Here is an 81,001-nt window from a genome sequence, read left to right on the forward strand (position 1 = left end):
GGCTGGGCCTTGATATCTACATGCCCACGGTCTAATAGGTACTTGTCGCTGCACTGTGCATTGCCGGTTTGCGGTTTTTCGGTGCCTGGTTGCGGCGCTGAAGACGGAGCATCTTGCTCGCCGGGAGTAGTTTCCGGTTCGTCAGTGGAAGTAGAAAATTTCCCATTGACTTCATAATTTTCGCCGAAAGCAAAGGACTCGGTGATTACGCTGCTGGCATGTCCGGCCTTCAGAGTGGAATGGGGGAAGAGGTTAACCTTGGCAAAATAGCCTTTGAAGTACTCGCCCTCATCAAAGGCGACCTCGCCGTGGCCATTAGTAATAGGGGTTTCCAGATCCACGGTGGGGTATTTCGCCCCTTTGGTGTCATAGAGCCCGCCGGTGAGTAGGCCGTTGAAGTTTTTATCCTCACTATCCACCACGATCTTGGTGCCGCCATCGCCCTGCTTGCGCATGCGGATGGTGTAGCCCAACTCCTTTAGCTCGGTTTCCTGGGTGGGGGCAAGCTGGCGTGGTTGGGAGGTTTCCTGCCACGTATCAGCGGCGGCAGAAGAATCGGTGTGGCTGGATTTACCGGGTTGGAAGTCAAGGGGTTGGGATATCCAGCGTGGGGCATCGCCCTCTGGGGTAAATACAGCCTGCACCTGGGAAGGGTCGGGGCCCATGTATTCGTCCCACTGAGCATGCCCATCCTTGACGGGAAGGTCGGTGAGGAAGTAGCCGTCGATAAGCAGCGTGAGGGTGCCTTGCGCCTTGTTCTTGGCATCGAAGGAAATGGTGGTGAGCTTGTCATCACCGTCTTTTTCGGGATTGGACTTGGGCGCCATGCGCAGGCTGTAGCCTGCAGCAGCGGCGTTACCGGCTGCGGACTGCGCGAAGCGTTCCTTGAGGCTTGGCGTCTTTTCTTCTTTGGGTTTCTGCCCACCTACTTGGATGGTGGTGGTCTGTGGCTCATTGGCTATGAGCTGGCCGTCCTTTCCGCGCGCACTGGTGCGGTAGGTGAGGCGGTATCGCCCGGGCTTGGTAAACAGCGTGGAGTTGTGCGTATGCGTGCCGGCAACAAGGTAAGCAGAGTGCGGCGAATCCGGGAAGGAACCGAGCATGCGGTGCAGCTGGGTGCCGGCCTCATCATCTTTATTGGTAAAAAGCTCTACCTCGCCGGGGCCATCGACGCTGAGCAAGTCGAGGAACGCTACGCCGTCACGGAATTTGTCCGTGGGCAAGGAGGTATCTGCGCCAAAGCCCAGCCAAATGGGTGAAGTATTTCCGGAGACCTGGTGCGGCGCTGTGTAGTAGGTCGTACCAGGTGCCCCAATGTAGTCTTGGGTCCCGTTTGCCGGAAGCGTATAGAGATACTGGTTGCTGTTATCTGTGGCGCTGTAGCCCTTGCCCACCCAGGCAACGGTGTCTGCGATCGGGGGCTCTTGACCGCCAAACTCGGACTTCAGTACAAAATCGTTGTTCTCCCAGAAAGACTTGGGGGAGTCGACGTGGGTATTAGTAGCGATGTGCTTGCCATCATCAGGGCCCGCGACAGCCGTGGCGGGAGTGATTAGCGCCAATGTGCTCAGCGTGGCAAGGAAACGTGTGCGAGGGGAAACCACAGTTGGGGAGGCCTTTCTACAGTTCTCATAATTTCACCAGAAACTATAGAAAATGATTCCCATAACCTGTTAGCTGTAATGAAAACCGGTTTCACTGACCTGTGGTTTTATAGTAAAACCTGTTTCCAGTTACCCCATTTTGTGTGTAGGGATGGACGTGCCAACGGTCGCGCGCCGGGCAGAGTCCACGGCCACTTTGGGCTGGTGCGGATTGGAATCGGCGGCTCCACTACGATGGTTGGCATGACTGAAGTACGCGTTAGATTCTGTCCATCCCCAACCGGCACACCGCACGTAGGCATGGTGCGCACCGCACTTTTCAACTGGGCCTACGCCCGTCATACCGGTGGCAAGCTGGTATTTCGCATCGAGGATACTGATGCCGCCCGTGACTCTGAAGAGTCCTACCAGGCCATTATTGATTCCCTGACCTGGCTTGGGCTGGGCTGGGATGAAGGCATTAATGTCGGTGGCCCGCACGAGCCTTACCGTCAGTCCCAGCGCATGGACATCTACAAGGAGGTCCTGGACAAGCTCATTGAAGGTGGCTTTGTCTACCCGGCATATTCCACTGCCCAAGAGGTAGAAGAGCGCCACAAGGCGGCTGGCCGTGACCCGAAGTTGGGCTATGACAACTTTGATCGTGACCTCACCCAGGAACAGATTGATGCCTTTGAGGCCGAAGGGCGCAAGCCGGTGTGGCGCCTACGCATGCCGGATCAGGACTGGACCTGGACTGACTTGGTCCGCGGGGAAATGACCTTCAAGTCTGAAACCCAGCCGGATTATGTGGTTGCTCGTTCCAACGGTGCGCCGCTCTACACCTTGGTTAACCCGGTTGATGATGCCCTAATGCGCATCACCCACGTGCTGCGCGGTGAAGATCTGTTGTCTTCTACTCCGCGACAGCTCGCGCTTTACGACGCCCTGCAGAAGATCGGCATCGCCGAGTTCACCCCAGAGTTTGGACACCTACCGTTCGTGATGGGCGAGGGCAATAAGAAGCTTTCTAAGCGCGATCCGCAGTCCAACCTGTTTAATCACCGTGATAATGGCATTATCCCGGAGGGTATGCTCAACTACCTGTCCCTGCTGGGCTGGTCGCTGTCTGCTGACCAGGATATTTTCAGCATGGAGGATTTGGTAAAGAATTTTGATGTCCATGATGTGCTGGGCAACCCTGCACGTTTTGATCAGAAGAAGCTCGAGGCCATCAATGCCGACCATATCCGCCAGCTGGATCCGGAAGAGTTTGCCTTCCGTCTGCGCAACTACCTGACCGAATACACCGATTTCCCGGCCGACTATGACGGCGAGAAATTTGCCTTCGCAGCAGATCTGGTACAGACACGTATCAAGACGCTTTCCGATGCCTATGGCCTCATGAGCTTCTTGGTTACCCCAGATGCGGACCTGAAACTCGATGAGAAGGCGGCGAAGAAGAACCTCAAGGAGGAAGCTGTCCAGCCCCTCGAGGTGGGTATCGAGACCCTCGAAGGCGTTGCCGAGTGGAAGACCGAGAATATCGAGGCAGCACTTTCCAAGGCGCTTATTGAAGACCTTGAGCTGAAGCCTCGCAAGGCTTATGGCGCGCTGCGTGTAGCTATTTCTGGTGCCCAGGTTTCCCCACCGCTCTTCGAGTCCATGGAGCTGCTGGGCAAGGACTCCACCCTTGCTCGCCTGCGTGCCGCACGCGAGGTGACTCCCTATGTGCCTGCGGCGCAGTAGGGGTCGCTTTGGTATAGCGGGTTAAATCGCAATCCCCACAATGCGGCGGATGACGGCTGAACTACAGCACTGTCATTCGTCGCATTTTCGATTCCGGCTAAGCGAGCTGAAAATGTGGCATGTGCTGGCGATTTGGCAGTTTACGCGAATATCATTATAGTTATTACACGTTGCAGCGAGCAAGGAAGAACGGCTGAAAGGCAGTTAGTTTCTATAGCGAGTTAGCAAATGGCCTATGGTGTAATTGGCAACACAGCGGTTTCTGGTACCGCCATTCTAGGTTCGAGTCCTGGTAGGCCAGCAGTGAAAATGCTTTAATAGCAGACTCACTAGTTCTATGCCCCGTTCGTCTAGCGGCCTAGGACGCCGGCCTCTCACGCCGGTAACACGGGTTCAAATCCCGTACGGGGTACAACGACCTCCAGTCAATAGACTGGAGGATTTTTCATATTTGGGGCGGTGTACTTGCTTTCGTGCTGTAGGGGTGCGGTCAGGAAGGCGTGTTCAACTGGTTATAACCTACCCCAGACCATTAGCATCTTTCGCACAGGTAGCAGGCCACCGTCGGTGAGACCAGGGTTGAGACCACTGCGAAATGTTTGCTACCCCTTTTCGTCCAGTACGTACAGGCATAGACTGCAAGTACATCAGAAAACAGACAGAAAGGAGAGCGGGTGGCAGAAATCGAAACGCACCACAGTGAAGGCGCACAGCCCGAAGCATAGCTAGGTAGTAACGCTATAATCCACAACTTCCTTCCCACCAACAATTGTACGAAGTATAGGAGCCTGCAGCATATGCACTTCGACGCAAAGCGCCATCCCGAGTCCTACTAGCACAGCATTCTCGGCCACGGACTATCCACAGATTGCACGCGGAATAACCACTGATTCGATCCGCACCTCGGCCACGAAGAATCCTCACTGCAGTACCGGACTCGGGAATCTTTTGCGTTTCCTGCTAGCCGCCCTCAAAACCAATCCTGACCACACGATTTGTGCTGATTTAACCCATCATTTACTCTTAACAGGTCCGCAACGCACAGGGTGCGATTGCTGCGAACGAGCCCCGTTCGTCTAGCGGCCTAGGACGCCGGCCTCTCACGCCGGTAACACGGGTTCAAATCCCGTACGGGGTACCAATGACAAGCTGCGAGCCTAATGGCTCGCAGCTTTTAGTTTTCCTTGCATAGGAAGTCTGAGCGTTTCGGCGGTATGTTGTAGAGCCTGCTCTGTGTCAACAGGCGAGGAATCCCAGCATATAGCGACCCACTCTGTGGCTGTGCCGTGGTTCAGACTGCCCTCGGGCGCCTGTATTCATCCATTCTCGTGCAATTCTCACCGCGCACTCTAACAATGGAACGGGCGGCGTTTGAGCTCTGTGCAGTGAGCTCTGAGCGCTCGCTGTCGACCTAGACCCACCCGTAAGAAAGAAGCCCAACGGGCCGTGAAACGGCTCGCTGGGCTGTGTAGAGGGGGCGTCGCCAAGCGCGCTGGCTATGCCATTACCTTCGTCTTCTTAATCGCCTTCTGTAGGCGTTTGTGATAGGAATCCATGGCGCGGCGTATGAGGAGTCCGACGAGCAATGCTGGGATGGTAAACAACAGCAGCATGCCCAGCTCGCGCCAAATATCGCCGTGATAAATACCTGCAATGGCGCTGCGGAAGGCATCGATGGCATAAGTAGCTGGCAGCCACGGGCTGACGTTTTGGAACCATTCGGGCAGCAATGGCAGCGGGTAGGCGCCGCCGGAGCCCGACACTTGTATCACAAGCAGTAATACCGCCAAGGCCTTGCCAGCACTATCGAGTGTGATGACCAGTGAGTAAATAATCAACATGAACACCAGCGAAACCACCCATGCTGCGAACATGAGCATGAACGGGTGTGCAGGCTCGATTTGGACGAAGAAGATGAGGCTGAGAACCACCAAGGTGGCTTGGGCCAGACCGACCAACGCGAGTGTGGCAAAACGCCCGAAGAACGCCTGGCCGCGGGTGAATTCGCTCTCGTCGTACTTGCCGTTCTCGTCTTTGCGCAAGTACTTGCGCTCGGCATTGGTATGAACCAGCACGCACGCCAAGAGGGCGCCTACCCACAGTGACAAGGTGAGGTAGAACGGCGTCATACCCACGCCAAAAGCAGCGACAGGGTAGATCGGCTCGCGGTCGACAGCCACGGGAGCGGCAATTCGGGAGGCAAGCAGTTCCGGGTCGGAGCCGACAATATCGGCGAGCTTGCTCAAATCGCCGCCGTTGCGGATCTCGTCAATCTTGCGCCCCATATCCGCAAAGCGGCCGCTTTGCTCCCGCAGGGTGCCGGCAAGGCTAGCAGTAGTATCGCGGGCGCGTGCCAGGCTTTGTTGTGGTGACTCGTTATCTTGAGAAACCGAGTCGCGAATACCAGCTATGTCCTGCTTAACAGCATCAATATCGTCGGCCACTACAGAGACGCTTTGGTTGAGCTGATCCAGCTGGGGCTTGAGGTTCTCGTTATAGGAAGTGCGCGCCTTCTCTGCTGCGTGCTTCGCATTGGCGATGGCATCCTTGGTGCGCTGGCGCGATTCTTGCGAGGTGCCACGGCCCTGCTCAATATCATCGGCGGTCGAAACCAACGAATCATGTAGCGCGTTGCTCTGGGCGATAGAGGCATCAATCTGGCCCATCAACGCCTTATAGCCGCCAGCGACTGGAGCCGGCAGCGCCGCTTTATCGCCTTGCTCCTTGATGGAAGCGCGTACGCCCTCAAAGGCGCTCGTTTGCTCATTCACACGTTCAGCTGCGCTGCGGTAGGTCTGCGCCGTTTGTGCGGTGGCGTTACTTGCGTTATTGAGCAGCTCATCAACTTGGGCCGAGAGTGCATCGTAGCTTTGCGTTGTAGCTGCTAAGGAAGCATCCAGCGAACCAGCCGAATCATTGAGGGTAGAGCGCAGGATGTCAATGGGGTTTTCGCCTTGGGCATTGTCCGTCTCCGTAGCCTGGCGGCCGGCCTCGGCGAGGATATTATCCGCTGCCTGCGTAAGCGGGAGGGTGGAATCGACCAGATTGCTTAGGGCACCTACAGTGCCTGAAGCCGCATCGAGGCGAGTGCTGACGTTATTAATGCGGTTGTGAAGGTTATTGAGCGCCGTCTGGGTGTCGTCTTCGTTGAGGTATTTATCCAAATCGGATACGACGCCGAGACCAACATTGGACACCACGCGGGTGAAGGACTCGTCGATTTTTTGAATGACGCCGTCCGCACTCTTTTGTGTGATGTTGGTAGACAGCGCGTTCTTCTTCTCATTGGTATAGAGGTTGAGCTTGCTGGGCTCGGTTCCCTCTACATAGAACGTCAGCAGGTCCGCACTGAAGTCCTTGGGTAGGACGATGCCGGCATAGTAATCCCCAGATTTTGTTCCCTCGACCGCATCGGCGCTATCTGTAATGACCCAGTCAATGTCGTGATTGCGGCTGAGCTGCGAGAGCACTTCATCGCCCAAATTGAGCTTCAGGGAGGCGAGGTCGCTTTCGTGTCCCTCATCTTCACTGGCCACAGCAATCTTGAGCTGGTTGGTATTGGCAAAAGGATCCCAGCTGGCCAGCACGTTGAAGGAGGTAAAAAGCAATGGAATGATAGCAAGACCGAAGATAATGACTGCGGTCATGACATTGGTGCGAATGGCGTGGAGGTCATCGCGGAGAATGGTCAGAATGTTTTTCATGACTTACTCGCCGCCCTTTCCGGAGTCATCGCCTTCAACGGCGGGTATTTCTTTAGTCTCGGTGGTATCAGCAGGTGCGGATTCCTCGTCCAAATCTTCCAGGAGGTAGCGGTTTGGATGTTCCTGCTGGTGCTCGAGGTGCTCCTGGATTTCCTCGTCGCTAAGATCCGCCAGGCGGTTATCATGTGCGATGCTCTGCTTGACGTACTCGAGGGAACAGATAACACCCACCGCGATGAGCGTAACCAGGCAGGCTAGGCCGAAGATGATGGCCTTTTCTCCAGGGTTAATGCGTGAGTAGATACCCAAAGCGACAACCAGCGCTAGGCCCACCGCCACGGTGAATTTCATCAACTGAGAGTAGTTCCTGCGCGCCATGCTCCACTTATCCTCGAGGCTTTGTTTATAAGCCTCGCGGTCGTTCAAGGCATAGAGGAGATCGGTGAAACGGTAACGGCTTCCTACAAGGTGGACCTGTTCATTGATAACCAACCCACCCTTGCGCAACTCGTCGTTGACCAACATATTGACGTTGGACAATCCGCGGCGCATCACTGTACCGATGAAGTAAGCAATTGCAGCCATGCCGAAGAGCGCGCACAGGTCACGTGCGTAATGGTTGCCGTAGAATCCTCCGACGGTTTCACGCATGGCGTCGATGCCGTAGGTAAAGGGCAAGAACGGGTGTACCGCACGGAAGAAGTCTGGCGTCATCTCAATCGGGTAGAGGCCGGAAGCGCCAGGAATCTGGATGAAGGCGAAGACCACCGCGATGCCTCGGCCCACGTGGCCAAACGTAGAGACCAAGCTATAGGTAATGCTCAGGTAACACAGGCCGACGATGACTGCGGTACCGACATAAGCTATTGCATTGGCATGCTCTACTCCAATGGCAAGGTTGCCAATGGACACGATGAGCGCTTGGGCGATGGCAAAGAAAGAGAGCAAAAGGAAGCGGGCAAAGTACGCCTTGGTGATGGTGAGGTTCTTGCGGCCCTGCGGGTCTACCTCAGCGCGGAAGATGATGAGCAGCATGAAAGCGCCGATCCACAACGTGAGGTTGATAAATAGCGAGGACATGCCCGAGCCGTAGTGCTTCACAGGGAAGACAGCGTGGCTTTCCATCTCCGCAGGAGAGGCAAGGAAGGAAGAAACCTCATCGGTATCAAGGCCCTTGACCGACTGCAGGATGGAGTTGTTATTGGCGGTATTGCTCAACGCCAATACATCGTTGCGGGAGGCGCGGAGGCCCTCTTCAATGCCGTCTAGGTCTACGGAGAAGCGTTCCACTACCTGTTGGGCTTGGCTTAGCTGCTCGTCGACGCCGCCCAAAAGCCCATCGGTTTGGCCCACCAGGGCCTTTTGGCTTTCGAGGGACGCGGAAAGCTTGCCGGTGGTAGCGGTGACGTCGGAAAGCGCGGCATTGAGCTTGGGCAAGCCTTCGGCCACATTGTCGCGCAGTGCGTAGGAATCATCGCGCGTTTGCGCCGCCATCTTATCCAACATGCCCGTGGTCTTATTGAGCGAATCAATGGTGTCGTTGGTATCGCCGTTGAGGGCGTCCAGGTCGTCGAGGACGGCGCGGTTCTGGTCATTGCGCTCACGGAGATCTCCCACCTGATCTTTAATCTGCTGGGAAACCTGTGGGGGCAGTGCCGGCGACGACGCTAGCTTATCGAGCTGGTCAATAGCCCGATCAGCCTCGCCAGTGATTCGCGCCGCGCCAGCAGAGGCAGCACTAACCCGGTTGAGTGCGCCGCGCAACTTGCCCGACACTGAGCCGACTGTTGCGTTGGCTGAAGCGGTACCGTCTGCCATCGCAGTAGTGCCTTCTATGTATGCGGCGGTGGCGTCATCAGAGAAAGAAGTTACCTCCCGCTGGACCTCAGCGGTAATTGAATTAACTTCGCCCAAAGCGGTCTGCGCATCATCGACGGTCTTTTGCACCGTTCCCAGTGATTCGCGGGCCTGCGCGATAGTTGGACGTGCGTCTTCGATGGTGGAGTGGACATCAGCCAGCTGACTGCGGGAGTTAGCTACAGTATCAGCGGTTTCCGAAAAGGAATCCGCGGTCTTTCCCGCGGTGCTGGTAATCTTCTGGCTTAAATCGCCCCCGGAGTTTTTAAGCTCCGTTGCCACTGAATCCGCTACCTGCTCATTGAAGGTAGAGCTAATAGTGGTATCGAGAGTTGAAGCGCCAGTATCAGTAATCTTCGGCGCGATTGCATTGAGCTTTTCATTGACGTGGTACTCCAGCGTGGGCTGAGAATACGTACCTTTAAACAGGCTCACGAAATCGGCGGAGAAATCCTCGGGCACAATCACCGAAGCAAAGACGTCGCCCTTCTTAACAGCGTCCTCGGCTTCTTGCCTGTCCATGAATTGCCAGCCAAGCTTGTCATTGTCATGCAGCTTGTCAATCATTTGCCCGCCGACGTCTAAGTGGCCGGTCATCTCCGAGGAAGCGCCCTTGTCCTCATTTACTACGGCGACCTTGAGGTGCTCTGTGTTTCCGTAGGGGTCCCAGAAACCGGAGATGTTTACCCAGGAATACAGGGCTGGGGTGATCATCAAACCAATAAGGATCACCCAGACCTGCGGGGTCCGCCACAAGCGGACGAAATCTTGGAGAAAAATCTTCCAACTAGTAATCACTCGAAGAACCGTAGCACCCAACCGGAAAGAACTAATAGTCTGACTGTCAGTTTTAACAGAAATGAGAGAGTGTGTCCTGTCGAGCTCGCAGATATGTTTCTGGTGTGAATTTCGGGGAGTTCTTAAACGGAAGGGTAGACATAGAAAAGGCCGCCGTGGCCCTCTAAGTCAAGGGCCAGGGCGGCGCGGCAAGGGGCTAAGCCCCGACGGTCGATTAGTGCTCGTCGTAGTGATCGCCGTGTGCGGCGTGGCGGTGGCCGTCGTGCAGGTAGTCCACATGGTCGCCGTGCGGGATTGCTACGTGGCCACAGCCCTCACCGTGAGTGTGGTCGGTGTGTGCCTCGGCTTCCACGTGCTCGGTGGTCTCGCACTCGTCCCAGTGGCCATCGTGCTCGCGGTGGATGTGGCCCTCGTGGAGGTAGTCGGTGTGGTCACCGTGTGGGAAGGATACGTGGCCGCAATCGGTGCCGTGGGTGTGAGTGTGGTTCTCGTGAGTGGTGTGGGTCATGATGACTGATCCTTTCTGGTGGGGAATGGCTCCCTTTGTTTTCAATGTATTTTCATTAAACCGCATTTTCACTTTAGTTTCAATAGCTAGTGGCGAGTTTCCTCAAATTTTTATAGGAATAAGAAACGGCAATGCCCGTCTCTGTCGGCATTGGGCAGGGACGGGCATGGTGTGGTCGGGGGAGGGGCTCAAAGCTGGCTGCTTAATTCGCGAGCGGCTGCAGTGAGGGTATTGGCATACTTCTGGGCGGGTGAGGGGCGGAAGCGCTCGACAGATCCGGAGATGGACAAAACTGCCAAGAAAGCTCCAGTTCCATCAAAAACCGGCGCAGAAATAGAGGCTAGGCCAGCCTCGCGCTCTTCAATAGATTCTGAGTATCCTTGTTCCCTTGCTGCCTCAATGTCCCCTTGAGTAAAAGATGCGTTTTCGATATTGACATCTACATAGGCGGCAATGATGCGCGCAGCGGAGCCAGAGCTTAGTGGCAATTGGCGGCCGACGGGGACAACGTTGTGAAGGCCAGAATCGGGCTCCCTGGTGGCAATGCAGGTACGGGTATTTCCGGTGACCTCGTAGAGCTGGATGGATTCTCCGGTCTGCTCGCGCAGCTTCTCCATAATTGGCGCTGCCGCCTCAAGGAGGTGGTCACGGTTGCCGGGGAGGGCTGGGCCAGCCTTCCACTTTCCATCGGGGGTGCGAACGAGGATGCGGTGTGCTTCCAGTGCGGTGGCTAACCGGTGTGCCGTTGCCCGAGGTAGACCCGTGGTTTCACATAGTTCATTGAGGGTGGAGGGGCGGTTGGTGGCAGCCATCATGATGGCCATTGCTCGATCCAACACCTTGATTCCGGAAACTGCGCTATACTCTCCCATACAATGAAATCTACGTCCCAAAATATGAGATTTCAAGTGTGGAGAGATGTTTATGAACCAGAAGCTGACATTGGCAGAAAAAGTCTGGCGCGATCACGTCGTCCAACACGGCGAGGCTGGGGCCCCGGACCTTATCTTTATTGACTTTCAGCTACTACATGAAGTTACCAGCCCGCAGGCCTTTGATGGCTTGCGGCTGGCCGGCCGCAAGCTTCGCCACCCTGAACTGCACCTGGCCACCGAGGACCATAACGTACCCACGCAAGGCATCAAGTCCGGAAACCTCTTGGAAATCAAGGATGAGGTTTCTCGCACCCAGGTATCGACCCTGCGAAAGAACTGCGAAGAATTTGGTGTGCGCTTGCACTCCATGGGAGATGCACAGCAAGGAATTGTCCATACAGTTGGCCCACAATTGGGAATCACGCAGCCAGGTATGACCATTGTGTGCGGCGATTCGCATACCTCCACCCACGGTGCCTTTGGTTCCATCGCAATGGGCATTGGTACCTCTGAGGTGGAACACGTCATGGCCACGCAGACGCTTTCCTTGAAGCCTTTTAAAACGATGGCGATTGAGGTTACGGGTGAACTGCAAGAGGGGGTGTCTGCCAAAGACCTCATCTTGGCTATTATCGCCAAAATCGGTACCGGCGGCGGGCAAGGCCACATCATTGAGTACCGTGGTGAAGCAATCCGCAAGATGTCCATGGAAGCGCGCATGACCATCTGCAATATGTCTATTGAGGCGGGAGCCCGGGCCGGCATGGTCGCCCCAGATGAGACCACCTTTGAATATGTGAAAGGGCGAGAGTTCGCTCCTACCGGGGCGGACTGGGATGCTGCGGTTGACTATTGGAAGACGCTTCCCACCGACGAGGGGGCGGAATTCGATACCGTCGTTGAGATTGATGGTTCCGCTTTGACCCCATTCGTTACGTGGGGAACCAATCCTGGACAAGGTCTGCCATTAGGTGAGAGTGTTCCGGATCCAGAAGACTGCGGTGACGATAATGAAAAAGCCAACGTAGAAAAGGCCCTACAATATATGGACCTGCAGCCGGGAACTCCTCTGCGCGATATCAAAATAGATACCGTTTTTGTCGGCTCATGCACCAATGCTCGCATTGAAGATTTGCGCGCCGCAGCCGGCGTAGTCAAGGGCCGCACCATCGCTGAAGGTACGCGGATGCTGGTGGTGCCGTCTTCAGCGGCTGTCAAGGCCCAAGCAGAGCAAGAAGGATTAGACGAAATCTTCCGGCAGTTTGGCGCTGAATGGCGTACCGCTGGCTGCTCGATGTGCTTAGGAATGAATCCAGACCAGCTAGCGCCGGGGGAGCGCTCGGCTTCCACCTCCAACCGCAATTTTGAAGGCCGACAAGGCCCAGGTGGGCGCACACACCTAGTGTCGCCCCAGGTGGCTGCCGCTACAGCCGTGACCGGATACCTGTCTAGTCCTGCTGACTTGAATTAAGCGCTAAGAAAGGCATTGACAATGGAGAAATTTATTACGCATACCGGAACTGGCGTACCGCTGCGCGTTACTAATGTGGATACTGATCAAATCATTCCGGCGCGCTACCTGAAGTCGGTTAAGCGTACAGGCTTTTCTGAAGGGTTGTTTTCTAATTGGCGCTCCGATGACAGCTTCGTGCTCAACCAAGCACCATTTGAGCATGGGTCGGTGCTCTTTGCGGGCAGTGATTTTGGTACCGGCTCCTCCCGAGAGCATGCAGTCTGGGCGTTGAGTGAATACGGGTTCCGTGCCGTGTTTTCGTCCCGCTTTGCAGATATCTTCCGCGGTAACGCAGGAAAGTCCGGCCTTCTTACCGGCTTGATGGAACAAGAAGACATCGAGCTTATCTGGAAGCAGCTGGAGGCAGGAGAAACTCAGGTTACTGTGGACCTGGAGGCGCGAACAGTCACGGTGGGAGAAAATATATACCGCTTTGACATCGATGACTACACCCGTTGGCGGTTGATGGAAGGCCTCGATGATATTGGTATCACCCTCCGTAACGAGGGCGAAATTGCCTACTATGAAGAGCTACGTCCTAGCTTCAAGCCTTCTGTTCCTGCTATAGAGGAGAAGCTCTGATTGAAGTTAGACCGGTATGAGAACCCCTTCAGGCCTTCGCAGTGTGCGAGCTGTAGGGGTGCCGTGCGTTCACAATGAACCCTATAGGTTCGCCTCGGGGTGGCGTTGGGGGTGCAACTCGGTAACGTATACGTAACAATTGCCTGCTCCAGTTTCCTGTAGCTAAGTATGCCCTTAGCTTTAAATCTATGAGCAATCCCTATTCGAATAATGATTCCTTTAATCCAGGAAACAATGGTCCAGGTACTCTCGGACCTGCCAGTGAATCTGCGCCGTACGGAAACGGCGCGAACGGCCAACCAGGCCACGGGCAGCAGTACGGTCAGCAACAATTCGGGCAACCCGGATACGCCGGAAGCGCATACCAAGGAGAAGACTCCCTATTTGGTCATGACGTAGACGCCATTCAGGTCATCGCGGATAGCTTCCGCTACTTCGGTCGCAATTGGGCGCAGTGGATTTTCGGTCCGCTGGTGCAGATGGTAGTTGTCCTCATCCTCTATTTGCTGATGATCTCCGTCCTAGCAGGCAGCGGTACATCCATTGACGCCCTAGCCAATAGTGGCTCAGGTTCCGACGCGCTTACCGGTGGCCTCATTGCAGTAATGTTCTTAGCCTTTATCGCTATGTTCCTCGTGCTTATTTGGGCAGTTAGCACCTGGTACAAGGCTGCTAATAAACAGGTTGATACCGGGATGCTGGAGATAAAGGACTTTCTGAGCATTAAAAATGTCGCCGGTCTCATGGCGGTGTATGTGCTTTCGACCCTGGTTATTTCCCTGGGCTTCATTCTGCTGATTATTCCGGGACTTTTCGCCGCCTTCTTCTTTACCTGGATGCCGGCTGTTAAGGCCGTACGCCCTGAACTATCCGTTGGCGAGACCTTTGGGGCTTCCATCGAGGTAGCGAAGAAGAATGTCGGAGTGACCATCTTGGTAGCCGTCCTGATTGCCGTCCTGTACGCAGTGTTGAGCTTTACCCTAGTTGGCATGCTTATATTCCCAGCACTGAACACCCTCATTTTGGTCCTCTTCGTCCGTCGCACGCTCGGCTTGCGCGGTTAGAAAACTCGCAGCCGCACGATAGTCACGCAAATAGGGCCCTGCCGGTCCACCGAGTACGGTGGCGGGCAGGGCCATAATTGTTGGTCGGGGAGGAACTAGGAATCTAACGCACCGGCAGTGGGCTAGCCAGGCAATCGGCGCCGGTAAGCTCACCATTGTTGAAGGACAAAACCCACACAGAAGACTTCTTGAACTTCAGCTTGTCCACCGGTTTTTTAAGGAACTTTGGGGCGAGGTCCTCGATGATGCCGGGAATGGTATTGCCCTGGCTCACGATGACGGGAACCCCACCTTCGTTTACCACGTGGCGGAAGGCTTTCTTGGCCGCTTCTGGGTCGTTCTCCCAGGCCTCGTCGCCAAAGTTTTTGTTGATGGAGATGTCCATGCCCAGTTCGTCGGCAAGCGGGGCGGCTGTCTGCTGGCAACGTTGTGGCAGTGCAGAGTAAATGGAGGTGGGCTGGTAGGCGCTGAGCATCGGCACCAGCATTTCTGCTTGGCGGCGTCCCTTTTTATCGAGTGGCCGCAGGTTATCATCGCCTTCCCAGCTGCCGCTCTCATGCGCATGGGCGTGGCGGACATAGAGAACGCGTGTGGCTGGCGCGATGCGCAGACGCTTGGCAGCCTTGGCGACCACAGCGGTATCGACGTCATAAGATAGGAGCTCCTGCGCTTCGTCGATAGGCAGCCAGCGCAACTCATCGGTCTCACTATTGGCGGAATAGGTGCCGCCTAGGTATTTAGCCACCCAGTAGTAGACGACCTTGGTGCGCCCCTGGACCGGGTAGGTTACCTTGCCAATGAGCTTGCCTAGCCGGACGCTAAAGCCGGTTTCTTCCAGGATTTCCCGTGCTGCTGTGGTGGGAAGTGACTCGCCAGGATCAACCTTGCCCTTGGGCAGGGACCAATCGTCGTAATGGGGGCGGTGGATAAGCGCGATTTCTGGTTCCTGCGGAGTACCACGCCAGATCACGGCGCCGGCAGCAAGGGTAGTGCGGTGGAATTCCTTGGCAGGGTCTACCGGGATTTCCTGATGGCGGCCGGAGATAAATTCCTCGTGCTGCTGGTCCTTGTCGGTTTCGTGCATCTTTTTAATATTGGGCATCGTCTGCCTCCACGGGCCTTTCCACAGTAATCGGGTTTATGAGTACAACGTCTAAGGGCCCATTGTCCCACGGGTTAGGCGCTTTGCGCATCCTTGCCCCACGGTGAACGGGCATGCTTTAAGGTTGGGGTTATAGATTCGCACATTTGGAGGAAACACCATGGTTAACGTTGCCGTGATGGGCGCTGGTTCTTGGGGCACTACCTTGGCTAAGGTCTTTGCGGACGCCGGAAATGACGTTCGCCTCTGGGCCCGCCGCGCAGAGTTGGCGCAGGCTATCAACGAGACCCATACGAACCCAGATTACTTGCCAGATACCCGCCTGCCAGCCGCAGTGCGTGCCACCTATGATGATGCAGAAGCATTGGCGCTTGCCGACGTCGTAGTGTTCGGCGTTCCCTCCCAAACCTTGCGCGGCAACGTGGAGAAGTGGGCGCCGTACCTGCCTGAAGAAGCGACCCTGGTCTCCATCTCCAAAGGTGTGGAAACCGCCACGCTCAAGCGCATGAGTGAAGTCATTATGGACGCTGCGGGGGTGCCAGCAGATCGCGTCGCGGTGCTATCTGGCCCGAACCTGGCAAAAGAAGTTGCTGCTGGCCAAGTGGCCGCCACTGTAATTGCTTGCCCAGATGAAAAGCGCGCCCAGCGCGTGCAGGAAGCGGTGGCCGCCCCGTACCTGCGCCCATATACCAATACTGATGTTATTGGTGCAGAAATCGGTGGTGCCTGCAAAAACGTCATCGCCTTGGCCTGTGGCATCGCCTCCGGCAAGGGGCTGGGCAATAACACCATGGCCACTATCATTACCCGCGGTTTGGCAGAGATTACTCGCCTCGGCGTGGAGTTGGGGGCGGATCCATTTACCTTCTCCGGCTTGGCCGGTTTGGGTGACTTGGTAGCAACATGTACCTCGACATTGTCGCGCAACCGTACTTTTGGCTATCGCTTGGGCCAAGGCGGCACCATTGAAGAGGCCAAGGCCGCCACCAACGGGCAGGTTGCGGAGGGCGTCTACTCCTGTGATTCCATCTACCGCCTAGCTCAGCAGGCAGGCGTAGAGATGCCGATTACTCACGCGGTTTATGGTGTCTGCTACGAGGGCATGGCGGTGGAAGATATGATCATCGCTCTGATGGGTCGGTCCAAGAAGTCGGAGTAGGTCAAGGGTAAAATCTGCGGGCATGACTGAAAAGACCCGCGTGGCCGTTGTCTACGGCGGCCGTAGCACCGAGCACTCCGTATCCTGCGTCTCTGCAGGTGCGATCATGAATCACCTCGATCCTGAAAAATTCGAGGTGGTGCCTATCGGCATCACCCGCGAGGGCACGTGGACGCCCGGCACCACTGAGGGACTAGAAATTGTCAATGGTGTCATGCCAGAAGTCAGGCGAGGGGCGGAACTAACGCTTTCCCTGGATCCTAATGCCAAGGGCCAATTCCACAACGTCACCGATGGCACCCTCTTCGCCGAGGTCGATGTGGTATTTCCCATTCTGCACGGACCCTATGGCGAGGACGGCACCGTCCAAGGTCTATTCGAGCTTTCCAGCCTGCCTTATGTAGGACCGGGTGTATTGGCCTCCTCGGTGGGAATGGATAAGGAATTTACCAAGAAGGTGCTGGCAGCGGCAGGCCTGCCGGTGGCGCCCGAGGTAATCCTCAAAGGACGCACCGAGCTTAATGAGGACGAAAAGCAGCGCCTAGGCCTGCCCGTGTTTGTAAAGCCCGCCCGGGGCGGATCGTCTATCGGCGTATCCAAGGTCAATAGCTGGGAGGAATTCCCCGCCGCCGTTGACCTTGCTCTAGAAGACGACGAGAAAATCCTGGTGGAGCCGGAAATCTTAGGCCAAGAGGTAGAAATCGGCGTATTGCACTACGCCGATGGAACCTTGCTGGCCTCTGTTCCGGCCCTGCTGGCCGGCATTGATGATTCCGACGAGGGCTTCTATGGCTTCGACACCAAGTACCTTGACAATGTGGTCACCGCCGAAATCCCCGCGCCCTTCTCACCCGAGCTGACTGAAAAGCTGCGCGATATGGCTATCCGCGCATTCGAGGCCCTCAACTGTGAAGGCCTATCGCGGGTGGATTTCTTCGTTACCGAGGATTCCGTCTATATCAACGAGATCAATACCCTGCCGGGATTTACCCCGATCTCGATGTATCCCCAGGTGCTCGCCGCTTCGGGCGTGGAATACCCTGCGCTGCTGGAGGCCCTCATTGAGCAGGCCCTAGTCAAGTAGGGGCGAGTACTTTCTACTTTTCAGCGGTGTGCTTGGCGAGCACATCGCCAATCTCCACCAGTGCCGCTTGCGCGGCATCCTGTGGAGCGTGCAGCGCCAGGTAGTCCTCGCGGCCGAGGGCAAACCAGGTGCCTGCGGTCGTGCCGTGGGCCAAGGTGGTGTCCTCGAACCAGGGAATATCATTGACCTGCTGTAGCTTCACTCCGGCACGGTAATTCTCCGGCTTGGCCACGCCGCATCGCGCCACGATATCTTCACGGCCAACAGCGCTCCACACATAGGTATTCTTTTCCTCTACCTCGCGGCGGCGGTAGCCCTCTGCCACGGATTCAGACAGTGCCTTTTCCACTTCGGCGCACATCTGGTCATTTCCCGTCTTAAGTTCTTTGAGCGGGGCCTTGTGCGGAGTGGCAGGCTTCTCCTCGAGAGCCGAGAGAGCCTCGTTAAGCTCATCTGGTGTGGCGTCGGTGGAGGCAGTTACAGCCGCGATGGGGAAGCGCTGTGCTGCATACCAGGTAGTCAGGTCGGAGCCTGGAGTGGCATCGCGCACCTGATACCACTTTTCGCCCTCCACGTCCTGGGTCTGGGAATACTCGGTGTACTGGAACGGCATATTTACGCCACAGCGTACGGTGATTTTATCCTCAGAGGTAGCGGCCCAGGCTGCGACGCCGGGAGGCACAGGCTCGGCAATCTCAGCACGCGGCTTATCCATGACCTTGTTCGGAAGGGCATCGATAAAGCTATGGCAGGCCGGTGAATCTGCTTCCTTGGACTCCACAGGGGAGACCGCCACGGGTGCTTTGGCAATATTATTGAATACGTACTTTGCGCCGAAGAGGACCGCCAGAACCATCACTATGGACAACCCAAGTGAAATGAAGATCGCGGTGCGGTTAAATTGGGATGTCATAAGGGCTCATAGTATCGAAAGGAAGCTGGTGAACTTAACTCAGACTCTCGCAGATGTGGGAGAACGTGCAGCGATCCGGGAAATTACCTCCGTGGCCTCGAGCGGTCTCAACGGGGACGATGCTGCAGTACTTCCCAGCGCGCCGCCGAATTCCCGCACCGTGGCGGCCACCGATTTGATGGTGGAGGGGCGTCATTTCCTGCGCGAGTGGTCTACCCCGCGCGAGATTGGCAAGAAGGCCATCTTGCGCAACTTTGCCGATGTCGAAGCCATGGGTGCGCGCCCCGTTGCTGCTCTTTTAGCTATCGCCGCGCCAGGCGATACCCCAGTGCCCTTCGTGCGCGGCATCGCCGAGGGCATTGCGGAGCATAGCTCCTTCTATAATGCCGAGTTGGTGGGAGGCGACCTCACGAAGTCCGATCTCTTGGTCATTAATATTACGGCCGTCGGTTTCCTTGGTGGCAGCCTTCCTGCCCTGACCTTGGACGGCGCACGTGCAGGTCAGCAGGTGGTAGCGCACGGAAAGATTGGCCACTCCGCCGCCGGATTAGCCCTGCTTCAGCGCTTTGGCCGGCAACTCCCCGCGGGATACGAACACCTGCGGCCACTTATTGAGGCCCACTGTGCCCCTTGGCTAAATCCGGGCCGTGGCGTGATCGCCCGTGCGGCAGGAGTTACTGCCATGACCGATAACTCAGACGGCTTAATTCAAGACTGCACGACGATGGCCGAGCACTCAGGCGTGCACATGGATTTGGACCCACGGGCCTTGCAGCCGGAGGATTTGCTGTGCCAAGCCGCAGAGTTGCTGGATAGTGACCCGTGGGAATGGATTCTCAGTGGCGGTGAAGATCACACCTTCATTGGTACGACCGCGAAGGAAGCTCCGTCCGGATTCAGAGAGATTGGCAACGTAACCCGCGGTTGTGGGGTTACGCTGGGAGGCAAGACACCGAGTTATCAGAAAGGCTGGCTGAGCTTTTAACCATGCACCCCACCTACCACACGTCCTGGGAGCCGGTGCTGGCGCCGGTAATAGAAGAGCAATGGCCACAGATTTCTCACGCCCTTAAGGGCCAGGATTATTTACCTCCGGCAGAGGATGTTTGCCGCGCTCTACAAATGCCACTGGATGAGGTCCGCGTGCTCATCGTGGGCCAAGACCCTTATCCCACCCCTGGGCACGCCATGGGCATGGCGTTTTCTACGCGCCCAGGTGTAAAACCACCGCGTTCCTTGGTCAATATTTACCGCGAGCTTCACGATGACCTAGGCTTCGCAGGCCGCGAGGATGGTGATTTGAGTGCCTGGGCGGATCAAGGAGTTTTATTGCTGAATCGGGTGTTGACTGTAGCCCCAGGTCAGGCGGGCTCGCACCGCAGTATTGGATGGGAGGAAATCACCGAAGCTGCCATTCGCGCGCTCAACCGTAGCCCCATGGTGGCGATTTTATGGGGCCGCGATGCGCAGGCGTGTGAGCGCTTTCTTCCCGACGTCCCGTGCATCAAGTCCCCGCATCCCTCACCACTTTCTGCCAGCCGCGGGTTCTTTGGCTCTAAGCCCTTTTCCCGGGCGAACGCCCTTTTGCGGGACCAAGGCGCACAGGAAATAGACTGGCGCTTGTAAACTATTGCGCATGTCATATCCCAGCACGCTGGATTCCCGCGGATTGCGCAATTGGGCTACCCGCGCCGTGGGGGAGCTAGCCCATCGCCGCGATGAGATCAACGCGCTCAACGTCTTTCCGGTACCGGATTCTGATACGGGTTCAAATATGGCGCACACCATGGAAGCAGCGGTTGCAGAGCTCGACAATGGTGGCGATGTTGCCGATGCCTTGGCTCTCGGGGCGGTGCGTGGCGCGCGCGGAAATTCAGGAATGGTGTTGTCTCAGGTTCTGCGTGGCGTAGCTGAGTCCACGGTGGAATCGGTCATCGACGGCTCTGTCTTTGCTCGCTCACTCCAGCAGGCCGTGGAATTGGTGGATCGGGCCATTGCCGAGCCGGTGGAAGGCACGGTTATCACGGTTCTACAGGCAGCCGCGGAGGCAGCCGACGACGCTGCGGCGCAGTCCAGCGCTACCTTACATAGTATCGTCAGTGCCGCAATTGCTGCCGCACGAACTGCACTTGAACGCACCCCGTCGCAATTGCCAGCCTTGCGCGAGGCAGGAGTGGTAGATGCTGGCGGGGCCGGCCTCGTTATTCTTTTGGAGTCCCTTCTGGCAGAAATTGAGGGCTCCACAGGGCGCACAGGCGTACTTGAACCGGAGACGGACACTGAACTAGAAGTAGTCTTCTTCTTTGAAGGAGACATCGACGCGTTGCAGACAGCAATTGCCCCGTTGGGAGATAGCTTAGTGATTGCACGCGCCACCGAAAACAGCGCAAACGTGCACATCCACTCTTTCCAAGCTGGTGCGGTCATTGAAACTGCCTTTGCTAAGGGCAAGGCGACCAACCTGCACATCGAGGCGCTGCCGGCTCACGTCGACCCTGCTGCCGAAAATTCGGTTGCTCGCCGGGTTTTCGCTGCTGCGCCGGCTGGTCCTATCACTGACCTCTTGGAATCTGCGGGTGTTACGGTGGTGCCGCCGGATGCTCCTTTAGCAGTAGAAGAAGACGATATCGTCTTATCCACCGGACTAAGTATGGAGACCGACGCTGGGCGGGTAGTGCCCGCGCAGTCGCTAGCAGCGGCGCTAGCTGCAATCTCTGTTTATGAACCGGATAACCCAGATACCGTTGCGGTCGTCGCTGCCATGCGCGATGCGGCTAAGTCCATGCGGGTAGCCTATCCCAGCCAAGAAACTCTTCCGTCAATCATCGCCACCTGTCGCGACCTTTTGGCAGAAGGTGGAGAGCAAGCCACCATCTTGAGTGCCCTCGACATAGATGAGGAGGACTTAGCTCAACAGCTCCGTGTAGATGTAGTGGCTTTGAAAGTACCGGATATCGCAACTGAAATCGGAGTGGAATAGCAATGCTCGGCTGGCAGGACAACCGCCCATTGACGGATGTGCTTGCGGCAAAAGATGCTGCGAAGATTACCAAAGCGCTGGGGTATGAAACCTGCGGCGAGCTTCTAGCCCATTATCCGCGGGACTATATCCGTCACAATAAGGACGTCGGCCTGGGGGACGCCGCGGAAGGCGATATCGTCACCGTTACCGGAACTATTACCGGTTTCAACCGACACGACACGGGCAAGACCACTATCATCAACGTGCAGCTTGACGGCAGCATTATTGCGACATTTTTCAACGCTAATTACGTGATGCGGATGCTGCACCGCGGCCAGCGCGTAATGATGAGTGGCAAGCTCAAATTCTTCCGCAACCAGCCGCAGCTACAACAGCCAGACTTCGTAGAGATCGATGCTTTTGGCCGCCCCGATGGCGAATTGGATGACTACCGGCAGCAAACGGCAGATTCACACAAGAAGCATCGGCCGAAGGCCACCGGCTCATTGCGGAACCTGTCGCAGTTCGGCAGGCTCGACCAGCTCCTTTTGGAGCGGGAATGGATCCCGGTGTACCCAGCAACCTCCAAGGTGACCTCGTGGTACATCATGGGCGCCATTCACTACGTCTTATCTAAGACCCCGCCGATTGAAGAACCGCTGGACTATCAGATGATAATCAGCCTGGATAATGCGGTACGAGAAATCCACGAGCCCGGGGAGGCTGGCCCTTACCGGGCGATTCAGAGGCTGAAGTACAACGAGGCATTGTCCATCGGCTTGGTGATGGCATTGCGCCAGCGTGATGCTGAAGCGCGGACGGCTTCGACCATGCCTGCTACTTTGGGCGGCTACCGGGAGGAGTGGCTGGGCCATGTGCCCTTCGACCTCACCCAAGGACAGCGGCGCGTTATCAGTGAGATAGAAGATGACCTAGCGCGCCCGTTGCCGATGATGCGCTTGCTGCAGGGTGAGGTCGGTTCTGGTAAGACGATGGTCGCTACCTGTGCCATGTTGCAGGCTGTCGACGCCGGCGCCCAGGCAGCACTGCTGGCGCCTACTGAGGTTCTGGCCTCGCAACACGCTGCTTCCATTGGAACCTCGGTTCCAGGAGGAGTCAAGGTGGTACTGCTTACTGGTTCTATGCGCACAACGGAGAAACGGCAGGCTTTATTGGACATCGTCTCTGGTGACGCGGATATCGTCATTGGAACCCATGCGATCATCCAAGACTCTGTGGAGTTCTTCAACCTCGGTCTAGTGGTAGTAGATGAGCAGCACCGATTTGGCGTAGAGCAGCGCGATAGCCTGCGGCTAAAAGCCCGCGAAGGTTTAAGCCCCCACGTGTTGGTAATGACGGCGACACCGATTCCGCGCACTATCGCGATGACCGTATTTGGCGATCTTGCCGTATCGACCCTGACCGAACTGCCCGGTGGCCGCAAACCTATTCAGTCAGCGGTGGTAGCCGAATGGCGTCCTACCTGGGTACTGCGTGCCCTTGAGCGGATTCGCGAAGAGGTTGCCCAAGGCCATCAAGCCTATATTGTCTGCCCACGCATTGAAGGCGAAGGTGGAGTGTTAGAGCTTGCAGAGCAACTGGAAAGCGGTCCCTTTAAAGGACTGCGGGTAGCCATCTTGCACGGAAAGATGCCCGATAAGGACGAGGTAATGACATCATTTGCTAGGGGAGAGATTGATATTTTGGTCTCTACCACGGTCATTGAGGTGGGCGTGGATGTCCCTAATGCCACGGTGATGCTTATTCGTGAATCCGAATATTTCGGCGTCTCCCAGCTGCATCAGTTGCGTGGGCGTGTAGGACGAGGAGGCAATGCCTCTATCTGCCTTTTCCATACCGCGGCAGCTGATAATACTCCGTCCTTCCGCCGCATCAATCAGATTTCGCAAACCTCGTCGGGCTTTGAACTTGCCGAGCTCGACTTGCGCCAGCGCCAAGAGGGAGACATTTTGGGCACGACGCAGTCCGGCACGCATCGGACCCTGCGGCTATTGAATCTAGCTGATGATCAAGACATTGTTGAGCGCACCCATACGGATGCGCGTGCCATGGTGATGCGCAACCCCGAGCTCGCGGAGGAACTCACGCGCAATTTGAGCGAAAGCGAACAGGAATACTTGGAGAAGAACTAAGACGGGTTAACCTAGAGGCATGAAAATCTACGCCCCCTTTGCGGGCATCGTCCGCTGCCATGTGAATGTGGGAGACACTGTTGCTACCGGGGTCCCGCTCGCGACTGTCGAAGCCACGAAGCTCGAAGCTCCCGTGGAAAGCCCGGGACCTGGGAAAGTGCACCGCATTGTGGTGCCTGATTTCAGTGATGTGGTAGGTGGAGACCTCTTGATGGAGACTGGAGAAGCATAAATGACGCGCATTATTGCTGGCGAAGCCCGTGGCCGCACCATCAAGGTGCCGGCAGAAGGAACCCGACCTACCGCAGACCGAGCCCGAGAAGGGCTTTTTTCCTCGCTTAATGCACGGTGGGGTTTTGCAGGATCTGCCGTCCTCGACCTTTTTGCCGGTTCCGGTGCTCTTGGCCTCGAGGCAGCTAGCCGCGGGGCAGATGAAGCAGTGCTGGTGGAGTCTTCGGCGGATGCAGTGAAGATCATCCGGCACAACATGGGCGTCGTCAAACACCCTGGCGTGCGCGTCCAAGAGATGAAGGTAGGAACTTACCTAGCTAGCGCCCCGCGCCAGCATTTCGATCTGGTGCTGGCGGACCCGCCCTATGCTTTTGATGAGGTCGAAGATCTCATTGCTGCAATTGAACCGGTGCTTACTGATCGCGCAATGGTGGTCATCGAGCGCCACGTTGATTCCGCGGAGACAAAGTGGCCGGCTGGTTTCGAGCCCACCGGTCAGAAGCTTAAGAAGCGCACCTTTGGCATCGCCCGCATGGATATGGCAGTTTATACCCGCCCCGGCAGCGAGGAAGCCGAAGACTAAACCCCTGCACAAAAGAGAGTGAAATTAGCATGACTAAGGCTGTCTGCCCAGGATCCTTCGACCCCGTTACTCTAGGTCACGTCGATATCATCAACCGCGCTAACCAGATGTTTGATGAGGTTACTGTGTTGGTAACCGGAAACCCCGATAAACCCTCCGGGCTGTTTAGCGTGGACGAGCGAATGGAGTTAATCCGCCAAAGCGTGGATTCCTCCATCAAGGTGGATTTTTGTTCTGGGCTTTTGGTGGACTACACCACCGAGCATGGGGCAGACGTCTTGGTCAAGGGACTGCGCAGCTCTCTTGACTATGAATATGAGCTGCCCATGGCGCAGATGAATCGGCGCCTGTCCGGCATCGATACCGTCTTCCTGCTTACGGATGAAAAATACGGATATATCAGCTCCTCGTTGTGCAAGCAGGTAGCGAAGTTCGGCGGCGACGTGACTGGGATGTTCCCCGAGCCCGTAGGTCGTGCGGTAAAGGAGAAATACCGTTCGTGAGCCTCGCACTGGTTATATTCCTAGTAGTAGTCGTTGGCTCGACTCTCCAACGGGTCTCGGGAATGGGGCTTGGTCTTATTGGTGGCCCCATACTGATGCTGATCATGGGGCCAGTGGAAGGCATCTTAGTCATCAACGTTCTGGCCTGCGTTAACGCGATCCTGACTACCTATTCCGTGCGCGAGAATGTGAGCTGGAAGAAGTTCGGCCTCATAGCTCCAGTCATGGTGATCGGTTCTCTGGCCGCAGCCCTGCTTATCAGGCGTATGGATACCGCCGGACTCATGGTCGTGGTGGGTGCTGCGCTTTTAGCCGCACTGACAGTGGTGACCTTTGGAAAGAAGTTCGTCCCGCCCATGGAGGGCAAAGGCCCAGCCATCTCCGCGGGCATTCTAGGTGGTTTTACCAATACCTTGGCCGGTGTGGCGGGTCCCGTCATCACCGTTTACGCACAAGCGGCTAAGTGGCCTCAGCATGTGTACGCCGCTACTTTGCAGCCCATATTTATTGTCGGCGGCTTCTTTTCGGTGATGACCAAGACGCTTACGGGGGCGGCGCACTTTGAAGGCTTGCCCTGGGTGATGTGGCCCGCCGGAGTGGTGGGCATGTTCGTCGGCATCTGGGCCGGCACCCGGATTTCCCAGCATGTTCCACGGGAAAAGGCCCGCATGCTCTCGCTCAGCGTTGCTGGCTTGGGGGCGGCCAGCGCATTGATCCGCGGCCTAGTGACTCTTTCTTAACCTGATATAACAGGCGCTAAAGCCCGCCGCGTGCTGAAGCACGCCGGATTTTTCTCATAGGAAAAGCGTCGGGCTTGGACGTATAAAACCTGTGTCGTGAGATTAGAGCAGCGAGGCCAGAAAGTCTTTGGTGCGTGGCTGTTGCGGGTTATCCAGCACCTCAGCTGGGCTACCGGACTCGATGACCACGCCGCCGTCCATGAAGAAGATCTTATCGGCTACTTCGCGGGCAAAACCCATCTCGTGGGTGACTACGAGCATGGTCATACCTTCGGCGGCGAGATCCTTCATGACACGGAGCACTTCGCCGACGAGCTCAGGGTCAAGAGCGGATGTGGGCTCGTCAAAGAGCATGAGCTTAGGGTCCATGGCCACTGCGCGCGCAATGGCAACGCGTTGTTGCTGGCCGCCGGAGAGCTGTACGGGGTAATTATTAGCTTTGGACGCTAGGCCGACATCCTCAAGCAGCTCCATCGCACGTGCACGGGCGGTTTCTTCCGGAATCTTTTTCACCTGCACCGGGGCTTCGATGATGTTTTCAATTACCGTGCGGTGAGGGAAGAGGTTGAAGGACTGAAAGACCATGCCGATATCGGAGCGCTGTTCGGCGGCTTCTTTTTCGCTGATCTCGTATAAGGTGCCATTCTTTTCGCGGTAGCCAATAAGCTCGCCGTCGACATACAGGCGGCCCGCAGTCGCCTTATCAAGGTGGTTGACGCAGCGCAGGAAGGTCGACTTACCCGAGCCTGAAGGGCCCAAAAGGCAAGCCACCTCGCCCGGCTGGACTTCGAGGTCGATGCCTTTTAAAACTTCGAGTTGCCCGAAGGATTTATGGACATTCTGTGCGGAAATCATGGGAGTAGCCATTAGTTTTTAGCCTCCGAAATCACGGATACGTTGCGGGGAATGGTGCCTTCGGCGTCTGCCAGCGCTGCTAGTTGACGGCCGGTGAGCTCGCGGGTTGCACCGCGCTCAAAGCGACGCTCCAGGAAGTACTGGCCTATCATCAGCAGGGAAGTCACCACGAGGTACCAGGATGCCGCGACCAATAGCAGCGGAATGGGCTGGAAGAGGGCGGCGGAGATATCTGTGGTGCGGCCAAAGATTTCCTCGGTATAGGGAATAGCTACTACGAGCGATGAGGTCTTGAGCAAGGAAATGAACTCATTGCCGGTAGGCGGGATGATAATACGCATGGCCTGCGGAAGAACGGTACGGCGCATGGTCATCCACCACGACATGCCAAGTGCCTTAGAGGCTTCTTTTTGGCCTTCTGGAACGGAGGTGATGCCGGAGCGCACAATCTCAGCCATATAGGCTGCCTCATTAAGTCCCAAGCCCATCACCGCGAGGAAGAAGGCGTTGGTGAGGATCGTCTGCAGAGATACCTCGGTAAAGCCCAAGTTGATGGACTGGTAGATGGCAGAGAGCAGACCCCAAAAGACCAGCTGCACATAGATCGGCGTACCGCGGAAGATCCAGAGGAAAATCCAGGAGACGGTGCGCAGCACCGGGTTGGGAGACATACGCATAACCGCCAGCACCGCACCACCGATAACGCCTATGATCATCGACAAAATGGTGATGGCGATGGTATGTAGCGAGGCAAGTGCAATGCGCTTGTCAAAGAGGTACTGAAAATAAGTCCCCCAGCCAAAGGCCTCGTTGCGGGCGGAGGCAATGATAAACCACACGCCCATAACGATGAGCAGGCCAGCGAAGATCCAGCGCCATGGGTGGCGCAGCGGGCGCGCCTCGATCTTGGCTGGCTTTTCTTTAGGTTCGGCCTTAGCCGGTGTTGCCGCGTTCTCGTTAACCATTGATCGGCCTTTCATTAATCATTGCCTGGTCTATTAATCCGTCCTCGATGCCCCAGCGGGACAAAATTTCTGCATACTCACCGGTTTCGATGAGGTGCTGGAGTGCTGCGGCAGAAGCCTTGCCCAAGTCGGAATCCTTGGGAACGGCGAAGCCATAGGGGGAGGCTTGGAACATATCGCCTACCTGCCGCATCTTTCCCTCGGAGCGATTGACCGCCCACGCTGTGACCGGGGAGTCCGCTGATAGGGCATCCGCGCGTCCCATCAGGACGGCCAGCGCGGCATTATCGCCGGTGTCATAAGACAAGACGGTGAGGTCGCCATTGCAGGCATCTTTCTTGGGGCGCACATCATCGGTTTCAGATACCGTGGTGCGCTGCACGGCAACGGTCAGGCCGCAGGGATTATCGGGGTCGACCTTATTGGGGCCGTCTACTCGTTCGGCCCACTGGATACCAGCGTAGAGGTGGTCTACAAAGTCGAATTCGTTGCGGCGGTCTGGGTTATCCGTAAAGCCGGAAACACCCATATCGATCTGCCCCGACTGCACAGCGGGAAGGATCATTGAGAAGTCCTGCTCCAAGGGCTGGAAATCGAGCCCCAAGACACCTGCTACGGCGCGAGCTAAGTCAAGCTCGACGCCTTGGAGTGCCCCGTGAGAATCCTTGAGCTGAAATGGCGCATAGGGCGGGTTGGTGCCAGCGGTGAGAACGCCGTCGTTGTCGTCATACATGGCGGCAATCTCTGGCACTACAGAGGTGTGGGGTTCTTCCCAGCCCTCTGGGGTGGAATCTTCCTCGTTGGTGACGCATGCGCTCAAACAGAACGTTGGGATAAGAACTGCGGCGATTGTGGCGCGGCTAGAAAACGTGCGCGGCATTACTCCTGCGCCGTCCTTTCCTCAATGGCGCGGGCCTTCTTCATGTCCACAAAGATGAACGCGGAAACGATCAGCGCACCGAGGATGAACATGCTGATGATGATGCCGCTGGAGGCGTCTTGGTCAGCTCCCCACGGCCATAGGGCGCGCAGAGATCCGAGCATAAAGCCTGCCATCGCCATCAAAGTAGGGGCGCGGTGGTGATCCAATAGGAAGTTCAATACCTTAATAAATGCCGCGAGGCCGCATAGCGCGCCTAGGGCGAAAATAGCGATGGTGCCCAGGTCACGGTCCGAGACTGCGCCGATGATGGGTTGATAAAGGCCCATGGTCAGAAGGATAAGTGAGCCCGAAATGCCCGGCAGAATCAGTGCGCACACGGCGATAGCGGCGGCAAAGAAGACCACGATGAGGCTGGGGTCCTCATGTGGCTCGGAAGTAAAGCCGGTGATAAAGAAAATGGCAATAGCGGCAACGACGAAGGTGATGAGCGAAGAGGGGCGCAGCCGTTCTGATTTCGACAGCATGGACAATGGTACAAAAATGGATACGGCGACCATGCCTAAAAAGAGCGCTCCGGAAGCGGATACGTGATTATCTACAAAGTTGGAGAGGAAGGTTGACATTGCGAAAACGGCAATGAACATGCCAATGGCCACGGAGATGAGGAAGCTCCATTCGACCTTTTTGAAGCGGCCCGAAATGAGATCATTGGCATTGTGGACTGCGCGTTCATAGATGCCGACGATGAGCGCCACGGTGCCACCGGAGATTCCGGGCACGAGCTCGGCCATGCCGATAAGGGCACCGCGGATTGCGTTCAAAATGTATTGCATAAATTAAAAATCTACCTGGGTGGGGGCTTGTGCGGAGGGTGACTGGCCTAGCAAGGCGGGAGAAAAGTACCGCCGAGGGGTGGCCAGGCGAACCACTGCGAAAATGATGCATATCTTTCACTGAAAGGTGGCTTGCCACCTGCCATGGTTGGGGATGTGCTCCCCCTTACCGTAGAGGTGAAACCGTATTTAGGAATATTCTGCCAGTCTAATGCATGGCGATGCAACTATGCAGTTTAGGGCAGGATATACGGAACTTCCGGCGGGCGGAGGTCTAATGCCTAGGAAACGATAAGTTTCCCATTATTCAGTCTTGTATTCACGTGGACGTTAACTACCTGAAAGATTGACTGCCTACTATCTCCCGCGTATTCCCGTCTTTCTCCCGTGCAAACATTTCTTTCCAGTGACCAAGGACTCTCTATGAAGAACCGTTTTGTCCTGCCTGCGGTGACCGCGACCGCGGTGGTAGGAAACCTCATTTTTGTGCCGGCAGCAAGTGCAGCGGAGGGCGCGCCCGAGGGGGCGTCGCCAAGCGAGGGCTCCCGCTTTAGCATCGGCGTCCTACCGGATACCCAGTTCTATTCGCGCTATTCCACCCCAGAGACCGGAAACCTGGCCCAAGCTCGCTACGGCAGCGAACCCTACTTGGCACAAACCCAATGGTTAGTGGACCATCAAGACGAGTTGAACATGGACTTCGTCACTCACTTGGGTGATGTTGTAGACCAGTGGAACGTAGAAGGCGAATGGCAGGTGGCTGATAAGGCCATGCAGGTCCTCGACGATTCGGACTTGAACTATTCGATCCTGCCAGGCAACCACGACATGGATGTAGAGGGCGCGTGGGCTCACCCCTATAACAAGTGGTTCAGCGCTGTTCGTGCCAAAGCAGCTAATCCGGAGACCTTCCAGGAGCGCTATACCGCGGTCAATAATGACTCCGAGGCACACATCTTTGAAGCTGAGGGCCAGAAATATCTCATAGCCTTGGGTTGGCGCGCTGATGAGAAGGCTATTGTGTGGGCGCAAGGCGTAATTGATAAGCATCCAGACCTTCCGGTCATTGTGACCACTCATGAGGCGCTCAATATCGATGGTGAAGGAAACGTCTTTTATTCCGATGACTATGGCAAGGGATTGTGGGATAAGTTCATCAAAAGCAATGATCAGATCTTCCTCGTGATGGGCGGCCACCACCACGGTGCGGGATACCGCGTAGATAAGAACGATGCCGGCCACGACGTCGTCTCCATCTTGCAGGATTATCAGATGGCCTATCAGGGTGGCAATGGCTTATTGGGTGTGCTCGAGTTTGACCTTACGGGCAAGCAGCTGGAGATGGCCGCCCTGTCACCTTGGGTGGCGCAAAAGCCGCATGAGGAGCTCACGCAGTTCGATAAGCTCACCCTGGATGATAAGGGCGATAGCTATAGCATTCCGTTCGATTTTGAACAGCGCTTTTCCTCTTTCGCCCCGGAATTCACCGTGGGCGAGGGCCACCAGCCGGATCTAGCGCAGCGCGCCCGTGACATCGCCGCTGAGGGCTATAGGCCTTATGCCATTGCGGAGGACGAGCTTCCCACGGGTGCGGAGGACTTTGCCCACAACGACCACACGGTATTCCACTGGCGCCCGGGCCAAGCGCGGGACAAGGACGGGCATGCGCTTGTCGATGGCGCCCCTGCCGGTCGTGGCACCACCATCCCCGATATTGCCAGCGATTCTGGCAGCGACCTGCATCGTTCCGGTGCCATGCTAGGAGACCGCGTAACCTATAGCACCGACCATCACCCGTTGTCCTCTGATGCCGGCTCCCTCTTCTGGTCCGATCCGGCCGGCAAAGTTGGCAATGCCGAGTTCCGTACCGATAAGGGCGCGGCTGCCAATAGCGTTGATACCGCCAAAGGCTATACCTTCGAATCCTTTGTCAAGATTCCAGAAGACTTCAACGGCGCACAGCACGGCTGGGGAAGCGCGCTCAGCCGTGACTCTGCCATTAATAAATTGGTAGACGGCTCTGATGACACGGACCCCACCGTCATGTTCGGCATCTCCAATCTCCGTGAGTTGCGTTGGTGGGCGGAGCCGAAGCAGGGGAGCGGCTCTACCGTGTGGTCCCACGAGGTTCCCAAAGATGAGTGGATGCATATCGCCGTGGTCAATGATCCGGAGCGCGATAGCGTGGAAATGTTCATCAACGGCGCGCCCATCCTGCGCAATGCCGTAGGCGCCGAGGGGCTCCTCCCACGGGACCTGCAGTGGGTCATGGGTGGCGGTTTTGATAACCAACGCCCACAGGACCCGTGGTATGGCTGGATCGGCGAGACCCGCTTGACCCAAGGCGTCCTAGGCAAGGATGAATGGCTTACCGCCCGTGCACACAACAATGGTGACCCGGCTGATACCACACAGCCTGCCACGGATGGCTCCGCGTTGAGCTCTAGTACGAGCTCGAAGCCTGCCATCTTGGGAGCAATCCTTGGTATCGCAGGGGTGGCTGGCCTGGTAGGGCTAGCCCTGCCGCAGCTGAAGGCTTCCGTACCGCAGATTAACGCGCTCTTGCGTAAATACCACCTGCCGACTCTGCCCGAGTTGGGCTAAAGCAAAGACCTCGGTCCCACCCGCGTGGTGGGACCGAGGTCTTTTTTATCTGTGCCCCTGGTGAGACTCGAACTCACACTGGACGGGTTTTGAATCCGTTGCCTCTGCCAATTGGGCTACAGGGGCGCACAGTGTCAAGGCTGGCTGCCTTCGACTGTGAAAATAGTAGCGCAGGGCACCGGCGAATTCCTAATTGGGTAAGGGGTAGTGGGGGAATCCCCACGTCATCCGGTAAATGTGCACCAAGGTGTTCGGATATCGGCTCGCTTCTCTAGTATGGGGCAAGTGACTACTAAACAGCCTCGACTTCTGCTCATTGACGGCCATTCTATGGCGTTTCGTGCGTTCTATGCCTTGCCGGTAGATAACTTTTCTACCTCGGGTGGCCAGCACACCAATGCCGTATATGGCTTTTTATCGATGCTTTCCAATATCGTGGCGGAGGAGAAGCCCGATGCCATTGCGGTGGCATTCGATGTTGGGCGCAAGACCTTCCGCACCGAATTGTTCCCAGACTACAAGGCGCAGCGTGAAGCCGCGCCGGAGGAATTTAAGGGCCAAGTCGACATCATCCGTGAGGTGCTCGAGGTGCTGGGGATTACCACCCTATCCCGCGAGAACTTTGAAGCCGACGATATTCTGGCTACTCTCGCGACTGAGGCGCAGGACTATGAGACCCTCATCGTCACCGGTGACCGCGATTACCTGCAGTTGGTAAACGAATCTACGACGGTGCTCTATCCCATGAAGGGCGTATCCACGCTTCATCGCTTTACCCCCGCCGCAGTGGAGGAAAAGTATGGGCTCACGCCTGCGCAGTACCCAGACTTTGCCGCACTGCGCGGTGATCCTTCCGATAATTTGCCGGGCATCCCCAAGGTGGGCGAGAAGACGGCTACTAAGTGGATTGTCAAGTATGGGGACTTGGCATCACTGGTTGAGCACGCTGAAGAGATCAAAGGCGTGGTGGGAAATAACTTCCGCGAGCGCATCGATCAGGTGCAGATGAATCGCAAGCTCACCCAGATGATCACGGATATGGACCTGGATGTCGACCCAGACGATCTAGCTTTCAAGGAGGCTAAGGTCGCCGACGTTGCTGCTAAGTTCGATGACCTCGAGTTTGGCACCAACCTGCGCGATCGCGTACTGGCCGCCATTCCCAATGACGGCGCTGAGGCAACGGAGCAGACCGAGGAGGTCCAAGAGCTAGAGACGGTCATCGACGATGAGCCTTTGTCCCAGTGGCTGCCAGGCCGAGAGCACGTTGCGGTTTATGTCCAAGGCGAGGGAAGCCCAGGACAGGGTGATGCATCGGCGATTGCTTTCGTAGACCAGGAACGCCACGGGCTGCAAGTGGAGTTGGGCGATCTTTCTGCCGCGGATGATAAGGCCTTAGCGCAGTGGCTGGCCTCCGATGCGCCGAAGTATTTCCACGAGGCGAAGGCGGCCTTCCATATGCTTGCAGGCCGGGGCATTGAGCTAGCCGGCATTGCCCACGACACGGCTATTGCCGCCTACTTGCTGCGGCCCGGTCAGCGCACTTACGCGCTTGCCGACGTCTACCAACGCCACCTCCAAAAGACCCTCGGCGCCGCCACGGAGCAGCTTTCCTTGCTGGATGATTCCACCTTGGTAGATCAAGCCGCAGCCATTATGGAGCTGGCGGAAAGGCTGACCGCGGAGCTGCAGGAAATTGATTCTTTCGAGCTTTATACCGATTTAGAGCTGCCCTTGGTGACCATCCTGGCGCGCATGGAAGCTACCGGCATTGCCGTCGACGTGGACATTCTCGAAACGCAGAAGGATGCCTTCGTAGAGCAGGTCGCCGAACAAGAGCGCGCCGCCCGTGAGCTTGCCGGTGACGATAAGCTCAACCTCAACTCACCCAAGCAGCTACAAACCGTACTCTTTGAGACTTTTGATCTGCCCAAGACCAAGAAGACCAAGACCGGCTATTCCACCGCGGCCAAGGAGATTGAGCAGCTTGCGGCTAAGAATCCCCACCCGTTCTTAGACCACCTTTTGGCTCACCGTGAGTACCAAAAGATGAAAACCACCCTCGAAGGTCTAATCAAGACCGTGCAGCCGGACGGTCGCATCCACACCACGTTTAATCAGACGGTGACGTCGACTGGCCGCTTGTCCTCGACGGAACCAAATCTGCAGAATATTCCGGTGCGGACCGAAGCTGGGCGACAGATTCGCTCTGCGTTTGTCGTAGGCGAGGGCTACGAAGAGCTCATGACCGCGGACTATTCGCAGATTGAGATGCGGGTGATGGCGCACCTCTCGGCAGATCCCGGGCTTATCGAGGCCTATAAGGACGGCGAAGACCTGCATAACTACGTCGGCTCCCGAGTCTTCGATGTGCCCGTCAACCAAGTCACGCCGGAGCTGCGCCGCCGCGTTAAGGCAATGTCTTATGGTTTGGTGTATGGCCTGTCGGCATTCGGCCTATCCCAGCAATTGGGCATCCCGGCTGGGGAAGCGAAGTCCATCATGGAAAGCTACTTTGAGCGTTTTGGTGGGGTAAAGAAATACCTCGATGAAGTAGTGGTCCAGGCACGTAAAGATGGGTATACAGCCACCCTCTTTGGTCGCCGCCGCTACTTGCCAGAGCTCAACTCCGATAACCGCCTAGCGCGCGAGAACGCAGAGCGAGCTGCACTTAATGCGCCGATCCAAGGCACTGCTGCAGACATTATCAAGGTGGCAATGATTAGGGTTGACCGTGCATTGCAGGACATGAAGTCCCGCGTGTTGCTACAGGTTCACGATGAATTGGTAGTTGAGGTCGCTCCTGGCGAGGCTGACCAGGTCCGTGAAATTCTCGAGCGGGAGATGGACTCTGCTATCGAGCTCAACGTGCCGCTGGAGGTCTCGGCTGGTGCCGGCAAGGATTGGGATGCCGCAGCCCACTAGCGCGGCATCTTTCTCTCGCCGAGAAAAGGCGCGCCTTAGGCTCGCCTCGCAAGGCTTAACCGTTCAGCAGTGGGACAGCACGGAGGAAGTGGTCCAGGCTTTCGGTGTTATGCAAGGCCAAGACCTGCACTCCGTGCGCCGATCCTTGGCCTTGCGGGCAGGAGACCACTCAGATGCCGGAAATATTGTGCGTGGGTATCCCATGCGCCATACGCTTTTTGCGGCTTCTATCAAGGACATAGGCTGGATAACCGAACTGTGCGCAAAAGAGCGCAGGGGAGACGCTGAACTGCGCAGCGCTATTAATCAGCTTATTGATACACCCCTTTCACGAGCCGAGCTCAAGCAACGGGCTGCAGCGGTCCTGCCGGAAGTGCCCTTTTGGCATATTGTGCGTGTAGCAATGGAAAGCGGTCACGCCGTCTACTCCGGAGCGGACCAGCTGATTACACCGATGGAGTTGCCGGGATTGGACAAGGTCTTCAATGGAGACCAGGTCGCAGCTACCGCTGACCTAATGGTCCGGTATTTCCGCACTCACGGCCCAGCGACGCTGCGGGACTTTGCGTGGTGGACAAAGCTACCGCAAAGACTAATTAGGCCAGCAGCTGAAAACCTTCCGCCGGACATTGTGCGGTGTGGAGAAGAATCCGAGGACTTTGTCTCGATAGAGGTAATTGATATGGCCGAGGCGCGAAGAAAGCGTTCGGTGCTCTTATTGGGAGCTTTCGACGAGTACATCCTGGGATACCGAGATCGGTTATTTGCGATGACTTCAGAAGTTCACGAGATACTTGCCCCTGGAAACCGCGGTGTCTTCCGCCGCCCCATTGTGGTGGACGGCCAGGTTCGTGGGACGTGGAATAAGCAAGCTATTGAGGATTTGGGTATTCCCGGCTACGCAGAGCGCAAAATTCAGAAGTTGTGGCGGACTGCGCAATAAGTTTTTTTAGGTAGCCTTTTCTGTGCGGAAAGAATTATGCGTGCACATGGAGAAACTAGGAAGGGAAATACTGCGCAGTGACTCTGGAAGAGAAAGTAAATAAATGGAATCTCCGCTTTTTTGAAAGTTTGTGGGCCATTCAAGTGAATCTTCTTGCAGCCGATATTAATGACCTCGGGCTAGACCAATTCCTTGAAGACTATAAGGGTTCTGCAATTTCGTACCCGGTTTTAGCCGGGTCTTATTTTTTGATGGCCATGATCGTAGCGCGCGTGGCGCCAAACCCTAAGGTCAGGAGATTGACGGCCGCTGGGGTGATGGTCGCTTCCACGGCCCTTGCGTTCCTCTTTCCGTCCGCGTGGATGTTTGCTGCGTTGGTTATTTTCGCCCTTGCTTATTACCTCTGGCCACGAAAAGAAGGCGTGTCTATCTGAGGTCGGCGCTCCACTAGGCAATTGGCCAGCATATCGAAGGGAGTTTGGCCAAAAGCGAGCATGCTTATGCTGAGAATTGCTAAAAATAGCGGCATTACTCCGGGCCAGCCTGTCAGCGTAAGCATTGTGAGCAATAGCCAGGAATTACGCAGGCAGGCGGTGAAAAATCCTGGGTGGGTAGCAATGACTTCCAGCTGCAGGGACCACTTACCTAACGAGGTGGATTTCGTGGCTTCCACCCATACTCGATAGGCGTAAAAGACCATGGCGGCGGCAATGGCATTATAGAGTTCTAAGGTCTCTCCAGTAAGAGGATGGCCGGCTACCGCATTCACTACCCATTGCACCACCATAACGATGGCAGCGGCTAGGAAGCTATCAATCCACCAGGCAATGCCACGTCGTATCAATAATCCAATCCGGTCCAAAACCATGTCCATAGGTTAGCGGGAATTGCGGCAGACGAAAATAATCGTGCCGGGAAAGATTTCTCCTCGCTCCGGAGACCATTGGCCCCAGGTGGTGCTAAGGCCCTGTGGCCACTCGGGTTCAATGATGTCCTCGATAAGGAACGGGCCCTTGCCTTGTAAGGCTTGGAACCAGTCGGCGATGGTGCGATGGAACTCCGCATATGTGAGATTGCCATCGCGGTCTTGTTCCAGATAGGCGCGATCGAAATAGCTAATATCGGCCGTTAGATTGGTGGGATCATCGGGGAAGATCCAGCGCATTGGATGGGTGACTGAGAGGACGAAACGACCGCCTGGTTTAAGAACTCGGGAGACCTCCTGCAGGGCTACGTCGATATTAGCGAGGAACGGAAAAGCGCCGAACGCAGAGAAGGCAGCATCGAAGGATTCAGTGGCATAGGGGAGCGAAAGCGCATCTGCTTGGGTCAGGGGAAGTGCCCCGGCAGCGTGGTTGAGCATGCCGCGGGAGATATCGACGCCGGTGGCAAAGCGGGCACGCGTTAGGAGCCACTCGGTACACGGTGCGGACCCGCAACCAATTTCCAGGACGGAAGAATCTGAGACGTCGCCAAGCAGGTGTGCTTGGTCCTCGTGGAGCATTTCTGGGCACCAATAAAAGGAAGAAAGATAGTCAGGGTGCTCGGCGTGGTAGCTGGCGGCGTCGCCATCCCAGTAGGCCTGATTTGCTTGCGATGGGGAAGTCACAGTGAGGAAAATTCCTTGGAGAAAAAGTTGGGCCGTGTATTTGCCCTTTAAGCTGGACAGATGTAGTGTTGGTTGGGCGTGTCTATGCCACGGGTTGTTCTAAGCCGCTGTAGGAAGGCTTTAAGCAATCACGAGGCGGGATCGAATATTTTCTTTTTTGCTGCCTTTTGGGCAGCTTATCAGGCTTTTTCGAGAGACGCGCAGTTGTCCAATTTCGATTTCCTACATTTATTCGGAGCATTTCTTAATATGCCATCTTCTAATACCCCGCAGGTTGCGATCAACGATATCGGAACCGCAGAGGACTTCCTCGCAGCTGTAGACGCCACCATCAAGTACTTCAACGATGGTGACATCGTCGGGGGTACCGTCGTCAAGGTTGACCACGACGAGGTACTGCTGGACATCGGATACAAGACCGAAGGCGTTATCCCTTCCCGCGAGCTGTCCATCAAGCACGACGTCAACCCAGATGAGGTTGTTGAGGTCGGCGATGAGGTTGACGCACTTGTTCTCACCAAGGAGGACAAGGAAGGCCGCCTGATCCTGTCCAAGAAGCGTGCACAGTACGAGCGCGCTTGGGGCGCCATCGAGGAGCTGCAGGCCAAGGAAGAGCCTGTCACCGGTACCGTTATCGAGGTTGTCAAGGGCGGCCTCATCCTGGATATCGGCCTGCGTGGCTTCCTGCCTGCATCTCTGGTTGAGATGCGTCGCGTCCGCGACCTGGAGCCGTACATCGGCCAGGAACTGGAAGCAAAGATCATCGAGCTGGACAAGCAGCGCAACAACGTTGTTCTGTCTCGCCGTGCATACCTGGAGCAGACCCAGTCCGAGGTTCGCTCCGAGTTCCTGCACCAGCTGCAGAAGGGCCAGGTCCGCAAGGGCGTTGTGTCCTCCATCGTCAACTTCGGCGCCTTCGTCGATCTCGGCGGTGTCGACGGCCTGGTTCACGTTTCCGAGCTGTCCTGGAAGCACATTGACCACCCATCCGAGGTTGTCACCGTTGGTGACGAGGTAACCGTTGAGGTTCTGGATGTTGATCTGGACCGCGAGCGCGTTTCCCTGTCCCTGAAGGCTACCCAGGAAGATCCATGGCGTGTATTCGCCCGCACCCACGCTGTGGGTCAGATCGTTCCGGGCAAGGTCACCAAGCTCGTTCCATTCGGCGCCTTCGTTCGCGTCGAAGAGGGCATCGAGGGCCTGGTTCACATCTCCGAGCTGGCTCAGCGCCACGTCGAGGTGCCAGACCAGGTTGTCACCGTTGGCCAGGAAGTTATGGTCAAGGTCATCGACATCGATCTCGAGCGTCGTCGTATCTCCTTGTCCGTTAAGCAAGCAGACGAGGACTACACCGAAGAGTTCGATCCGTCCAAGTACGGCATGGCTGACTCCTACGACGAGCAGGGCAACTACGTCTTCCCTGAGGGCTTTGACCCTGAGACTAACGAGTGGAAGGAAGGCTTCGACGAGCAGCGTCAGGCTTGGGAGGCACGCTACGCAGAGTCCGAGCGTCGCTTCAACCTGCACACCGCTCAGATCGAGCGCAACCGCGCCGCAGCCGCTGAGGCTGCTGAGTCTGCAGAGTCCTCCAACTACTCCTCTGATTCCTCCGATGCAGCTCCGGCATCCGAGACTCAGGCAGAGGTTGGCGGCTCCCTGGCTTCCGATGAGCAGCTCGCCGCACTGCGCGACAAGCTCGCTGGCAACTAAAGCTTCCGCTTAGTTCCCTGCTGAGCCTTAGAGCTCAGCTTCAAGGCCGCGTTTACTTCGTCATACAGACGGGGTGGACGCGGCTTTTGTGATCTTTGAGACAGACTCTGCAATCGTTTGCTGGGGCATTTCAGATATATAAATGGTTGACCAGCGTAGACGGACAGAGGGAAGCAAAAAGAGCCTGGAAAGACCACAAAACGGGCTTTTGTTCATGTGGGAATCCTCTTATACTCAACTATGACGTTATAGCCAGTGTCGTACTGGTTATAGGTGGTATTTGAACTGAGGAGTAAGAAGTGGCATCTACCAAAGACACTTCCGCCCACATCGTTGAAAGCATCGGCGGCGCTGACAACATTACGTCGCTGACGCACTGTGCGACGCGCCTGCGTTTCCAACTTGCTGATGCGGGGAAAGTTGATAAAGAAAAGCTCGACAGCGACCCAGCGGTGCTAGGCACCGTGCCACAAGGCGCCCACGGCTACCAAGTAGTCATGGGCGGCGGCGTTGCTGACTATTACAACGAAATCATCAAGCAGCCCGGTGTACACGCTTCCGGTGAGAAAACGGCGTCCTCCAAGAAGGAGTACGACGGTGTTCGCGGAAAGTACGATTGGGTAGATTACTGCTTCGAATTTCTTTCTGATACCTTCCGCCCTGTTCTCTGGGCACTGTTGGGTGCCTCGCTCATTATCATGCTGCTGATCTTGGCGGACACCTTTGGTATTCAGGATTTCCGTGCTCCGCTGGAGGAGCAGCCAGAAGGTTTCCGTTTGGCTCACGCGATGTACCAGTCGGTCTTTTACTTCCTACCGGTGATGGTGGGAGCGACTGCGGCTCAGAAACTAGGTGCAAATATGTGGGTTTCTGCCGCTATCCCAGCGGCACTTCTTACCCCGGAGTTTTTGTCCCTGGGCGAAGCAGGCGATACCGCAAATATCTTTGGTCTGCCGTTGGTTATTGACTCCTACGGCTCCCAGGTCTTCCCGCCGATCCTGGCTGCAATCGGTCTATATTGGGTGGAAAAGGGACTGAAAAAGGTTATTCCAAGCGCGGTACACATGGTTTTCGTACCGTTCTTCTCCCTGCTGATTATGATTCCGGCAACGGCCTTCCTCCTTGGCCCGTTCGGCATTGGCGTGGGCAACGGCATTTCCTGGGTCCTTTATCAAATCAATGATTTCTCGCCTTTCATCTTGGCTATTGTCGTCCCGCTGCTGTACCCATTCCTGGTGCCGATGGGCCTGCACTGGCCGCTGAACGTCATCATGATCCAGAACATCGCCACCTACGGCTACGACTTCATTCAAGGGCCGATGGGCGCATGGAACTTTGCCTGCTTCGGTGTCGTCGGCGCGGTCATGGTCATCTCCTTCAAGGAGAAGAACAATGCCATGCGCCAGGTCTCCATCGGTGCGTTCGCAGCGGGCATCCTAGGCGGCGTGTCGGAACCTTCCCTGTACGGCATCTTGTTGCGCTTCCGCCGCAGCTACTACCGGTTGCTGCCAGGTTGTGCCTTGGGTGGCGCAATCATCGGTCTTTTCGATGTCCGTGCAGAAGCCTTCGTCTTTACCTCGGCGTTGACCACCAGCGCCATGACCCCGCATTTGGGCTACGTGCTGGGCATCTCGGCTGCTTTCCTTACTTCCTTCATCCTCACCTTGTTCTTCGGCTACCGCACGGCAGAAGAAAAACAGGCCGACTTGGAGCGCATCGCGCGCGAGCAAGGCGAGACTGTTGATGATGCAGCTGCTCGCGGAGAGTTGAATTTCTCCAAGAGCAAAGATGCGGACTCCGCCAGCGAGGGCGGCGCCGTTCCCGCTAGCGCCGCAGGCGCTGCTGCCACCGGCGTGGCCACCAAGCAGGCTGGGAAGGAAGCGATTGCGCTGGATTCTCCTCTCGAGGGCGAAGCGGTCGATCTGTCGGAAGTTCCGGATCCCATTTTCGCCGCAGCAAAGTTGGGCCCGGGTATGGCGGTCCAGCCGGCTGGCAATGCGGTCTTTGCGCCTGCCGACGGCAAGGTGCTCACCGTTCAAAATTCTGGCCATGCGGTAGGCCTAAGCTTGGATAACGGTGTGCAGCTACTCATCCACGTAGGTCTCGACACCGTGGAGCTGGCAGGCGAAGGTTTTGAAGTCCACGTGGCGAAGAAGCAACGCATCTCCGCTGGCGATAAGTTGATTACCTTTGATCCAGAGTTCATCCGTTCCAAGGGCTATAACTTGATTACTCCAGTGGTGGTCACCAATGCCACCAAGTTTGGTTCTGTCACTGGCGACGCCGGCCAGGTTTCCCCGAGTGATACCCTGCTTCACGTCTCTCCGAAGGCTGAGGAAGCAGCGCAATAGAGGTTCGCGTATAGCTTGGATTAAAAAAGGAGCTTCACCATCACGGATGGTGGGGCTCCTTTTCGCGTAGGGTGGCGAGCATGAAACTCATTGGGCTAACGGGCGGTATTGGCAGTGGCAAGTCAACAGTCGCAGCACTATGCCGTGAGCGCGGGTGGCGAATAGTCGATGCTGATGCGATTGCACGCGAGGTCGTACAGCCTGGACAGCCTGCTTTATCCGAGTTGGCAGCAGCATTTGGAAAAGATATCTTGCTGGCGGATGGTCAGCTCAACCGCAAGGAGCTGGCTCGGCGAGCCTTCGCGGATAAACAGCATACTGAGTTGTTGAATTCTATTACCCATCCGCGCATCCAGGAGGAAACACAGCGTCAATTTGCGGCGGCACGTGGAGATGGCTGTGACTTCGCCGTTTACGATATGCCGTTGTTGGTGGATAACGGCTTGGATAAAGATATGGACTGCGTCATCGTGGTCGATGTGACCCCAGAGGAGCGCGTCCGCCGGCTTATAACCTCGCGTGGACTGGAAGAAGACGATGCACGGCGTCGGATAGCAGCGCAGGTGCCGGATGAGGTGCGGCTTGCCGCGGCCACGCACGTCATTGATAATAATGGCACGCTGGACCAGCTACGTGAGCGAACGATCGAAGTCATGGACCGCATTGCAGCCGAGTCACCCAAGGTTTAACTATTGGGTAGCTAAAATTTACACCCTTTCGAAGTCTCGTTAACCTTGGCGGCTTAAGCTACCCGCCGTGGGAACGTGGGATACTGGGCCTTTTGATAATCACGCGGCGCGAGAACTACTCGCAAGCTTGCGGGATGGTTCTTTCGATCTCAAAAACTTTCAGCAATCATGTTCCACAGAGCCCATAGACTCAGATGACGCAGAAACCATGATTGCACTCGGCGCGTTATTGAAGCTGGAAGCTGATGCACTGCCGGAAGGAATTTATCGCGAGGATCTGGAGCCCCTGTACACACCGCAGTCAAAGGCTTGGCTGCGCCGCCGCATTAATAGTGCGATGCGGCCCGAGGCCTCTTCCGTGTATGCGCTGTGGGAGACGACTGGCGAGTTAGAGGAATGGCTTCGTACCGCGCAGGACTCCCTGCCCTGATCATGGCTAGGCGCGCCACTTAGGCAGTAGAGTAGTGGGCATGGCTTTTGCTGCTGAACATCCCCTCATTCCAAATTCCGAGCACCGCGTTGTCAGCGAGGTGGAGCGCACCCCAGGCGAGTTTCAGGTCGTTTCTGAATATGAGCCAGCTGGTGACCAGCCCACTGCCATTGCAGAGCTCAATGAGCGGCTGAACCGCGATGAGCGCGATGTCGTGCTCATGGGTGCTACCGGTACAGGCAAATCTGCTACTGCAGCATGGCTTATCGAAAAGCAGCAGCGGCCCACGCTAGTGATGGCGCCCAATAAGACCCTCGCAGCGCAGCTCGCCAATGAGCTGCGCCAACTCTTGCCACATAACGCGGTGGAGTATTTCGTGTCTTATTATGACTACTACCAGCCAGAGGCGTATATCGCGCAGACGGATACCTATATTGAAAAGGATTCTTCCATCAATGAGGACGTTGAGCGCCTGCGCCATTCGGCCACGTCCGCCTTGTTGTCTCGTAGGGACGTGGTCGTAGTCTCTTCCGTCTCCTGCATTTATGGCTTGGGTACTCCACAGTCCTACCTGGATCGCTCGGTAATCATTTCTGTTGATGAGGAGCTGGACCGCGATCGGTTCCTGCGACTACTGGTGGATATCCAATATGAACGCAATGACGTGGGGTTTACCCGCGGCACCTTCCGCGCCAAGGGCGATACGGTAGATATCATTCCGGCCTACGAGGAACGTGCGGTGCGCATTGAATTCTTCGGCGACGATATCGATTCCCTGTATTACATTCACCCCGTGACTGGCGATGTCATAGAGGAAGTAGATGAGGTTCGCATCTTCCCAGCGACGCACTATGTAGCCGGCCCCGAGCGCATGGAAAAGGCAGTGGCTGCAATCAAGGAGGAATTGGCCGAGCGCCTGGAAGACCTAGAAAACCGCGGCAAGCTGCTTGAGGCGCAGCGTTTGCGTATGCGCACAGAATACGATCTGGAAATGATCGAGCAGGTGGGTTTCTGCTCTGGTATCGAGAACTACTCCCGCCACGTTGATGGCCGTCCGGCTGGCTCAGCGCCGGCAACGCTACTCGATTATTTCCCAGAGGACTTTCTCACCATCATTGACGAGTCCCACGTCACGGTCCCGCAGATTGGTGGCATGTTCGAAGGCGATATGTCCCGCAAGCGCAATTTGGTGGAATTTGGTTTCCGCTTGCCGTCTGCGGTGGATAACCGCCCGCTGACCTTCGATGAGTTTGAGCAACGCGTGGGACAAACCGTGTATATGTCCGCCACCCCGGGTGACTTTGAGCTTACGTCCTCTGACGGCGAATACGTGGAGCAGGTCATTCGCCCGACAGGTCTGGTGGATCCAAAGGTTACAGTCAAGCCCACTAAGGGCCAGATTGATGACCTTATTGATGAGGTGCGTACCCGCATATCGCAGCAAGAGCGAGTATTGGTGACCACGCTTACGAAGCGCATGGCAGAAGACCTCACCGATTACCTCTTGGAGCAGGGAATTAAGGTGCGCTACCTGCACTCGGATATCGATACCTTGCAGCGCGTAGAGTTGTTGCGCCAATTGCGCCTTGGCGAGTTTGATGTTCTCGTAGGCATCAACCTCCTGCGCGAGGGCCTTGACCTTCCCGAGGTATCTCTTGTTGCCATCTTGGATGCGGACAAGGAAGGCTTCCTGCGCTCTACCACCTCCCTCATCCAGACCATTGGCCGTGCTGCCCGTAACGTCTCTGGTGAGGTCATTATGTATGCCGATAAAATCACCGACTCCATGCAGGAGGCCATTGAGGAGACGGAGCGGCGTCGTGAGAAGCAGATTGCCTATAACAGGGAACATGGGATTGACCCGCAGCCATTGCGGAAGAAAATCGCCGATATCCTGGACCAGGTTTATGAGGACGGCGGGGAGGAGGAGTCCGGCTCCGATCCCTCTGCAGTGGTGGAAAAGCGCGATATTTCCAGCATGGCCACCGATGAGGTGCAGGCACTTATCGACGACCTCTCGGCCCAAATGGGTGCAGCCGCGCGCGAGCTTAAATTCGAGCTGGCGGGGCGGCTCCGCGATGAAATTGCTGATCTGAAAAAGGAATTGCGTGGTTTGAAGGAAGCGGGAATTTAGTTTTCTCCCCCTGAAAGTGATTATTAGCTTCGCGGTTGCTTCTCTAAACAGCTGTGCTAGTTATACTGGACTGGTGCCAGAAGCGCCGCTTAGTTGTCACTGTGAAATAGTTCAACTGCAAGGAGAATAATGCTTACGTATAAAAACATTGCCGTCGGCACCGATGGCTCTGAAACCTCCCTGCGCGCGGTCCGTGCAGCGGCGTCCATGGCACGGGCGTACGACGCCAAGCTGATTATTATTTCAGCCTTTTATAACCATGCTGGATCCATGCTTGGCGCTCCGAGGGGCGACGAAGCCGGTCTGCCCGTTGTTAGTGAGGACATGGCCGGTACCTACCTGGACAATGCCACCCGCATCGCCGAGTCTGAGGGTGCGGAACACATTGAAATCGTAGGGAAATCTGGAGACCCAGTAAAAGCCTTGTTGGAAGTAGGCCAGGACTATGATGTGGACCTGTTCGTGGTGGGCAACCGCGGCGTAAATTCCGTTCGTGGTCGAGTCTTTGGTTCTGTGCCAACGGAACTAACCCACAAGTCAAAGGTGGACGTCGTCGTAGTTAATACCAGCGAGAAACGTTAATGATTTTTCGTTGTTACACTGGCAGTATTGCCCCTGTAGGCTAAATAAACACTCCGGGTACATACCCATAAAGAAAGGTCATCATGAGCGACTACAACACGATCGTTGTTGGTACTGACGGTTCTAAGTCTTCTCTCCTCGCTGTAGAGCGAGCAGCAAAGATCGCCGCCGCATTCGATTCCCGTCTGATCATCGGTTGCGCATACTACGAGAACCAGGAGCAGGCTTCCAAGACCCTGCGCCAGGATTCCGTAACCATCTTGGGCGATGAGAAGGCCGAGGCAAACCTGAAGGACGCCAAGGCTCACGCTGAGAAGTTCGGCGCTTCCAAGGTTGAAACCGCTGTTCGCCCGGGTACTCCGGTGCAGGCCCTGATGTCCATCGTCAATGACAACGATGCTGACCTGCTCATTGTGGGCAACCGCGGTATCAACTCTCTGACCGGCCGCCTGCTGGGCTCCGTTCCGGCAGACGTTGCCCGCCAGTCCGACTGCGACGTAATGATCGTTCACACCGTCAGCTAACCGTGGTGATTAAACCCGCCTTGGTCTTGTTAAAAGGCCAAGGCGGGTTTCGTCGTTAAGGCGCTGCTTACTCCGCGGGGTGCGCGGCGTTAAAGGCCGCAGCAAGGGCACTGCCGTTTGCGCCCTGAATCAATGGGATTGTGAAATGGCCCTCTTCATTGGCATCTGCTAGGGGGCTCAGGGAGCCGTGTGAGAGGAGCTGTTCCTGCGGACTAAGGTTGCGGATTGCGACGGAGTGAATCCGATCCGGGTGCTCATTGGCCACATCGCCATATGTCAAGGGATCGTGTTGCCCGTCATCGCCGATCAAAATCCACTGCATGTCTGGGTAGGCTATCAGCAAGTTGCGCAGCTGAACTCGCTTATGCTCCTGTCCGCTGCGGAAAAGGCCCGTCTCGGTTGGACCCCAGTCTGTCAGCAGCATAGGACCTGTGGGGAAACCGTGGTGGGACAAGAATTTTTTAAGCGAGCCAAAGGTATTCCACGCGCCCGTTGAAAGATAAAACACTGGGGCTTGGGGGAAGCGCTGTTGCAGCTGGGCATAGAACTCTGCCATTCCAGGAACGGCCTGTCGCCTGCTAGGACGCTTAGCCCAAGAGTTCCACGCGGCGGTCAACGCACGTGGCAACCACGTGACTAGCACGGTGTCATCAATATCGCTAACGATGCCAATCTTCGCCGCCGGATCCACAATAAGCACCTGGACTTCTACGGCCTTCGCGTTAGCGGCTTCAATCGTGGCCGTATGCCAACCAGGCTCCAGCTCGTGATCATGGACGAGAAGGTCGACATAGCCATTGCTATTGGTAGTGCCCGCGACGGTCTTGTCACCAATAGTGACCGACACGTCATGGTGCCCTACCTGAATGGTAAGAAACTGCTGGTAGCCGCGTTCACCCCAGGTATCCTTCCGGCCTTCATCAGGATCGTGCATGAGCACGCGGCCAAAGATTCTCACCTGCTCGGTATTGCCATAACCGGTATAGCCCACAATCTGGGGCTGCCATCCACGCTGCTGGGAGCGCTTCAGGGTAATCGAGTTCAGTGAGCTTTCGGCTTTGCGCATGATGTCAGATAAGGCCATGGCCTAAAGCTTACGGGAGCCTAAAGAACTTCGCCGCAGTCGCCGACTAGCGTGAGCGACTGGGTAGCACGAGTGATGCAGACATAGAGGTTTTGTAGACCCTGCGGAGAGGCATCCACGATCCGTTGCGGGTCTAGTACCACCACGTGGTCGAACTCAAGGCCTTTGTAGCGTTCTGCCGTGGCGGCGTCAATGACCGCTGTGAGTCTGCCATCCTCTTCATTGTGTACGCCTGGGGTGTAAGTGCCATGTTCAAGACGGCGAACTTGTACCCCATCGCGGATGGCTGTGGCCGGGCTGGCGTCAGGGTTAATCACCTCTAAGAGTCCATTAGCCAGCTCCGTGATGGGCTGCGGGGTGCGATAGTTGACGGTGAGAAAATGGTGGCGGAAGCGCTGCGCCACGAAGGGCTCAAGGGCCTCACCCCAGTCATCAACACCTGCCGGGGAGCCAGTCTGGGATGTATCTCCCACCAAGGTCATCCACCGCGAAGGGCAGCGGCGGAAGAGCATCCGCCACTCCATGGGAGTTAATTCCTGAGCCTCATCCACAATGATGTGGCCATACGCCCAGGTATGGTCTTCGCGGGCGCGCTGGGCAGTGGTGCGCTTATCGCGGACCTCCTGGCGGTGTGCCAGAGTTTCGGCGTCGATGACATCGTGGGCAGAAAGAATTTCCGCTTCAAACATGTCGTCGTCATTATCGGTGGACTCGGAGGAGGACAAGATATCCAGAGCGTCTTCTGCATCCGCCACTTGTTCGCGCCATGCAGCATCATCCGCTGCCTTTTTCTCCTCTGGGTTAGGAAGGCCGACGAGAACAGCCAACTCGTCGAGAAGAGCGGCATCCGAATTCGTCCATGCTCGACCTTCTGCTCGGTAGAGGGCTTCTTGGGTTTCCTCGTCATAACCGCGGGCAGCAGAGGCAATGCGCTCACGCGAGGAGACTAAGCTCGCAAGCACGTCGGTCGGGTGGAGTTCGGGCCAAAATTCATCGATCAGGGCAACTAAGGCCGCATCTTCCGCAAGGTCGTCGTGGAATTGATCGATATCGGCGCGCGAGAGGAGGTTGTCTCCGCCGAGTGGATCGGTACCGACCCTGTCCGCCATCTGCTGGGCGAGGTCTTCTACGAAGTGTTCGATGAAAGCTCCGCGAGCTTCGTTGTGCGGCTTGCGCGAGCGACGTGCCCGCGTGCGGGCGCTTTTTACCATGGCGGGCGTAATGCTCAAGGTGAGTCCGTCGACTGTCAGCTCGCGCGGAGCGTCAGGAAGCCGCTGATAGTCCTTAACCGCAGCAGAGAGGATCTCCACCATGGCGTCGCTACCTTTGATTTCGCGAGCCACAAGGTCTTCGTCTTGCTTTGGTTCAATTCCGGGAAAGAGCTCGCCGATGGTGGACAACACTACGCCGGTTTCGCCAAGCTCCGGGAGTACGCGCGAAATATAGTCTAAGAAGCTGCTATTGGGGCCAACGATAAGCACGCCAGTGGCAGAAAGCAGCTCGCGGTGGGTATAGAGCAAATAAGCCACGCGGTGCAAAGCAACCGCAGTCTTACCAGTGCCAGGGCCGCCTTCTACCACCATGACGCCGCGGGTATTATCGCGGATTATCTCGTCCTGCTCACGCTGGATAGTCTCCACGATCGACGCCATGTGGCCAGTGCGGGCCCGTTGCATGGCGTGGTAGAGCGCGGATTCGCTCGCAACGCCGGCTTCCTCTTTGCGTACGCCGGGGCCGGAAAGCACCTCATCATGAATCCCGGTGACCGTGCGTCCCTTGGTGCGGATTTGACGGCGGGTGTGGACCCCTTCCGGCTGGGCAGTCGTAGCAAGATAGAAAGGCCGTGCCATGGGAGCACGCCAGTCTAGGAGCAGTGTGCGATAGTCATCTTCACGCGCATCCAGACCCATGCGGCCGATGTAGCGGCGATCTAGGCCTTCAGGGGTGGGATTGTCACCGGGGGCGTCGATATCAATCCGGCCAAAAACGAGCCCCATTTGGGCCACATTGAGACGATCCAGCTTGGCCTGTAGCCCGTGGTATTCGGTTTCGCGGCGCACCAAAGCGTCCGCGTCCGGGGTGGAGGGGTCTACATCTGCCTGCACCTCATTGAGCCTTTGATTTGCCGCAGCCACCTCATCGTCAAGGCGGGAGAAAAGGCCGTCCACATAATCTTGCTCAGTAGCGATGGCTTCGCGCTCCGAGGAACTTGCAGCCGCCGCGTGCTTATTGGATGCTGAGGTCACGTGACTCCTTGGTAATTGGACGTTAATTGGGGGAGGTGCCGGGCACGCTGTCCGGCGAGGGGAGAGATGAGTTTAGACCCTGCCGTGACAAAGAACAACGGCCCAGCATAAAGCTGGGCCGTATGTCAGCGCCGAGTTACTCGGCCAAAGAAGTAGTGGCTACTTAGAGCGCTTTTCCAGCTTCTTGATAGCTGCCTCAATCTTCTTATTAGCCTCTTTTTGCAGTTTGTCCGCGTGCTTGGAAGCCTTCTTGCTTGCGCGCTTGGACTTCGCGCCCTCCAGCTTGGCCACTGCCTTATCGGCACGCGCCTGCGCCTTGGTAGCAGCCTTCACAGCACCGGTACGGGCGGTGTCTCGGTTAGCCTGTGCGGCCTCCAGCCAGTCACCCTTGTTGTCTTCTACGTAAGTCTTGGCGTTGTCGACGGAGTCCTCAAGGAAGGACTTGGCGTTGTTCAGCATACCGCGGCCAGACTCCTGCCAATCGTCCTTATTGTCCTCAACGTAGGTCTTGGCATCGTCAACATAAGACTTAGCGGTATCGAGCAGACCACGGCCAGTGGACTGCCAGTCGTCCTTGTTGTCGTCTACGTAAGCCTGTGCCTTCGCAGAGGTCTCATTCAACCAGTCGCCAGCCTTGGAGGACAGTTCGTTTGCGCGTGCGGAAAGCTCTTCGCGCTTTTGCTCGGACTCAGACTTGGTAGGCAGTGCCTGCTGAATCTTCTTGTTCGTGCGCTTGCCGGCCTTCTGAGCGCGCCAGCGCAGGGAAGGCTTGCCCTCGGTGTCCTGGGTAGCAATAAACAGGGCACCGAGCAGAGCGGTGTTGGTAACGAAGCCGTTGCGGCGGGATTCCTTGTCTTCCTTGTTGTCCGCAGCCCAGAAGTTGTTCTTGCCAATTAGGTTGGGCAGCGTAGCGGCCGCGAGAACCGCAGCGGAGGTACGCGGTGCCTTGCCCAGGGCCAGAGTGGAGCCGGCGCCTACCTTAGCGCCGCCAATAGCGCGGGTAACCAATTCTGGGTCATTGGGAATATAGCCCTGATACTCAGAAGGAACGGCCTTGCGCACAGTCTTGAGGAAACCCTCGGTCTCCTTTACATGATCGGACGCGTTGCGCAGGTTGTCTACGCCTTCCCATACAAATACAGATGCCAGCATGGGGCGGGCAAGCTTGCGAATCATAGTCCTTAAAGCTCCTTAGCTCGTTGCTTTGGTTCTAACGTGTGCTAGACCATTGTACGCGGATTTTAGCTGCTGGATCACCAGCGGCGCTCCCACCAGTCACCCAGCTTAGGGCGCTCTTCGCCCAAGGTAGTGGACTTACCGTGGCCGGGGCGCACGATCGTGTTGTCTGGAAACTCATCAAAGATACGGGCGGTGACGTCCTTATACAGGCGTACGAAGTCACCTTCGGAAGTGGTCTTTCCCAGGCCGCCAGGAAAGAGTGAATCGCCCACGAAGATATTGGTTATACCATCGACGGTTGCCACTAGTGCCGCACCGCCAGGGGTATGGCCGCGCAAGATGATGATGGGTAAATGAAGGCCTGCAAACTCGATAGAATCGCCTTCGCGGAGCTCTACGTCTACCTCGGCAGGGATGGCCGGGGAGTCTAGGAAAGAGGCGTAATGGGTAGCGCCGGTCTCTGCGAGAACTTCCTCGAGTGCGCGTACGTGATCCCAGTGGCGGTGGGTAGTCAATACTGCGGTAATTTTCACGCCGGCCTTATGGGCCATGTCGAGGATTGCGGGGGCGTTATCGGCGGCGTCGACAAGCAAGCCTTCTTCGCCCGCCTGCAAGAGGTAGCAGTTGTTGTCCATCTCGGACACAGAAATCTGATGTAGCTGAAGCTCGTTAGTCATGTCTCCTAGCCTACGGGTACATTCGAGGGAAGATTGCAATCCCTAGTACTGGAGGTCTGAGCACAGTGGCTGATCGTTTGGTGGTGCGCGGTGCCCGCGAGCACAACCTCAAGGGCGTGGATATAGATATCCCCCGCGATAAAATGGTTGTTTTTACCGGTCTATCCGGCTCCGGTAAATCATCGCTGGCCTTTGACACCATCTTCGCAGAAGGCCAGCGCCGCTACGTCGAATCCTTGAGCTCTTATGCCCGCATGTTCTTGGGGCAGATGGACAAGCCGAACGTGGAGTTTATTGACGGCCTGTCACCCGCAGTGTCTATCGATCAAAAGTCCACCAACCATAATCCGCGTTCTACGGTCGGCACGATTACGGAAATTTACGATTACCTGCGTTTGCTCTTCTCCCGCGCCGGAACGCCACACTGCCCGAAGTGTGATGCGGTGATCGAGCGCCAAACGCCACAACAAATTGTGGACGCCGTGCTGGAACTGGAAGAGAAACTGAAATTTCAGGTGCTGGCGCCGGTAGTGCGCAAGCGCAAGGGCGAGTTCGTTGATCTCTTCCAGGATTTATCAGCCCAGGGCTATTCCCGCGTCCGGGTGGATGGGGAAACCCATCAGCTTAGTGATCCGCCCAAGCTGAAGAAGCAGATCAAACACAATATTGAGGTAGTGGTTGACCGCCTACAGGTAAAGGCCTCACAAAAACAACGTTTGACGGATTCGGTGGAAACAGCTCTGCGCTTGGCAGACGGGCTAGTCACCATTGAGTTCGTAGACAGGGAAGAGCTCACCCACACTTATTCGGAGAAGGCGGCCTGCCCGAATGGTCACACGTTGACCATTGAAGAGTACGAGCCCCGTGCTTTTTCCTTCAACGCTCCGTTTGGTTCCTGCTCGGTGTGCGATGGTCTGGGCACCAAATTGGAAGTTGATGTTGACCTGCTCATTCCGGACCCAGATGCACCGGCGGTCGACGCCATTCAACCGTGGCACTCCAGCCCCAATTCTCGCTACTTTGTCAAGCTGGTAGAAGGTTTAGGCAAGGCTATGGGATTTGACCCCAAGACCCCAGTTAGCGAATTGACTAAGGAACAGCGCCACGCGCTTATCTACGGCACGGACGAAGAGGTGCAGGTTCGATATAAGAACCGCTATGGGCGCCAGCGTAATTGGACCGCGCCGTTTGAGGGAGCAACCGGTTTCATTCACCGCAAGCTGGAGACTACCGATTCCCAATCCCAAAAGGATCGCTTGCTGCAATACACCCGCCGCGTGCCGTGTAGCACTTGTAAGGGCACCCGCCTGAAGCCAGAAATCCTAGCCGTCCGTTTGGCTTCCACCACTCACGGTGAGCAGTCCATCGCTGGTCTGTGCGCGCTCTCGATTGAAGACGCCTCCGAGTTTTTGGATTCCTTGGTATTGGGGCATCGTGAAGAAATCATTGCCGGTGCTGTCTTGAAGGAGACTCAGGCTCGCCTGCGTTTCCTTCTGGATGTCGGTTTGAATTACCTTACCCTCGATCGCGGCGCGTCCACGCTTTCGGGCGGCGAGGCGCAGCGTATCCGGCTGGCTACACAGATAGGTTCCGGCCTGGCTGGCGTTCTGTACGTACTCGATGAGCCATCCATTGGTCTGCACCAGCGCGATAACCAGCGACTCATTAAGACCCTGCAGCGCCTGCGCGATATTGGTAACACCCTCATCGTGGTCGAGCACGATGAAGACACTATCCGGGAATCGGATTGGCTCGTCGATGTAGGCCCTCGGGCAGGCGAATATGGCGGCGAAGTGGTCTACCAAGGCGAACCAACCGGAATCGAACAGGTAGAAGAGTCCCTTACCGGCCAGTACCTTTCCGGTAAGAAGGTCCTCGCCGTACCGGACCACCGCCGGGAGATCGATAAGGACCGCACCCTGAAAGTCGTGGGCGCTCGGGAGAATAATCTCAAGGGCATCAACGTGGAAATCCCCCTGGGAGTGCTGGTATGCATTACTGGTGTCTCTGGCTCGGGTAAATCCACCGTAGTCAATGAGATTCTGGCCAAGACCTTGGCCAATAAACTCAACCGCGCCCGTCAAGTTCCCGGCCGTGCCAAGCGCGTCGAGGGGGTAGAGCACCTGGATAAACTGGTGCAGGTAGACCAGAGCCCGATTGGCCGTACCCCGCGCTCCAACCCGGCGACGTACACGGGTGTTTTTGACAAGATCCGTAACCTTTTTGCCGAAACCCAGGAAGCTAAGGTCCGCGGCTACAAAGCCGGACGCTTCTCCTTTAACGTCAAGGGCGGGCGCTGCGAGGCGTGCCACGGCGATGGCACCATCAAGATCGAAATGAACTTCTTGCCAGACGTCTATGTTCCGTGCGAGGTCTGTGAGGGGGCTCGCTATAACCGCGAGACCTTGGAGGTGCATTACAAGGGCAAAAACATTGCTGAGGTCCTAGATATGCCAATCTCCGAGGCTGCGGACTTTTTCGAGCCCATCAACTCCATTCATCGCTATCTTGCCACGCTTGTCGACGTCGGCTTGGGCTACGTTCGCCTCGGACAAGCTGCTACCACGCTCTCCGGCGGCGAGGCGCAGCGCGTCAAGCTTGCCTCGGAACTGCAAAAGCGCACTAACGGCAGAACCATCTACATTCTTGATGAGCCGACAACTGGTCTGCATTTTGAAGATATTCGCAAGCTCATGTTGGTTATTCAAGGCCTGGTGGATAAGGGCAACTCGGTGCTGGTCATTGAGCATAACCTCGATGTCATCAAGGCAGCGGATTGGATTGTTGATATGGGCCCAGAAGGCGGTGCGGGCGGCGGCACCGTAGTTGCACAAGGTACTCCAGAAGATGTTGCGCAGGTGGAAGGTTCCTATACCGGTAGCTACTTGCAGGACATGTTGAAGTAGGTCTCAACGTGAATAATAAACGCCTTGGAGCCAGCCTGATCGCCGCGCTTTGCCTGTGTACCGTGAGCGCGTGCTCTGGCGAGCCCTCGACAGAAAGTGCCCCCGCACCATCGACCAGCTCTGTGGCACCAAAACAAGCATCGGTGCGAGAGCAGCTGGACCATGCAGTGGAAAAGACGGCGAAGAGGTACCACGCCAAAGTTGGAGTTGCTATTGCCGCTGGCGATGACACTATAACTGCGGGCGATAAGGGCACAGGTCCTGTCTGGTCCACCATCAAAGTGCCTATCGCGATCGCGGCGCTTAAAGACGGCGCAGATAAAAGCCTCGTTGATTTGGCTATTAAAGAATCAGATAACGATGCCGCCTATTCTTTGTGGTCACAGGTGCAATGGCAGGAAGGATCGGCCAAAAAAGCGGTGGGGGACTTGCTCGATGACTATGGCTCCCGCGCGGATATCCACGACACCGCCTTTGGCTATTCCACGTGGCCATTAGAAGAGCAAGCTGTCTTTGGTGCGGAACTACCGTGCATTAAAGAAGCAGACTACGTTCATAAAGTTCTAAAAGACATCGTGCCGTGGCAAAAAATTGGCCTGTCGAAGGAGAAACAGACGCGAGCCAAAAGCGGTTGGGGACTGGACGAGGACGAAAACGAGTACACCTACCGCCAATTTGGTGTTCACGAGGTAGAGGGAAAGCGCGTCGGCGTGGCTCTCTCCGTCGTCACCGATGGCGAGGACTATGCCGATGCCGAAAAAGCGGTAAAATACCTCGCCCGTCAATTGGTGGACATTGTTGACGCCGGCGTCGGTGAGGGCGCCATTGACCCAGCCGCCCGCTGTACAACTCGCTAACCGCGTTGCGATTTGGTGGCAGGGGGAGAAGCTGCTATCCTCATAGCCACTACCGCCCATGACGCCTTTTCGAGGTTCGTGGGTCACAAGCGGAGTTTCTCCCACCCGAAGCCGCGAACATGGTTCGTAGGATAAAGGTAAAGGTAACCAAGCACTCGTGCTTGGCACTGTGAGAACTCCCGGCTGTCTATGACAGACCGGGTTTGATTCGTTTGTGGTCCCGGTAGGTGAACTACTTACTCATACACCCCCTAATCGAGGAGAACCACAATCAGCGCTGAAGCTCGCATCAATGAGCGTATCCGAGTACCCGAGGTCCGTTTGGTAGGCCCCGGTGGTGAACAGGTGGGCATTGTCCGTACCGATGATGCTCGCAAGCTTGCTTACGAGGCTGACCTTGACTTGGTTGAGGTAGCCCCGAAGGCAAAGCCCCCAGTGGCCAAAATCATGGACTACGGCAAGTTCAAGTACGAGCAGGCTCAGAAGGCTCGCGAATCCCGTAAGAACCAGCAGCAGACCGTGGTTAAGGAACAGAAGTTCCGTCCGAAGATCGACGATCACGATTATGAGACCAAGAAGGGTAATGTAGTTCGCTTCCTCGAGAAGGGATCCAAGGTCAAGGTGACCATCATGTTCCGCGGTCGTGAACAATCACGCCCGGAGCTGGGTTTCCGCCTCTTGGAGCGGTTGGCTGATGACGTCGCTGAGGTTGGCGTTGTTGAGTCCCGTCCCAAGCAGGATGGTCGCAATATGACCATGGTTTTGGGTCCGGTTCGCAAGGGCAAGAAGTAGACCAGATTCCACGTAGAATTTAAGGACTTAATACTCATGAAGCAGAAGACCCACAAGGGCACCGCAAAGCGTATCAAGGTGACCGGTTCCGGCAAGCTGCGCCGTGAGCAGGCTGGCCGTCGCCACCTGCTGGAGGGCAAGCCGTCCAAGCGTACCCGTCGCCTGAAGGGCACCGAGGCAGTCGCACAGCCTGACACCAAGCGCGTCAAGCGCCTGCTCGGCCGCGCATAATAGCGCCGAATCAACCCACATCCGCCATCACAATTTGAATTAAGGAAGTATCACTGTGGCACGAGTAAAGCGCTCAGTTAACGCAAAGAAGAAGCGTCGCGCGATTCTGAAGTCCGCTAAGGGCTACCGCGGCCAGCGTTCCCGCCTGTACCGTAAGGCGAAGGAGCAGTGGCTGCACTCCATGACTTACGCTTACCGCGACCGTCGCGCCCGCAAGTCTGAGTTCCGTAAGCTGTGGATCCAGCGTATCAACGCTGCCGCCCGCATGAACGACATCACCTACAACCGTCTCATTCACGGCCTGCGCCTGGCCGAGATTGAGGTTGACCGCAAGATCCTGGCTGAGCTTGCTGTCAATGACTTCGAGGCATTCTCCGCACTGTGCGAAGCTGCCAAGGCTGCTCTGCCTGAGGACGTTAATGCTCCTAAGGCTGCCTAATCATTAGGGGTATCATGCCCGCATTCTTCGGCGTTTAAACTGGGGGATACGGGCACTTTGGTTTTCGATACCCTATTTCACTTGGGTGCTCGGTCTCACGTGCTAGATTTGTCCCACACCCCGTGAAAGCCGAGACCGAGGAGAACATTTCCTATGACGAATCCAAACGGAGACTACCAACCTGATTATGGTGAGAACTCTGGCGCGTCCTATGACAACAACCAAGGCCAGCAGTACACCCCTTATAACCAGCAAGCTAGTTACCAGCCGCAGTACAGCCAAGGCTATGCACCGCAACCCAATATGGGTGCTTACTCGGCGCAGCAACAGTATGTTGCTCCGGGCCAACAGAAGTCGTGGATCGCGACCTTGCTATTGTGCTTTTTCCTAGGCTCTTTCGGTGCACATAACTTCTACACTGGCCGAACGACTTTCGGCGTTACGCAGTTGGTGCTCAATATCTTGGGCTGGGCTACTTTCTGGTTCCTGCTCGGATTCGCCTTCTGGGCCATCCTCGGTATTTGGGTGTTCATTGAGTTCATCATGATTATTGCCGGTGCTGGGGACTACGACAAGGACGCCCGCGGCGTCCCGCTCGCTAAGTAGGGCTCACCTATGTAATCCTGTTGCCGTGGGGCAGCAGGATTTTTCGTTCTTAAAGGGGACTCAGGGGCGAGTCTGGGGAGGGAGAATTAGCAGGTAGGGTAGTAGCCATGAATTTGGATTTTGACTCTGCCTTTACTGAACGCACTCCGCGCATTGTTAATGCAGCTAAGCTGCACCGTGCGGCTAACCGGAAAAAGGCGAAGCAATTCCTCATTGAGGGAGAGAATGCGGTAGACGCGGCGGTATCTACTGGAGCTGCAGTCGACGTTTTTGTTACTGAGAAGGCGGCAGCGCGTTTCGGCGACATCATCACTGCATGCGGCTACATGGGAGTGTACGTTCATCCCATCACCGATAAGGCGGCTAAGCACCTTTCCGATACCGCCACTACCACTGGACTCTTTGCGCTTTGCAAGCCGGTGCTCTGGTCCGCGGGCAAAATCCTCAACGGCAAACCAAGCCTCGTTTCCGTTCCCGTGCTCACTTCTGAGCCCGGAAATGCCGGCACCTTGATTAGAACCTCGGATGCAATGGGTGCCGATGGTGTCATCTTTGCAGGTGAGACCGTCGATCCCCTCAGCTGCAAGGTAGCGCGCGCTTCGACCGGCTCGCTGTTTCACGTTCCTGTCGCGCGGGACCCCAATATTAAAGACGTGCTGGGGCAATTGCGTAAGTCGGGCATGCAGATTGTGGCAACTGCTGCCGACGGTGAAGTGAACCTAGCGGAGGCAGATCTGTCCCAGCCAACCGCGTGGCTATTTGGTAATGAGGCGCATGGACTCGGCGAGCTGCTGGAGGAGGCAGATATGCGGGTGCGCATTCCCCTACGCGGACGCGCAGAATCCCTCAACCTGGCAACTGCTGCAAGCATTTGTCTTTATGAGTCGGCTAAGGCGCAAGACCCTAGCTAAGTTGATCCCGAATGGAAAGGGGGTCCCTGGGGCGGTCGGTCTAGGTGCAACAGAGTAAGATTGCACTCGTTAGTTTTCGCGCGAGAAGAAGGTACGAAGTACGTGTCCGATACACCGCAGATCGAATTGACCGAAGAGGCTCTTGGGGCCGCGGCCGATAAGGCTATCGCAGCCTTCGATGCAGCCGAAACGCTAGATGAGTTGGCTGCCGCCCGCCGCGAGCACCTAGGAGACGGCGGCTATATTCCGCAGGCTCGCCAGTCGTTGGGGCAGCTGCCCAAGGACCAGCGCAAAAGCGCCGGCAAAGCGGTTAACATGGCCCGCGGCAAGATGGAAAAGCGCTTTGCCCAGGTTAAGGATGTTTTGGAGCAACAGGCTCGCGAGGAGCAATTGCGAGCAGAGACCGTAGACGTCACGATTCCCACTACCCGCACGCAAACCGGTGCCCTGCACCCGATTACCGCATTGTCTGAGCGCATTGCGGACATATTCGTAGGTATGGGTTGGGAAATTGCAGATGGCCCAGAAATTGAGGCGGAGTACTTCAATTTCGATGCCCTGAACTTTAAGCCTGATCACCCGGCTCGTACCTTGCAGGATACGTTCCATGTTTCGGCTGAGGGTTCTAAGCAGGTGCTGCGTACGCACACCTCTCCGGTCCAAGTGCGAACCATGTTGGAGCGGGACGTGCCGCTCTATATTGCCTGCCCGGGCCGCGTATTCCGCACCGATGAACTTGATGCCACCCACACCCCGGTCTTTCACCAGGTAGAAGGATTGGCCGTGGATAAGGGACTGACTATGGCCCACCTTCGCGGTACGTTGGAGCACTTGGCCAAGGTGCTATTTGGACCAGAGACCACCACGCGCATGCGCGTGAATTACTTCCCATTTACCGAGCCCTCCGCCGAGGTCGATGTGTGGTTCCCCAATAAGAAGGGCGGCGCCGGCTGGATCGAGTGGGGCGGCTGCGGCATGGTGAACCCCAATGTGCTTCGCGCCGTAGGCGTCGACCCTGAGGAATACACGGGCTTTGCCTTTGGCATGGGCCTTGAACGCACGCTGCAGTTCCGCAATGGCTTGACCGATATGCGCGACATGGTCGAAGGCGATGTTCGCTTCACTCTGCCATTCGGCGTACAGGCCTAAAACCCAGAAAGGATAGACACACTAATGCTTATTTCCCAAGACTGGGTCACCCGCATCCTGGGCGCTAAGAACCCTGGTTGGAACGTTTCCGCTGCCGATATGGATTCCGGATTCGTGCGCGTTGGTTTTGAAACCGAGGGCTACGCCGCCATCCCAGAGAGCACCGGTCCGCTGGTTATCGGCCAGGTCGTAGAGATCGAAGAACTTACGCAGTTCAAAAAGCCCATTCGCTATTGCCAGGTCAACGTAGGCCAGGCCAATGGTACGGGTGAGCTGCAGGGCATCATTTGTGGCGCTCGCAACTTCCGCCTGAATGACTATGTCGTCGTGGCCCTTCCAGGCTCCGAGCTTCCTGGCGGCTTCAAGATTGCGGCACGCGAGACCTACGACCACATTTCAAATGGCATGATGTGCTCCGGCGCTGAGCTCGGCTTGGGCGCGCAGGCCAATGGCATCATCGTCCTAGGCGATGAGGTTGCCGATAAAGTAGGCGAAGATGCCCGCTCGATTATTGGTTTGTACGATACGGACTTTGACGTCAACATTACTCCGGACCGTGGCTATGCGCTCTCCGTACGCGGATTGAGCCGTGAGATTGCCTCCGCGTTCGATCTTGAGTTTGCCGATATTGCCAAGGATCCTTCCTTAGCTGGCGTTGATACTTCCGCCGTGCCGGCGGCGCAGGGTTCGCTTCTCGACGTCACTGTAAATCCCGAAACCAAGGCGCAGCGCTTCGGTCTCCGCAAGGTCAGCGGCATTGACCCCCAAGCACGCACCCCATTTTGGCTGGAGCGCGAGCTTATGCTCTGCGGACAGCGCAGCGTGAACCTGCCCACCGATATTACTAACTATGTGATGTTGCTTTTGGGCGCCCCAATGCATGCCTTTGATGCCAATGTGATCCAAGGCAGCCTCGTTGTCCGTAACGCGGACGAGGGCGAAAAATTCGAGACGCTGGACCATATAAAGCGGGAACTTTCCGCAGAAGACGTGGTCATCTGTGATGACACTGGCATCCAGTCTTTGGCCGGTGTCATGGGCGGTACTACCTCTGAAATTTCGGCGGAGACCACCGATGTGGTCTTTGAATCGGCTATCTGGGATCCGATTACTGTTGCGCGCACCTGCCGCCGCCATAAGCTGTCTTCCGAGTCCTCTCGTCGCTTTGAGCGAGGCGTGGATCCAGCGATTGTAGAAGTCGCCCTAGATACCGCTTGTGCGCTGCTGCAGCAGCTGGCAGGCGGCACCATTGAGGAAGGCCGTACGCTTATCGGGGACGTCGCCAAGCCCGAGCCCATTTCTCTGCGCACCGCAAAGGCCAGCGAATATGCAGGCGTGGACTACGTCCGTGAGACCGTTATTTCCCGCCTAGAGGAAGTTGGTTGCACCGTTGCGGACGAAGGCGAGCGGCTCCAGGTAACACCGGCAACGTGGCGCACCGATATCTCGATGGATGTTGACCTCATCGAGGAGATACTGCGTCTGGAAGGACTGGAGGATATTCCCACCGTCCTGCCAACCCCGGCTGGCGGCCGCGGGCTGGCCCCAGCGCAGAAGCGTCGCCGTGCTATTGGCCACGGCCTAGCCTATGCCGGCTATGCAGAGGTGTTGCCCGCACCGTTCGTAGCCAATGACACCTTCGAAGTGTGGGGCCTAGACAAGGACGATGCCCGCCGGCGCACCGTTGAGGTGCAAAATCCGCTGGAAGCGGATAAGGCCATCCTGTCTACGACGCTGCTGCCTAATATGCTAGAAGCTATCGGCCGCAATGTTGCGCGCGGCCGCAGCGACCTCGCCCTGTATGGCCTGCAGCAGGTGGCGTTTAAGCGCACTGATGCATCACCTATGCCGTCTGTAGCGCAGCGACCTTCTGAGCAAGTTATATCCGAACTCCTCGAGACCCTTCCTGAACAGCCGTTGCACGTGGCTACGGTGGCTACCGGCAATATCGAGCACGAAGGTCCGTGGGGCGAGGGCCGCGCATATAGTTATGCCGATGCGATCGAATCTGCCCGTCAGGTTGCTCGCGCTGCCGGTGTGGATATCGAACTGGAAGCAGCGCAAGTTCTGCCGTGGCACCCGGGCCGCTGTGCCGCTGTGAAGGTTGCCGGCACCGACGTGGTGTTGGGCCATGCCGGCGAGCTACACCCGCAGGTCTTAGAAGCTCTGAATCTGCCGGCACGCACCTGCGCTATGGAGCTGGATATCACCGCAATGCCGTTGGGGGAGAAGTTCCCCGCCCCGGTGCTGTCCTCGTTCCCGGCTTTGCATCAGGATATTGCCCTCGTAGTAGATGAAGATGTCCCAGCCGAGCGTGTACGTGTCACTGTGGAAGAGGGAGCGGGCGAGCTCATTGAGTCCGTGGAACTTTTCGATATCTTCCGTGGTGAGCAATTGGGTGAGGGCAAGAAGTCCTTGGCGTTCCAGCTCTTGTTCCGCGCTGCGGATCGCACGTTGACCGATGAAGAGGTCAACGAGCACCGCACGGCGGCAGCGGAATTGGCTAAGCAGCGTCTGGGCGCAGAGATGCGCGCATAACTAGCGCGAACGAAGGGGCGGTGAGATATAACTCACCGCCCCTTTTTTTCATACATTTTTTCATCTTAATTGAGCGCAATTACCTGCAACGTTGCTTAATTTGCATGAATAACATACGACTGAGTGTATTTATTGCTATAGTCGCCACTATGACGATTTCAGTAGCAATAGCAGGGGCCACCGGATACGCAGGGAGCGAGATCCTCCGTTTGCTGTTGTCGCACCCAGCGTATCTAGGTGGGCATCTTCGCATTGGCGCGCTAACAGCCCATACCTCGGCCGGTAAGAACGTGGCAGAGCTTATGCCGCACCTTCCGCAGCTGGCAGATCGCGTCATTGCGGATACAACCATTGAAAACCTCCGCGGACATGACATCGTCTTTCTGGGCCTTCCACACGGTCACTCTGGTGCGATTGCGCAGCAGGTCGGGCAGCGGACGACGGTGATCGATTGTGCAGCCGATTTTCGCCTCCGCAGCAAGGCGGATTGGGAGAATTTCTACGGCGGTGACTATTCCGGCAGCTGGCCCTATGGAATCCCTGAGGTCCCTGGCAACCGGCAAGCGCTGCGCCGTACCAACCGAGTAGCCGTGCCGGGGTGCTTTCCTACGGCAGTAACCCTCGGTGTTCTGCCAGCAGTAGCGCACGGGCTCATTGAGCCCAGCCTCACGGCTATCGCTATCACCGGTGTGTCCGGCGCGGGCAAGAAAGCCTCTGTGGCGCAGCTGGGCGCGGAAACCATGGGAAACCTCAAGGCTTATAAACCTGGCGGGACGCATCGGCATACCCCAGAAATCCTGCAAAACCTGCAGCCATTTGTCCAAGAAGAGCTCACTGTGAGCTTCACACCCGTTCTCGCCCCCTTAACGCGAGGGATCCTGGCGACGACTACGGCGGAGCTCAAAGAGGGCATCGGCAAGCGTGAGGTAGAAAGCGCATTCGGTGAATTTTATGCCCAGGAACCGTTTTGTCGCGTCCTTCCTGCCGGGCAGCAGCCCGAGACCCAAAACGTAGTGGGAACCAACATGGTCCATATTCAAGCTCATGTGGATGAACGCGCCAGACGCCTGGTGGTCACCGCAGCGCTGGACAACCTGTGCAAAGGGACAGCCGGCGCCGCCGTGCAATGCATGAATCTAACACTTGGTTGGGAAGAAACCCTGGGTCTGCCGCAAGCGGCCGTGGCCCCATAAGAACTAGGAGAGAACAATGTCTACAGCTGGAATTACCGGACCCGCCGGATTTAGTGCCGGCGCCACTACAGCGGGGATTAAACCCTCCGGCAAACCCGATATGGCCCTAGTGGTCAATAACGGACCGCGGTTCGATGCAGCCGCAGTATTTACCCGCAACCGTGTGGTGGCCTCGCCGGTGAAACTATCCCGCAAAGCAGTAGCCGATGGTCAGCTTGCCGCGGTCATCTTTAACTCTGGGAACGCTAATGCGTGCAATGGCGCGCAGGGTGATGCGGACGCTTCCGCGTTGGTGGGCAAGGTGGCCCAGACCTTGAGCCTTCCGGAAGGAGATATTGCCGCCTGCTCGACGGGGCTTATTGGTGATCCCTTGCCTATGCAGAAGGCGTTGGCTGGAGCAGCTTCCGTGACGAAGGACTTGGGTACGAGCGCGAATCATGCCCACGCAGCGGCCGAGGCAATTTTAACCACCGATACCGTGACCAAGGAAGCAGCCTATGCCGGAGACGGTTGGTCGGTGGGGGCTATGGGTAAGGGGGTGGGCATGATGGCTCCCTCGCTAGCGACGATGTTGGTGTGTATTACTACCGACGCCACCGCTAGTTCCTCTGCTCTACAAAGCGCCTTGAATAAGGCCGTGTTGCAGACCTTCAATACCCTCGACGTAGATGGATCTACCTCTACTAATGACACGGTGATCCTCATGGCCTCTGGGGCTTCGGCTGTTTCGCCCAGCCAAGAAGAGCTGGATAGGGCGGTGCTCGCGGTTTGCGCGGACATAGCGGATCAACTGCAAGCAGATGCGGAAGGCGTAACTAGACGCGTCAAGATTACCGTGGAAGGAACCGCTACCGACGATCAGGCACTTAACGCCGCGCGTACTTTGGGTCGCGACAACCTGTTCAAGTGTGCCATGTTTGGCTCTGATCCGAACTGGGGCCGCGTCCTCGCGGCGGTGGGAATGGCAGACGCCGAAATGGATCCGGAAAATATCTCCGTGTACTTCAATGACCAGCCGGTCTGCCGGGCATCGACGGGGGTACCTGGGGCGCGCGAGGTGGACCTTAGCGGAACCAATATTGAAGTTCGGGTGGATCTAGGCACGGGAGGTGCGGGGTCTGCCTTCGTGCGGACTACGGATCTTTCCCACGCCTACGTGGAAATCAACTCGGCGTATAGCTCCTAGGGAAACGATGAGAATGTGTAGTGGACTGAGTGACCAAGAGCGCGCCACTGTTCTAGCGGATGCCCTCCCATGGCTCCAGCATTACCGTGACACCATCGTGGTAGTGAAATACGGCGGAAACGCCATGGTGGATGAGGAGCTAAAAGCCGCCTTTGCTGCGGATATGGCCTTTTTACGCACCGTTGGTGTCCACCCCGTGGTTGTACACGGCGGCGGACCACAGATTAACTCCATGCTGCGCAAGCTTGGTCTTGAAGGGGAGTTTCGGGGCGGATTCCGCGTCACCTCACCGGAGATTATGGACGTGGTGCGCATGGTGCTCTTTGGGCAGGTGGGCCGCGGATTGGTCAACCTTATCAATTCGCATGGCCCTTATGCGGTGGGAACCTCTGGTGAGGACGCAGGACTTTTCCGGGCCACGAAGAGGTTGGTGGAAGTCAATGGTGAACCTACCGATATCGGCATGGTGGGAGAGATTGTGGAAGTCAACCCGGCGGCGGTGATGGACATAATCGAGGCCGGACGCATCCCGGTGGTCTCGACTATCGCTCCAGGAGATGATGGCGCGGTTTATAACATCAACGCCGATAGTGCGGCGGGTGCTTTAGCCAGCGCGATTGGGGCGGAGCGCTTGGTCATCCTCACCAACGTGGAAGGCCTTTATACGGACTGGCCGAACCGCGAGTCTCTCGTCTCCAAGATTGAGTGTGGCCAGCTTTCCAAGCTTCTTCCGCGATTGGACTCAGGCATGATCCCCAAGATGGAGTCCTGCCACAAGGCAGTACAGGCTGGGGTATCGGCCGCACATGTTATCGACGGCCGGATAGGCCATTCGGTGCTCCTGGAGCTTCTGACACCAGGCGGTGTCGGAACCATGGTGCTGCCGGACGACTATGACAAACACAATTATCCCGAAGGGACCATCTTTAGGAAGGATGATGAGAAATGAACAAGCCACAGAGCTTGACTCAAAGGTGGCCGGAGACGATCGTGGCTACCTATGGCACTCCGCCTATAGCCTTAGTCTCCGGCCAAGGGGCGACGGTCACCGACGAGCAAGGCGCCACCTATATCGATCTGCTTGCTGGTATCGCTGTTAACGCTTTGGGCTATGGCAATGAGCAGGTAGCCCAGGCGGTGTCCCACCAGGCACGTACCTTGGTACATGCTTCGAATCTCTTCGCTACTCAACCGGTACTCGATGCCGGAGCGAAGCTGATCCAGCGCGTGGGAGACGAAAGTGCCCGAGTCTTCTTCTGCAACTCCGGCGCTGAAGCTAATGAGGCCGCATTTAAGCTTGCCCGCTTGACTGGTCGGCGTCGAATCTTAGCTGCCGAGCATGGCTTTCACGGCCGCACCATGGGGGCACTTGCCCTCACCGGGCAGCCGGATAAGCAACGTTCCTTCCATCCGCTGCCGGCAGGGGTGGAGTTCTATCCTTTCGGGGATGCGGAATACCTGCGTCAGCTGGTAGAACAAGACCCCAACGACACCGCAGCCATCATCCTTGAGCCTATTCAAGGAGAAACTGGCGTTATTCCGGCCCCTGCGGGATTTCTGCAGGCGGTCAGCGAACTATGCGATGAATACGGCATTTTGTTCATCGTTGATGAAGTGCAAACCGGAGTGGGCCGTACCGGTACCTTCTTTGCTTATGAGTCAGAAGGCATCCAGCCGGACGTCATCACCATGGCGAAGGGGCTGGGCACTGGCGTGCCCATTGGCGCAACCATCGCGCGCAGGCGCGCGAAGGAGCTTTTTCAACCCGGTTCTCATGGCACTACCTTTGGCGGTAACCCTGTGGCCTGCGCTGCTGCGAACGTAGTGCTAGACACCGTGGATGCGGAGTTTCTGGCGGAGGTGGCTCGGAAAGGGGACTATCTGCGGCGTGGGATTGAGAACATACCGCTCATAGATTGCGTGCGCGGCAGGGGCCTAATGCTGGGCCTTGTATTACAAGAGCCGGTGGCTAAGCAGGCTGTTCGGCTTGGGCTTAGCCGTGGGCTTATTCTCAATGCTCCCAACGAGAATGTTCTTCGACTTACCCCGCCCTTGGTCATTTCCCAACACGAACTAGATACAGCACTAACAACTCTTCGGACTATTTTGGAGGAACTGGCATGAGCCTGCGACACTTTTTGGCTGACGACGATCTCAGCCCACAAGAACAAGCAACCGTTTTGGACCTAGCTGAAAAGCTAAAGAAAGATCCCTTTGCAGAACGACCTCTAGAGGGGCCCCAGACCGTGGCGGTGCTCTTTGATAAAACGTCCACGCGTACACGCTTTTCCTTTGAAACCGCCGTAGCGAATATGGGGGGCAAGGCCATTACCGTCGATACTTCGACCACCCAGATGGGGAAGGGGGAATCTTTCCAAGATACGGCCGCGGTGCTGTCGCGGTATGTGGAGGCTATAGTCTGGCGCACGTTTGAGCACGAGAATCTGCTCCAGATGGCGGAGACTGCCACCGTGCCTTTGGTCAACGCACTTTCCGATGACCTGCATCCCTGTCAGATTCTGGCTGACCTGCTGACCTGTCATGAGAACCTAGGGGAGCTTACGGGCAAAAAGGCGGTTTACCTGGGCGATGGGGATAACAACATGGCCAATTCTTATATGATTGGCTTTGCGACGGCCGGTATAGACGTCACAATTATCGCGCCCGAAGGATTCCAGCCACGTCAAGAATTTGTTGACCGGGCACGCAAGCGGGGCAATATTACCATTACTGATGATGTCAACGAAGTAGAAGGCGCAGACGTGGTAATCACCGATACCTGGATTTCTATGGGGCAGGAAAATGATGGCCGGGACCGGCGTACGCCGTTTCTGCCATATCAGGTTGATTCGACCATAATGAGCAAAGCACATAAGGATGCAATATTCTTACATTGTTTGCCGGCGTACCGTGGAAATGAGGTCACGGCTGATGTTATTGATGGCCCGCAATCCCGTGTCTTTGATGAAGCGGAAAACCGTCTGCACGCACAGAAAGCGCTTCTAGTCTGGTTGCTCAAAATAAATAAGGAGATCAACTAAGTAATGAACACCCCGACCACTCGCAATGCTCGGCAGGCCAAGATCCTGGAAATTTTGGATCGCAATCGCGTCACCAGCCAGGTGCAACTTTCCGAGCTGCTTCTCGCAGATGGTATCGACATCACGCAAGCCACGTTATCCCGTGACTTGGATGAGTTGGGGGCGAAGAAGGTAAAGCGCGATGGTGGTCGTTCCTATTATGTGGTCGGCGGTGAGCTAGAGCAATTTGAAGATCAGGTAGGCGGCCCCCGCGAAAAATTACGACGGATGCTCGATGAGCTGGTGGTATCCCATGACTCCTCCGGAAATATTGCGATGCTGCGTACGCCAGCCGGCGCGGCCCAGTATCTTGCCAGCTTCATTGACAGGGTGGGGTTGCATGACGTCATCGGTTGTATTGCCGGAGATGACACTATCTTCGTCCTGGCGTGCGAGGGGGTTACGGGCGCTGAGCTAGCAGTGACGCTCACTACCCGGAATATTTAAGCGGCGGTGGTGGTAATCCACACTATGGTCGTATATTATGTACTTAAATGAATTGTTTCCAATAGAGCAAGGAGATCTAGCATGTCCGCACGCGTAGTCTTGGCCTACTCTGGTGGCCTCGATACTTCCGTTGCCATTCCATACCTGGCAAAAATGACCGGCGGTGATGTTGTTGCCGTTTCCCTAGACCTAGGTCAGGGCGGCGAGGATATGGAATCGGTGCGCCAGCGTGCACTTGATTGCGGTGCCGTAGAGTCCATCGTCATTGATGCTAAGGACGAATTCGCAGAGGAATACTGCGTTCCCACCATCAAGGCAAACGGCATGTACATGAAGCAGTATCCCTTGGTATCGGCCATTTCCCGTCCGCTCATTACCAAGCATCTGGTAAAGGCCGCCCAGGAATTCGGTGGCACCCACGTCTCCCACGGCTGCACTGGCAAGGGTAATGACCAGGTACGCTTCGAAGTTTCGTTCCGTGCTCAGGATCCGTCCCTGGAAATCATCGCCCCGGCACGTGATTATGCCTGGACTCGCGATAAGGCCATCGCCTTCGCCGAAGAGATTGATCTGCCGATTGAGCAGTCTGCTGCCTCGCCATTTTCCATCGACCAGAACCTGTGGGGCCGCGCCGTCGAAACTGGATTCCTAGAGGATCTGTGGAACCCGCCTACAAAGGACCTATACGCCTACACCGAGGACCCTGGTCTGGGCAATGCCCCGGATGAAATCATTATCTCCTTCGAAAAGGGTATCCCAGTAGCGGTCGACGGCCAGAAGATGTCTGCGCTGCAGATTATTGAAGAAGTCAACCGCCGTGCAGGTGCGCAGGGAATTGGACGCCTCGATATGGTGGAGGACCGCTTGGTGGGCATCAAGTCCCGCGAAGTTTATGAGGCGCCGGGTGCAATGGTTCTTATTCAGGCCCATGAGGCTCTCGAGGATGTCACTGTGGAGCGCGAGCTGGCACGCTACAAGCGCTTGACCGATGCTCGTTGGTCCGAAGAGGTATATGACGGACTTTGGCACTCGCCGCTCAAGCGTTCCCTGGATGCCTTCATTGAGGAGTCCCAGGAAAACGTCACCGGCGATATTCGTCTGAGCATGCACGCGGGCTCCGCTACGGTCACCGGTCGTCGTTCTGGCCAGTCCCTGTACTCCTTTGACCTGGCCACTTATGACACCGGCGATACCTTCGACCAGACCGCTGCCAAGGGCTTTGTGCAGCTGCACGGCTTGTCTATCCAGATCTCTAACCAGCGTGACCGCGATGGCGGTTTCCCTACCAGCGCTCAGAAGTAGTAGCACATGGAACCACATAAGACTAATGAGGGTGCCTTGTGGGGCGGCCGCTTTTCTGGCGGCCCCTCTGAGGCCATGTTTGCCCTATCCGTATCTACGCACTTTGACTGGGTGCTCGCGCCTTATGACGTGCTAGCCTCCAAGGCGCATGCCAAGGTGCTGCACAATGCGGGCTTGCTTTCCGACGACGACTTGGACACCATGCTCTCCGGCCTCACCGAGCTAGGGGAGAAGGTCGCTTCCGGTGAATTCCGCCCAGCACCGACGGACGAGGATGTCCACGGAGCGATGGAGCGGGGGCTCATCGAGATTGTCGGCCCAGAAGTAGGAGGTCGTCTGCGTGCTGGTCGCTCCCGAAACGATCAGGTGGCGACGCTGTTTCGGATGTGGGTGCGCGATGCCATTCGCGATATCACCGCTCAGGTGAGCGACTTGGTGGACGCCTTGGCGGAACAAGCCGAGGCCCACCCGGACGCCATCATGCCGGGTAAGACTCACTCGCAGGCCGCACAGCCGATTCTTTTGGCACACGAGCTTTTGGGCCATGCTCAGCCGCTTCTGCGTGATATCGAGCGTTTGCAGGATCTAGATAAGCGTTTGGCAGTATCGCCATATGGCTCTGGCGCGCTTGCTGGGTCCTCCCTCCAGCTCGATCCGGAAGCCATTGCGCAGGAACTTGGATTTGAAGCCGCCGCGGAAAACTCTTTGGACGGTACCGCGGCCCGCGACTTCGCCTCTGAGACGGCCTTCGTTTTGGCCCAGATCGCGGTCGATATGTCCCGCCTTTCGGAAGAAATCATCTATTGGTGCACACCGGAATATGGCTACGTCACTCTTGACGATGCTTGGTCGACCGGCTCGTCCATCATGCCGCAGAAGAAGAATCCGGATGTACCGGAACTCACCCGCGGTAAGACCGGCCGCCTTATCGGCAACCTCACCGGATTTTTGTCCACTCTGAAGGCACAGCCGCTGGCTTATAACCGCGATCTGCAGGAAGACAAAGAGCCCATCGTCGACTCGGTATCGCAGCTCAACCTGCTGCTGCCGGCAATGACCGGACTCGTATCGACGCTTACTTTCCATGAAGACCGCATGCGCGAGCTTGCGCCGCGCGGGTTTACTTTGGCCACCGATTTGGCCGAATGGATGGTCCGCCAAGGCGTACCCTTCCGCGAAGCACACGAGGCTTCCGGTGCGTGCGTGCGCATTGCCGAAGAGCGAGGAGTGGATTTGGTGGAGCTTAGCGATGAGGAATTGGCGGGCGTCGACAAGCGGCTAAAGCCAAATGTCCGTGAAGTTCTCACTATTGACGGGGCGGTGGCCTCTCGTGCTACCAAGGGTGGCACTGCTGGTTCCCGCGTGGCTGAGCAGCGCGAACAAGTTCGCGAGCGCGTCGCTGCTGCCCGCGCTTGGGCGCAAAGGCCCCTTCGCTAACTAATGCGACCTCTAAAAACCGCATGACCCCGTGGTCATGCGGTTCTTTTATGTCTAGGTGTGGGGGGAGGGGATTGATCCCTATTCCCAACCTGCCAACTGCGTTGTTGAACATAATGGGGGTACTGGTGATATGGATTACAGTATGTTGCGTTAGTATCTTTGCAGAGAATGTGACTTAGCAGACGCATTCCCCGCAATGAAAGGACGATCTCTCCTATGACAGTAAATTCTCCACCGCCCACAGCTGGGCCGCATGAGAATGAGAAGGCGGTTTACGCCTCGGAAGACCATGGCTTGCAAAAAGGCATGGGAAATCGCCAGCTGCAGATGATTGCTATCGGTTCCGCAATCGGTACCGGTCTCCTCTTGGGCACCGGGAGCCGCTTACAAGATGCCGGACCGTTCCTAGCGGTGCTGTACCTTATTTGTGGTTTCTTCGGCTATATCATCCTGCGCTCTCTAGGCGAGCTCATCGTCTACCGCCCTAGCTCGGGCTCCTTCGTTTCCTATGCCCGCGAGTTCTACGGCGAGAAGACCGCATTCGTTACAGGCTGGCTGTACTGGGGAAACTGGGCCATGACTTTGGTGGCGGATGGCACAGCCGTAGCCATCTATATCAAGTGGTTTAGCCAGTACACCTCGTGGCTTGATGCCATCCCGCAGTGGACGCTCGCACTCGTAGTCATTTGCGGCATTCTGGTGTTCAATATGCTATCGGTGAAAATCTTTGGCGAGCTGGAGTATTGGTTCTCTCTGATTAAGATTGTTGCGCTGATCATCTTCATGTTGGTGGCGATCGGTGTCCTCATCTTCGGCCATCCGAGTGGTGATCCCACCGGCTTTAGCCTTATTTCCGATACCGGCGGTTGGCTACCTAATGGCCTTATGCCTGCCGTAATCGTTATCCAGGGTGTTGTTTTCGCCTACGCTGGCATTGAGCTCGTTGGTACCACCTCTGGCGAAACCAAGAACGTAGAAAAGCACATCCCGCGTGCGGTCAATAACGTGTTGCTGCGCATCTTGATTTTTTACTTCGGCTCCGTGCTGTTGTTGACCCTCGTATTGCCGTACACCGAATACGTTGCAGATGTATCTCCGTTCGTGACCTTCTTTGAGTCGCTCGGCGTTGGCGCAGCCGCACCGATTTTCCAGTTGGTAGTTATTACCGCTGCAATTTCTTCGCTCAATGCCGGTCTCTATTCCACCGGCCGCATTATGTACAACATGTCCACCTCCGGCTCGGGCCCGAAGTTCGGCGCGCGCATGTCTAAGTCGGGCGTGCCTTATGGCGGCATCGTTATGGCCGCGATGGTGGGCTTGGTAGGCGTCTTTCTCAACTATGTGGTGCCGGAGATGGCCTTCGAAATCGTACTTAACCTTGCAGCCTTGGGCACCTTGGCTTCTTGGGGCGCAGTTGCGCTCGCGCATCTAAAGTTTGTGCGTCTGTCCAAGACCGGGAGCTACACCCGCCCGGGTTATCGCTCGCCATTCGGCGAAGGCGGAGACTGGGCGGTGCTGATCTTTATTGGTCTGGTCATTATCCTGATGGCCTTTGATTATCCAATCGGCACCTATGCGCTTGCGTCGACTCTGCTCCTTGTTCCGGTCTTTATGGCAATGTGGTACGCATGGCGCGACCGCATTCGCACCATTGCGGAAGAGAGGAAGGCGAAGCACTTGCCAACTTCTAGCTTCCCGGCCGCACCTCAAACAGACCTACACCCAAAGAAATAGGAAAGGAATTCTAATGAACCACGCTGTTAAGTTTGTTGACGTAGAAAATATGGCGCGTTGGATTCAGCGCGAAGGCGTAGAAAACATCATTACCGGAATGGTGGATTACCTCGAGGCTGACTACCGCGAGTGGGAGCGCTTTGACAAGATTCCGCGCGTTGCCTCTCACACCCCGTTCGGCGTCATTGAGCTCATGCCAACGTCCAATGGCAAGGAGTATTCCTTCAAGTACGTCAACGGTCACCCGTCCAATCCTGCCCGTGGCTTCCAGACCGTTACCGCCTTTGGCGTGCTTGCCGACGTCGACAATGGCTACCCCACCTTCGAAGCCGAGATGACGTTGCTTACTGCACTGCGTACCGCCGCAACCTCCGCCATGGTAGCCAAGCACTTGGCGCGCAAGGACTCCAAGCGCATGGCCATGGTCGGTGCCGGCTCCCAGTCCGAGTTCCAGGCGCTTGGCTTCCGCGGCGTGATGGGTATCGAGGACATCACCATTTATGACATCGATCCTGAGGCGGTGGAGAAGTTCAAGCGCAACCTGGAGCCGCTGGGCTTTAATATCACCGCCTGCTCCAGCGTCGACGAGGCGGTTCTGGGTGCAGACATCATCACCACCTGTACCGCAGACAAGGCGCAGAACCAGATTCTGGCTGAGCGCCACGTCGCCCCAGGTGTCCACCTGAACGCTGTGGGCGGCGACTGCCCGGGCAAGACCGAGCTGGAGAGCTCCATCCTGGACAAGTCCAAGGTCTTCGTGGAGTTCCCGGAGCAGACCCGCATCGAGGGCGAAATTCAGCAGAAGCCGGAAGACTTCCCGGTTGTTGAGTTCTACCAGGTGCTCACCGGCCAGGCTACCGGCCGCGATGACGATGAGCAGATCACCCTCTTTGATGATGTCGGATTCGCAATCAACGACTTCTCCGCGCTGCGTTACCTGCGTGATTCTGTCAAGGGTACCGACTTGGAGTCCGAGATCGATATCATTGCCAACCCGGATGATCCCAAGGATCTCTTCTCCTTGGTTGCCAACGTACCGTCCCTGCTTTAAGGCGAAGATGGGGTAGAGGGATTTTACTTCTCCCTCTACCCGCAGGGATTAGATGTAAGAGTCTTGACCCAAAGTTGCTCGAGGTACTTGTCCGTCCGCAGGACAAGGGCCTGTTGATATATCCGGAAGATAAGCAAGTCCTTGTCAATGAGCGTTCCTAGCATTGCCTACCCCATTGAAGATGACGTTCCAGTAATTCTGGTAGGCCACGCGAGGAAATGGCCCTCCTGAATCTGGATTCTATGTAAAGTCTGGATACTCTGTGCTAAGCAGGTGACTCCCCAGCACCTTTTTATGAATCCAACGCGAAGTTCAAGGTGGACCTACCGGAAAACCCGAATCACCTTGTCATCGACATCATTGACTAACTAGTGCTTAGGTATTCCGTGGAACGCTGCGGGCTGGCTTGTTATGCCGCCTGCGACGTTTAGCATATTAATACCACGCTGTTTTGCATCCGCGGCGAAGGTCGAGATGAAGTTGGCCGATCGCTTGCCGGAAGCACAGTATACCCACGCTTTGCGCTGCCCTTCGGCCTGCAGGGAATCGAGCAGGCAGCGCGCCACCTCTGGATCGTCCTGCCACACGGAGGTTGGTAAATGGTAATGCTCTGTGCCGGCAGCAAAAAAGAAATCATCTATGGCAGCCTCCCCGGCCTCGCGCACGTCGATGGCCGCGGCACCGTCGCGCAGATCTTCGAACATCTCGGGGGCAGTGGCAGCGGCAGCATCGGCATCCGGCACGGCACAAGCTGCGCTACCGTAGTCTTGCTGCAGCTGTGTGGTTAGCTCGCGTGCCGGGTCGTGGGGCACGCGGAAGTGAGTGATGGAGGCGGTCAGGGCATCGTAGATGCTCAACAAGCCCACCCGGTCGTGGTTCATGCCGGTTGCGAACTGGATTAGCTCGGTGGACATCAAGCCCGCGACCACGCTGGTGGTTACGCCCAGCACACCGGCGGTGGCGCAATCCGGCACGGAATCTGGGTCGGGTTGCAGGGGATAGAGGTCGCGCATGCCCACGCCGGACTCGGCGCCGGGCCCAGACCACCACACTGCGCAGTCGCCCCGGTAGCGAAGCACCGAGCCCCACACCAGCGGGGTGCCTGTGATCTCCGCAGCATCCGCTGCTAGGAACTTGGTGGCAAACGTGTCAGAACCATCCACTAGGATGTCCACCCCACGAAGGTAGCCCACGGCATTGTCGACGGTAAAACGGTCGCGAATCGCATGTACTACGATGCCGGTCTGCAGCTGCCGGAGCTTTTCGGCGGCGACGTCCACCTTGGGCCTTCCCACATCGTGGGTGCCGAACAGGATCTGGCGGTGGATGTTAGTGAGATCCACCGTGTCGTCATCGATCACAGAGATTTCGCCAACACCGGCGGCAGCTAGCTGCTGCATCAGGGGGCAGCCCAATCCGCCAGCGCCGATGACGAACACGTGGGTGCCGTACAGCGCCTCTTGCTGGGGGATGCCGAAGCCAGGCAATAGGGTTTGGCGGGCTACTCTGTACAACTCTTCGCGGGGCAGTGGGCTCATTACAGGACTTTGTCTTCCCAGCTAGCCAACCCCTCGAATGATGACGAGGCCACGGCGTGCTGCCGTTTCGGAATGCGGCCAGCTTGCCGGGCCAACCGGCCACCTTCCACGGCGTATTTCATTGCAGTGGCCATCGCCATGGGGTCCTGGCAGCGGTTAATAGCACTCGCTAAAAGCACGCCATCGCAGCCCAGCTCCATGGCCAGTGCAGCATCGGAGGCCGTGCCCACACCGGCATCCAGCAGCACGGGAACATGGGTGCGCGAACAGATCAGCTCGATGTTGTGCGGGTTCAGGATGCCTAGGCCCGTGCCGATGGGCGAGCCTAAAGGCATCACCGCTTCCACGCCCACGTCTTCTAGACGCTTGGCGACGATCGGATCGTCGCTGGTATATGCCAGCACCACAAATCCTTCAGCAACCAGCATCTCGCAGGCATCCACGAGCTCTACCACGTCGGGCAGAAGCGTATGGTCATCTGCGATAACTTCCACCTTCACCCAATTGGTGCCCAGCGCCTCGCGGGCTAGCTTGGCGGTTGTTACTGCGTCCCGAGCGGTGCGGCACCCAGCAGTGTTGGGCAGCACGTCAATGCCCAATCGCTGCAAGAGCTCGAAGATGGATTCCCCACCGGTGCTAGCGCTCGTGGCACTGTGCCTACGCATGGCAACGGTGGTCAGCTGTGTACCGCTGGCAACTAAGGATTGTTCCAACATAGCCTGGCTACTTGCCCCGCCGGTTCCCATCACTAGGTGCGAATCGAATTGTTTATCTGCGATAGAAAGCATGAGTAAAGCCCTAACCGCCCTGCACGGCGATCAGGATATCCATTTCATCGCCGTCGGTAACTTCATAAGACCAGTCGCTGGCCGGGATCACGTCGCCATTGATGGCCACGGCGACGCCTTTCGGCGAGGCATCGCCGGTCTCTGCTTTTACGACGGCAGCGACGGTGATATGCCCCTCGCTGCTGCGGCGCTTTCCATTAAGCGTGTACTCCATGGTGCTTATTCCTTTCTTTTGTGGCTATCGGGGTGGGCTGTATCGGGCGTGGCGTAGTGGATCGCAGGCAGAGATGTCTATCTCCAACCCGTTGGCGGGGTAGGTGCCCAACCCCAACTGGGCACCTACCTTAGCCCCAAAGGCGGACAACAGGATTCCGTGGCGGAAGTAGCCGGTGGAGATCACCAGCCCGTCGCGTACCTTGCCAAGGTAGGGCAGATCATCTGGTGTGCCGGGCCGGGCGCCGACGATGGCTTCGATGAACTCGCAATCCTCTAACCCAGGAACCACGCGGATGGCGTCTCGAAGAAGCGTGTGCACACCGTCTACAGAAGGACCTTTGCGGTTGTCTTCGCGGCTGGTTGCACCGACGGCGATGGTGCCATCGGTGCGGGGGATGACATAAACCGGCCGGTCCTCCACGAATGCGCGCACCACTCGGGTAAGCGGTTCGCCACTGGTGTGCACCAGCGCGTCTGGGACCCGCAGCCGCAGCATGTCACCGTACACCGGCCGTAGCGCTAGGGGATTGACACCCTCGAACCAGCCGTCTACGTCCTTGGCACCTAGCCCGTTGCAGAGATAGACCGTGTCACCGGTGGCCACTCGGTCATCGGTGAGCTGTACATCGTGCCCGTTGATGCGCGTTGCGGCCGTCGCCACGAAGCGAACTCCGGCTTGCTGCAGGTAGTCCAACAGGCATGCGCTGAACATGCGCGGGTTGATCTGATGGTCGCCCGGGATTTCCACTGCCGCCGCCAACTGGGGGCTTAGCCCCTGCTCTAGCCTTCGGGCTTGCCGTAGTGTCAGCGCCTGGGCATCCATACCGTGTCTTTGCTGCAGCGCCAGCAACTCGCGGATGTGCACGCCATCGGCGCGGTCGGCACCCACCACCAGGGTGGATTCACTGCGGTGCCCGGTCGGTGCGGTAGTTTTCTTACCCAACCTGGCCAGCAGGTGGGGGAACATCTCGCCCGAAGCCATCATCAGCGGGTACAGCGGTTCTTGCCGGTATTGCACCTCCGCAACCGGCGCCAGCATGCCACCGGCCACGAACGTGGCACCGCTAATGGGCTGGGGATCGACCACGACGATTTCTTGTGGGGATACGCCCGCTTCCACCAATTCGAATGCCGTGGCCAGTCCGATGATTCCCGCGCCAATGATGGCGTGCTCCGCGCGTAGCTTCTGACTATCGGGGTGGTTGCCCGGGCTGAGAACAGTGTTATTCATGTGAACCGATTGCTGCATTCCCGTTCACCCGATCGAAAGCTTGCACAACCGTGGTCGCCAAGGTAGTCGGATCATCGGAGTCCATAAAGGCACGCACAATCGCCACACCAGACACACCGGTTTGGGCCAGTGCTGCGGCATCGGTGGCCTGTACATCGCCGATTGCCACGACCGGAACGGCCGAGGCCGCCACGAGTGGGGGATAGCCTTCCAACCCCAGCGGAGTGCGGCGGGAGATTTTCGTCGGGGTGGGGCGGAACGGACCGGCACCGATGTAGTCGATCACATCTGCGTACTCGTTAGCGTCCTGCACTAGCTCTAGGGTTCCGGTGGTCAGCCCGATGATCGCATCTTCGCCAAGAATCTGCCGAGCCAGGTGCGGGTTCAAGTCGTCTTGGCCGATGTGTACGCCGTGGATGTGGTGATCATCCATTAGGGCGGCCGCTACATCCACTCGGTCATCGATAAGCACCTTCGTTGCCGGATTGGCTTCCTCGACTGCCGCGGCAACGTCGATAGCTAGGGCGGTCAGATCGCGCACGCTGATGGGCTTGCTGCGAACTTGAATCACGCCCGCACCACCGGCGGCCGCTGCCGCGGCAACCTGGACGACCTTTTCCTGCGGTGCTCCCGTAACGTGGTAGCACCGCAGATCCAGGTGGCTACCCTGCGCAGCAGGGCGAGGATTAGCGCTCACTGGGGATCGCTGCTTCCTTCTCCAGATCCTCGGCCACTTCCTTGGCCTCATTGCGGTCTAGATACAGCTTGGATCCCGCACGGCGGAACTCCTCGGCCATTTCTTCTTCGCCTTCGGTATTAGTGACGCGTTCTTCGTCTACACTCTGGCGACCGAAGCCTGGCAAGCCGAGGTCCTTGACTAGCGTTTGCTTCTGGTCGGTGGCCAGAGCCTCATCGATCTTGTCACCGAATGCGTCGCGGATGTCCTGGCTGATCCGCATGGAGCAGAACTTAGGTCCACACATCGAGCAGAAGTGAGCGGTCTTTGCCGGCTCCGCGGGCAGAGTTTCGTCGTGGTAGGACTGGGCAGTATCCGGGTCTAGGGACAGGGCAAATTGATCGTGCCAGCGGAACTCGAAGCGCGCCTTGCTCATCGCATCGTCCCACTCGTGGGCGCCAGGGTGGCCCTTGGCGACGTCGGCGGCGTGGGCGGAGACCTTGTAGGTAATTACACCGGTCTTCACGTCGTCCTTGTTCGGCAGGCCAAGGTGCTCCTTCGGGGTGACGTAGCACAGCATTGCGGTACCTCCCATGGCGATATTGGCCGCACCGATGGCGGAGGTAATGTGGTCGTAGCCAGGCGCAATATCGGTGACCAGCGGTCCCAGGGTATAAAACGGTGCGCCGCCGCACCATTCCTGCTCTTTTTCATTGTTAACCTGCACCATGTTAAGCGGCACGTGGCCTGGGCCTTCGACCATGACCTGAACGTCGTACTCCCAGGCGCGGTGGGTTAGCTCGCCGATGGTCTTCAGCTCAGCGAACTGGGCTGCGTCGTTGGCATCGGCGATGGAGCCTGGGCGCAGGCCGTCGCCCAGAGAGAACGCAACGTCGTACTTGGCGAAGATCTCGCACAGCTCGTCGAAGTTCTCGTACAGGAAGGACTCCTTGTGATGAGCCAAGCACCAGCCGGCCATGATGGAACCGCCGCGGGAAACGATGCCGGTTACGCGCTTGGTGGTCAGCGGCACGAAGGGCAGGCGTACGCCGGCGTGGATCGTCATGTAGTCCACACCTTGTTCGCATTGTTCGATCACGGTATCGCGGAAGATTTCCCAGGTCAGGTCCTCGGCCACGCCGTCGACTTTCTCGAGTGCCTGGTAAATCGGCACGGTACCGATCGGTACCGGGGAATTGCGCATGATCCACTCGCGAGTGGTGTGAATGTCGTTACCGGTGGATAGGTCCATTACGGTGTCTGCACCCCAGCGGGTGGCCCAGCGCAGCTTGTCTACCTCTTCGCGGATGGACGAGGTTACCGCGGAGTTACCGATATTGGCGTTGATCTTCGTATTGAAGGCATTGCCGATGATCATCGGCTCAGATTCCGGGTGGTTGATGTTGTTCGGGATGATCGCCTTGCCGGAGGCAACCTGCTCGCGCACCTTTTCTACGTCGCAGTGTTCGCGCAGTGCGACGTATTCCATCTCCGGGGTGATAATACCCTGGCGGGCGTAGTGCATCTGGGTTACGCGCTTGCCCTCCTTGGCCCGCAGCGTCTGGCGGCTAGCGCCTTTCCATTCGTCACTGGCCTCGCCACGTTTGAGGGCGCGGTTACCGTCATCCAACAGGTTGCGGCGCCTGCCCTCGTAGGCTTCTACATCACCGCGGGCTTCGATCCACTCACTGCGCAAAGCCTCCAGGCCCTCGGTCGGTTCGGCCCAGGGGCCGCGAGTGCGGTAGAGCTTCTGCGGTGGATTCGGGCCCGTTGGGGAATCGTCCAGCTGAACTTCGGTTTCCGGCACCTGTAGGGTGAAGGTCTTGCCGAAGGATTCCACCTGCTTTTCGATGGGGGCGAAGCTGTGCTTCGGGTGGATTTCCGCACCATATTCGTCATTCGGGATGGTAGTGCGGGTGTGCTGTGTAGACGGATCCGTCATAAAAGTCTCTCCTCATTCTTCCTTCGCTGGTACTAACCAGGCAGGTTCTAGCGGTACTCGCGCGGGGATTACAGCGCGATCTCAGCTCGATACCTCGAGCGCCCGTGTTCGGTTGCACTTCCTACTGTAACGCACAGCACCCGCGTGTTAAGTCCTAGGGCGGACGGTTGATTGGGCAGTCTCAATGAGCAAAGTAGAAAAGCGGTAAACAACTACAGAGAGTCACTCGGTGGGATGGCTGGGGCACGGGTTAGACTTAGCAGCATGATTGATCAGAAGCTCCTAGAGATCCTCGCGTGCCCGATCGACAAGCAACCGCTGGAGGATCACGGCGACTATTTGGTTAACCCCAGGCTGAACAAGGCCTATCCGGTGCAGGACGGCATTCCGGTCCTGCTGGTGGACGAGGCTAAGGACTGGCCCATTGGGGCCAAGTAACTAAAGCCACACGCTCTGGAAAAGCAGACACTTAGATAATTAGGGAACAGGGGAGCACCTACGTATGACTAACAACACGAACATTGTTGACGAACTGGAATGGCGCGGGCTCATTAACCAGTCCACGGATTTGGAGGCTTTGAAAGAGGCCACAGAGAACCCGATCAGCTTGTACTGCGGTTTCGATCCGACGGGAAGCTCGCTGCACGCTGGGCACCTAGTACCACTGATTATGCTGAAACGCTTTCAGCAATTCGGCCACCGTCCAATCGCGCTGGCCGGCGGTGCGACGGGAATGATTGGTGACCCACGTGATGTTGGGGAGCGTTCTATGCTCACGGAAGAGCAGATCGCAGAGAATATGCAGATGATCAAGACCCAACTTGAATCTTTCGTGGACTTCACCGATGAGAGTGACGTTGCAAGCCCAGCGGTGATGGTGAACAACGCGGACTGGATTAGCCAGATCAACGTCATCGAGTACCTGCGCGATATCGGTAAGAATTTCTCGCTGAATACCATGCTGGACCGCGATACGGTTAAGCGCCGCTTGGAGTCCGATGGCATTTCCTACACTGAGTTTTCCTACATGCTGCTGCAGGCTAACGACTTTGTGCACCTGCACAATGAGTACGACTGTGTCCTGCAGATTGGCGGTGGCGACCAGTGGGGCAACATCGTTTCCGGTGTGGATCTGAACCGGCGCGTGAATGGGGCGAAAGTCCACGGCCTGACGGTACCGCTGGTGACGGATGCCGAGGGTAATAAGTTCGGCAAATCCACCGGCGGCGGCAAGCTATGGTTGGATCCGCAGCTGACCAGCCCATACTCCTGGTACCAGTACTTTATTAATGCTGGAGACGCGGTGGTTATCGATTACCTGCGTTGGTTTACCTTCTTGACTCAGGAGGAGATCGCGGATCTGGAGCGCAAGGTAGAGGAGGAACCCTACAAGCGTGAGGCGCAGCGAGTGTTGGCGCGAGAAATGACCACACTGGTCCACGGCGCACAAGCCACCGAAGCAGTGGAGCTGGCCTCTCAAGCTTTGTTCGGTAAGGCGGAGTTACAGGATTTGGACGAGGCCACGCTGTCTTCTGCATTGCAGGAGACCGAGGTAGCGGAAGTCAGCTCGGATGCCACGATCCTGGATCTATTGGTAGGTGCGGGATTGGAGAAATCGAAGGGTGCCGCGCGCCGCACTGTGGGTGAAGGCGGTGCATACGTGAATAACCAGCGCATCGAGAACATCGAATGGTCGCCGTCTTCCCAAGACCTCCTGCACGGCTCGTGGCTGGTATTGCGCAAGGGCAAGAAGCGCTTCGCTGGGGCACGGGTTGTGAATCCTTCCTAATGCCGTCACGCTTCCTGTCAATAAGGTAGCTACATGATCCCTTGGTAACGGTTATTGGCCATTTACCAGGGGG

Annotated in this window: 69 protein-coding genes, 4 tRNA genes and 1 pseudogene; 50 read left to right on the forward strand and 24 right to left on the reverse strand. The window is 56.8% G+C overall.

Annotated features, from left to right (window positions below; translation table 11 throughout):
* On the reverse strand, nucleotides 1-1,562 hold a 1,562-nt coding region (locus tag L8V22_RS07585), incomplete at its 3' end, for a choice-of-anchor M domain-containing protein (RefSeq protein WP_269966440.1).
* A gap of 276 nt (nucleotides 1,563-1,838) precedes the next feature.
* Between L8V22_RS07585 and gltX the strand changes: the two genes are divergently transcribed.
* The 4 genes from gltX (at nucleotide 1,839) to L8V22_RS07605 (ending at nucleotide 4,473) form a co-directional block, all read left to right on the forward strand.
* On the forward strand, nucleotides 1,839-3,332 hold the full coding sequence (gene gltX / locus L8V22_RS07590; protein ID WP_238802069.1) for a glutamate--tRNA ligase: 1,494 nt from the start codon (nucleotides 1,839-1,841) through the stop codon (nucleotides 3,330-3,332).
* Between the two features lie 229 nt (nucleotides 3,333-3,561).
* Nucleotides 3,562-3,633: transfer RNA gene (locus tag L8V22_RS07595), tRNA-Gln, on the forward strand.
* Nucleotides 3,634-3,671: 38 nt separating this feature from the next.
* Nucleotides 3,672-3,744: transfer RNA gene (locus tag L8V22_RS07600), tRNA-Glu, on the forward strand.
* 653 nt (nucleotides 3,745-4,397) lie between these two features.
* A tRNA-Glu gene (locus L8V22_RS07605) sits at nucleotides 4,398-4,473 on the forward strand.
* Nucleotides 4,474-4,828: 355 nt separating this feature from the next.
* On the opposite strand, the gene L8V22_RS07610 is transcribed toward L8V22_RS07605, so the two are convergent.
* The 4 genes from L8V22_RS07610 to L8V22_RS07625 form a co-directional block, all read right to left on the reverse strand.
* Nucleotides 4,829-7,036, reverse strand: coding sequence for a YhgE/Pip domain-containing protein (locus L8V22_RS07610; protein WP_238802042.1), 2,208 nt, complete (start codon nucleotides 7,034-7,036; stop codon nucleotides 4,829-4,831).
* A gap of 3 nt (nucleotides 7,037-7,039) precedes the next feature.
* The gene (locus L8V22_RS07615) at nucleotides 7,040-9,691 is read right to left on the reverse strand and encodes a YhgE/Pip domain-containing protein (RefSeq protein WP_238802043.1); all 2,652 of its coding nucleotides are present in this window, start codon (nucleotides 9,689-9,691) and stop codon (nucleotides 7,040-7,042) included.
* Nucleotides 9,692-9,905: 214 nt separating this feature from the next.
* On the reverse strand, nucleotides 9,906-10,199 hold the full coding sequence (locus L8V22_RS07620) for a hypothetical protein (RefSeq protein WP_023021683.1): 294 nt from the start codon (nucleotides 10,197-10,199) through the stop codon (nucleotides 9,906-9,908).
* 188 nt (nucleotides 10,200-10,387) lie between these two features.
* Nucleotides 10,388-11,071, reverse strand: coding sequence for an IclR family transcriptional regulator (locus tag L8V22_RS07625; RefSeq protein WP_238802044.1), 684 nt, complete (start codon nucleotides 11,069-11,071; stop codon nucleotides 10,388-10,390).
* 52 nt (nucleotides 11,072-11,123) lie between these two features.
* Between L8V22_RS07625 and leuC the strand changes: the two genes are divergently transcribed.
* The 3 genes from leuC (at nucleotide 11,124) to L8V22_RS07640 (ending at nucleotide 14,233) form a co-directional block, all read left to right on the forward strand.
* A complete protein-coding gene (gene leuC, locus L8V22_RS07630) occupies nucleotides 11,124-12,545 on the forward strand; it encodes a 3-isopropylmalate dehydratase large subunit (protein WP_238802045.1) in 1,422 nt (473 codons plus the stop codon).
* A 21-nt stretch (nucleotides 12,546-12,566) separates the two neighbouring features.
* Entirely contained in the window at nucleotides 12,567-13,169 is a 603-nt protein-coding gene (gene leuD / locus L8V22_RS07635) for a 3-isopropylmalate dehydratase small subunit (RefSeq protein WP_238802046.1), read from the forward strand.
* A 188-nt stretch (nucleotides 13,170-13,357) separates the two neighbouring features.
* On the forward strand, nucleotides 13,358-14,233 hold the full coding sequence (locus L8V22_RS07640; RefSeq protein WP_238802047.1) for a hypothetical protein: 876 nt from the start codon (nucleotides 13,358-13,360) through the stop codon (nucleotides 14,231-14,233).
* A 103-nt stretch (nucleotides 14,234-14,336) separates the two neighbouring features.
* On the opposite strand, the gene L8V22_RS07645 is transcribed toward L8V22_RS07640, so the two are convergent.
* Complete coding sequence (locus tag L8V22_RS07645) at nucleotides 14,337-15,335, reverse strand: NUDIX hydrolase (RefSeq protein WP_238802048.1); 999 nt, start codon at nucleotides 15,333-15,335, stop codon at nucleotides 14,337-14,339.
* Nucleotides 15,336-15,495: 160 nt separating this feature from the next.
* Between L8V22_RS07645 and L8V22_RS07650 the strand changes: the two genes are divergently transcribed.
* Nucleotides 15,496-16,494, forward strand: coding sequence for an NAD(P)H-dependent glycerol-3-phosphate dehydrogenase (locus L8V22_RS07650; protein WP_238802049.1), 999 nt, complete (start codon nucleotides 15,496-15,498; stop codon nucleotides 16,492-16,494).
* 22 nt (nucleotides 16,495-16,516) lie between these two features.
* Entirely contained in the window at nucleotides 16,517-17,578 is a 1,062-nt protein-coding gene (locus tag L8V22_RS07655) for a D-alanine--D-alanine ligase family protein (RefSeq protein WP_238802050.1), read from the forward strand.
* Nucleotides 17,579-17,591: 13 nt separating this feature from the next.
* Here L8V22_RS07655 and L8V22_RS07660 read toward each other — a convergent pair whose 3' ends face one another.
* A complete protein-coding gene (locus L8V22_RS07660) occupies nucleotides 17,592-18,491 on the reverse strand; it encodes a DUF3515 domain-containing protein (protein ID WP_238802051.1) in 900 nt (299 codons plus the stop codon).
* Between L8V22_RS07660 and L8V22_RS07665 the strand changes: the two genes are divergently transcribed.
* Genes L8V22_RS07665 through L8V22_RS07700 form a run of 8 tightly spaced genes read left to right on the forward strand, consistent with a single transcriptional unit; the run spans nucleotide 18,439 to nucleotide 25,663 of the window.
* Nucleotides 18,439-19,476: a thiamine-phosphate kinase gene (locus tag L8V22_RS07665; protein ID WP_238802052.1), complete on the forward strand. Its 1,038-nt coding sequence runs from the start codon at nucleotides 18,439-18,441 to the stop codon at nucleotides 19,474-19,476. The genes L8V22_RS07660 and L8V22_RS07665 overlap by 53 nt on opposite strands.
* Before the next feature lie 2 nt (nucleotides 19,477-19,478).
* Entirely contained in the window at nucleotides 19,479-20,117 is a 639-nt protein-coding gene (locus L8V22_RS07670) for a uracil-DNA glycosylase (protein WP_238802053.1), read from the forward strand.
* Between the two features lie 10 nt (nucleotides 20,118-20,127).
* The gene (locus tag L8V22_RS07675) at nucleotides 20,128-21,471 is read left to right on the forward strand and encodes a DAK2 domain-containing protein (RefSeq protein WP_238802054.1); all 1,344 of its coding nucleotides are present in this window, start codon (nucleotides 20,128-20,130) and stop codon (nucleotides 21,469-21,471) included.
* Nucleotides 21,472-21,473: 2 nt separating this feature from the next.
* The gene (locus tag L8V22_RS07680; protein ID WP_238802055.1) at nucleotides 21,474-23,606 is read left to right on the forward strand and encodes an ATP-dependent DNA helicase RecG; all 2,133 of its coding nucleotides are present in this window, start codon (nucleotides 21,474-21,476) and stop codon (nucleotides 23,604-23,606) included.
* 19 nt (nucleotides 23,607-23,625) lie between these two features.
* On the forward strand, nucleotides 23,626-23,838 hold the full coding sequence (locus L8V22_RS07685; protein WP_238802056.1) for a biotin/lipoyl-containing protein: 213 nt from the start codon (nucleotides 23,626-23,628) through the stop codon (nucleotides 23,836-23,838).
* Entirely contained in the window at nucleotides 23,839-24,420 is a 582-nt protein-coding gene (gene rsmD, locus L8V22_RS07690; RefSeq protein WP_238802057.1) for a 16S rRNA (guanine(966)-N(2))-methyltransferase RsmD, read from the forward strand.
* 29 nt (nucleotides 24,421-24,449) lie between these two features.
* On the forward strand, nucleotides 24,450-24,923 hold the full coding sequence (gene coaD, locus L8V22_RS07695) for a pantetheine-phosphate adenylyltransferase (RefSeq protein WP_238802058.1): 474 nt from the start codon (nucleotides 24,450-24,452) through the stop codon (nucleotides 24,921-24,923).
* Complete coding sequence (locus L8V22_RS07700; RefSeq protein WP_238802059.1) at nucleotides 24,920-25,663, forward strand: sulfite exporter TauE/SafE family protein; 744 nt, start codon at nucleotides 24,920-24,922, stop codon at nucleotides 25,661-25,663. Before coaD ends, L8V22_RS07700 begins: the two co-directional genes overlap by 4 nt.
* A gap of 102 nt (nucleotides 25,664-25,765) precedes the next feature.
* On the opposite strand, the gene L8V22_RS07705 is transcribed toward L8V22_RS07700, so the two are convergent.
* From L8V22_RS07705 to L8V22_RS07720, 4 genes are read right to left on the reverse strand one after another with little or no spacing between them, the layout of a single operon-like run.
* Nucleotides 25,766-26,530 (reverse strand): amino acid ABC transporter ATP-binding protein, encoded by a 765-nt coding sequence (locus L8V22_RS07705; protein WP_269966441.1) that lies wholly within the window; start codon nucleotides 26,528-26,530, stop codon nucleotides 25,766-25,768.
* Nucleotides 26,530-27,483 (reverse strand): amino acid ABC transporter permease, encoded by a 954-nt coding sequence (locus tag L8V22_RS07710; protein ID WP_238802060.1) that lies wholly within the window; start codon nucleotides 27,481-27,483, stop codon nucleotides 26,530-26,532. Before L8V22_RS07710 ends, L8V22_RS07705 begins: the two co-directional genes overlap by 1 nt.
* On the reverse strand, nucleotides 27,476-28,363 hold the full coding sequence (locus L8V22_RS07715; RefSeq protein WP_238802061.1) for an ABC transporter substrate-binding protein: 888 nt from the start codon (nucleotides 28,361-28,363) through the stop codon (nucleotides 27,476-27,478). The genes L8V22_RS07710 and L8V22_RS07715 overlap by 8 nt, the downstream gene beginning before the upstream one ends.
* Nucleotides 28,363-29,199: a DUF368 domain-containing protein gene (locus L8V22_RS07720; protein WP_238802062.1), complete on the reverse strand. Its 837-nt coding sequence runs from the start codon at nucleotides 29,197-29,199 to the stop codon at nucleotides 28,363-28,365. Before L8V22_RS07720 ends, L8V22_RS07715 begins: the two co-directional genes overlap by 1 nt.
* A gap of 423 nt (nucleotides 29,200-29,622) precedes the next feature.
* On the opposite strand from L8V22_RS07720, the gene L8V22_RS07725 reads away from it, so the two are divergent.
* Nucleotides 29,623-31,803, forward strand: a complete 2,181-nt coding sequence (locus L8V22_RS07725; RefSeq protein ID WP_238802063.1) for a LamG-like jellyroll fold domain-containing protein — start codon at nucleotides 29,623-29,625, stop codon at nucleotides 31,801-31,803.
* A gap of 52 nt (nucleotides 31,804-31,855) precedes the next feature.
* Here the strand turns inward: L8V22_RS07725 and L8V22_RS07730 are convergent.
* Nucleotides 31,856-31,929 (reverse strand) — tRNA-Leu (locus L8V22_RS07730).
* 150 nt (nucleotides 31,930-32,079) lie between these two features.
* Between L8V22_RS07730 and polA the strand changes: the two genes are divergently transcribed.
* The 3 genes from polA (at nucleotide 32,080) to L8V22_RS07745 (ending at nucleotide 36,105) form a co-directional block, all read left to right on the forward strand.
* Nucleotides 32,080-34,728, forward strand: coding sequence for a DNA polymerase I (polA, locus tag L8V22_RS07735; RefSeq protein WP_238801833.1), 2,649 nt, complete (start codon nucleotides 32,080-32,082; stop codon nucleotides 34,726-34,728).
* A complete protein-coding gene (locus tag L8V22_RS07740; protein WP_238801834.1) occupies nucleotides 34,712-35,671 on the forward strand; it encodes a DNA glycosylase AlkZ-like family protein in 960 nt (319 codons plus the stop codon). Before polA ends, L8V22_RS07740 begins: the two co-directional genes overlap by 17 nt.
* 77 nt (nucleotides 35,672-35,748) lie before the next feature.
* On the forward strand, nucleotides 35,749-36,105 hold the full coding sequence (locus L8V22_RS07745) for a hypothetical protein (protein ID WP_238801835.1): 357 nt from the start codon (nucleotides 35,749-35,751) through the stop codon (nucleotides 36,103-36,105).
* On the opposite strand, the gene L8V22_RS07750 is transcribed toward L8V22_RS07745, so the two are convergent.
* Both L8V22_RS07750 and L8V22_RS07755 read right to left on the reverse strand, forming a co-directional pair.
* Nucleotides 36,069-36,539: an RDD family protein gene (locus L8V22_RS07750; protein ID WP_238801836.1), complete on the reverse strand. Its 471-nt coding sequence runs from the start codon at nucleotides 36,537-36,539 to the stop codon at nucleotides 36,069-36,071. The two genes, L8V22_RS07745 and L8V22_RS07750, sit on opposite strands and share 37 nt — an antisense overlap.
* Before the next feature lie 9 nt (nucleotides 36,540-36,548).
* Entirely contained in the window at nucleotides 36,549-37,280 is a 732-nt protein-coding gene (locus L8V22_RS07755) for a class I SAM-dependent methyltransferase (protein WP_269966442.1), read from the reverse strand.
* A gap of 249 nt (nucleotides 37,281-37,529) precedes the next feature.
* Here L8V22_RS07755 and rpsA point away from each other — a divergent pair, with 249 nt between their 5' ends.
* From rpsA to L8V22_RS07790, 7 genes are all read left to right on the forward strand, one after another.
* On the forward strand, nucleotides 37,530-38,990 hold the full coding sequence (gene rpsA, locus L8V22_RS07760) for a 30S ribosomal protein S1 (protein WP_238801838.1): 1,461 nt from the start codon (nucleotides 37,530-37,532) through the stop codon (nucleotides 38,988-38,990).
* Nucleotides 38,991-39,289: 299 nt separating this feature from the next.
* Complete coding sequence (locus L8V22_RS07765) at nucleotides 39,290-41,341, forward strand: glucose PTS transporter subunit IIA (protein WP_238801839.1); 2,052 nt, start codon at nucleotides 39,290-39,292, stop codon at nucleotides 41,339-41,341.
* An 80-nt stretch (nucleotides 41,342-41,421) separates the two neighbouring features.
* The gene (gene coaE, locus L8V22_RS07770) at nucleotides 41,422-42,030 is read left to right on the forward strand and encodes a dephospho-CoA kinase (protein ID WP_238801840.1); all 609 of its coding nucleotides are present in this window, start codon (nucleotides 41,422-41,424) and stop codon (nucleotides 42,028-42,030) included.
* 67 nt (nucleotides 42,031-42,097) lie between these two features.
* Nucleotides 42,098-42,460 (forward strand): DUF4259 domain-containing protein, encoded by a 363-nt coding sequence (locus L8V22_RS07775; RefSeq protein WP_238801841.1) that lies wholly within the window; start codon nucleotides 42,098-42,100, stop codon nucleotides 42,458-42,460.
* Between the two features lie 40 nt (nucleotides 42,461-42,500).
* The gene (gene uvrB, locus L8V22_RS07780) at nucleotides 42,501-44,594 is read left to right on the forward strand and encodes an excinuclease ABC subunit UvrB (protein ID WP_238801842.1); all 2,094 of its coding nucleotides are present in this window, start codon (nucleotides 42,501-42,503) and stop codon (nucleotides 44,592-44,594) included.
* A gap of 129 nt (nucleotides 44,595-44,723) precedes the next feature.
* On the forward strand, nucleotides 44,724-45,176 hold the full coding sequence (locus tag L8V22_RS07785; RefSeq protein ID WP_238801843.1) for a universal stress protein: 453 nt from the start codon (nucleotides 44,724-44,726) through the stop codon (nucleotides 45,174-45,176).
* An 83-nt stretch (nucleotides 45,177-45,259) separates the two neighbouring features.
* Complete coding sequence (locus L8V22_RS07790) at nucleotides 45,260-45,700, forward strand: universal stress protein (RefSeq protein ID WP_238801844.1); 441 nt, start codon at nucleotides 45,260-45,262, stop codon at nucleotides 45,698-45,700.
* A gap of 67 nt (nucleotides 45,701-45,767) precedes the next feature.
* On the opposite strand, the gene L8V22_RS07795 is transcribed toward L8V22_RS07790, so the two are convergent.
* From L8V22_RS07795 to L8V22_RS07810, 4 genes are all read right to left on the reverse strand, one after another.
* A complete protein-coding gene (locus L8V22_RS07795; RefSeq protein WP_238801845.1) occupies nucleotides 45,768-46,784 on the reverse strand; it encodes an App1 family protein in 1,017 nt (338 codons plus the stop codon).
* A 20-nt stretch (nucleotides 46,785-46,804) separates the two neighbouring features.
* On the reverse strand, nucleotides 46,805-49,030 hold the full coding sequence (locus tag L8V22_RS07800; RefSeq protein ID WP_238801846.1) for a HelD family protein: 2,226 nt from the start codon (nucleotides 49,028-49,030) through the stop codon (nucleotides 46,805-46,807).
* Between the two features lie 159 nt (nucleotides 49,031-49,189).
* Nucleotides 49,190-50,206: a DoxX family protein gene (locus L8V22_RS07805; protein ID WP_238801847.1), complete on the reverse strand. Its 1,017-nt coding sequence runs from the start codon at nucleotides 50,204-50,206 to the stop codon at nucleotides 49,190-49,192.
* 77 nt (nucleotides 50,207-50,283) lie between these two features.
* Nucleotides 50,284-50,886: an MBL fold metallo-hydrolase gene (locus L8V22_RS07810; protein WP_238801848.1), complete on the reverse strand. Its 603-nt coding sequence runs from the start codon at nucleotides 50,884-50,886 to the stop codon at nucleotides 50,284-50,286.
* Between the two features lie 65 nt (nucleotides 50,887-50,951).
* Here L8V22_RS07810 and uvrA point away from each other — a divergent pair, with 65 nt between their 5' ends.
* The 20 genes and pseudogenes from uvrA (at nucleotide 50,952) to L8V22_RS07910 (ending at nucleotide 72,979) form a co-directional block, all read left to right on the forward strand.
* A complete protein-coding gene (uvrA, locus tag L8V22_RS07815; protein WP_238801849.1) occupies nucleotides 50,952-53,792 on the forward strand; it encodes an excinuclease ABC subunit UvrA in 2,841 nt (946 codons plus the stop codon).
* Between the two features lie 143 nt (nucleotides 53,793-53,935).
* Entirely contained in the window at nucleotides 53,936-54,649 is a 714-nt protein-coding gene (locus L8V22_RS07820; protein WP_269966443.1) for a serine hydrolase, read from the forward strand.
* Nucleotides 54,650-54,919: 270 nt separating this feature from the next.
* Nucleotides 54,920-55,441: a translation initiation factor IF-3 gene (infC, locus tag L8V22_RS07825; protein ID WP_238801869.1), complete on the forward strand. Its 522-nt coding sequence runs from the start codon at nucleotides 54,920-54,922 to the stop codon at nucleotides 55,439-55,441.
* 36 nt (nucleotides 55,442-55,477) lie between these two features.
* Entirely contained in the window at nucleotides 55,478-55,672 is a 195-nt protein-coding gene (gene rpmI, locus L8V22_RS07830) for a 50S ribosomal protein L35 (RefSeq protein ID WP_005323265.1), read from the forward strand.
* A gap of 55 nt (nucleotides 55,673-55,727) precedes the next feature.
* Nucleotides 55,728-56,111 carry a 50S ribosomal protein L20 gene (gene rplT / locus L8V22_RS07835; protein ID WP_005323264.1) on the forward strand — a complete coding sequence of 128 codons (384 nt, stop codon included), beginning with the start codon at nucleotides 55,728-55,730 and terminating at the stop codon, nucleotides 56,109-56,111.
* A 153-nt stretch (nucleotides 56,112-56,264) separates the two neighbouring features.
* Entirely contained in the window at nucleotides 56,265-56,717 is a 453-nt protein-coding gene (locus L8V22_RS07840) for a TM2 domain-containing protein (protein WP_238801851.1), read from the forward strand.
* A 107-nt stretch (nucleotides 56,718-56,824) separates the two neighbouring features.
* Nucleotides 56,825-57,628, forward strand: a complete 804-nt coding sequence (locus L8V22_RS07845) for a TrmH family RNA methyltransferase (protein ID WP_238801852.1) — start codon at nucleotides 56,825-56,827, stop codon at nucleotides 57,626-57,628.
* A gap of 102 nt (nucleotides 57,629-57,730) precedes the next feature.
* Nucleotides 57,731-58,777 (forward strand): phenylalanine--tRNA ligase subunit alpha, encoded by a 1,047-nt coding sequence (gene pheS / locus L8V22_RS07850; protein ID WP_238801853.1) that lies wholly within the window; start codon nucleotides 57,731-57,733, stop codon nucleotides 58,775-58,777.
* Nucleotides 58,778-58,801: 24 nt separating this feature from the next.
* The gene (gene pheT, locus L8V22_RS07855; protein WP_238801854.1) at nucleotides 58,802-61,315 is read left to right on the forward strand and encodes a phenylalanine--tRNA ligase subunit beta; all 2,514 of its coding nucleotides are present in this window, start codon (nucleotides 58,802-58,804) and stop codon (nucleotides 61,313-61,315) included.
* Nucleotides 61,316-61,464: 149 nt separating this feature from the next.
* The gene (argC, locus tag L8V22_RS07860; RefSeq protein WP_238801855.1) at nucleotides 61,465-62,508 is read left to right on the forward strand and encodes an N-acetyl-gamma-glutamyl-phosphate reductase; all 1,044 of its coding nucleotides are present in this window, start codon (nucleotides 61,465-61,467) and stop codon (nucleotides 62,506-62,508) included.
* Between the two features lie 16 nt (nucleotides 62,509-62,524).
* Nucleotides 62,525-63,694, forward strand: a complete 1,170-nt coding sequence (argJ, locus tag L8V22_RS07865; protein WP_238801856.1) for a bifunctional glutamate N-acetyltransferase/amino-acid acetyltransferase ArgJ — start codon at nucleotides 62,525-62,527, stop codon at nucleotides 63,692-63,694.
* A 13-nt stretch (nucleotides 63,695-63,707) separates the two neighbouring features.
* Complete coding sequence (gene argB / locus L8V22_RS07870; protein WP_238801870.1) at nucleotides 63,708-64,643, forward strand: acetylglutamate kinase; 936 nt, start codon at nucleotides 63,708-63,710, stop codon at nucleotides 64,641-64,643.
* Entirely contained in the window at nucleotides 64,640-65,818 is a 1,179-nt protein-coding gene (locus tag L8V22_RS07875; RefSeq protein WP_238801857.1) for an acetylornithine transaminase, read from the forward strand. Before argB ends, L8V22_RS07875 begins: the two co-directional genes overlap by 4 nt.
* Nucleotides 65,815-66,735, forward strand: a complete 921-nt coding sequence (gene argF, locus L8V22_RS07880; protein ID WP_238801858.1) for an ornithine carbamoyltransferase — start codon at nucleotides 65,815-65,817, stop codon at nucleotides 66,733-66,735. Before L8V22_RS07875 ends, argF begins: the two co-directional genes overlap by 4 nt.
* 3 nt (nucleotides 66,736-66,738) lie before the next feature.
* Nucleotides 66,739-67,221, forward strand: a complete 483-nt coding sequence (locus tag L8V22_RS07885) for an arginine repressor (RefSeq protein ID WP_238801859.1) — start codon at nucleotides 66,739-66,741, stop codon at nucleotides 67,219-67,221.
* Nucleotides 67,222-67,302: 81 nt separating this feature from the next.
* Nucleotides 67,303-68,523, forward strand: coding sequence for an argininosuccinate synthase (locus L8V22_RS07890; RefSeq protein WP_238801860.1), 1,221 nt, complete (start codon nucleotides 67,303-67,305; stop codon nucleotides 68,521-68,523).
* Nucleotides 68,524-68,529: 6 nt separating this feature from the next.
* Nucleotides 68,530-69,960 (forward strand): argininosuccinate lyase, encoded by a 1,431-nt coding sequence (argH, locus tag L8V22_RS07895; RefSeq protein ID WP_238801861.1) that lies wholly within the window; start codon nucleotides 68,530-68,532, stop codon nucleotides 69,958-69,960.
* Between the two features lie 219 nt (nucleotides 69,961-70,179).
* Nucleotides 70,180-71,697: an amino acid permease gene (locus L8V22_RS07900; RefSeq protein ID WP_238801862.1), complete on the forward strand. Its 1,518-nt coding sequence runs from the start codon at nucleotides 70,180-70,182 to the stop codon at nucleotides 71,695-71,697.
* Nucleotides 71,698-71,710: 13 nt separating this feature from the next.
* Nucleotides 71,711-72,748 carry an ornithine cyclodeaminase gene (locus tag L8V22_RS07905; RefSeq protein WP_005323253.1) on the forward strand — a complete coding sequence of 346 codons (1,038 nt, stop codon included), beginning with the start codon at nucleotides 71,711-71,713 and terminating at the stop codon, nucleotides 72,746-72,748.
* A 47-nt stretch (nucleotides 72,749-72,795) separates the two neighbouring features.
* Nucleotides 72,796-72,979: pseudogene (locus L8V22_RS07910) on the forward strand (Trm112 family protein).
* A gap of 137 nt (nucleotides 72,980-73,116) precedes the next feature.
* Here the strand turns inward: L8V22_RS07910 and L8V22_RS07915 are convergent.
* The 6 genes from L8V22_RS07915 to thiC are packed head-to-tail and all read right to left on the reverse strand — an operon-like array spanning nucleotide 73,117 to nucleotide 79,139.
* On the reverse strand, nucleotides 73,117-74,286 hold the full coding sequence (locus L8V22_RS07915; RefSeq protein ID WP_238801863.1) for a ThiF family adenylyltransferase: 1,170 nt from the start codon (nucleotides 74,284-74,286) through the stop codon (nucleotides 73,117-73,119).
* Nucleotides 74,286-75,074, reverse strand: coding sequence for a thiazole synthase (locus tag L8V22_RS07920; RefSeq protein WP_023021625.1), 789 nt, complete (start codon nucleotides 75,072-75,074; stop codon nucleotides 74,286-74,288). Before L8V22_RS07920 ends, L8V22_RS07915 begins: the two co-directional genes overlap by 1 nt.
* A gap of 10 nt (nucleotides 75,075-75,084) precedes the next feature.
* Nucleotides 75,085-75,288 (reverse strand): sulfur carrier protein ThiS, encoded by a 204-nt coding sequence (gene thiS / locus L8V22_RS07925; protein ID WP_238801864.1) that lies wholly within the window; start codon nucleotides 75,286-75,288, stop codon nucleotides 75,085-75,087.
* A 24-nt stretch (nucleotides 75,289-75,312) separates the two neighbouring features.
* A complete protein-coding gene (thiO, locus tag L8V22_RS07930) occupies nucleotides 75,313-76,521 on the reverse strand; it encodes a glycine oxidase ThiO (protein WP_238801865.1) in 1,209 nt (402 codons plus the stop codon).
* Entirely contained in the window at nucleotides 76,514-77,179 is a 666-nt protein-coding gene (locus L8V22_RS07935; protein ID WP_238801871.1) for a thiamine phosphate synthase, read from the reverse strand. The genes thiO and L8V22_RS07935 overlap by 8 nt, the downstream gene beginning before the upstream one ends.
* A gap of 28 nt (nucleotides 77,180-77,207) precedes the next feature.
* Nucleotides 77,208-79,139, reverse strand: a complete 1,932-nt coding sequence (gene thiC, locus L8V22_RS07940; protein WP_238801866.1) for a phosphomethylpyrimidine synthase ThiC — start codon at nucleotides 79,137-79,139, stop codon at nucleotides 77,208-77,210.
* Nucleotides 79,140-79,403: 264 nt separating this feature from the next.
* On the opposite strand from thiC, the gene L8V22_RS07945 reads away from it, so the two are divergent.
* Together L8V22_RS07945 and tyrS are read left to right on the forward strand one after the other, a co-directional pair.
* A complete protein-coding gene (locus L8V22_RS07945; protein ID WP_238801867.1) occupies nucleotides 79,404-79,577 on the forward strand; it encodes a Trm112 family protein in 174 nt (57 codons plus the stop codon).
* Nucleotides 79,578-79,641: 64 nt separating this feature from the next.
* Nucleotides 79,642-80,928 (forward strand): tyrosine--tRNA ligase, encoded by a 1,287-nt coding sequence (gene tyrS, locus L8V22_RS07950; protein WP_238801868.1) that lies wholly within the window; start codon nucleotides 79,642-79,644, stop codon nucleotides 80,926-80,928.
* The last annotated feature ends 73 nt before the right edge of the window (nucleotides 80,929-81,001 follow it).

The organism is Corynebacterium yonathiae (assembly GCF_027570195.1).
GTDB classification, from domain to species: domain Bacteria; phylum Actinomycetota; class Actinomycetes; order Mycobacteriales; family Mycobacteriaceae; genus Corynebacterium; species Corynebacterium yonathiae.

Coding starts and splice junctions, on each gene's coding strand:
- argC (WP_238801855.1), top strand. CDS start 61,465: ATGACGATTTCAGTAGCAATAGCAGGGGCCACCGGATACGCAGGGAGC.
- L8V22_RS07795 (WP_238801845.1), bottom strand. CDS start 46,784: ATGGCCTTATCTGACATCATGCGCAAAGCCGAAAGCTCACTGAACTCG.
- L8V22_RS07645 (WP_238802048.1), bottom strand. CDS start 15,335: ATGCCCAATATTAAAAAGATGCACGAAACCGACAAGGACCAGCAGCAC.
- L8V22_RS07890 (WP_238801860.1), top strand. CDS start 67,303: ATGTCCGCACGCGTAGTCTTGGCCTACTCTGGTGGCCTCGATACTTCC.
- L8V22_RS07610 (WP_238802042.1), bottom strand. CDS start 7,036: ATGAAAAACATTCTGACCATTCTCCGCGATGACCTCCACGCCATTCGC.
- L8V22_RS07915 (WP_238801863.1), bottom strand. CDS start 74,286: ATGAGCCCACTGCCCCGCGAAGAGTTGTACAGAGTAGCCCGCCAAACC.
- argJ (WP_238801856.1), top strand. CDS start 62,525: ATGTCTACAGCTGGAATTACCGGACCCGCCGGATTTAGTGCCGGCGCC.
- thiO (WP_238801865.1), bottom strand. CDS start 76,521: ATGAATAACACTGTTCTCAGCCCGGGCAACCACCCCGATAGTCAGAAG.
- thiS (WP_238801864.1), bottom strand. CDS start 75,288: ATGGAGTACACGCTTAATGGAAAGCGCCGCAGCAGCGAGGGGCATATC.
- tyrS (WP_238801868.1), top strand. CDS start 79,642: ATGACTAACAACACGAACATTGTTGACGAACTGGAATGGCGCGGGCTC.
- L8V22_RS07785 (WP_238801843.1), top strand. CDS start 44,724: ATGCTTACGTATAAAAACATTGCCGTCGGCACCGATGGCTCTGAAACC.
- L8V22_RS07750 (WP_238801836.1), bottom strand. CDS start 36,539: ATGGTTTTGGACCGGATTGGATTATTGATACGACGTGGCATTGCCTGG.
- argB (WP_238801870.1), top strand. CDS start 63,708: ATGTGTAGTGGACTGAGTGACCAAGAGCGCGCCACTGTTCTAGCGGAT.
- L8V22_RS07620 (WP_023021683.1), bottom strand. CDS start 10,199: ATGACCCACACCACTCACGAGAACCACACTCACACCCACGGCACCGAT.
- L8V22_RS07655 (WP_238802050.1), top strand. CDS start 16,517: ATGACTGAAAAGACCCGCGTGGCCGTTGTCTACGGCGGCCGTAGCACC.
- rpsA (WP_238801838.1), top strand. CDS start 37,530: ATGCCATCTTCTAATACCCCGCAGGTTGCGATCAACGATATCGGAACC.
- rsmD (WP_238802057.1), top strand. CDS start 23,839: ATGACGCGCATTATTGCTGGCGAAGCCCGTGGCCGCACCATCAAGGTG.
- leuD (WP_238802046.1), top strand. CDS start 12,567: ATGGAGAAATTTATTACGCATACCGGAACTGGCGTACCGCTGCGCGTT.
- coaD (WP_238802058.1), top strand. CDS start 24,450: ATGACTAAGGCTGTCTGCCCAGGATCCTTCGACCCCGTTACTCTAGGT.
- L8V22_RS07625 (WP_238802044.1), bottom strand. CDS start 11,071: ATGGGAGAGTATAGCGCAGTTTCCGGAATCAAGGTGTTGGATCGAGCA.
- argH (WP_238801861.1), top strand. CDS start 68,530: ATGGAACCACATAAGACTAATGAGGGTGCCTTGTGGGGCGGCCGCTTT.
- pheT (WP_238801854.1), top strand. CDS start 58,802: ATGCTTATTTCCCAAGACTGGGTCACCCGCATCCTGGGCGCTAAGAAC.
- L8V22_RS07685 (WP_238802056.1), top strand. CDS start 23,626: ATGAAAATCTACGCCCCCTTTGCGGGCATCGTCCGCTGCCATGTGAAT.
- L8V22_RS07660 (WP_238802051.1), bottom strand. CDS start 18,491: ATGACATCCCAATTTAACCGCACCGCGATCTTCATTTCACTTGGGTTG.
- L8V22_RS07710 (WP_238802060.1), bottom strand. CDS start 27,483: ATGGTTAACGAGAACGCGGCAACACCGGCTAAGGCCGAACCTAAAGAA.
- L8V22_RS07650 (WP_238802049.1), top strand. CDS start 15,496: ATGGTTAACGTTGCCGTGATGGGCGCTGGTTCTTGGGGCACTACCTTG.
- L8V22_RS07740 (WP_238801834.1), top strand. CDS start 34,712: ATGCCGCAGCCCACTAGCGCGGCATCTTTCTCTCGCCGAGAAAAGGCG.
- thiC (WP_238801866.1), bottom strand. CDS start 79,139: ATGACGGATCCGTCTACACAGCACACCCGCACTACCATCCCGAATGAC.
- leuC (WP_238802045.1), top strand. CDS start 11,124: ATGAACCAGAAGCTGACATTGGCAGAAAAAGTCTGGCGCGATCACGTC.
- L8V22_RS07905 (WP_005323253.1), top strand. CDS start 71,711: ATGAACCACGCTGTTAAGTTTGTTGACGTAGAAAATATGGCGCGTTGG.
- L8V22_RS07675 (WP_238802054.1), top strand. CDS start 20,128: ATGTCATATCCCAGCACGCTGGATTCCCGCGGATTGCGCAATTGGGCT.
- L8V22_RS07720 (WP_238802062.1), bottom strand. CDS start 29,199: ATGCAATACATTTTGAACGCAATCCGCGGTGCCCTTATCGGCATGGCC.
- L8V22_RS07875 (WP_238801857.1), top strand. CDS start 64,640: ATGAACAAGCCACAGAGCTTGACTCAAAGGTGGCCGGAGACGATCGTG.
- L8V22_RS07665 (WP_238802052.1), top strand. CDS start 18,439: ATGGACAACCCAAGTGAAATGAAGATCGCGGTGCGGTTAAATTGGGAT.
- L8V22_RS07840 (WP_238801851.1), top strand. CDS start 56,265: ATGACGAATCCAAACGGAGACTACCAACCTGATTATGGTGAGAACTCT.
- L8V22_RS07705 (WP_269966441.1), bottom strand. CDS start 26,530: ATGGCTACTCCCATGATTTCCGCACAGAATGTCCATAAATCCTTCGGG.
- L8V22_RS07900 (WP_238801862.1), top strand. CDS start 70,180: ATGACAGTAAATTCTCCACCGCCCACAGCTGGGCCGCATGAGAATGAG.
- uvrB (WP_238801842.1), top strand. CDS start 42,501: ATGGCTTTTGCTGCTGAACATCCCCTCATTCCAAATTCCGAGCACCGC.
- L8V22_RS07725 (WP_238802063.1), top strand. CDS start 29,623: ATGAAGAACCGTTTTGTCCTGCCTGCGGTGACCGCGACCGCGGTGGTA.
- L8V22_RS07670 (WP_238802053.1), top strand. CDS start 19,479: ATGCACCCCACCTACCACACGTCCTGGGAGCCGGTGCTGGCGCCGGTA.
- argF (WP_238801858.1), top strand. CDS start 65,815: ATGAGCCTGCGACACTTTTTGGCTGACGACGATCTCAGCCCACAAGAA.
- L8V22_RS07640 (WP_238802047.1), top strand. CDS start 13,358: ATGAGCAATCCCTATTCGAATAATGATTCCTTTAATCCAGGAAACAAT.
- L8V22_RS07810 (WP_238801848.1), bottom strand. CDS start 50,886: ATGACTAACGAGCTTCAGCTACATCAGATTTCTGTGTCCGAGATGGAC.
- L8V22_RS07715 (WP_238802061.1), bottom strand. CDS start 28,363: ATGCCGCGCACGTTTTCTAGCCGCGCCACAATCGCCGCAGTTCTTATC.
- L8V22_RS07920 (WP_023021625.1), bottom strand. CDS start 75,074: ATGCTTTCTATCGCAGATAAACAATTCGATTCGCACCTAGTGATGGGA.
- L8V22_RS07885 (WP_238801859.1), top strand. CDS start 66,739: ATGAACACCCCGACCACTCGCAATGCTCGGCAGGCCAAGATCCTGGAA.
- rpmI (WP_005323265.1), top strand. CDS start 55,478: ATGAAGCAGAAGACCCACAAGGGCACCGCAAAGCGTATCAAGGTGACC.
- L8V22_RS07680 (WP_238802055.1), top strand. CDS start 21,474: ATGCTCGGCTGGCAGGACAACCGCCCATTGACGGATGTGCTTGCGGCA.
- gltX (WP_238802069.1), top strand. CDS start 1,839: ATGGTTGGCATGACTGAAGTACGCGTTAGATTCTGTCCATCCCCAACC.
- L8V22_RS07790 (WP_238801844.1), top strand. CDS start 45,260: ATGAGCGACTACAACACGATCGTTGTTGGTACTGACGGTTCTAAGTCT.
- L8V22_RS07845 (WP_238801852.1), top strand. CDS start 56,825: ATGAATTTGGATTTTGACTCTGCCTTTACTGAACGCACTCCGCGCATT.
- polA (WP_238801833.1), top strand. CDS start 32,080: ATGGGGCAAGTGACTACTAAACAGCCTCGACTTCTGCTCATTGACGGC.
- L8V22_RS07805 (WP_238801847.1), bottom strand. CDS start 50,206: ATGATTCGCAAGCTTGCCCGCCCCATGCTGGCATCTGTATTTGTATGG.
- L8V22_RS07945 (WP_238801867.1), top strand. CDS start 79,404: ATGATTGATCAGAAGCTCCTAGAGATCCTCGCGTGCCCGATCGACAAG.
- coaE (WP_238801840.1), top strand. CDS start 41,422: ATGAAACTCATTGGGCTAACGGGCGGTATTGGCAGTGGCAAGTCAACA.